97 protein-coding genes, 1 tRNA gene and 4 pseudogenes (2 of these 102 cut by a window edge) are annotated in these 115343 nt (G+C 36.5%); 80 read left to right on the top strand and 22 right to left on the bottom strand.

What is annotated here, in order from left to right:
* The 4 genes in view from JUJ52_RS01715 to JUJ52_RS01700 are tightly spaced (at most 57 nt apart) and all read right to left on the bottom strand, a layout consistent with a single transcriptional unit that may run on beyond the window.
* A protein-coding gene (locus tag JUJ52_RS01715; RefSeq protein WP_205389077.1) for a lipopolysaccharide biosynthesis protein crosses the window boundary here: on the bottom strand, positions 1-55 show its start. The gene continues 1349 nt to the left of window position 1, outside the view; 55 of the gene's 1404 nt are visible here — the first part of the coding sequence; its start codon is at positions 53-55; the stop codon falls past the left edge of the window.
* 13 nt (positions 56-68) lie between these two features.
* Positions 69-1160 (bottom strand): polysaccharide pyruvyl transferase family protein, encoded by a 1092-nt coding sequence (locus JUJ52_RS01710; RefSeq protein WP_121603893.1) that lies wholly within the window; start codon positions 1158-1160, stop codon positions 69-71.
* A 57-nt stretch (positions 1161-1217) separates the two neighbouring features.
* On the bottom strand, positions 1218-2276 hold the full coding sequence (locus JUJ52_RS01705; RefSeq protein ID WP_121603892.1) for a glycosyltransferase: 1059 nt from the start codon (positions 2274-2276) through the stop codon (positions 1218-1220).
* Positions 2263-3525 (bottom strand): O-antigen ligase family protein, encoded by a 1263-nt coding sequence (locus JUJ52_RS01700; RefSeq protein WP_121603891.1) that lies wholly within the window; start codon positions 3523-3525, stop codon positions 2263-2265. Before JUJ52_RS01700 ends, JUJ52_RS01705 begins: the two co-directional genes overlap by 14 nt.
* Positions 3526-3904: 379 nt before the next feature.
* On the opposite strand from JUJ52_RS01700, the gene JUJ52_RS01695 reads away from it, so the two are divergent.
* Both JUJ52_RS01695 and JUJ52_RS01690 read left to right on the top strand, forming a co-directional pair.
* Positions 3905-5014, top strand: coding sequence for a glycosyltransferase family 4 protein (locus JUJ52_RS01695; protein WP_121603890.1), 1110 nt, complete (start codon positions 3905-3907; stop codon positions 5012-5014).
* 42 nt (positions 5015-5056) lie between these two features.
* Entirely contained in the window at positions 5057-6112 is a 1056-nt protein-coding gene (locus tag JUJ52_RS01690; RefSeq protein WP_205389074.1) for a glycosyltransferase family 4 protein, read from the top strand.
* Positions 6113-6347: 235 nt separating this feature from the next.
* Here JUJ52_RS01690 and JUJ52_RS01685 read toward each other — a convergent pair whose 3' ends face one another.
* The gene (locus JUJ52_RS01685; protein ID WP_121603886.1) at positions 6348-7391 is read right to left on the bottom strand and encodes an LCP family protein; all 1044 of its coding nucleotides are present in this window, start codon (positions 7389-7391) and stop codon (positions 6348-6350) included.
* Between the two features lie 213 nt (positions 7392-7604).
* Here JUJ52_RS01685 and JUJ52_RS01680 point away from each other — a divergent pair, with 213 nt between their 5' ends.
* Positions 7605-8336 (top strand): WecB/TagA/CpsF family glycosyltransferase, encoded by a 732-nt coding sequence (locus JUJ52_RS01680; protein ID WP_205389073.1) that lies wholly within the window; start codon positions 7605-7607, stop codon positions 8334-8336.
* A 31-nt stretch (positions 8337-8367) separates the two neighbouring features.
* On the opposite strand, the gene JUJ52_RS01675 is transcribed toward JUJ52_RS01680, so the two are convergent.
* The 3 genes from JUJ52_RS01675 to JUJ52_RS01665 form a co-directional block, all read right to left on the bottom strand.
* Positions 8368-9432, bottom strand: coding sequence for an LCP family protein (locus tag JUJ52_RS01675; RefSeq protein WP_121603884.1), 1065 nt, complete (start codon positions 9430-9432; stop codon positions 8368-8370).
* Between the two features lie 366 nt (positions 9433-9798).
* Complete coding sequence (locus tag JUJ52_RS01670; protein ID WP_026680028.1) at positions 9799-11046, bottom strand: CynX/NimT family MFS transporter; 1248 nt, start codon at positions 11044-11046, stop codon at positions 9799-9801.
* A gap of 113 nt (positions 11047-11159) precedes the next feature.
* Positions 11160-11831 (bottom strand): FadR/GntR family transcriptional regulator, encoded by a 672-nt coding sequence (locus tag JUJ52_RS01665; RefSeq protein WP_121603883.1) that lies wholly within the window; start codon positions 11829-11831, stop codon positions 11160-11162.
* 276 nt (positions 11832-12107) lie between these two features.
* Between JUJ52_RS01665 and JUJ52_RS01660 the strand changes: the two genes are divergently transcribed.
* The 10 genes from JUJ52_RS01660 (at position 12108) to JUJ52_RS01615 (ending at position 22297) form a co-directional block, all read left to right on the top strand.
* On the top strand, positions 12108-12332 hold the full coding sequence (locus JUJ52_RS01660) for a DUF1659 domain-containing protein (RefSeq protein WP_026680030.1): 225 nt from the start codon (positions 12108-12110) through the stop codon (positions 12330-12332).
* 39 nt (positions 12333-12371) lie between these two features.
* Positions 12372-12587 carry a DUF2922 domain-containing protein gene (locus tag JUJ52_RS01655; protein WP_026680031.1) on the top strand — a complete coding sequence of 72 codons (216 nt, stop codon included), beginning with the start codon at positions 12372-12374 and terminating at the stop codon, positions 12585-12587.
* A 255-nt stretch (positions 12588-12842) separates the two neighbouring features.
* Positions 12843-12983 carry a YvrJ family protein gene (locus tag JUJ52_RS01650; protein WP_080668622.1) on the top strand — a complete coding sequence of 47 codons (141 nt, stop codon included), beginning with the start codon at positions 12843-12845 and terminating at the stop codon, positions 12981-12983.
* A 456-nt stretch (positions 12984-13439) separates the two neighbouring features.
* Positions 13440-13712: a DUF5344 family protein gene (locus JUJ52_RS01645; protein WP_026680032.1), complete on the top strand. Its 273-nt coding sequence runs from the start codon at positions 13440-13442 to the stop codon at positions 13710-13712.
* A gap of 48 nt (positions 13713-13760) precedes the next feature.
* Complete coding sequence (locus JUJ52_RS01640; protein WP_026680033.1) at positions 13761-14198, top strand: hypothetical protein; 438 nt, start codon at positions 13761-13763, stop codon at positions 14196-14198.
* Between the two features lie 177 nt (positions 14199-14375).
* Positions 14376-17444, top strand: a complete 3069-nt coding sequence (locus JUJ52_RS01635; protein ID WP_121603881.1) for a beta-galactosidase — start codon at positions 14376-14378, stop codon at positions 17442-17444.
* Between the two features lie 288 nt (positions 17445-17732).
* Positions 17733-18353, top strand: coding sequence for a YesL family protein (locus JUJ52_RS01630; protein WP_026680035.1), 621 nt, complete (start codon positions 17733-17735; stop codon positions 18351-18353).
* 18 nt (positions 18354-18371) lie between these two features.
* Complete coding sequence (locus tag JUJ52_RS01625) at positions 18372-20630, top strand: helix-turn-helix domain-containing protein (RefSeq protein WP_121603880.1); 2259 nt, start codon at positions 18372-18374, stop codon at positions 20628-20630.
* A gap of 485 nt (positions 20631-21115) precedes the next feature.
* Positions 21116-21673: a hypothetical protein gene (locus tag JUJ52_RS01620; protein ID WP_166530163.1), complete on the top strand. Its 558-nt coding sequence runs from the start codon at positions 21116-21118 to the stop codon at positions 21671-21673.
* A gap of 153 nt (positions 21674-21826) precedes the next feature.
* A complete protein-coding gene (locus JUJ52_RS01615) occupies positions 21827-22297 on the top strand; it encodes a hypothetical protein (RefSeq protein ID WP_228088588.1) in 471 nt (156 codons plus the stop codon).
* 288 nt (positions 22298-22585) lie between these two features.
* Here the strand turns inward: JUJ52_RS01615 and JUJ52_RS01610 are convergent.
* Positions 22586-22915: pseudogene (locus tag JUJ52_RS01610) on the bottom strand (IS21 family transposase); the annotation flags it as partial.
* Positions 22916-23187: 272 nt separating this feature from the next.
* Between JUJ52_RS01610 and JUJ52_RS01605 the strand changes: the two are divergent.
* The 5 genes from JUJ52_RS01605 to JUJ52_RS23665 all read left to right on the top strand — a co-directional run bounded on the left by JUJ52_RS01605 (position 23188) and on the right by JUJ52_RS23665 (position 28434).
* Positions 23188-23967, top strand: coding sequence for an ABC transporter ATP-binding protein (locus tag JUJ52_RS01605; RefSeq protein WP_205389063.1), 780 nt, complete (start codon positions 23188-23190; stop codon positions 23965-23967).
* The gene (locus JUJ52_RS01600; RefSeq protein ID WP_205389062.1) at positions 23957-26122 is read left to right on the top strand and encodes an ABC transporter permease; all 2166 of its coding nucleotides are present in this window, start codon (positions 23957-23959) and stop codon (positions 26120-26122) included. The genes JUJ52_RS01605 and JUJ52_RS01600 overlap by 11 nt, the downstream gene beginning before the upstream one ends.
* Before the next feature lie 24 nt (positions 26123-26146).
* Entirely contained in the window at positions 26147-26815 is a 669-nt protein-coding gene (locus tag JUJ52_RS23555) for a response regulator transcription factor (RefSeq protein ID WP_205389060.1), read from the top strand.
* A gap of 4 nt (positions 26816-26819) precedes the next feature.
* Positions 26820-27857 (top strand): sensor histidine kinase, encoded by a 1038-nt coding sequence (locus JUJ52_RS01590; RefSeq protein ID WP_121603862.1) that lies wholly within the window; start codon positions 26820-26822, stop codon positions 27855-27857.
* A gap of 325 nt (positions 27858-28182) precedes the next feature.
* Positions 28183-28434, top strand: coding sequence for a YesK family protein (locus JUJ52_RS23665; protein ID WP_281950024.1), 252 nt, complete (start codon positions 28183-28185; stop codon positions 28432-28434).
* Between the two features lie 233 nt (positions 28435-28667).
* On the opposite strand, the gene JUJ52_RS01585 is transcribed toward JUJ52_RS23665, so the two are convergent.
* Together JUJ52_RS01585 and JUJ52_RS01580 are read right to left on the bottom strand one after the other, a co-directional pair.
* Positions 28668-28880, bottom strand: coding sequence for a hypothetical protein (locus JUJ52_RS01585; RefSeq protein WP_166530158.1), 213 nt, complete (start codon positions 28878-28880; stop codon positions 28668-28670).
* Between the two features lie 39 nt (positions 28881-28919).
* Positions 28920-28994 (bottom strand) — tRNA-Cys (locus tag JUJ52_RS01580).
* 520 nt (positions 28995-29514) lie between these two features.
* On the opposite strand from JUJ52_RS01580, the gene JUJ52_RS01575 reads away from it, so the two are divergent.
* The 16 genes and pseudogenes from JUJ52_RS01575 to JUJ52_RS01505 all read left to right on the top strand — a co-directional run.
* Positions 29515-30519: an ABC transporter permease gene (locus tag JUJ52_RS01575; RefSeq protein ID WP_226983558.1), complete on the top strand. Its 1005-nt coding sequence runs from the start codon at positions 29515-29517 to the stop codon at positions 30517-30519.
* 15 nt (positions 30520-30534) lie between these two features.
* Complete coding sequence (locus tag JUJ52_RS01570; RefSeq protein ID WP_121603860.1) at positions 30535-31440, top strand: carbohydrate ABC transporter permease; 906 nt, start codon at positions 30535-30537, stop codon at positions 31438-31440.
* Between the two features lie 87 nt (positions 31441-31527).
* Complete coding sequence (locus tag JUJ52_RS01565; protein ID WP_205389056.1) at positions 31528-33129, top strand: extracellular solute-binding protein; 1602 nt, start codon at positions 31528-31530, stop codon at positions 33127-33129.
* A gap of 130 nt (positions 33130-33259) precedes the next feature.
* Positions 33260-36403 (top strand): alpha-mannosidase, encoded by a 3144-nt coding sequence (locus JUJ52_RS01560; protein ID WP_205389053.1) that lies wholly within the window; start codon positions 33260-33262, stop codon positions 36401-36403.
* 146 nt (positions 36404-36549) lie between these two features.
* On the top strand, positions 36550-39282 hold the full coding sequence (locus JUJ52_RS01555) for an alpha-mannosidase (RefSeq protein WP_205389051.1): 2733 nt from the start codon (positions 36550-36552) through the stop codon (positions 39280-39282).
* Positions 39283-39338: 56 nt separating this feature from the next.
* Positions 39339-40679, top strand: coding sequence for a glycoside hydrolase family 125 protein (locus tag JUJ52_RS01550; RefSeq protein WP_374487842.1), 1341 nt, complete (start codon positions 39339-39341; stop codon positions 40677-40679).
* Between the two features lie 17 nt (positions 40680-40696).
* On the top strand, positions 40697-41710 hold the full coding sequence (locus JUJ52_RS01545) for a family 20 glycosylhydrolase (protein WP_051388433.1): 1014 nt from the start codon (positions 40697-40699) through the stop codon (positions 41708-41710).
* 24 nt (positions 41711-41734) lie between these two features.
* A complete protein-coding gene (locus tag JUJ52_RS01540) occupies positions 41735-42610 on the top strand; it encodes a sugar phosphate isomerase/epimerase family protein (RefSeq protein WP_026682537.1) in 876 nt (291 codons plus the stop codon).
* Between the two features lie 143 nt (positions 42611-42753).
* Complete coding sequence (locus JUJ52_RS01535; protein ID WP_121603855.1) at positions 42754-43833, top strand: Gfo/Idh/MocA family protein; 1080 nt, start codon at positions 42754-42756, stop codon at positions 43831-43833.
* 189 nt (positions 43834-44022) lie between these two features.
* Complete coding sequence (locus JUJ52_RS01530) at positions 44023-44832, top strand: endonuclease/exonuclease/phosphatase family protein (protein ID WP_226983557.1); 810 nt, start codon at positions 44023-44025, stop codon at positions 44830-44832.
* A 506-nt stretch (positions 44833-45338) separates the two neighbouring features.
* A complete protein-coding gene (locus JUJ52_RS01525) occupies positions 45339-45965 on the top strand; it encodes an NUDIX hydrolase (protein ID WP_026682535.1) in 627 nt (208 codons plus the stop codon).
* A gap of 314 nt (positions 45966-46279) precedes the next feature.
* Positions 46280-46879 carry a TetR/AcrR family transcriptional regulator gene (locus JUJ52_RS01520; RefSeq protein WP_205389047.1) on the top strand — a complete coding sequence of 200 codons (600 nt, stop codon included), beginning with the start codon at positions 46280-46282 and terminating at the stop codon, positions 46877-46879.
* The gene (locus tag JUJ52_RS23660) at positions 46876-47298 is read left to right on the top strand and encodes a DUF3995 domain-containing protein (RefSeq protein ID WP_026682534.1); all 423 of its coding nucleotides are present in this window, start codon (positions 46876-46878) and stop codon (positions 47296-47298) included. The genes JUJ52_RS01520 and JUJ52_RS23660 overlap by 4 nt, the downstream gene beginning before the upstream one ends.
* 15 nt (positions 47299-47313) lie before the next feature.
* Positions 47314-48453, top strand: a complete 1140-nt coding sequence (locus tag JUJ52_RS01515; RefSeq protein WP_205389046.1) for an FAD-dependent oxidoreductase — start codon at positions 47314-47316, stop codon at positions 48451-48453.
* 125 nt (positions 48454-48578) lie between these two features.
* Positions 48579-48776: pseudogene (locus tag JUJ52_RS01510) on the top strand (transposase); the annotation flags it as partial.
* Positions 48766-49755: pseudogene (locus tag JUJ52_RS01505) on the top strand (RNA-guided endonuclease TnpB family protein); the annotation flags it as partial. The pseudogenes JUJ52_RS01510 and JUJ52_RS01505, both read left to right, overlap by 11 nt.
* A 590-nt stretch (positions 49756-50345) precedes the next feature.
* On the opposite strand, the gene JUJ52_RS01500 reads toward JUJ52_RS01505, so the two are convergent.
* Genes JUJ52_RS01500 through JUJ52_RS01485 form a run of 4 tightly spaced genes read right to left on the bottom strand, consistent with a single transcriptional unit; the run spans position 50346 to position 55047 of the window.
* Entirely contained in the window at positions 50346-51371 is a 1026-nt protein-coding gene (locus JUJ52_RS01500; protein WP_205389044.1) for an aldose epimerase family protein, read from the bottom strand.
* Complete coding sequence (locus JUJ52_RS01495; RefSeq protein WP_205389042.1) at positions 51368-52864, bottom strand: UDP-glucose--hexose-1-phosphate uridylyltransferase; 1497 nt, start codon at positions 52862-52864, stop codon at positions 51368-51370. The genes JUJ52_RS01500 and JUJ52_RS01495 overlap by 4 nt, the downstream gene beginning before the upstream one ends.
* A gap of 8 nt (positions 52865-52872) precedes the next feature.
* Complete coding sequence (gene galE / locus JUJ52_RS01490) at positions 52873-53865, bottom strand: UDP-glucose 4-epimerase GalE (RefSeq protein WP_205389041.1); 993 nt, start codon at positions 53863-53865, stop codon at positions 52873-52875.
* A complete protein-coding gene (locus tag JUJ52_RS01485; protein WP_026682529.1) occupies positions 53866-55047 on the bottom strand; it encodes a galactokinase in 1182 nt (393 codons plus the stop codon).
* A 295-nt stretch (positions 55048-55342) separates the two neighbouring features.
* On the opposite strand from JUJ52_RS01485, the gene JUJ52_RS01480 reads away from it, so the two are divergent.
* From JUJ52_RS01480 to JUJ52_RS01360, 25 genes are all read left to right on the top strand, one after another.
* Positions 55343-56134 (top strand): SDR family NAD(P)-dependent oxidoreductase, encoded by a 792-nt coding sequence (locus tag JUJ52_RS01480; RefSeq protein ID WP_034679513.1) that lies wholly within the window; start codon positions 55343-55345, stop codon positions 56132-56134.
* Positions 56135-56605: 471 nt separating this feature from the next.
* Positions 56606-58036 (top strand): ABC transporter substrate-binding protein, encoded by a 1431-nt coding sequence (locus tag JUJ52_RS01475; protein WP_121603851.1) that lies wholly within the window; start codon positions 56606-56608, stop codon positions 58034-58036.
* Between the two features lie 111 nt (positions 58037-58147).
* Positions 58148-59101, top strand: a complete 954-nt coding sequence (locus tag JUJ52_RS01470) for a carbohydrate ABC transporter permease (protein WP_051388431.1) — start codon at positions 58148-58150, stop codon at positions 59099-59101.
* The gene (locus JUJ52_RS01465; protein ID WP_026682526.1) at positions 59101-59925 is read left to right on the top strand and encodes a carbohydrate ABC transporter permease; all 825 of its coding nucleotides are present in this window, start codon (positions 59101-59103) and stop codon (positions 59923-59925) included. Before JUJ52_RS01470 ends, JUJ52_RS01465 begins: the two co-directional genes overlap by 1 nt.
* A 37-nt stretch (positions 59926-59962) precedes the next feature.
* Entirely contained in the window at positions 59963-61681 is a 1719-nt protein-coding gene (locus tag JUJ52_RS01460; RefSeq protein ID WP_121603850.1) for an amylo-alpha-1,6-glucosidase, read from the top strand.
* A gap of 230 nt (positions 61682-61911) precedes the next feature.
* Entirely contained in the window at positions 61912-62859 is a 948-nt protein-coding gene (locus tag JUJ52_RS01455; protein WP_121603849.1) for a DMT family transporter, read from the top strand.
* Positions 62860-62880: 21 nt separating this feature from the next.
* A complete protein-coding gene (ebgA, locus tag JUJ52_RS01450; RefSeq protein WP_205389039.1) occupies positions 62881-65961 on the top strand; it encodes a beta-galactosidase subunit alpha in 3081 nt (1026 codons plus the stop codon).
* Between the two features lie 215 nt (positions 65962-66176).
* Positions 66177-67358: an ROK family transcriptional regulator gene (locus tag JUJ52_RS01445; protein WP_026682522.1), complete on the top strand. Its 1182-nt coding sequence runs from the start codon at positions 66177-66179 to the stop codon at positions 67356-67358.
* Positions 67359-68164: 806 nt separating this feature from the next.
* A complete protein-coding gene (locus JUJ52_RS01440) occupies positions 68165-69103 on the top strand; it encodes an ROK family protein (RefSeq protein ID WP_205389037.1) in 939 nt (312 codons plus the stop codon).
* A gap of 76 nt (positions 69104-69179) precedes the next feature.
* The gene (locus tag JUJ52_RS01435) at positions 69180-70436 is read left to right on the top strand and encodes an ABC transporter substrate-binding protein (protein ID WP_026679629.1); all 1257 of its coding nucleotides are present in this window, start codon (positions 69180-69182) and stop codon (positions 70434-70436) included.
* A 33-nt stretch (positions 70437-70469) separates the two neighbouring features.
* Positions 70470-71384: a carbohydrate ABC transporter permease gene (locus JUJ52_RS01430; protein WP_026679628.1), complete on the top strand. Its 915-nt coding sequence runs from the start codon at positions 70470-70472 to the stop codon at positions 71382-71384.
* Positions 71385-71399: 15 nt separating this feature from the next.
* Positions 71400-72227 carry a carbohydrate ABC transporter permease gene (locus JUJ52_RS01425; RefSeq protein WP_026679627.1) on the top strand — a complete coding sequence of 276 codons (828 nt, stop codon included), beginning with the start codon at positions 71400-71402 and terminating at the stop codon, positions 72225-72227.
* A gap of 50 nt (positions 72228-72277) precedes the next feature.
* Positions 72278-73558: a Gfo/Idh/MocA family protein gene (locus JUJ52_RS01420; protein WP_026679626.1), complete on the top strand. Its 1281-nt coding sequence runs from the start codon at positions 72278-72280 to the stop codon at positions 73556-73558.
* A gap of 645 nt (positions 73559-74203) precedes the next feature.
* Complete coding sequence (locus tag JUJ52_RS01415) at positions 74204-74401, top strand: hypothetical protein (RefSeq protein WP_121603847.1); 198 nt, start codon at positions 74204-74206, stop codon at positions 74399-74401.
* Positions 74402-74559: 158 nt separating this feature from the next.
* Positions 74560-75552: a LacI family DNA-binding transcriptional regulator gene (locus JUJ52_RS01410; protein ID WP_026682295.1), complete on the top strand. Its 993-nt coding sequence runs from the start codon at positions 74560-74562 to the stop codon at positions 75550-75552.
* Positions 75553-75673: 121 nt separating this feature from the next.
* On the top strand, positions 75674-76390 hold the full coding sequence (locus JUJ52_RS01405) for a GntR family transcriptional regulator (RefSeq protein WP_026682296.1): 717 nt from the start codon (positions 75674-75676) through the stop codon (positions 76388-76390).
* Between the two features lie 99 nt (positions 76391-76489).
* Positions 76490-77668 carry an SIS domain-containing protein gene (locus JUJ52_RS01400; RefSeq protein WP_166530116.1) on the top strand — a complete coding sequence of 393 codons (1179 nt, stop codon included), beginning with the start codon at positions 76490-76492 and terminating at the stop codon, positions 77666-77668.
* Positions 77669-77751: 83 nt separating this feature from the next.
* Positions 77752-78231, top strand: a complete 480-nt coding sequence (gene agaV, locus JUJ52_RS01395; protein ID WP_205389035.1) for a PTS N-acetylgalactosamine transporter subunit IIB — start codon at positions 77752-77754, stop codon at positions 78229-78231.
* Positions 78232-78275: 44 nt separating this feature from the next.
* Positions 78276-79043, top strand: coding sequence for a PTS N-acetylgalactosamine transporter subunit IIC (agaW, locus tag JUJ52_RS01390; RefSeq protein ID WP_026682299.1), 768 nt, complete (start codon positions 78276-78278; stop codon positions 79041-79043).
* The gene (locus JUJ52_RS01385) at positions 79033-79854 is read left to right on the top strand and encodes a PTS system mannose/fructose/sorbose family transporter subunit IID (protein WP_026682300.1); all 822 of its coding nucleotides are present in this window, start codon (positions 79033-79035) and stop codon (positions 79852-79854) included. The genes agaW and JUJ52_RS01385 overlap by 11 nt, the downstream gene beginning before the upstream one ends.
* A 203-nt stretch (positions 79855-80057) precedes the next feature.
* On the top strand, positions 80058-80474 hold the full coding sequence (locus tag JUJ52_RS01380) for a PTS sugar transporter subunit IIA (protein ID WP_026682301.1): 417 nt from the start codon (positions 80058-80060) through the stop codon (positions 80472-80474).
* An 86-nt stretch (positions 80475-80560) separates the two neighbouring features.
* On the top strand, positions 80561-81730 hold the full coding sequence (gene nagA, locus JUJ52_RS01375; protein ID WP_205389034.1) for an N-acetylglucosamine-6-phosphate deacetylase: 1170 nt from the start codon (positions 80561-80563) through the stop codon (positions 81728-81730).
* A gap of 1 nt (position 81731) precedes the next feature.
* Positions 81732-82589: a tagatose-bisphosphate aldolase subunit GatY gene (locus tag JUJ52_RS01370; RefSeq protein WP_026682303.1), complete on the top strand. Its 858-nt coding sequence runs from the start codon at positions 81732-81734 to the stop codon at positions 82587-82589.
* 67 nt (positions 82590-82656) lie between these two features.
* On the top strand, positions 82657-83586 hold the full coding sequence (locus JUJ52_RS01365; protein ID WP_026682304.1) for a hexose kinase: 930 nt from the start codon (positions 82657-82659) through the stop codon (positions 83584-83586).
* 228 nt (positions 83587-83814) lie between these two features.
* The gene (locus JUJ52_RS01360; protein ID WP_205389031.1) at positions 83815-84726 is read left to right on the top strand and encodes a cupin domain-containing protein; all 912 of its coding nucleotides are present in this window, start codon (positions 83815-83817) and stop codon (positions 84724-84726) included.
* Between the two features lie 467 nt (positions 84727-85193).
* On the opposite strand, the gene JUJ52_RS01355 is transcribed toward JUJ52_RS01360, so the two are convergent.
* The 3 genes from JUJ52_RS01355 to JUJ52_RS01345 all read right to left on the bottom strand — a co-directional run bounded on the left by JUJ52_RS01355 (position 85194) and on the right by JUJ52_RS01345 (position 88918).
* Positions 85194-87164 (bottom strand): acyltransferase family protein, encoded by a 1971-nt coding sequence (locus tag JUJ52_RS01355; protein ID WP_205389029.1) that lies wholly within the window; start codon positions 87162-87164, stop codon positions 85194-85196.
* A gap of 347 nt (positions 87165-87511) precedes the next feature.
* A complete protein-coding gene (rsiV, locus tag JUJ52_RS01350; protein WP_026682307.1) occupies positions 87512-88387 on the bottom strand; it encodes an anti-sigma-V factor RsiV in 876 nt (291 codons plus the stop codon).
* A 51-nt stretch (positions 88388-88438) separates the two neighbouring features.
* The gene (locus JUJ52_RS01345) at positions 88439-88918 is read right to left on the bottom strand and encodes an RNA polymerase sigma factor SigV (protein ID WP_026682308.1); all 480 of its coding nucleotides are present in this window, start codon (positions 88916-88918) and stop codon (positions 88439-88441) included.
* A gap of 316 nt (positions 88919-89234) precedes the next feature.
* Between JUJ52_RS01345 and JUJ52_RS01340 the strand changes: the two genes are divergently transcribed.
* From JUJ52_RS01340 to JUJ52_RS01275, 15 genes and pseudogenes are all read left to right on the top strand, one after another.
* Positions 89235-90218 (top strand): LacI family DNA-binding transcriptional regulator, encoded by a 984-nt coding sequence (locus tag JUJ52_RS01340; protein ID WP_026682309.1) that lies wholly within the window; start codon positions 89235-89237, stop codon positions 90216-90218.
* A gap of 7 nt (positions 90219-90225) precedes the next feature.
* A complete protein-coding gene (locus tag JUJ52_RS01335) occupies positions 90226-90987 on the top strand; it encodes an SDR family oxidoreductase (protein ID WP_121603844.1) in 762 nt (253 codons plus the stop codon).
* Positions 90988-91290: 303 nt separating this feature from the next.
* Positions 91291-92613 carry an ABC transporter substrate-binding protein gene (locus JUJ52_RS01330; RefSeq protein ID WP_121603843.1) on the top strand — a complete coding sequence of 441 codons (1323 nt, stop codon included), beginning with the start codon at positions 91291-91293 and terminating at the stop codon, positions 92611-92613.
* A 226-nt stretch (positions 92614-92839) separates the two neighbouring features.
* Entirely contained in the window at positions 92840-94165 is a 1326-nt protein-coding gene (locus tag JUJ52_RS01325) for a carbohydrate ABC transporter permease (RefSeq protein ID WP_026682312.1), read from the top strand.
* A gap of 11 nt (positions 94166-94176) precedes the next feature.
* Complete coding sequence (locus JUJ52_RS01320; RefSeq protein ID WP_026682313.1) at positions 94177-94998, top strand: carbohydrate ABC transporter permease; 822 nt, start codon at positions 94177-94179, stop codon at positions 94996-94998.
* Between the two features lie 81 nt (positions 94999-95079).
* Positions 95080-96162 (top strand): Gfo/Idh/MocA family protein, encoded by a 1083-nt coding sequence (locus JUJ52_RS01315; protein ID WP_026682314.1) that lies wholly within the window; start codon positions 95080-95082, stop codon positions 96160-96162.
* Between the two features lie 15 nt (positions 96163-96177).
* Positions 96178-96549 carry a Gfo/Idh/MocA family protein gene (locus JUJ52_RS23550; RefSeq protein WP_308035990.1) on the top strand — a complete coding sequence of 124 codons (372 nt, stop codon included), beginning with the start codon at positions 96178-96180 and terminating at the stop codon, positions 96547-96549.
* 11 nt (positions 96550-96560) lie between these two features.
* Positions 96561-97184 (top strand): Gfo/Idh/MocA family protein, encoded by a 624-nt coding sequence (locus tag JUJ52_RS23545; RefSeq protein ID WP_308035989.1) that lies wholly within the window; start codon positions 96561-96563, stop codon positions 97182-97184.
* Positions 97185-97235: 51 nt separating this feature from the next.
* On the top strand, positions 97236-97958 hold the full coding sequence (locus JUJ52_RS01305) for a ThuA domain-containing protein (protein WP_026682316.1): 723 nt from the start codon (positions 97236-97238) through the stop codon (positions 97956-97958).
* Between the two features lie 7 nt (positions 97959-97965).
* A pseudogene (locus JUJ52_RS01300) lies at positions 97966-98927 on the top strand (Gfo/Idh/MocA family protein).
* A gap of 21 nt (positions 98928-98948) precedes the next feature.
* Positions 98949-99989: a Gfo/Idh/MocA family protein gene (locus JUJ52_RS01295; protein ID WP_026682317.1), complete on the top strand. Its 1041-nt coding sequence runs from the start codon at positions 98949-98951 to the stop codon at positions 99987-99989.
* 18 nt (positions 99990-100007) lie between these two features.
* Complete coding sequence (locus tag JUJ52_RS01290) at positions 100008-100976, top strand: sugar phosphate isomerase/epimerase family protein (RefSeq protein WP_121603841.1); 969 nt, start codon at positions 100008-100010, stop codon at positions 100974-100976.
* Between the two features lie 217 nt (positions 100977-101193).
* Complete coding sequence (locus JUJ52_RS01285) at positions 101194-101451, top strand: hypothetical protein (RefSeq protein ID WP_051388398.1); 258 nt, start codon at positions 101194-101196, stop codon at positions 101449-101451.
* Between the two features lie 401 nt (positions 101452-101852).
* A complete protein-coding gene (locus tag JUJ52_RS01280) occupies positions 101853-103031 on the top strand; it encodes a pyridoxal phosphate-dependent aminotransferase (RefSeq protein WP_026682320.1) in 1179 nt (392 codons plus the stop codon).
* A gap of 199 nt (positions 103032-103230) precedes the next feature.
* The gene (locus tag JUJ52_RS01275; protein WP_026682321.1) at positions 103231-103425 is read left to right on the top strand and encodes an alpha/beta-type small acid-soluble spore protein; all 195 of its coding nucleotides are present in this window, start codon (positions 103231-103233) and stop codon (positions 103423-103425) included.
* A 93-nt stretch (positions 103426-103518) separates the two neighbouring features.
* On the opposite strand, the gene JUJ52_RS01270 is transcribed toward JUJ52_RS01275, so the two are convergent.
* Both JUJ52_RS01270 and JUJ52_RS01265 read right to left on the bottom strand, forming a co-directional pair.
* Positions 103519-103920, bottom strand: a complete 402-nt coding sequence (locus JUJ52_RS01270; protein ID WP_205389027.1) for a secondary thiamine-phosphate synthase enzyme YjbQ — start codon at positions 103918-103920, stop codon at positions 103519-103521.
* 421 nt (positions 103921-104341) lie between these two features.
* Entirely contained in the window at positions 104342-105067 is a 726-nt protein-coding gene (locus JUJ52_RS01265) for a GntR family transcriptional regulator (protein WP_121603838.1), read from the bottom strand.
* Positions 105068-105968: 901 nt separating this feature from the next.
* Here JUJ52_RS01265 and JUJ52_RS01260 point away from each other — a divergent pair.
* The 5 genes from JUJ52_RS01260 to JUJ52_RS01240 all read left to right on the top strand — a co-directional run bounded on the left by JUJ52_RS01260 (position 105969) and on the right by JUJ52_RS01240 (position 112447).
* Positions 105969-107252, top strand: coding sequence for an ABC transporter substrate-binding protein (locus tag JUJ52_RS01260; protein ID WP_026682091.1), 1284 nt, complete (start codon positions 105969-105971; stop codon positions 107250-107252).
* 324 nt (positions 107253-107576) lie between these two features.
* Positions 107577-108443 carry a carbohydrate ABC transporter permease gene (locus JUJ52_RS01255; RefSeq protein WP_205389026.1) on the top strand — a complete coding sequence of 289 codons (867 nt, stop codon included), beginning with the start codon at positions 107577-107579 and terminating at the stop codon, positions 108441-108443.
* Positions 108444-108513: 70 nt separating this feature from the next.
* Entirely contained in the window at positions 108514-109395 is an 882-nt protein-coding gene (locus tag JUJ52_RS01250; RefSeq protein WP_026682089.1) for a carbohydrate ABC transporter permease, read from the top strand.
* A 98-nt stretch (positions 109396-109493) separates the two neighbouring features.
* Positions 109494-111392: a beta-N-acetylhexosaminidase gene (locus tag JUJ52_RS01245; RefSeq protein WP_205389024.1), complete on the top strand. Its 1899-nt coding sequence runs from the start codon at positions 109494-109496 to the stop codon at positions 111390-111392.
* A 20-nt stretch (positions 111393-111412) separates the two neighbouring features.
* The gene (locus JUJ52_RS01240) at positions 111413-112447 is read left to right on the top strand and encodes a lactonase family protein (RefSeq protein ID WP_205389022.1); all 1035 of its coding nucleotides are present in this window, start codon (positions 111413-111415) and stop codon (positions 112445-112447) included.
* Between the two features lie 474 nt (positions 112448-112921).
* On the opposite strand, the gene JUJ52_RS01235 is transcribed toward JUJ52_RS01240, so the two are convergent.
* Both JUJ52_RS01235 and JUJ52_RS23495 read right to left on the bottom strand, forming a co-directional pair.
* Positions 112922-113575 carry a hypothetical protein gene (locus JUJ52_RS01235; RefSeq protein ID WP_026682087.1) on the bottom strand — a complete coding sequence of 218 codons (654 nt, stop codon included), beginning with the start codon at positions 113573-113575 and terminating at the stop codon, positions 112922-112924.
* 246 nt (positions 113576-113821) lie between these two features.
* Positions 113822-114667 carry a lytic polysaccharide monooxygenase gene (locus JUJ52_RS23495; protein WP_051388368.1) on the bottom strand — a complete coding sequence of 282 codons (846 nt, stop codon included), beginning with the start codon at positions 114665-114667 and terminating at the stop codon, positions 113822-113824.
* A gap of 414 nt (positions 114668-115081) precedes the next feature.
* Between JUJ52_RS23495 and JUJ52_RS01220 the strand changes: the two genes are divergently transcribed.
* Positions 115082-115343, top strand: partial view of an ABC transporter permease gene (locus JUJ52_RS01220; protein ID WP_205389701.1) — the 5' end (the start) only. 674 nt of this gene lie beyond the right edge of the window; 262 of the gene's 936 nt are visible here — the first part of the coding sequence; the start codon lies at positions 115082-115084; the stop codon falls past the right edge of the window.

Here is a 115343-nt window from a genome sequence, read left to right as displayed (position 1 = left end):
AAGTAGCAATGCTATATAGTATTGTATCTTTTGCTAGCTTTTCTCCTTTGGCCATTCTCTACAGTCCTTTAGGTTTTTGTTTTTAAATATATATCTAGTTTAAGAAATTGTTTTTCAGACTCGATGATTTGGTTTGTTATATCAACCATATTGCCATGAATACTTTGAAAAACAGTTTCAGCTTTTAAGGTATTCAGTGTATAAAAGGAAGCGTAGTTACCTTGGAAGTTTATATCTTTCATAATATTTGTCATCTTACTGCTATACACAATAGGGAATACGGGTTTTCTAAATATCCACCCTAAAATCATGGAATGGAACCTTGTGGCAACGATAAAAGCTGCAGAGGCAATCCGTTCCAGTGCCTCATCTAGATTATGCTTATAATAAAAAGTATGAATATGGCTTCGAGCACCTACAGATATAGATTGGGTAATTGCTTCTATAGCCTCGTTATCTTTTTCATAACTACAAAAGGACATTAAGGTTACAGTGTATCCTTGTTCAATAAAATAAAGAGCTATTTCGCGTATTTTCTTGTAATAGATTGCGTCATAGTCGCGTAAGGCTTTTCTAATCGATGGCTTAATCACAGAAATTATAACTGACGAAGGATCTGTTTCTGCTCTAATTGTTTCTAATTGAAATGCCATATCAGTAGCAACTCTGACATTGGGCAGGTCTTTAAATAATGTGTATGAGTATTGGTCACGAAAGCATATATCCGTAAACTGTTGAAATAAATGATGATACGCTTTTAAAAAAGCCTGCTCTGAAAAAGGGCCGAAATTGGCACCTAAAAGAAAGAAAGGCTTGCTATTTATATGCATTTCCTGTACATTTTTTAGTTCCTTTTTCCAGCTATCACCTTGAATAAACAAAGATCCACCTACATAAACAATTGCATCGCAGTTACGGCTCAAATAAGTATAAAAAAGCTTTCTCTGGTCTAGCTTTGTTGTCATTAGATTTGTTCCACGAAAAAGTACAGAATCACGTCTAATAATTTTTAGGTTTTTTTGACTTGAGAAGGTTTGACTGTAATTATGGGGTGCTAATAAATGGAAGATAGTATTTGGATACCTTTCACAGAGAATTTTTATGAATAAGTCATCGCCTAAATTATATTGCGAATAGGCATAAAGCATAACGTTCTTCATTTATAACCTTCTCCTTTAACTGTGTATTTCTAAATGGATCAATCTAAAGCGTGGTGATTATTCATGCTTGAACTTCTTCAATAAAGTAGTGAGAATGCGTTGTTGCTCTTGTAAATACGGCTTCATTCGAAAAAAAGCATACAAGCCATAGCTAGCTTTGCACCGCAGTAATGTTCTTACTAATCGTTTTTGATAGGTACCTCTAAAGTGTTGTATGTCTATGTTTTGTTTTGCAGCATTAAGTATGTCATTCATCTTTTCAAATGTTTTACTACGAGGTAAAGGATTATCAGGATGAAAAAGGTTTGTTAATGCATTTATAATACTATTTGCGTATATTTCTCCGAGTTTCTGTTCATTTGTCAGATTTAGAGCATTTCTTTCCCTTAAAAAGCGAGTTACTTCCTCTAGTAAGCGTTGTTGTTCTTCTAGATAGTTATTACGAAATCCTCTTGATAGAGAGTGTTCATTATCTGTAACATATTTATAAAGAGGATCATTATTAATATAGATATGCTTACAATGACGTAAATAACTTAAGTTGAATAATAGATCCTCCCCTATCGAAAGGCTATTTGTAAACGTAATTTGATAACGATTAATTACATCAGCCAAATATAATTTATTGCATGGAGAAGGGATAATAACACGTTTATATAGGTCTCCAAAGTGGGTTAAATAGGTATCTTCTTTAAACATGCCCTCTATGCTAGAAGTATATTTTTTAATTCCCCTTGTAGAAATTGCTTCATATCCACAAATAACAAGCTCACAATTAATGTTAGTATTCATAATGTTTACAAGTTTTTTCGTCATCATAGAGTCGAGATAATCATCAGCATCTACAAATTGAATGTATATTCCGTTTGCCTTTTTGATACCAGCATTTCTTGCTGCTGATACACCGGAATTTTTTTGATGAATAACGTGAATCGCTGGATAAACCTCAGCTAATTTATTGCATAATTCTTTACTGTTATCTGTAGATCCATCGTTTATTAGAATAATTTCAATGGAGTTGTATGTTTGTCCCAGAATGCTCTGCACACATGTGGTAAGGGATTTTTCTGCATTATAAACAGGAATAATAAAGCTTACCAGCTTAGGTACGTTCATAAAGATCGACTCCTAAAAGCATAAGTGGAATTGATAGGTAGGTCATCACCGAGGGTGCAAATAGTACATGACCAGCTAAAAAAGCTATTCCAAGGCTTAGACCTAGTATGGCTAATAAAAAAATATTTTCGATATGTAAGCGGGTGAATGAAGGTAGCAATTGCTTCATTAAACCTATCATTGGTAAAGCTACCAGCATACTTCCAATAATTCCAAAACTAAAAAATAAATCAAAAAAATCCATCTCCACTAATTTTGGTTCTTTTTGGTAATCTCCTGCATAACCCAATCCAAATAATTTTCTTAAAATATCTGCGTGTAAATAATTGGTTTTTACATCAGCGAAGAATACATCTCTTGAGCTAAGAATCTTTTTTATAATGGCATACTTTGAGGAATATTCTTTTCCTTCATCTGTTTCCATTTCTGGGTGAATTAGTTGTTGTTCGTTACCAGTAATTGTATTGGAACCCATTGGAGAGTAAGGAATGAGGCAAACGAACAATAATAGAATAAGAAATAGGGTAGTCGTGTGTTTATCCTTCCAGATCTGTAATTTAGCCCTCCACAAGCTATAGATAATATGAATGGCAATTAGGATTAAACCACCTAGATAAGCCGTTTTTGTACCTATCATTGGTAACATACTCAAGATGAGAATATATGCAATCCAATTCAAAAGTCGTTTATGTTGCAATAGGTTGATGATCATAATTGTAAAAAGAACAAGGGTAATAACACTTAATTCATTTGCTGAGAAAAACCAGCCAGAATGTCCAGATGAATAGTAGCGATAACTATCCATACTAGTATTGGTTATAATAGCTATCCAATATGTAATTCCCACAATGTAACTAACAATGGTTGTTGCATGATACAATGTATTTTTAGATAACCAATTGTATTGATTAATATAGATAATTGTAAAAAGAATGATTATGAAATAACTTGCCTTTAAATAGAAATTCAATTCGGCGAACCAAATAAAATTATCCTTTAGCATAGCATTCAACAAAAAACTAGTTACTAACCCTAAATAAGAAGCGATTAAAAGCATGAACAATTGCTTATGCTGACGGTAAAAAATAATGAACATTGAAATAAATAATGATGTCATTAGCAATGTCCTAATAAATGCACCGACTGATATTGGAAAGGTCGATGTTAAGGATGTTAACAGATCGATGACTGGCTGTAGGATAATAAAAATAAATAGTAATGTATTGATTTTTTTGGTATCCAATCTCATAGCATTGCTCCTGATCAGAAGTTTCTTTCCGTACAATTATTGACACGTTTTTTGTTTATATTCACGTGTGATAATAAATTTCTACGCTTTTGGATATATTAAAACTAGTAAGGCTATTCAATAGTTATCAAATATGAAAAACGGTAGCTTCTTCTCTGTTATCTATTTGCTTGTCCCTTTCTCTACCTTTTATAAGTTAATTCTTAAAAAAGAAGTAGTTTCTACGTAAGATCTCAGCCCAAACGAATAAAATCCGGGTCTGATCGTATCAAATGGTAACTAGCTCTTTTTATTAAAGGTAAAAAAGTTATAGTTAGGGATCTGCTTTCAATTTTGCAACTGTTGAAACGACTAGTGGTATATGTGAAGGTGAATAACAATGAGAATATTGCATTTAAATGCGGGGAATGAGACTGGTGGAGGAATGCATCATATACTAGGGTTAATGAACGAATTAAATAAAGAGGAGTTTATCCTTGGAGTTATGGAAGATGGAGAATTATTAAAGCGTGCAAACAATGCCGGTATAAGAACCATTTATTTCCCTTGTCATTCTAGATTTAGTATTCCATTGATGCAAAGGATAAAATCATATGTACAGCAGGAGGATATTGGGTGTATACATACACATGGACCGAGGGCAAATGTATATGCAAACATCCTGAAAAAGATAATACCATTTCAATGGGTAGTAACCATTCATAGTAATCCATTTTTAGACTTCATGGAAAAAGGGATGTATGGTAAAGTACTCTGCAAGTTAAATCTTCATGCAGTGAGGAATGCTGATAAAATAATTGCTATTTCACAGCCTTTTAAAGACTGCTTGATGGATGCCAATATAGATTCAGAAAAAATTGTAACTACATTGAATGGAATTGATTTTAAAAAACGTGTCGAATCTTGTTACTGTAAACAAGATTTTGGTATACCTGAGGGCGATATTGTTTTCTTAATGGTGGCTAGGCTTGAGGAAGTAAAAGGTCATCGTATTGCTTTAGAAGCGTTTTGTGAGCTACTAAAGTCGTCTCAGAATTGTCATCTAATGTTAGCTGGGGATGGCAGTCTTCAACACGAATTAGAAAGAATGGTGGCTAATCTCGATTTAGAAAAGCATGTTCATTTTTTAGGTTATCGAAATGATATCGAGTATTTTTACCAATTAGCAGACGTAACGCTACTCACCTCACTAAGTGAAAGCTTTCCACTTGTTTTATTAGAGTCCGCAAAGGTCAAAACTCCAGTTATATCTACAGATGTTGGTGGTGTCGGAGAATTAGTTGTCGATAAATCTTTGGGCTGGAGAATTAAGCCTGGAAATACAAGGGAATTACTTGCTGCAATGAAAGATGCATTATTCTTTTATAATCAGGGTATGTTACCATTAATGGGAAGCAAGTTATATCATCATGCATCAACCAAATTTACATTGGAGATTCTTGCAGAAAACATTTATAATGTATACCAAAGCATGCAAGACATTAAATAATGCTATGATGCAAACAGTATTTTATAAAATGAGGTGGGCTAGATGCTGGAAATAGCTTTGTTAGCCTGTTTGACCCTGTTATTTTCACTTATTATTACTCCAATTACAATAAAGCTTTCAAAGAAATTCAATACCACTGATAAGCCGAATGCTCGCAAAGTACATAAAGAGCCAATCCCAACTTTAGGTGGTTTAGCAATTTTTATCAGCTTTTTACTAGGATTAACTATCTTACAGCCTGAAAGTAGTTATCATGTTGTAATTATAATAGGAGCATTTCTTATTATTTTATTGGGGTTTTTTGACGATATTACAGATTTATCTCCAAAATTTAAATTTATTGTTCAAGTTGGAATAGCTTGTTTTGTCGTTCTTGGTGGTGGTTTACATATTGAGTTCGTAAACCTTCCATTTGGAGGACAAATTGAGTTTGGATTTATGAGCTCTTTAATAACAGTTTTTTGGATTGTTGGCGTTACCAACGCGATTAATCTGATTGATGGTCTTGATGGGTTGGCAGCTGGTGTATCCGCAATTGCATTATTTACAATTGCAGGAATGGCAATATTGATGGGGGATGTATATGTAGCAACGATGGCGCTTGTACTTTTTTTTAGCACGGTTGGATTTCTTCGTTATAACTTCTATCCAGCTAAGATATTTATGGGGGATACTGGTGCATTATTTCTAGGCTATATGATATCGGTATTAGCGCTATTAGGATTTAAAAATGTAACGATTGTCTCCTTCGTTATACCCATTTTTATTCTGGCTGTTCCAATTTCAGACACTTTAATTGCAATAATACGCAGATATGTAAATAAAAAACCGTTATCTAGCCCCGATAGTTCACACCTACATCATCGATTATTACACATGGGGTTCTCTCATAAACATACGGTATTATTTATCTATAGCTTAAGTACAATGTTTAGTGTTGCAGCAATTTTATTTTCTATGACTACAGTGTGGGGGTCCATTTCTATATTTGTTGTAGCAATGCTAACTCTGCAAGTATTAATTGAAAATCTTGAATTAATAAGTAGTAACTATAAACCACTGACAAACTTCTTTAAAGCCTTAAGACATAAGCCATAAAAAACTTCTGGTTTTCATACCAGAAGTTTTTTATAGTCTAGAAAATTACAAAATTTGCCCATGTGGATAAATATGGGGTGTGCTAGGTCGTATCCAGCTATAACGCCGAGAGACTAGGCGACTTCACGAATCGCTCTAATCTAAGTCAGCATCGGCTCCCAAGCTCGCCGTGTTTGTTGATTCGCTCCAGTCGCTACGTTTCTAATCGGGCGCTTAGCTTTTATTCTAAATAGTATTAGTAAGAGGTTTCCTCTGGTGATGTAGCCTCATTGGAATCTGTTACAGTATTCTGCGCAGGTAAATCTAGATGTTTTCTCAAGATTTCTTGTGTTTCCTGTAAAGCAACTTCATCTAACTGCCAATAATAGGTTTTACTTGGCTGATAGTCCTGTCCTTCTAGTGTGAGTGTCTCAAAATCAAGGTTTTTACCTTTTGTACCATAGGAGATAAAGCTTTTCATTTCACTAAAGGTCATGTTAGTTGTCATGTTACTTCCTACTGCCTCTATAACATTGTCAATTTTTAAAATAGAGTTAACGGATACGGCCTTTTTAATAACAGCTTTTATTATTTCTTGCTGTCTTTTCCCTCGTTCTATATCGTTATCCATTTTTCTTGTCCGTGCCAATGCTAATGCTTCTTCTCCGTCTAATTGCTGCTCACCTGGCAGTAAGTGAATAGCTCCAGCTTTGTCTTTTGAGTTTTGTTCCTTAAGTTCATAAGGAACATCCACAGTAATACCATCTACTGCATCAACAACTTCTATGAATGCTTCAAAGTTAACTTTGACATAATAGTCTATAGGAATACCTAATAAATTCTCAACTGTATCTCTTGTTGCTTGTGTACCCCCGTATGCATGAGCATGGTTGATTTTAGTTTTATAGCCTACTTCAGGAATATAAACATAAGAATCACGAGGAATGCTTACCAACTTAACACTTTTGTCATCTTTGTTTAAAGTAGCAACCATTAGTGTGTCGGTACGAGCATTGTCAGCATTGTTTCTAAGGTCGCTGGCATCCACACCCATAATTAATACTGAAACATTGTCCACATTGGGATCCACTTTACTTTCTCTAAGTTCTGATTTCTCTCTGCCATCATCTTCATAAGAATCATTTAAAACACTGTCTGCTTTTATATATAGATAAGAAGCATAACTCACTATTGTTAAAAAGGCTATTATTAGTGGTAACAATATGAAATATGCCCTTTTCTTTAACCTACGTTTTTTCTTTTTTCGAACAACTCTAGTACGCGTTGTTTTATTTGACATTCAGTATTCACCCTTAATTATTTAATAGAAAATTGTTCTATATAATGTTAATATAAAACAACATCATTAAAGATATGATAATTTTCTTGCTTTTTTTCAAAACTAAGTTTTATTTTACTACGAATATGTGTATTCGTAAATAATATTCATATTACAATTCTGTAAGGTCTATATTAATAGACGTTACTAGAGTGCGAAAGGTTGCATAAAATAATGAGTTTTAATAATACTGTTACCATAATGGGAATTCCCTTCTTAAATACAACAAGGAATGATTTCTTAAGAGATTATTTGGTTCCTCGATTAGATGAAGAGCAAAAGTGTTTTGTAGTAACAGCTAATCCAGAAATTGTCATGAAAGCAAGAGAGAATGATACATATCGACAAATTATTCGAACAGCAGACTATATCGTTCCTGATGGAGTTGGTATTTTAAAGGCAGCAAAGTTTCAGAAGCAACCATTGCAAGAACGTGTTACTGGTTATGATTTGACATTAGATCTTCTAAGTTATGCTAATGATCATGGTTTAAACTGCTATTTTTTAGGAGCAAAAGATGAAATAAATGCTAAAGCTGTATCGGAAGTGCAAAGAAGTTATCCCCATATTCAGATTGTAGGACATCATCATGGCTATATAGATATGGAAGATGAGACGTTCGCAGAATCTATACAAAATAGTGAACCAGATATTATATTTGTTGCCCTAGGCTCTCCTAAACAGGAACAATGGATTATGAAACATAAAGAGAAATTTTCAAAAGGGATATTCATTGGAATTGGTGGAGTATTTGATGTTTTGGCGGGAAAGGTTCCACGAGCCCCAAAGGCATGGATTAATTTAAATTTAGAATGGTTATACCGCTTACTAAAACAGCCATCTCGCTGGAAAAGAATTTTAAAAGCGGTGGAGTTTATGTTTCGAGTATATGTGAAAAAAGATTAACAAAATGCGTGAGCCTGGATCACGCATTTTATTAGTTAATCGTAGACTCATTCACTTCGTTAGATTCAGAGCTGAATTCAGAACTATTTACATCCGATATGGAGAGGTCGAGATGCGCTCTTAATTCTTTTTCGAGCTCGCTTCTGCTTTGTTCGTTTATTTGATAATACCATAATCCGTCATTCATTTTCCCCCCAGTACCTTCCAGACTCACAGAACTTAGAGAGAGATTTGTATTTATTCCATAACTTATAAAGCTTTTCATTTCACTAAAGGATAGGTTTGTCTTCATATTGTTGCCTACAGCGGTTATTAAATCATCAAGCTTTAGTATAGATGATGCTGAAGCAGCTTGCTTCACAATTGACTTTATAATTTCCTGTTGTCGCTTACCTCGTTCTATATCGTTATCATATTTCCTTGTCCTTGCCATCGCTAGTGCTTCTTCACCATTTAACTCTTGAAGTCCCGGGAATAGATGAATGGCATTTTTGTTATCTTGTGAATCCATTTCAACAATTTCAAATGGGACATCATAATGAATGCCTCCTAATGAATTGACAACTTCTATAAAAGCTTCAAAATTTAGACGAACGTAGTAATCGACTGGTACATTCATTAAGCGTTCCACTGTATTAATTGCTTTTTTTGGTCCACCAAAAAAATGTGCATTATTGATTTTTGTATACCCATGGTCTGGAACATTTACATAGGAATCTCTCGGGATACTTAAAAGCTTTATACTTCCGCTTTCTTTGTTAAAGGTAGCCAAAATTAATGTATCCGATCTACTCTTTTCATTAAAACCCCGGTTTTCACTATCATCAACACCGATAATTAGTACGGATACATTATCCTCAATAGGATCTACAGACTCAGATCGTAAATCCGATTTTTCATTTTCTCTTCCAACTTTTTCAAAGGACTCATTTGCTGCATCTTTAGCGGTTGTATACAGATGGAGGCCGTAGGAAAGGACTGTGATTACAACTACGGAAAGGGGGATTCCTATGTATAATAATAGCTTCTTTCTATTTGTTTTCATTTTTTGCTTACGGATTGAAATCCGTGAGAAATTTTTATTTTTGTTAGACATACTATTTTCTCCTCGACAAACGTACTACATACTATTTTACTATTAAGTAATTAATCCGTAAATTAAAAAATATTCTAAAAAATTATTTAGCGAATAATGGCTATGCAGAAGGTGTTTATTAGAAGTGTTGCTTATGGTCTGATTCCATTTGTTAAAGTGCTTCAGGATAATAGTGTTATGCAATTAGTGGATAGGTTTGTATGGGGTATATGAATTATCAGCAAAGCTAGGAAATCAAAGCTAAACAAGACTTTTGATAGAATAGATTCAATCCGACATGTATGCACCAAACGGATTAGTATTCCCTAAGCTTTTCGATGCAAGACATGTCGTATTTACAATAATTCCATCATGAATGTTTACACGTTAATTATCTAACTTGAGTGAAGCAGTTTTAGTTTGTAATTGATCTGTAACGATTCTCTGTTTTCCTGATTCTAAACCCACAATTAAAATGATAGTTGAAATAATAAATAGCATAATAAGTGGAACTTGCCATCCATTTGTTAAATCATGTAATGCACCAATTAAAACTGGCCCTAAAGCTGCTAATAGATAACCAAACGATTGGGCCATCCCTGACATTTCCGCTGCCTGTTGGCCGTTTGATGTTCGAAGACTGAAGAACATCATCGAAAGACTAAAGGCACTTCCGCCAGCAATTCCTATAAAAATAACGGATATAACTAGTACAGGAATAATTCCAGAAAATAATCCTCCAATTCCTATCATAAATAGAATGGCAGTTATACTAGCTAATAGCTTTTGGTCATTCATTTGTTCTGCAATAACAGGAATAATAAACGTTACCGGGATAATAGCAAATTGCATAAGGAACAGCATCCAACCAGCGCTATCCGAACTAAAACCATGAGATTGTAATATTTCAGGAAGCCATGTAATTAGCGTATAAAATATTAACGATTGTAATCCCATGAATAATGTAATACACCATGCTAGTGTGGATTTCCAAATAGACCCCTCTGCTTGTGGTGTTGCACTTGTTGTAGGATCTGACTTGTTTTGTTTTTGTAACTGAGGAATCCAAAAAAGCAGGGCAATAAAGGAAAGTATCCCCCATACAGCCAGTGAGCCTTGCCAGCCAATGTCTCCGATAGAAGAAATAGGAACACCTAAGCCAGATCCTAAAGCTCCAAATACGTTCATGAAGACAGCATATATCCCTGTCATTAATCCTATCTTAAGTGGAAAGTTCATTTTTATTAAGCCTGGTAGCAATACGTTTCCAATTGCGATAGCTAACCCAATAAGAATGGTTCCAGAAAATAAAAATATGGAACCAAATAGGGAGCGAATAATAATACCAATTGTTAATAGTGTGATAGAAATAAATATTGTCCATTCTATGCCGATTCGATTTGCTATTTTAGGAGCAAACGGTGATACAAGTGCAAAAGCAAGTAAAGGTAAAGTTGTAATTGTTCCAGCTAACGCATTACTAATTCCTAAATCGTCACGTATATAGGAAATTAGGGATCCAACAGAAGTTAATGGAGCTCTTAAGTTTGACCCAATCAAAATAATTCCAATTAAAAAAATCCAAGTATTGCGGTTTTCTTGTGTCTTTTCTAAAGTTAGTCTATTATTATTCAAAATTTTTCCTCCGAATCTATCATAACAACGGAACTAATCCGAAGTTTATTTCTAAAAAAGTGGTATACTGGAGCAACCTTGTCCTCTATTGCTCTTGAAATTCTGTGCATGCTTTATAATCTTTTTTTAAATTCATTAATATAAGCATCAACATACTTTGTAGCACCATCTATATCTTGATGTCGAATCGCGTCTAAAAGCTCGCTATGAATTTCCTTGTTATAATCGAATTGATTATCCATTAGCATAATATCGCGGATAGAGGAATATAACGGATCTGTCATATGTTCATATAAATCTTGTAGCAGCTTATTATTTGCAGCTCTTACCATATTTTTATGAAAAGTGATATCTGCTTTAATAAAATCCTCCATAGCACCTCGTTCAGCCGCATCCTGACACTGTTTAATACTTGCGTGCAGCTTGTTTATATCCTCTTCACTTCGGCGTTTTGCTGCCAACTGAGCTGCCTCTTTTTCTAAGGCTAATCTAACCTCTAACGTTTCTAGTAGATCAGATTTTTCGATGTAGCGATGCATTGCAGCTTCTAGGGAACTTGATGAACGGACAATCGTTCCGCTTCCTTGTTTTGTTTCTAATAAACCTGCGTGTACTAAAGCATGAATAGCTTCCCTTAATGTATTACGACTAACACCGAATTCTTCCATTAATTCCATTTCAGGTGGAACTTTATCACCAATAGACCAATGACCATTTTCAATTAAATTCTCCATTTGCGAAACAACTTGGTCGACTAACGATATGCGATTCGTTTTCTTAAGCATTCTTTACACTCCAAATTTGTAGGATGATTGGTACATAGGATATATTATCAGATCGTCATAAGTATGTAAATAAAAGCATCCTTTTATGTGCAGATAATAAAAAAATCAATTATCCTTTTTACCTGTTGATATTATTCAATTCACATTCTCCCAGCTGGTTAAGTGACCCTCTCTTTTCTCTATGTCTAATAAATAACGTCACATATTTTTCTTTTCCTTTCATGCCTCCTTCTTACTATTCCATACGAATGTAAGGATAGAAGGAGGTGAAGAAATATGGCAACGACACAAATAATGGACTCTTCATTATGGTTGGTATTTGACGGAGGCTTGGATGAGGTAACTGGAAAATCAATCGTTAAGACAAAGAGCTTTAATAACGTCAAACCTACAGCAAACGCAGAACAGCTATATACAATAGCACAAGCGATTGCTGGATTGCAGCAGCTTCCGCTTCATTCCGTTGAACGTAAGGATACCTCAGCCATTGAGCCAGTCTAAGGAAGAAGAAGGTAACTAAGTAAGAAGGGAGGGAATACGTTGAAAAAACTAGAATTGAAATTTGCGAATAAAGAAGGAAAGACAGTAACTTATTCGATTGATCACCCCATAGTACCTGCAGACCCAACTGCTGTTAACGCAGCTATGGATGAAATTCTCAAACAAAATGCATTTTCGTCAAGTGGCGGGGAGCTACTTTCTAAAAAGAGTGCTCGAATAGTAGAACGGATTGTTGAGGAGATAGATATTAATTAACGGCACCAATCCGTAAAGAGGAAGAGAGCTGTACCAAAAGACAGCTCTCTCTTTCTAAACAATGGGAATACACGCTCTTTTTCATGATCAGCCTCAGCCTATTGTGAATACAAAGGTGTCTTTAGTCGGTTGTTCTTCAAGCTGGAATCTAGGTGATGCCAGTTATTCTACACGAAGCTGTTTATAACAGCCATTTTTTAAACGTAGTCTAGGCTATATTTTAATTTTCATTTAACTAAAAAGGAGGCTATGGCTATGGATCCATGGATAGCTTTTATTACAGATGTTGGCTTTCCGATAGCTGTAACATTTTATCTATTGCATCGGATTGAAGGGAAATTAAATGTTTTAATCGATTCCATTCATGCATTGCCAGAGCGATTAAATTATAAATAACTGAAAAACTTCGGAGTCACCAGATTCCGGAGTTTTTCATTATCCCATTAAATAACTATGATAGTCCAATTTTCCTACTTACTAGTCACAGTATGTCGATTAATAAGCGAATCTAGTACTTTTTTAACTTAGAAAATAAAAGGTAATCACTTATAATTTTAAGGGGGTTTATCCTACATATAACTGCCAGTAAGCCCCCGACCTCAAGCAATAAAGAGAAGCTAACATTGGTAAGTGAGATCGACTGCCAGTAAATGTTCGATTGCTTCAAAGGTCTTTAGGTTATACCCTAGTGGTACTAACAATTAGTGTGGGATAAACAAAATCCCCCAACTGCTTGAGGTTTTCATTTTATAATACCGAGTACCTGCTGCATTACGTTAAGCAGTTAATTGTCTTCAACATATGAAGACAGTATTATTTTTGTGAACCAAAGAAGAGAGGATTATGTAATTCATGAATGAAGAAGTAAAAATCGAACGTGCACCTATTGATAAGGCATTATCAGAGCTTCAAGCTACCATTCAAAACTTTGAAAAGTCCTATACAAGCATGAACAAAGAAGATAATACAGGTGTTATTCTGCATAAGCTTGAAGAAATTAAAAACACATTTGAGCAAATCAATTCTTCCTACCACGCTTTAAAACATAATAACTCAAAAGCTACGAATCAAGCTGTGGAAAAAATGCAAGGAATGGACCATACCCAATCGACTTCTATGTATTGAGATAATGCTTTTGCGTAATATCTATTAAGCTTTTAAGGATGATGTACTATGTATAAGGTAATGCTTCTATTAATTGGAACACTACTAGTCATAATGGGCTGTAGTAATGATGATGCAAGCAAGATAAGTAAAAATGCTTCTCAAGTTAAACAAGTCTTAGAAGATAATTTAACCTATTCTGAAGATGAAAATATGGATAAGTATCTGGAGACAATTGTAGAAGCGAGTAGGGAAGATACAAAAAAACAATTAGAAGTATTTTTTAAGGATTATGATATTACGTATGAACTATTGGATTTTAAGGTAATAGAAGAATCGAATGATCGCATTGTAATTGAGGCAGAACAGCGGGCAACGGCATCATTTATTGCAGCTGGCGAATCGTATCGTGATCATATTGCACATATGGAGTATGTATTTGTCAATGAAAGCGATGGATGGAAAATTGCTAGCTCAACTGTGACGAAAACAAATATCATTAAATAGTAACGATATGACGTTAATTCACATTCTAGCTATCTAATTCGGTGCATGTAGAAGCAACATGCAATAAAAACATAGTTTACGATAATCACATATTTACAGTGCCTTACATCACATGTACGCTAATCATGTAAGTTCAATTCTGAATATTACAACGTTATGTGGATGGGAGCACGCTATATGGCAAAAACAATTATTTTTTATGATTATGATTTTCCTATAGATGGTAATAGACCAAATAGATCTATTTTGGAAGACTTAAATGGAACAATTGTAACTGCTAATTCATTGGAAGAAGCTCTTGATGATGATCAGGTAACTTGTTTTATTAATCTACATGGTTCATTTTTTCCTAAAAATGCTTGGAAGGCGATCTATTCTTATTTAACAACCGGAAAAGGTATGGTTCACTTTGGTGGCATCCCTTTTCGAGTTCCATGCTTTCAAGAAGACGGCAAATGGAAAAAAGAACGTGAACAGACTGCGTACCACCAACAATTAAATATTCACGAGGCTTTGCCAGTAAAAACGAAGCAGGTCACGCAATTACAATCCAATTATGATATTCCCATTTTTAAAGGAAAGGAAAAGCTATTTGCCATCCAAGATACATATAACTTTATCCTGCATGTTACCAAATCCAGTTCTTTAAAGGGAGAAATGGGTGCAGCAGGACCAATGGATGCTAGGATATTCCCTTTGCTACAAGGATTTACGGATTCCGGAAGAAAAGTAGCTGCTCCGAGTGTTCTGATTGAAAATAGAAACGGAGCGTTTACAGGCGGTCGATGGATATTTATTAATCAAAGGATGGATAAACGGTTTTGGAGCAAATTAGGAATTGAATTTTTGGGAGAATTAGCGCTATTTACCAGTCATGGTGTGACGGAGATGTCCTTGCAGGTGAACTATGCTACATATGAAAAAGGGGAACAACCGATGGCTAGCTTACAGATGGAGTCCTTTACCGATGCACCTGTCCAATGGGAGGTTAGATTAACAGTAAGTAGCAATTCAGAACCACTTTATACAGAGACTATATCAATAAAAGCTAGTAAACAACGCTATAATCATTCATTTATTATTCCGATTACGATTGAACCTGGATTATATCATGTAAGTTGTTATATTGAGTCAGAGAACGGTGAGGTACGCTCACTCTATCAGGGATTCTGGGGGATGGATAAACAGCTCTTGGCTAGAGGGGAGCCCTTATACTGCGATCGTGATTACTTCCATAAAAACGGACAACCTATGCCAATTGTTGGAATGACCTATATGACCTCAGATGTTGCTCGTTATTTTTTGTTTCTCCCTAATGCCCATTTATGGGATAACGATATGGCACAAATGAAACGTGCTGGGATTAATTATATTCGTACTGGAATTTGGACAGGCTGGCGCAATATGATGTTTATTGATGGATACATGGATGAAGCCGTCCTCCGAGCCATTGATGCCTTTATACTATGTGCTAAAAAACATGATATCGAGGTCACCTTTACGTTCTTTTCCTTTACTCCTGAGGCTTGGGACGGTGAGAATCCTTATCTTGATTCTCGTAGCTTGAAGGCGCAAACACGTTTTATTACGTCGATTGTTTCTAGACATGTAGAAACAACAAATATTAACTGGGACTTAATTAATGAGCCGTCTGTATTTGATCCCAACCGTCCATTTGCTGGTCCTAAAACTAGTCATGATAGCTATGATCGCAGAAACTATCAGAAGTGGCTTAAAGCACGGCACGGAACTGTACGTGAATTAAGAGAAAGGTGGAATGTAACGGAAGAAGAATTACCTTCTTTTGCAGCAGTTGAACCACCAGAGGCCTCTGAAATCAATTTTGGAATAAGGGATATGATGTCTGGGAAGAAAGGATTATGCTGGCTTGATTACACCTTATACACGATGGACATGCATAATAAATGGGTAAAGGAGCTAGCAAGTTCGATTAAGAACTTAGCTGGTGATCAGCTAGTTACTGTGGGACAGGATGAAGCACTTGGTGGATTGCGACCATCCCCATTGTTTTATAGTGAAGCCGTTGATTATACCAGTAACCATACATGGTGGTTTTTAGATGACTTAATTTGGGACGGAATATTCACTAAAACGCCTGCAAAACCTAATTTAATTCAAGAAACAGGAATCATGTATGTTGAAAATGCAAATAATCACGCCAAAAGAAGTGAGGAAGAATTACGAAATATATTAGAGAGGAAGTATGCTTATGCTTTCTCAACTGGTGGAGCGGGTGCAGTTCAATGGCTGTGGAATACAAACTACTTTATGAATAATATTAATGAATCAAATATTGGAGCAATACGTGCAGATGGGACTGAAAAACCAGAGGCAAATGTATCCTATGATTATGGAGAATTCATGTATAAAATAAAAGATTTATTTAGAGGTAGGAAGTTAGAGGATATTGCTGTAGTTTACCCATTTTCTAATGATTTCTCCAATCGTAGATATTCCATAAGGGCGACTACGAAATTAACACGTGTATTAGCTTATGAAATGAATATGCCATTTCGAGCTGTTAGTGAATATCATGTAGAAGAAATATTGAGCGATTTGCCCAAATTACTTATTATTCCAAGTCCACATAATTTTAGTTCAAGTACATTCGATACGATATTAACAATGGTAAAGGACAAAGGCGTTAATCTGTTATTCACTGGTGCAATTAGTATCGATGCATATTGGGGCCATACCTCTAGAACAGAATCGATTCTAGGTAAAACCAAAACACAAAATCTTGTTCGTGAAGAAATACTTGAAATGAATGGGCAGGATTACTTTGTATCGTTTGGGAATGAAAAGATTGGTGAATTGTTGAAAGAAGTAGATGTAGGTGGAAAGACTATGAAAGAAGTTCCATATGGAAAGGGTATGATTTACTGGTGTGGGTTACCTGTGGAGTTAAACGAACGTAATGAACCAATAATAGCTTTATATTCCTATGTTATGAGACGATCAGGAATACCTGAAGAGTTTCAATGGAATAAAGGAAACCTCCCCGGGATGTATGGAAGAAAATTAACCTTCAAACATGGTTGTTTATATATATTTGTATCAGAATGTTCGAAAGATATCGAAATAAAGATTACCGATCAAAAGACGAATACTAGTTATCTATTTTTACTCGAGTCAGAGCGTACTGTAATGTATGCAACGGATATGAAAGGTACTATAACAGCGGTATATCGACCTGAAGAGGTAGAAATTACAACGAAAAATTAGAATAGGAAATGTGTACGAGAAGGAAACGAATAAGGCTTAATTTCTAATAATTAAGTCTTATTTTTCTAAATATTATAATAAAAGAAAGATTTCTATGCTATACTTGCTGAAAGGTGTTTTTTCTTGTCGATAGTTGTAAAGTAGAGCTATTATTCTATTTTAATTATTAATACATCCAATTATTTCCATTACGCCACTTGATTTGGTATTTACAAAAGAAGTTCAGTTGGGGATTAGGAGGGGTAGTTAGAAACAACAAGGTAAGCGTTTGCATAGGAGTGATATAAATTGTCTTTATTTAATGGTTTTTTACGATGGATATATGATTTTGGTAATTGGCTTTATAAAGTTATGTATTTACATATTTTATGGGTAGCTTTTACCTTATTAGGATTAATAGTATTTGGTGTTTCCCCTGCAACTACAGCCTTATATACAGTCATGCACAAATGGTATGAGAAGGACTTCGATATACCGATATTTAAAAATTTTTATGCTGTTTATAAACAGCATTTTAAGACTAGTAATGCATTTGGTATTTTATTTATGAGCATTGGGGCATTTATGTATATAGATATTGCCATATCGAAAAATTACATTCAATCCTTTTATTTTCATGCATTACTTTTATTTATTGGTTCATTATATGTTATTATGCTGCTCTATTTTTATCCTGTATTTGTTCGTTATAACTTAAAATTCCATCAATATATTAAACAATCCTTTCTTATTGCATTGGCCAGACCATTAGAAACAATAGCAATGATTATTAGTATTATTCTACTTTTATATGTATTCTATTTCCTGCCAATATTATTGGTTTTTGCTGGATCATCAATAATTGCTACACCTATCATGTGGTTTGCCCACCAAGCTTGTTTACAGATAGAGAATAAACAAATGAGTTAGTTTATAAGGGGGGAGATTATGTGGAGATATTGGAAAAAGCCTAGACTGTTATATAAATATATTATTTCTTATTTATTTATATTTCTTGTACCTTTTCTTCTTATGAGCATGATAATTTATTATAACTCGGTTTCCAGCCTACGAAAGGAAATAGAACAATCCAATATTAATAAATTGGAGCAGGTTGAAAACATAACCAATGAGCGAATGAAGGAGTTAGAAACATTAGCAGCGAGAATTTCATATGATCCAAGATTGACGCCATATATGTTTAGCCATAATTATTATGGTGGAGAGGCTATTGATGAATTAAACAAATATAAAGCGAATAGTTCCATTATTGAGGAATTGTTTATTTATTACCATAATGCAGAAACAATATATTCAACGCATGGCTCCTATTCCATCGATGCTTTACTGAATAATAAGTACCGTTTTAATGAATGGAAAAAGCAAGATTTACTAAATGATTTACATTCAACAATTCCGTTTATTAAGCCAATCGATCATGTTGTAATTAACGAGGATGAACATGAGAATATGATTGCTTATTTATTTCCTATTTCTCCTGGGAATCCAAGTCCCTATGGTACAGTCATGTATTTTATAAAAGAAAGAAAAATGACAGATCTTATTCAAAATATCCTTGGTGATTTTGAGGGGAATGCATATATTATTAATGAAGACAATCAAATTATTGCCTCCAGTATTAATGATGATTCTATAAATATAAAGAAAGTTGATTATGCTTCTTCAAGTAGAAGCGGAATTAACAATGTAACGATAGATGGTAAAGACTATTCGATGGTGTCTGTTAAATCCGATATGAGTAATTGGAAATTCATTACCGTAATGGATAGCAATCAATTTTTTAAGCGGTTGGGAAATACTAGTTTAATAGTTTTTATATTATTAGTTATTATATTTATTATAGGTTTTATATTGGCAATTTTACTTGGTAACAATCAATACAAACCGATTCGAAATATCGTTGAAATTACGAGAAAAGGAAAAAATAATACGCAAGAAATGGAAGGAGGTAATGAACTAGAAACGATAAGACAAACCATTACAAATGTATTTGAGGATCATCAAACCTTAAATGAGGCAATGTATATGCAAAAGCCATTTGCAAGGGATCAGTTTTTTGTAAAGCTGTTAAAAGGCGATATTCCGACTAAAGAAGAAATAGAGACTCTTTCCAAGGCATTACAAATAGACCTGAAGGGTGGTACCTATTTTGTTGGAATTATTTATTTCGATAAAGGAATGTTTCATGAAGCTAATATGTTAGAACGTGAGAATTTATTTAATAAATTGTCTGATATGTCATTTGAAAATGCTAATGCTCATGGAATAGATCTTTTATATAATGATGCAATGGCGGTGATTATCAGTATAGAAGAAAGCGCAAAGCAGCCTAGCGAATTACGAAAGCAATTAGTACTAGAAATTCGACAGTTTATCAAGGAATTCTCGTTGATAGAGCCTACGATTGGAGTAGGAGGTCTTTATACGGAGAAAATACAAATAAATCGATCCTACATTGAGGCGCTTGCAACGATTGAATATAAATTCATAAATCCTCCAGGCAGTATTATTTATTTTGAGGATATTAGTCTAGAGCCAGAGCAGTCTCTTGGTTATCCAAAGGAAGAGCAGATAAAGATTATTCAAAGTATAAAACAGGGTGATAAGGTTGTAGCAATTGAAACATTGCGTCACATTTTTTCCAAGTTAGATCATAATGATTATTCCATTCAAGTTTTAAAATGTATTTGCTTTGACATAATCAATACAATCGTTAAAACGATCTCGGAAACGGGTTTGAGTAATAATATTCAAGATTTTAATCGGATAGTAGACTTTTATTCCATTGAGCAGTTACATACAAGATTGGAAACATTGGTCTTAGACATTTGCCAAGAAGTAAAAGGCAAAAAGGAAAGTCATAATGACCAGCTTCGCAATGATATTTTAGCGTATATTCAGGAAAACTATCAACACTATGAGCTGTCCTTGGAAAGTATTGCCCTAAAATTTAAACTCTCTGTTTCTTATCTTAGTAGGTTTATAAAAGAGCAGACAGGGGTTACCTTTACGCAATACGTACAGGAACTGCGAATGGAGAATGTTAAAAAACAGCTAAAAGAGACGCAACAGCCAATTAAAGATATCGTTGTGCAGGTTGGCTATAAGGATGTTGCCAATTTCACTCGTAAATTTAAAAAAATTATAGGTGTTACTCCAGGGCAATATCGTAAATTGAATAGATGAGTTTGAGTGGCTCCATCTATGAGAGGCAAACAGACATGCAAATAAGGAAGCTCCGAATTATAATCCGAGTAAAGTTTTATCCGGATCGTAGTTCGGAGTAGTTTTATCCTACATATAGCTTGCAGTAAGCCCCCCACTGATGGAAGTTTCACTTAATGCCTGTAATTAGCTATTGTTAAGCATATCAAAAATCACATACTGTAAAAAAACTGTACATAGTGGATGGCTAACGATGCTTTATATACGTCTGGATAGCAGAATGATTACAATTATAAGATAAGAACATATTGATTCTATTTATTAAGCTAAGCAAACTGAAGATAATTAACAATATAGCATGTTGAAGGGGGGAAAAAGCGATGACTCAAGATACTTCAACAATTTATCTTTTTTAAAAATTATTACTTTTTTAAAAGGGTTTTAGATTTATATGTAGAATTATGTAATATAAGAGCGCTCAAAAAATTTAAAAAGAGGATTTTTTTATGAGAAAATTATTCGTTGTTTTATTAGGGTTTTTTCTTGTTTTTTCAGCTTCATCCACGACTTTTGCAGAATCAGTACAACAAAATACGTCAAACAATATCACTCCAGCACATCTTGAAATTATTCAAAATACACTCAACACTCCAAATCCTGACGGTACTCCAGCTCAAATCACTAACAACGAATCTCAAGATTCAATTTCTACTCAAGCAACTCTAGGCACGATTACACCAGTTTTTATAAGAGCATCTGATAATTCTACTCAAGTTTATGTATACTTAACTTATGCTGGGAATAAGGCTGCTAATGCTGTAAAGTTCAGTAAAATGGATATCATGCACAGTTCAGTACTTAATCGTACGGTATATAAATCATTTCCAGCAAAAACTTATAATTTTGGCATAGCATCTACTTATCACACTACTTATATCGGCACTGCAAATGTACCAACAAACCAAACAAAAGTAAGAGTCTCAGATTCTGGTCTAATGGTATATGTAACAAGCTCCGGTTGGTTGAGTGCCACGAATATTATTGGACAATGGCCAATTCAATAAAACTTTATACTTATTGATTAAAGAAACTAAGGTACAGATTAGAAGTAACTGTTGGTATAGTTAAAGTACTCTATGCGATTATATGCTATAGAGTAATAATATCGAGATGTTCACTAGAGCATCTCTTATTTCTTTTTTTATTGAGGTGATTACGTGGATCATGATGAGTACAAAGCATATTTGAAGCAGCAATATTCCCATAGGATTCGACCGTTACAATCAGTTAATGACGTTATCTCCGCATTTCAAAAAAAATTAGATATTGCCGAAACAGAATTATCAGAATCCGAAGTTATTTTCTTAAAAATGACAATCCTTAACTATATTAATGCACACAAAAACGCCCCTATAAAATCTAACTTGGATAACTTAAATTTCATTTCGTATGAAGTAGTAAGAAATGAAAAAAGTGATCATTACTACAATCATATGAGGATTGCATCTGATAATGAAAGAATACTTGTCATTATTGAATCCCAGTTAAATGCAATAACCTCCAATTGCGAAGAACTAAAAGTGGATATGCTTATCGAACGTGGAATCGACACATCTCATGTTAATCAAGAAACACCTGAGTTTTTTGCATATCTAATACTTTTTGATTCTCATAATGAGAATCATTGACTACGACAGAGGATAAAAAGACAACATTTTATAGAAAAGTGAAAGAGTTACAGGAAAATTAATTCTCGATTTTAAGAGTCTATTCTCGGATGGCGTCAGGGAAATGTGCTTAGTGTTGTAAATCCGCATTTTCTTGACGCCACCCGTAATACTGCATCAAAATAAGAACAATTATTGCGTAAATTAATTTTACGCTAAATGCCTTGATTAAGTACATAAATTTTAGGCAAAAGGATAAAAATTATTTTTTCAAATTGGAATGTTGTATATAACTCCATCTCAAAAACGAAGGTTTAAACGCCTGGTTTCCTTATAATGTTCAAACTCTTTCGTTAAGATAAGATCCCCGCCATTTTCACTGACCACGATTAAATTATCCTGATCATAAACGATTTCTCTTGGGATTCCTCCATACCACCGAAATGCATCTTCATGTGCTTCCATCACATCCTGGGTAGTGAAAGGTCTGTCTAACCATTTTTTATATTTGTATCTCGAGTTAGACAAAACAAATGCGATAAACCTCAGCTTCACCTCTTGATTGTCAGGTGTTCTTTGTTTTGTATGACCAAAATCAATCTGCATTTGTTCTCCCATTGGCTGGTCAGGAATAGCTTTTTCCGTTTGCTCGTTCATTTTGAGTAATCATTGGATTTAATTTAGAAATCAGTTGAATGCTTTGTTCTTTTGTATAAAGTACCCTACGCAATGCCTTTCAATAATTGAGCTATTGAGGTGCAATTTATATTGATAAAAAATACCGAAGCAACTTCTCTTATTTTTCCTTTCAATATTTGTAAGTGTTTCTAGTCTTTTATGCTGGTTATAATGTGTATAACTCAATTCGATTATAATTTCGAAATAGCATAATAAGGAAGGTGTTTGATACAGTGGTCAGACAAGGAAAATTACTAGAAGTTCAAGACTTACAAAAAAACTACGGAAAGAAAAACAATATAACAAAAGCTTTAAATGGTGTTAGTTTTGATGTTCTTCCTGGAGAATTCTTAGGAATAATGGGACCAAGTGGATCTGGTAAAACTACTTTATTAAACTGTATTGCAACAATAATAAAACCAACATCGGGGCGTGTACTTTTAAATGGTGAAAACATCAGTGCTTTTGACAGTAAGGATTTAGCCGAGTATCGCGGTAGTCGAATTGGATATTTGTTTCAAGACTTTGAATTACTGGATAATCTAACTGGACAAGAAAATATACTATTACCATTATCTATTCATGGGATAGATTTTGCAAAAGCACACACTAAATTAGATGATCTAGCGTTTTTTTTAGAAATTACAGATATTCTTAATAAATTTCCATCTCAGATGTCTGGAGGACAAAAGCAAAGGGTAGCTGCTGCACGTAGTTTGATTTCTAATCCAGACATTGTTCTTGCAGACGAACCGACTGGAGCATTAGACACACGCTCTGCAAGAACATTAATGAATAAGTTGGAAGGTATTAATAGAAGTAGAGGAAGAACAATTTTAATGGTCAGCCACGATCCTAATGCTGCAAGTTTTTGTTCTAGAATCCTTTTTATTCAAGATGGTGTGATATTTCATGAACTGCGCCGCAAACATGATGAGTCACAAGAGAAATTTTATGAGAGAATTTTGCATTTACTAGCTCAGCTTGGAGGAGGAAGTGTAAATGTTCTCTAGGTTGATTTATCGTAATGCTAAACGAAATCGTAAGGAGAATTTAATCTACTTTGCAACACTTGTAACAGCAGTAGCCTCGTTTTATATCATTCTTTCACTTGGGAGACAAGATGTTATTTTATTCTTAAAGGAGTTTGAAAGTGATGCGATTGATAAACTTTTAGCTCAAATGCCAATTGTGTATCTATTTTCATTATTTTTATTATTTTTCTTAACTTTATTTGCTAATCGGTACCAATTAAATCGAAGGAGTAAAGAGTTTGGGCTCTACCTCATGTTAGGAATGCGCAAGGAACGCCTTATTCTTCAACTTTTAGCCGAGGGGTTTATTACTTCTATTTTGGCACTTATTGGAGGCATTTTGATAGGCGGATTTTTAGCAGAAATAATCAGCTTGACGGTATCTAAATTAGTCGGGCAGGGAATTATCGGTCATCAAATCAGCTTGTCGGTAGGTGCGATTTTCTTTACCATAGTTGGTTTTCTATTCATCCAGTTTATAGCGTTAGCCATTCTTGGGGGAAGATTATTTAATCAAGAGGTACATCAATTACTTTATGAGCAAATGGATAAGAAACAAGATATGGGGCATTTGAAAGGCAACGTTATCAATATATTAGTAGGTTCTATCTTATTAGGCGCTGCATATTGGATTGTTTTATACCGTTTTATGGATTTTGCAGGACTGATTTTGTTCGCGGCATTGGCTCTCGGAAGTTTAGGAACAATCCTTTTTATGAGAGGATTTGCAAAATTACTAGGCTTATTGGCAAACATGTCCGAGCGTAAATCGACGAAAGGTCTGCACACATTTACATTAAGGCAGTTTCAAGAAAACATAGCAAATCGATCTACTTCTGTTGCAGTAACATCGATTCTCATTATGCTCGCTATCATTTTGCTAACAGATGGTGCTTCGACTATCATGGGGTTAGAAAATGTTTATACTAGAGGTCCCGCGATCTATGATTTTACTGTTAATAGCGATAATCAAAAGGCTGAGCAATTTCTTACGTCAGAAAAAATGGTATCATATGTAGAGGACTTAAATTTTCTTGAAATTGGACAAATGAAATATCAAGATGAACATGGGGAAGACGACTTGCCTTTATCGTTGGTAGACTGGTCAAAATTAAGAGAGCAACTAATTATGGCTTTGCCAAGCAACTATAGAGAGCAAATTTTATCTGGAGAAATGCAATATTATGATATCAGTTCAGAGAATCCTGAAGCACTTAATCTTTTTGGGGTACTAGAAATCGATGCAACAAAACCCTACCTCATTCCTGAAACATCTTATAATGGGCTTTTAGAGGCGATAGGAGAGACACCACTGAACCTAGATTCAGATGAAATTGCTTTATACTTTAATCCAGATTTTATGCCTATGGATGATGTAGACATTATGCCTGTACTAGATCGTATTCTTGAGGATGCTCTAGAAGAAAGGCAAAGTTTAATGAGCATTAATGATCAGGAAGTATTTATACACCCATCAATTCCAATGAGAGGATTAGTAGCAGATCGTTCCGTAGAAATTACCTCAGCATTTATCGTCCCCGATCAAATGTTTGAACAATTACTAGATACGGAAACCTATGTGTCTTATTGGAATTTTTGCATTCCACAAAAGCTGCAAGAACAGCAAGGTTTAATGAAGGCAATGATGGAGGCTAGAGATTTATTACAATCCTCAGGCTTCGAGTTTGAAAGTTATTTACAAAACTTTGGACGGAAACTTTTCTACGTTGTTGCTGGAAGTTATACGACACTATATTTGGGATTCTTATTCTTAATTATTGCCTGTACGGTAATAGCTTTACAATTTTTGACGCAGATGAAGCAGACTGGACAACGCTATGTAACGCTTTCCGTGTTGGGGGCAAAACGTAAGCAAATGAAACAATCGGTGCATAGACAGGTGTTGCTGACTTTTCTGTTACCTATGTCTCTCGCATGCGTCAGTGGAGCGGTTGGCATAAGGGCTATGATTTCATTTGTTATTATTTACTTCGATGATCAAGTGTTACTGTATCCGATTGCCCTTACCTTTGCCTGTCTTGTACTCGGCATTTTTGTGATTTATGGCGTAGCAGTAGCACGTTCAGCAGATCATGAAATTGATAAATTGCGTTGGAAGCCAAATATCGATTAAGGAGAAGTCAAAGGAGGTGCTAAAGTGGCGAGGATTACAATTGTTGAAGATGATTTATTAATGAGAGAAGAGTTAATGGATATATTGCAAAAAGAAGGGTATGAAGCGGTAGCAATGGAAGATTTTCAAGATATAGCACTTCAAATAGCTACTTTGGTACCAGACTTAGTCTTATTAGATATCAATTTACCGGAACAATCAGGATTTGAAATATGCAAAAGTCTAAAATCAAAAGGGATTGGTCCCATATTGATTCTTACATCTAGAGATAAGTTACAAGATGAATTACATGGTTTTCATTTAGGCGCAGATGATTACCTCATAAAACCATGTAATCGAAATAGATTGTTAGCGCGTATTCAGAACTTGCTCAGAAGATTTAAAGAGCAACCAAAGTTAGTAGATGGTGGCAGTTTTTCGCTAGACCCGAATACCTTTACTTTGTATAAGGGATCTCGGTCGTTGTTATTATCAGCTAATGAAGGAAGAATTTTATTGGCTCTAGTGGAGCATAGACCTGAGATTGTATCCAAGTCAACATTAAGTGAACTTTTATGGGGAACGGAGCAATATATAGATGAAAATGCTCTTCAAGTAAATCTGACTCGCTTACGAAAAACACTACGGCAAATAGACTTGGAGAATCATATTGAGACAATAAGGGGTCAAGGTTATCGACTTAGGGGTAGGTGAAACCATGAAATGGATAAAGCAAATCTATGATTGTTTTCATGCTTATAAACTATGGTTTCTTATTTTAATTACTACAGATCTTCTATTTATCTTTCTAGCCTGGTTGGCTTACCCAGAAACCTTTAAGGTGTTAGTAGGACTAATGATTATTTTTACTCTAACAATGATATCGTTGTCCGTATTCATCATCATTAGAAAGCAAAAAATTATAGAAGCTGTCTTTCAAGATTTTTTATTAGAACCGAACGGGGCGAACGAAGAAATATTATGTCAGCTATCTCCTAAGACAAATTGGTCATATATCCGTAGAATGGGAAGTGTCATAAGATCATATCAGTCAAAACTTAATGATCAAGTCATTGAGTTGAATGATTATGAAAATTATATAGAAGGATGGGTTCATGAAATTAAAAAGCCCCTGTCATTGATGACATTGGTATTAGATAACCGCAGTGATGAAATATCTCCCTTTGTTAGGCAGCGTATGCTTCATATTAGGAATCAAATGCTTGGAGACGTAGAGCGAATTTTGTATTTTGCAAGACTTGGGGCTACTCATAAAGATTATATTTTTGAGTCTATAAATTTACTAGCATTTTGTAAAAAGACAATTGAAGACCATCAAACACTAATAGATGAATCGGGTTTTCAAATACAATTCATAGGTGAAGAAATGGAAATTTTTTCTGACCGCAAAGGATTAGCTTTTATATTAGAACAAATAATCGCTAATAGTACTAAACACGTTCCACAGAATGAGGATAGTCCAATTTTGAAATTTGAAACGGTTTATGACAAAGTGAGTGATCAAACTTTTTTAAATATTAGTGATAATGGACCTGGTGTATATGAAGAGGATTTACCATTTATTTTTGATAAGGGCTTTACTGGAAGGAGAGGTACTTATACAAGACAATCGACAGGTATGGGACTCTTCTTAGTGAGCAAGATGGCTTATGATTTGGCAATTCAGTTGGATGCAAAATCAGAGCTTGGTTCGGGGTTAATCATATCGCTAATATTTCCAAATGTGAAACAATAAGCTGTCATACTGAGCTTGATATGATTATCTATAGTGATGAATTAGGTAACAGTACTATACAGGCTTTACAAATATGCAATCAACATTGTTGTTCGATTTTAAATAATGAACATTTTAGGTGATTAGGAATTCGAAAAAATTAGTGAATTATTAAGGAGATTATTATGGAGCTGTACGGAGAAAATACATCATTATCATTTCTAATTTTCTTTTGCTTATCTAAAACGTTTTCATTCTCTCTCCCTTTTAACATGTTTTCAATATTATATTTTTGGATTTAGAATATGGTTAAAAGTAAAATATAAAACAAGTTGGGGTGTAATCTTTGAAAAGTCTATTAGGACTAACACTAGTATTTATCGTTGTTATAGTCATTATCTCCTTACCTTTAAAACAAATGAAGTTTCTTGTTCCACTTATATTCATTTTATTTAGTATCATTTTATTTATTATAAGTACTATAGTTGGTCAGTGGGAAGGAATGCAACTAGGAGTGATAAGCGCATCTTTATTCATAGCCTCTCCTGTTTCTTTGATTCTGATTTTTGTTTTGCAACAATTAAAATTCAAAAAGTAAAAAAACAAAGGATGCTTTCATGTTACGCATTCTTTTGTGGTTGAATATTAGCAACGTTTATCTGCAAAATCGAATTTCTGCTGCTGTCTATGTATCATCAGTTTCTCCACAGTTGTAAAGCATGGTATTACAACTACACTTCTTAATCCTATCTTTTTATAACATTTATCATGAAGTACGCAGCAACTATCCGTATAATTAATTGGTGCGCTACTACCATGATCTCGAGGCGGTTAACCATAATTCCCTCCACAGTGTTGATAGCCTCCTGGAAAACAACCATCCTTTGACCACCATGCATATGGTGTAATTTTATTTTCCGAATCAAACTTTGGATTGTCTGACAAATCTTTGTTTGATTCTGGAATCTCACTATCTCGATAGCTGTCATCAATAACACTTACTTTTACTTCCACCTCACGATCAAGCGTAATTCCAACTAACATAGTTTCATCTTCTTATAATTTTAATCTGGCTGCAACCAGTGGAGGTGGCACTCGGATTTGAACCGAGAGTCAAGGTTTTGCAGACATTCGCCTTAACCGTTTGGCCATGCCACCATTTGTTGTCGGTTAGATAAAGAGGAATTATAAGCCTAAACAATCATTCTATTACACCAAGTCTCAGCATCGTCAAGATTTGAAACAGGAGTTAAAAATGAAAATCACCGAATGCTTCTACAATAATGTTTTTTGGATAGGCTCCAGTATTTGGAATTTTTCGAGCAATTCGATTAGTGCTCCTGCAGGAGGAAAGGCATCAGTGAGACCCCATAGCGCACGAGCGTCCCACGAAAAAAAGCGAAGTATATTTCTTGAGTAGTTCATAGCAACGATCATTTCTAGTTGTTTGTTTTTTTGATTAAAACATTTTTGTCCCCACCGATACACTTTATCAAAACGATGAAATGTAAAACGGAACATATTAAAACAAATGTAACATAGTACAATTGGTGAACCCCTTGATAAACGGTATGTGTACAAACTGGCTGACAAGCTATAATGAAAATCACATATTGATTGTATTTTCTGAAAAATATAACATGTAAGCAGTTTCTTAAATTGGAAGGAGGGCAAATACGTGGGCACAGCTAATTCTCCGTTAAGAGAGGAAGAAATGCAGGCTTACCCTGTTGAGGGTGAAGCTTTCAGTAAAAGCAATAAGATTAACAAACCTAAAAAACATCGAAAGAATAGAAAGATCCTACAGAATTGGCAGCTATATATATTTGTCCTGCCAGCGTTTTTATACTTTTTCATCTTTCATTATATCCCAATGTATGGTGTGCAAATTGCCTTTAAGAATTTTATTCCTACATTAGGCATATGGGGGAGCGAATGGGTAGGATTTGAACACTTTACTCGATTTTTTGAATCCTATTATTTCTGGGATTTAATTAAGAATACGTTAGGCATTAGTATATATGAATTAATCGTTGGTTTTCCACTACCGATTATCTTAGCATTAGCTTTAAATGAAGCGAAGGATGGATTGTATAAAAGAACGGTACAAACGGTTACATATGCGCCCCATTTTATTTCCGTCGTTGTCATGGCTGGTATGATAATTGCTTTTCTATCTCCCGCCACAGGAATTATCAATCATGCTATACAATTACTTGGTTTTGAACCAATTGCTTTCTTAAGTGATCCTGCTTGGTTTAAAACCGTATATGTATTATCAGGCGTATGGCAAAGTACAGGTTGGGGTACGATTATTTATCTTGCCGCATTATCAAGTGTAGATCCGCAGCATCATGAGGCTGCGATTGTAGATGGAGCATCTAGATTTCAACGTATCTGGCATATTAACATCCCAGCAATTGTTCCCACTATGATTATCTTATTAATAATGAACGTAGGAAATATTATGGCAATGGGCTTTGAAAAAATATTATTACTACAAAATCCACTTAATCTTGAATCTTCAAATGTTATTGCAACATTTGTCTATCAAGCAGGTTTATTAGATGCACAGTATAGTTTTGCTGCTGCAGTCGGTTTATTTAATGCAGTCATTAATGCGATTCTACTTGTAACGGTAAACCAAATTGCAAGAAAAACAAGTGAGACTAGTCTTTGGTAGGGAGGGACAGACTATATGGGCTCAGCAATCCAAGATACAAAAAAAGATAAGGCGTTTAAAGCGTTGGTTCTATTATTTCTTACTGCGGCATTATTGATTGTGCTGTATCCATTAATTTACATTATTAGTGCATCAATAAGTAATCCATCAGCTGTTAATACTGGTGAGATGTGGTTGTTTCCAAAGGAAATAACGCTAGAGGGATATAAGTTAATATTTCAAAATGATGATATTTGGCGAGGATATTTAAATACGATTCTATACACCGTTTTAGGAACCGTCATTAATTTAGGAGTTACTATTCCAGCGGCTTATGCTCTATCAAGAAAAGATTTAGCAGGGAGAAATTTATTAATGGGTATGTTTGTATTAACCATGTTTTTTAGTGGTGGATTAATCCCAACGTATTTAGTTGTTAAGAGCTTAGGACTCATTGATACGATTTGGGCAATGGTTTTACCAAATGCTGCCGCTGTTTGGAATATTGTAATTGCTCGTGTGTTTTTTCAAACTTCTATCCCTAAAGGGTTAGAGGAAGCTGCAATAATAGATGGGGCCTCAAATTTTAAGTTGTTTACAAAGATTATTCTACCTCTATCCGCTCCAATTATTGCTGTAATGGCATTATTTTATGGAGTAGGACATTGGAACAGCTACTTTAATGCATTAATCTACTTATCGGATAAGGAAATGTATCCACTTCAACTCGTACTAAGAGAAATACTTGTATTACAGGAAATGGCCTCTCAAAATACAAACATGACAGGAAGCATGGCAGAAGCAATGCATAGTAAGCAACAGCTTGCTGCTATCGTTAAATATGGAGTTATGATCGTCTCTTCCCTTCCTGTTATTATCGTCTACCCTTTCCTACAGCGTTATTTTGTTAAAGGTGTTCTCATCGGCTCATTAAAGGGCTAATCAATATGAAGTGATATCGATTCGCGAGGAGGTGACCACTTCTTATCATTTAGGAAATCTATTACATGTCTGAAAGGGGATTGTAGGATGAAAAAAATCGTATATTTGTTGTTAATTACTGGACTTTTAGTAGTTACTTTAGCTGCATGTAAATCCAAAGAAACAAATGAAGAGTCTGCTTCGGCTACTGATGTCGAAGTAAATGAAGAAGGTTTTCCAATTGTTGATGAAAAACTTGAACTGTCCATGATGGCACCTGGAACTGGTGTCGCTGAGTGGAGTGATATGCCAACCTTGCAAGTATATGCTGAAATGACAAATATGGAATTTGAGTATATTACACCTCCGTTAAATGACTTTCAAACAAAGCTAAATCTAGCATTTGCTAGTGGCGACATAGCAGACATTATTTATGGTGCAGGCTCAAGTAACTTCACACCAGCAATGGAAGTAGATTATGGTGAACAGGGTGTATTAGTACCATTGGAAGATCTGATAGCTGATCATGCTCCGAATCTGCAGAAGCTTTTAGAAGAAAGACCAGATGTAAAGAAATCGATAACAACAATAGATGGTCATATTTATGCACTACCGACCGTTGCTGAAGGACCTACTTCTAGCTGGTATCGAGGACCTTTATGGTATAACGGTAAATGGCTAGATGCATTAGGAGTTAAAGAATTACCTAAAACAACAGACGAGTTCTATCAACTATTAAAGCGATTTAAGACAGAGGATCCCAACGGTAATGGGAAGGCTGATGAAATTCCGCTTCTTGATGTGAAAATGAATAGCTCTAGACCATGGCTGTTAGGAGCATTTGGAATGAAAGAATGGGGAATAGAGGAAGTGGACGGGAAGGTAAGGTATACACCAATTACCGAAAACTATAAAGAATACTTAACATTTATGAATAAGCTTTATGAAGAAGAATTATTAGATCCAGAGACCTTTTCGCAATCAGATGAACAAAAAAAGGCAAAAGGGCAAGAAAATCGAATTGGCGTATTCCCTGACTATTTTTCATTCTTTACAACTGGAGAATCTGAAGAAGAGGCAATGAATAATCCGATGTTTCAACCACTAACAAGCTCGATTTCAAATAAAGCAATTATCCCTAGAAGCCCTGCTATTCAGAGAGGTACGTTTGCGATTACTAGCAATAATCCTAGTCCTGAAGCTTCTATTAGATGGATAGATTATTTTTACTCTAAGGAAGGCTACGAATTTTTGAATCGTGGCCCTGAAGGTTACATGTGGGAGTGGAAGGATAAAGAAGGAGGGGAGAAGGTTGATCGCGAGGTACCAGAAGGCTTTAAATCGGAAGAAGATTATCGTGGCACGATCACCCCAGATTATGGGATTTCCACCCCTACAATTAGTGGCCCGATAGAAGGTAGAGCCTTATCTGAATTCGATAAATTTATTGCTACAGAAACAAATGAAAAAATTTCGCCTTATGCAGAGGTTCCGTATCCATTGGTTTATTTATCACCAGAAGAACAGAAGAAGGCAAATACGATCGAAGTTGATTTGCAATCCTATGTAGAGCAAATGGAAGCTAAATTCATAACAGGTGTTGAATCATTATCAAACTGGGAGGAATATATAAAGACAATTGAAAACATGCAAATCGAAGAATATATTGAAATTTATCAGGATGCTTATAACAGATGGTCAGATAGTTAATAAAAAATGTATAGGATAAGCTAGATGCGTGTTGAATAGTAAAGTACTTTAACAATGGCTCGTATGTCTTTTTGGAATGTCATACGAGCCGTTCTTACATAGCTAATTTGTTAGTGAGGTGATGACAACGGTGTTTTTAACAGAAGAAAAACTAAAAGCAAGAATGGAAGAGCTTTCCGTATACAGATATCGAGATGCGAAAAAAATAGCAGAATGGACTTTTCGTATAGATGAAGAAGGTGAGATTGGTGCATATCCACCTAACTCTATTAGTGACAATACAACAATTAGAATCGGAGACAGGTGGGAAGGTAGAGATTTATATGTATGGTTGTCTGCAAATGTTCCCATTCCAAAAGAGTGGGATGAAAAACAAATAATTGGCTTTTTTGATTTTGGTAACACAGGTGGAGGAAATAATTCAGGATTTGAATCATTATTATTTGTGAATAAACAACCCTATCAAGGCGTTGATTCCAATCATAAAGAGGTTTTTCTTTCTAGTGATTATGCTGGAAACACGCTAGCCTTGGATTTTCGATTATGGTCAGGGCTCGAAGGAGGAGGCCATCCTACTAATCAAGAATATAAGTTACGAAGAGCAGAAGTTGCTTGGCTAGATGAAAGCGTCGATGGTTTTTATTTTGATGCGAAGGCGATGATCGAAACAATCCAGGTATTAAATGAGAATCAGCCGGAGAAGCATCAATTGTTACAAATACTAAACCAATCGATCAATAAAATTAATTGGTTAAACCCTGGAGCTTCGAGCTTTTATGAATCGATATATCATGCACAAACCTTTTTAACGGAACAGTTACAAACACTAGAGAAATCAAATCACGTTACTTTCCATGCTGTGGGGCATACACATATTGATGTAGCTTGGTTATGGCGATTAAAGCATACAAGGGAAAAGTCAGCACGATCTTTTTCCACAGTACTTCGTCTGATGGAGCGCTATCCAGAATATAAATTCTTACAAAGTCAACCACAGTTATATGCCTATTTAAAAGAAGATTATCCAGCTATCTATGAATCTATCAAACAAAAAATAGCCGAGGGTGCTTGGGAAGCAGATGGAGGTATGTGGCTAGAAGCTGATTGTAATATCCCATCAGGAGAATCACTTGTCCGGCAGCTATTAGTAGGAAGAACGTTTTTTAAAGATGAGTTAAATATAGAAAGTGAATATTTATGGCTACCGGATGTGTTTGGATATAGCTGGGCGCTGCCTCAAATATTGAAGAAATCTGGAATTAAGACATTTATGACAACAAAAATAAGCTGGAGTCAATTTAATCGAATGCCTCATGATACGTTTTATTGGCGAGGAATAGATGGTAGTGAAATACTTACACATTTTATTACCACGACAGAGCCTTGGCCAGATTCAAGATACTATACATATAACGGCTTCATGACACCACAAGTGATTAAGGAATCATGGGAAGCATATAGGGATAAACAACTGAATCAAGATCTACTGATTTCTTATGGATATGGCGATGGTGGTGGTGGAGTAAATAGAGAAATGCTGGAAATGCGAAGCAGGATGGATAAATTACCTGGTCTTCCCCGTGTGAAAACGTCTCGTGCAAAGGATTATTTTCGAAAGTTGCACGAAACAATGGAAGAAACCGAGAACTATGTTCATACATGGGATGGGGAATTGTATCTTGAATTTCATCGTGGAACCTATACCAGTCAAGCATTCATGAAGCGAATGAATCGAAAGCTTGAATTACTTTATAGAGACAGTGAGTGGCTTAGTACAATAGCTTCTGTTTATCATGATAATTTTTCACGCTATCCGGATGCTTCCTTATTAATAGGCTGGAAGGCGATATTGCGAAATCAATTTCATGATATCATCCCTGGCTCTTCTATTAACGAAGTATATAAAGATGCTAAGAAAGAGTATCAGGAAGCAGAAGATATTGGGAACAATACGTGGAATGATGCTGTTTCAAGTATTATTCAGAGTGACAAAAATAAGTGGACAATATTTAATTCTGTACCGTGGAATCGAGATGATACTGTATTTATTCGTAAGTCTGAGCAGATAGATATGAATGGAAAATGGGTGGATAGTGACAATAAATTATTAACTACACAGGTCACGGAAGAAGGCTGTTATGTTTATGTTAAAGACGTCCCAGCAATGGGCTGGAAAGGGATAGCGTATCAGTCTGCAAGTGAAGCACGAAAGCAAGCTGCTGCTCCGGTTTTTAACCATACTGAAGACGGGATTATCTCCCCATTTTATATGGTTTCTTGGAATGAAAAGGGGCAAATTACTCGTCTGTATGATCGTAAAAATAATCGAGAAGTACTGGCAAAAGAAACGATTGGAAATGTATTACAAGTATTCGAAGATAAACCGCTTATGTTTGATGCGTGGGATATTGACATATTTTATCAAGAAAAGATGGAGGAAGTATCGTTATTGCAATCTATTCATGTAATTGAAACTGGCGACTTACATGCTACCATTCGTTTTGTTTGGAATTATGGTCGGTCGGTTATTCAGCAAGATATGATTGTCTATCGAAATCATCGACGTATAGATTTTAAAACATCTGTAGATTGGCAGGAAAATCAACGTTTGCTTAAAGTAGCCTTCCCTGTTGATATTCGTTCAACAGAGGCAACGTATGATATTCAATTTGGAAATGTCAAACGGCCAACCCATTGGAATACAAGTTGGGATTATGCAAGATTTGAAACAGTTGGACATCAGTGGGCGGATCTTTCGGAAGAGGGCTATGGCGTTAGTTTATTAAATGATTGCAAATATGGCTATGATATCAAGGATAATGTCATAAGGCTTTCCCTGCTCAAATCGCCGATTCATCCGGATCCAGGTGCAGATAAAGGCTATCATGAATTTACGTATGCATTATTTCCTCATCAAGGTAATTGGAGCGAAGGGCAAACCGTGGAAGCGGCGTGGGCATTAAATAAACCACTCATATTTAGTAATGGAAGAGTCAATGAAGGAGATTTTTCCATGTTTCGTTGCTCTGTCAATCATGTGATGATAGATGCGGTTAAAAAGGCAGAGAATAGCGATCAAGCAATTGTAAGGATTCATGAATTTACGGGGAAACGTGAGGAAGTATCACTTACTAGTGACTTTTCCATTTTATCATGGCAGGAATGTGATCTAATGGAGCGCGTGATTGGAGAGAAACATCATGAAGAACAGATTAAGTTTTACATCAAGCCATATGAAATAAAAACATTTCTAGTTAACCTTACGAAATCATAGAAGTAAAATGTTAGTCACTCTGTGTATTACTAATTAACTTATTACAAAGATGAAACTACCATAATAGCAAGTTTTTGTTTAAAAACATTTAGGTCGCACCTCTATAGACCCATTGATTGAAGATTTATTATCAAGGAGGATTGCAATTGGAAGGTAACCAGACAGTTCATATCATTTCACATACACATTGGGATAGGGAATGGTATTTGCCATATGAGAAGCATCATATGTATCTCATCAAATTAATGGATCAGCTCTTAGAAGTCTTAGAAAATGATTCTGATTTTAAAAGTTTTCATTTAGATGGTCAAACAATAATATTGGAAGATTATTTGCAAGTACGTCCGCAAATGAGAGAGAAACTAAAACAGTTCATTCAAGAAGGGCGGATATATATTGGTCCATGGTATATTCTACAGGATGAATTTTTAACAAGTAGTGAATCCAATGTCCGAAATTTATTATATGGAATGAAAGATTCGAAGGAGTGGGGAGGAATTTCCAATGTAGGATACTTTCCGGATTCTTTTGGTAATATTGGTCAGGCACCACAGTTATTAAGCCAGGCAGGGATTCATCATGCCGTTTTCGGGAGAGGAGTAAAGCCCACAGGATTCAATAATGTGGTTCAGGAAGATACAAGTTATGAATCTCCTTATTCAGAGATGCTGTGGCGTTCCCCAGATGGTTCTTCTGTACTTGGTATCTTATTCGCCAATTGGTATTGTAATGGAAATGAAGTACCAGTAGCTAAAAAATTAGCTCAAGACTATTGGGACAAGCAGCTTCAGTCATTAAAGGAGTATGCATCCACGCCACATCTGCTATTAATGAATGGCTGTGACCATCAGCCTATCCAACTTAATTTGCCCGAAGCCCTGCGAACAGCTAAGAAATTAAATCCTGATGTGGATTTTATGCATTCAAATTTTAATGCGTATTGTGAGAAGCTTGCATCTTCTATTCCAAGTGATATAAAAATCATTGATGGAGAATTAAGAAGCCAGCATACAGATGGTTGGGGGACACTTGTAAACACTGCATCGTCCCGTATTTACATTAAACAAATGAATCAGCAAAGTCAGGTGCTGTTTGAAAAGGTTGCAGAACCTCTTGCTACCTTTGCCTATTTACAAGGAGAAACATATGATCATGGTTTATTTGAATACGGTTGGAAAATATTAATGCAGAATCATCCACATGATAGTATATGCGGCTGTAGTGTGGATGAAGTTCATCGTGAGATGGTTACTCGGTTCGAGAAGTGTCAGCAGGTAGCAGAAGTTATTATCGATAAGAGTTTAGCTAGCGTAACAAGAAATATTGATACGACAACCTTTACCAAATGGGGAGAAGATGCTATTCCTTTCGCTGTGTACAATACAACTGGTCAAATTCGTACTGGAATTGTTTCGGTGGTTTTAGATGTGAGAAAAGAATATTTTTCTGCAGGAGTAAACAAACAGCAGCTAAAAGCGTTCCCATTAGGTACCAAAATATTGGTAGATGCGTATGGAAATAGAATGGATTGTGAATGGGAAGATTTAGGGATAGCTTTTGATTATGAGCTACCTGATAACCAATTCAGACAACCCTTTATGGCGAGGCGGGTGCGTTTAACATTTGAAGCGAAAAATATTCCGACACTAGGGTATGAAACCTTTGCATTGGTACACCGTTCAGGAGCATCAAAAACGGCTAGCAATCAATCATTAGTTATAAATGAAAGGGAAATGGAAAATAAATATACACATGTAAAAATGAATGAAAATGGATCTCTGGTTATTACGAATAAAGAAAATGGCCGCATTTATAAGGATCTATGTATCTATGAAGATACGGGGGACATTGGAAACGAATATATGTACAAGCAGCCAAAAGAAGAGACACCTCTAACAACAAAGGATACAAGAGCGGAAATAACGATTATTAAGGATAGTCCCTTTCGTGCGGTTTATCAAATTGTTCATGAATGGGATCTACCTAAAGGTGCTTCTGAGCTCTTAGATCAGGAACAGCAAGAGCTTGTTTGGTTTACAGAGAGGCAAGCCAAACGAGTTACGGATACCATTACTCATACGATTACGACCTATGTCACATTGGAAAAAAATAACCGTGGTGTACAAATTACTACTTCCTTTACTAATCAGGCAAAGGATCATCGGTTACGAATGCTATTTCCGACAGATATACAAACAGATACGCATTATGCTGACTCTGTATTTGAAGTAGCAGAGCGATCAAATGAGCCTGCAAAAGATTGGGCAAATCCAGACTATTCCCAGCATCAGCAAGCATTTGTAAACGTTAGTAATGAATTGGAAGGGCTTACGATCGCTAATTTTGGTTTAAATGAGTATGAAATATTACGCGATGGAAGAAATACAATTGCCATCACGTTACTTCGATCTGTAAGGGAACTAGGAGATTGGGGATACTTTCCAACCCCTGAGGCTCAATGTTTAGGTGAGCAAACGGCTTCCATTTGTATCTATCCGCATGAAGGGGAGCGCAGCAAGCTTGTGTCATTTCAAGACTCGTATCAATACCAAGTACCTCTAACGGTAAAGCAGGCAGCTATACAGGAAGGAGTTTTACCTCCAGCTCAATCGTTTGTTGAATGGCAATCAAATTTACTTGCATTTACTTCTTTAAAAGTATCGGATGAATCAAGTGATGTGATAGCTCGGGGATTCAATTTAACGAATAGGGACGCTCGTTTAACAGTTCATTCACCAGCTTCATGCAATTATATGTATCGAAGTAATGTCTTGGAGGAAGTAGTAAGTCCTTTCATGAACGAAATCGAATCAAGCTGCTCATTTCCTGTGAAAAAACATGAAATTGTTACCATCGGTTTTTCTAAACAAAAACTATAAACAACGTATTCCGTATTGGCTGATACCAATAACGGCTTGTTGCTCAGTGGGCTGAGATGAATACTGCTAATACATGGAAAGGATGTGGTGATATAGTGGAAATAAATGTACCAATATCGATGAAGCAAATGATCGATATGGTAAAACGACATTTTAAACAAGATCATAAGATACAAGCAATGTTTGAGCAATGCTTTTCAAACACCTACCAAACAACCATTTGCCCTCAAGTAGATGGAACTACTTTCGTGATCACAGGGGATATACCAGCAATGTGGCTAAGAGATTCGGCTGCACAAGTACGACCGTATTTATTACTTGCAGAAACGGATCATGAAATAGCAGATATGATTCAAGGCGTATTGCAAAAGCAATTCATGTTTATTACGCATGATCCATATGCCAATGCCTTTAATGAAACGGCGAATGGGAACAGATACCATGATGATCAAACGAGTATGACTCCATTACTGTGGGAGCGTAAGTATGAGGTTGATTCCCTTTGCTATCCATTACAGCTGGCTTATTTGTTTTGGAAATCAACCGGAAGACTCTCTCATTTTAATGCACAATTTTTAGCAGCAGTCAGGAGGATTATTGATACTTGGCGAACAGAGCAGGATCACGAAGCTGACTCCACCTACTATTTTGCAAGGGACAATTGTCCCAAACAGGATACACTTTCGAATAATGGGAAGGGATCACCTGTAGCTTATACAGGCATGACATGGAGTGGTTTTCGTCCAAGTGACGATGCCTGTCAATACGGTTACTTAATTCCGGCAAATATGTTTGCTGTCGTCGTCTTAAAACAGTTAGCAGAAATAGCAGATGAAGTGCTAGATGATCGATTTCTCAAAGAAGAAGCAGTTCGATTGGCTAATGAGATAGATCGAGGGATAGAACAATTTGCTAAAGTACAACATCCGACGTATGGAACCATTTATGCTTATGAAACGGATGGTCTTGGTAATTATAATCTGATGGATGATGCAAATGTTCCTAGCTTACTTTCCATTCCATACTTTGGTTATTGCGATATCAACGATCCCATTTATCTAAATACGCGTAGATTCATACTTAGTAAAGATAATCCATATTATTATCAAGGCAAGGCAGCTAAGGGAATAGGAAGTCCACATACACCAGAGCATTATATTTGGCATATCGCGCTAGCAATTCAAGGGATGACTGCAGTGACAGAGCAGGAAAAGGAGGAAATATTAAATGCCTTTAAAGTAACAGATGGAAATACGGGATTAATGCATGAAGGCTTTCATGTCGATAATCCAGCAGATTATACGAGACCTTGGTTCTCATGGGCAAATTCAATGTTTAGCGAATTTGTGCTAAATAGAGTCGGTTATTTTGTTAAAGGGAGCCCATTTAATAAATGATGAAGGAGGTTATGCCAATGGAGAAAACAAAGGTTAGAGGTTTTCATTTACGATTTGGTTCCCATGACTTAGTGGAACCGTTGATAGAATTTATTCATCATGTTTTAGTTCCGCAAGGGATTAACTATCTATTTTTAGAATGTAATACCTCGTTTGTTTTTAAGAAACATCCAGAGATAACCGAGGGTACATTAACGAGACAGGATGCAAAGGTGATTGCAGACGTATGTCGAAAGCATAATATTAGACTAATCCCGTTATTTCAATGTTTAGGTCATCAGGGTTGGGGCGGAAAACGCAATTCGATACTTACGGCATACCCACAATTTGACGAAACGCCCGAAATTTCACTCGATGCAGTGTGGCCTGAAATTTTTTGTAGAAGCTGGTGTCCGGAACATCCAGATATACATCAATTAGTCTATGATTTGATGGATGAAATTATAGAAGCGTTTGATGCTGATGGCTTTCATGTTGGCATGGATGAAGTTTTTGAAATGGTTAACCCTAACTGTCCCAGATGCCGTGGGAAAGACAGAGCAAAGTTATTTGCAAACGTAGTAAATGATTTACATCATCATTTAGTTGGAACACATAATGTAGAAATGTTTATGTGGGGAGATCGTTTAAATGACAGTGAAAGATTTGGATATAACGAGTGGGAAGGGGATACATTCGGAACACATGACGCGATTGACCATATTCCAAAAGACATTGTAATTACAGACTGGCATTATGATAAGCTTCCAGCATACCCTTCTATTGGTAATTTTATATCAAAGGGCTTCACTGTAATTCCAGCTTGCTGGTATAAAACAGATGCCGCAGTAGATTTATTAGAACAGGGAATACAACAAGCACAGGAACGTGAAAAATTAAAAAATATGCCAGGTATGCTCGTTACTTCGTGGAATAACTGGGATAGAGCTTCATTCGAAAAAGTGATAAAGATGACAGGTGCTTCACAAAAAGATGAGCTTCATGAATTACACCATACCCTTCACGTAATTACAACTGCTTTAAAGGATTAAAGTGGAAATAAAGGAGTGAGCATTTTGAAAGTAGGTTTAAGTACGTATAGTTTACTAGATGTTATTAATACGGGGGAAATGAGTGTGTTGGATGCTGTGCAATGGATTGCTGCAAACGGTGGAGAACATATGGAAATAGTTCCGTTCGGATATACATTGGTTGATAATTGGAAACTAGCAGAGCAGCTATGTGAAAGGGCAGAATATTATGGGATAGAGCTTTCTAACTATGCTATTCCGGCTAATTTTATTCAGGATTCACAAGAGGCATTTGAAGCGGAAATAGATCGAGTTAAAAAGCATGTTGACCTAATGAAGCATATGAATATAAAGCATATGCGTCATGATGTAACAGCTTTTGATTTATCTTCAGACGAACAAACGATTGCCTATTTTGAAAATAAGTTAGAATACATTGTTGAAGGGAGTAGGAGAATTGCGGATTATGCTGCTCCATTTGGAATTACAACAACTATTGAGAATCATGGTTTAGCTGTACAGCATAGTGACCGTGTGCAACGTGTATTACAAGCAGTGGATAGACCTAACTTTAAAACAACATTAGATATTGGTAATTTTATGTGTGTCGACGAAAGTCCAATAGTAGGAGTTCAAAAAAACCTCCCCTACGCTTCACTTATCCATTTTAAGGATTTTTATTACCGGCCACAATCGAAAAACCCTGGAGCGGGGAAGTGGATTCGAACATCCAATGGAAACTATTTGCGAGGCGCTATTGTGGGTCATGGAGATATCGATATTAGAGAAATAATTCAAGCGATTAAGCAGTTTGGTTATGATGATAATATTACGTTAGAATTTGAAGGAATGGAAGCGTGTAAAGAGGCATGTAAAATTGGTATGGATAATATAAAAAGGTTATGGGAAGAGGAGAATTAAATAAAGGGTTCACTTTATTGCTCAAAGTAGTGGTCTTACTACCAGTTTTAAAGGGATAAATTTACAATTTTATTAGGACAAAAAATGAGATGAATATATTGTCTTTTGCCTAAACGTTAGAAAACGAAAGGGAGGGCTAATAATTGAATAAATTGAAAATTGGGTTAATAGGTGCTGGATCAATTTCTAATATGCATTTGCAATCGTATAAAAATAATAGTGATGTAGACATTTATGCTATATGTGACCATAATAACCAACGTGCACATGAAAAAGCAGCAGCGTATCAAGCTAAAACAGTATATACGGATTATAAGGAGCTGTTGGCAGATAGGAAGGTAGATGCTGTTAGTATTTGTACCTGGAACAATACACACGCTTCTATAGCTATTGAAGCATTAAACGCTGGGAAGCATGTTTTAGTTGAAAAACCATTGTGTAAAACAGTAAAAGAGGCAATGGCAGTTGCAGAGGCGGTAGACAACAATCCAGAACAAGTACTACAAGTAGGGTTTGTACGTCGATTTGGTACAAATACACAAGTATTAAAGAAATTTATTGAATCTGGAGATTTAGGAGAAATATATTATGCAAAGGCATCATGTATACGAGCATTAGGTAATCCAGGAGGATGGTTTGCAGATAACGAAAGATCAGGAGGAGGACCATTAATTGATTTAGGTGTCCACATAATTGATCTTTGCTGGTACCTTATGGGGAAACCAAAAGTAAAATCGGTTAGTGGAAATACATATTACAAATTAGGAAATCGCTCGAATATAAAACACAAAGATTACTATAAGGCTGCAGACTACGATCCAGATAAAAATAATGTGGAAGACTTAGCTAATGCAATGATTCGTTTTGATAATGGTGCATCGTTACTGCTAGATACCAGCTTCACACTCCATGCAAAAGAAGACGCCATGGCTGTTCAGATTTTCGGAGATAAAGGTGGCGCAGAAATAGAACCTGAACTCCGACTTATTACAGAAAAAAATGACACAATCTTAACTATTACCCCACAAATAGATGATTTATCCTTTGATTTTACTAAAGGGTTTCAAAATGAAGTTGATCATTTTATTACTTGTATCAAAGAAAAAAGAGAACCAATAAGCCCTGTACATGATGGGGTTGAAATAATGAAAATATTAACTGCTGTATATGAATCCAGCAAGAGTGGTGCAGAGATCCATTATGAAGATTCGAAGATGGAGTGACTTTGTAGAATGAAGAGGGTATGCTTGTCAGGTTTTTCTATTTCCCGGGAAATATCGACATGTAAAATAAAAAACAAATTAACATAAAATTAACTGTAGCTTTAAGCTAGTTTAATATATTGTAAGATTATTCTGGTTACAATAAAGGTAAATGAATGTAGATATGAAATGATAGAAGGAAGTGGTTATTTGAAGAGAGTTTTTATTGGTTTTAGCTTCATGTTGATTCTATCCTTTGCTTTATCAGAACATATTCATGCAAAGGGCTTCGGAAAAGATATCACGGTAAAAGTGATGTCCTATAATATTCATCATGCCGTTGGTTTGGATAATGAGTTAAGCTTACCAAGCATTGCAAATGTGATTAAAGAGACAAATGCTGATATTATTGCTATTCAGGAGGTTGATCGATATTTTGGGGAACGAAGCCAATTTGTAGATCAAGCAAGAGAATTAGCAAAATTAGTAGGATACCATTATACATTTGGAGCTAATTTAAATTTAAAGCCAGCCCCCGGACAAGTAGAAAATAGACAATATGGCACAGCTATACTTAGTAAGTATCCAATTATAGATTCGAAGAATATACATTTATCTAGTGATGGGGAGCAAAGAGGTTTACTAATAGGTAAGGTTAATGTAAGGGGAGTACATCTTACTGTTTTTAATACGCATTTAAGTTTAAGTCATGTAGAAAGAATGGGACAGGTGGAAGAAATTATAGAAATTTCCTCCTATTATAATGAACCAACCGTATTAATGGGGGACCTGAATGCAGAACCTAAAAGTAAAGAATTAGAACGTTTACAGACAGGGCTAAACGTTGTAGATACATTTAAAGATGTAGTTGAAGCTAATACGTATCCCGTTCTCCATCCAACGAAGCGTATAGATTATATTCTAACTTCATCAGATGTGACATATAAAAATTCCAACGTACATTATTCTGAATCATCCGACCACCTTCCGATAGTAGTAGATATCACATTAAAACGATAATGGCTATTTAATTGCAGATTGAGCCGCCTTCCATGGGTATCAGCTGTTGCTGTCCTCGTAGGAATCGTTGGCTCCTTTTATTTGCTTTCAATTATTAACAGAGAATTTTATAAGAGTGTCATTTACATCGATGGAGGATGCATTTTATTATGCAGTGTTTTTCTAAAAGTTCTTCTCAATAAACGGAGAACGGTACTAATATTGGACCGTTTTGTATTAGTCTAGGAAATTAATAGGAAATTATAAAATTTGAGCTTGTGGATAAATAGGAGCGTGTTGAACCGCGTCCAGCTCCAACACCCAGAAATTAGGAGACTTTACGAATCACCCTAATCTAAGTCAGCATCGGCTCACAAACTCACCGTGATTCCTTTATCTCTGTTGATTCGCTCAAGTCCTTACGTTTCTAATCGGGCGCTTGCACTTTTGTATAATAATTGTTTATTAAATTAAGAGAATTGTATAATAGCAGTACACTATAGATTTTTTAACTGGAGGTGAGGATTTTGCATGCAAAAGAAGTTATTTCTAGGTTAAGTGATCGAAAACCTACCATCTTAGGTAGTGAAAAATTTCATGAGTTCGCTATATTACTTCCTTTAGTTGATATAAGTAATGAAACACATCTTGTTTTTGAAGTCCGTTCGAAAAAAATGCGTCAGCAACCGGGTGACATTTGCTTTCCAGGCGGAAGGGTTGAAAAAGACGATATAAATGAAAGACAATGTGCTATACGTGAAACTGCTGAAGAATTAGGAATACGTGAGGAGGAAATTGACGATGTTATTCCATTAGATTATATGGTATCAGACTTTGGAAGAATTATTTATCCTTTTGTTGGACGGCTTAAGAAACCAGAAGGAATAGAAGCTAATCGTTCAGAGGTAGAAGAAGTTTTTACGGTACCACTTCAATACTTTCTTGAAACAGAACCTGAGGTTTACAAAGTGAATTTTCAAGTGATTCCTGAAGCAAATTTTCCGTATGACTTAATTCAAGGTGGTAAGAAATATGATTGGAAAGTTCGTCAACTAGATGAGCTGTTTTATCAATATAATGATAAAGTAATATGGGGATTAACCGCAAGAATTTTAGCGCATTTTATTCACTTACTTCAAGCAAATCAATCTTAAATAAATGAAGTAGCAGCAAGCCTCCCAGCTTTCTATAAACGATGGGAGGCTTGCTGCTACTAGTGTTTTACGGGGCTCGTGTGTTTGTTCATTAATCCATTGATAATATAAATGACTATTTCGTTCTATTCACATGCGCTGCACTAAAGCTTGGAAGTAGCTAAGTATGCTGATGCGCTATATCGCCGATATTGTCTTTGCAAGACGCAACTAAATATCAAAATCAATAAATTGGTGACATAAACGGGTGAGCATGATAAAATAATGACCGTAGTCAAATTATGACTATGGTCATTATTGTGGAGGTGATTTATGTGTTACGAGAAGCTAGAAAAAAAGAGCTAAAAGAAAAGATTTTCTTCGAGTCTATTCGTTTGTTTTCTGAAAAAGGTATTGATGAAGTCAGTGTTTCTGAAATTACCAAAGCATGTGGGATTGCAAAAGGAACGTTTTACAATTATTTTTCTACGAAGGAATCTGTTCTTTTATTTGTTGGACAATCGCAAATGGATCGGATAACTAATATCCAAGAGAGTTTAGATATGGATGTAAAACAGAAAATCATCACATTATTTACTGATTTAACGACGAGGTATGAAGAATACCCAAAATTAATGAAATTTGCTGTAGCCGAATTGTTCAAAACCTCGGGAATTATTGATGATGAAATGAATGCGGTTCAACAACTTAAAGACCTGTTAATGAATTTATTAAAGGAAGAAATAGAACGAGAACATATTAAAGTTCATGGCGAACTTGAAGATATTGCTTCTATTCTCTTAGGCACGTACTTTACATCGGTGATGATGTGGGTACATCATGAACAATCCGTAACGACACTTCTTCAAAGTGTGAACCGAAGAGTTTCACTGCTTCTCGAACAATTTATTATGAATAAGGAGGAGGATCAATGATATTCTTTTCGATCATTTCTTGTCTCATATTGCTTCTACTAGCCTTCATTCACGTTTATTGGGCATTTGGGGGAACAAAAGGAATAAGTGCCGTCATACCTCAAGATGTTCATAATCATCACAAGTTTACCCCCGGGAAATGGGTAACACTCTTAGTGGCTGTTTGCCTTTTTAGTTCATGCTTCATCTTAGGCATTCAAAGCTCACTTATCCCATTTGTAAAGCAAACGAAGCTAGTTAGTATCCTTTGTTTTTTCTGTTTTCTCGTTTTTGCTCTTAGAGGCATCGGTGACTTTAATTATGTAGGTTTATTTAAAAAAGTACGAAGGACTTCTTTTTCTAAAATGGATACGATTGCCTATACGCCCCTTTGTCTTTTTCTTAGTTTTACATTTATTTATGTTTTAATGACAAAATAGGAGGAAAATTTGTATATGAAAAAAGTAATTATTTTAGGTGGGGGAATTGCTGGATTAAGTACAGCCATAGCACTTCTACGACTTGGAATGAATGTACAAGTGTTTGAGAAGGCACCAAAACTAGAACCTGTAGGAGCAGGAATTATTTTAGCGCCTAACGTTATCCGTATTTTTGAGGAATGGGGGATAACACAAAAATTAAAAAAACATGGTCAGTTCATAAACCGTTTTGTTATTTCCTCTGATAAAGGGAAAACGTTATCAAAGCTTAATGAAAGTCTATTTCCTGAACAAACAATCGCTATTCACCGTGCAGATTTACACCATATTCTTCTAGAGGAATTAAAATCAGTCCCTGTTTACTTTGGAAAGAAAGCTGTTGAATGTCGTCAGCATCGACATGGAGTCACCGTGTTAATGAATGATGGTGAAGAAGTCAAAGGGGACATGTTAATCGCGGCAGATGGAATTCATTCTGTTATTCGCAAGCAATTGCTGCCGAATATATCACTTCGTTACGCAGGCTATACTTGTTGGCGAGGAGTTACCCAAATAGACAACCACATGAATTTAAACGCTGAACTTCATGAACTATGGGGACCGAATGGACGCTTTGGTTATTTACCGATATCTAAAACAAAGGCATACTGGTACATGCTTATTAACACTCGGCCAAATGATCACCTTATATCTAATTATTTTCTTTCAGATTTGATCAAACGCCTAGAAAACTACCCACAGCATGTTACTGACTTCGTAAAGCTTACCGAAAATAATCATGTCCTAAAACATGATATCTATGATATTCCTACAATCGACCAATATGTTTTTGACAATATTGCTCTTATTGGAGACGCAGCTCATGCTATGACACCAAACTTAGGACAAGGCGCATGTCAAGGAATTGAAGATGCCTACATCCTAGGCATGTCTTTATTCAATCATCCAGATAGTGGATTACAAGCTTATCAGAAAGAGAGAGTAGATAGAGCAAATAAAATCAGCAAGATTTCCAGACGAGTAGGGATTATGGCGCAATTCGAGCACCCTTTCCTTTGTCGTATTCGTAATTTAATGATGAAAACGACTCCTCAAGCTTTTTACCGTAAGCAAAATCAATTTATATATAATTATCGCTATGAATATAGTACTTGAATCTGGGAAATTTAACGTACTTCCGAAAGAAGTCTCCATCCTCAAGCGTGTGAAATGCGTAGCCCAACGGTAAGGGGGAGATGAGTTTCGGTTGGGCGACAGCCCAAAGGCCTTTTTTTCCTTTTTTGTTCAAAGCACAATCCAATAGTGAATGATCGAAATTCATCAATTCCTATAAAAGTTCCAGTTCAAGATTTAGCAAGAGGGATTTTCCTCATGTTCGTAAAAAGTTATGGAAAGAAATGTTTTGGTCAAGAAGCTTGTGTTTGTTGACGACTGGCGGTTCGCCTATTGAAGTAGTAAAAAAATATAGAAACGTATGAAAGCCTAAAAGCTGATAAAGAAGCATGGAAAACGGTAAAACATCCTACTCCTGCCAATTACAAAAAAGAATACGAATGGCTAAAAGAAGTCGATTCATTAGCGTTGGCAAACGCTCAACTAAACGTAGATAAGGCATATAAAGCCTTCTTCAAAGGGAATGCCAAGTTCCCAAAATTCAAAAGCAAACACCATAAACAAAGCTACACAACGAATGTCGTCAATAGAAATATTCAGTTGTTGGATGGTCATATCAAATTACCTAAATTAAAAATGGTCAAAATCAAGCAACATCGAGCAATTCCTTCGGAGTACCACATCAAATCTTGTACCTTGTCTATGACTTCATCAGGAAAAAACTATATTCCGATTCTTACAGAGTACGAGAAGGAAATAAAAAGGAAGGAAATTGAAAAAGTTGTTGGTTTAGATTTTTCAATGGATGGGTTGTTTGTTAATAGTGAGGGTGAGAAAGCCAATTACCCTGAGTTTTATCGACAAATACTTAATAAATTAGCAAAAGAACAACGTAAACTTTCTCGTAAAAAGAAAGGCTCTGCAAATTGGAATAAACAACGTATTCGAGTAGCTAAAATTCAAGAGAAAGTTGCCAATCAACGCAAAAACTTTCTTCACCATAAATCAAAGGAGTTAGTGTCTAACTTCGATGCTGTTGTGATTGAAGATTTAGACATGAAAGGAATGTCACAAGCACTTAAATTCGGTAAAAGCGTAGCTGATAATGGATGGGGAATGTTCCCTTCTTTCTTACAGTACAAACTAAAAGAACAAGGGAAACAACTTATCAAAATTGATAAATGGTTCCCATCTACCAAAACTTGTTCGAGTTGCGGAAATACCCAACCAATGCCTATAGAAATTAGAACTTACGCTTGTTCGTGTGGGCTAAATCTCGATAGAGATTATAATTCAGCGCTTAATATCAAAAAAGAAGGCATTCGCTTATTAGCAAGTGCCTAATAAAATATAAACTCTTGGAACAAGAGGGTTAGCTTGGTCCATTTCGTCAGCTACTAAAAGTGGCGATTACCCAAGAAACCCCCACTTCAAGCAATCCGTAAGGGTGGTAAGTGGTGGGAGTAGTTCACTAATTGCATTGGCATGTAGAATGATAGTTTGAAAAAAATAGGACATCTCCTTTTCTAGAATACTGAAGTCTGGTAACGACAAATTATCTTTTAAGGTTCATGTCCTTCGTTCTATTCGCTACTCGTCAGAAGGAGCTACCCGAAGTCTTTCTTATTCAACTAGAGAAACACCAGTACCATTAGCACAGGGAGGCTAACCAATGTGCTCGCGGAAAAGCGACGTATATATCCAGAGCAGCTATCAGATCTAGCTGTTGTCTGATCAAAACAATTTTGTCTCCGTCTTGTCCCACATATAACCTTGTAGGAATATCCCTCTACAAGTAATAATGGGACATCAATATGGATGAGTTGGGGACCAACTGCCAGTAGATGTCCGATTGATTCAAGGGCCTTTAGGTCATACCCTTATGGTACGAACCATCCGTGCTGGATAAACAATAACCCCCACGGAGTGAAGTTTCACTTTATATGGAAGGAGTATACCGTTTGTTCCTGGTATGTTTCATTTGGCTCTAAAAGAATGGATGGGAACTGCTTGTGATGGAGAGAGGCTGGAGTTCCTTGTGTTTCGAAGCATACTCCCATGTATTTGTCAGCGAATCCGTTGGCTAACTTCATATCTTTTTCCAAAGTATTTGCTGTATATAGCACCATTCCTGGTTGGCTTGTAGTAATATTCATCACTCGGCCGGATTTTTTTTCGGTTACCTGTATATTTCCAATCCCATCAAACAGAAAGTAATGGTCATAGCCACCACTTGCAATCTCATGCTGTTCAGAAGGAGTCAACATGCCGTCTGCTAGATAACGCCCATTGCGGAAGTTAAAAGTTGTCTGTTTGACATCGAGCTGTTTTCCGGTTGGAATTAATTCATGATCTAGTTCAATAAATGAATCACTATTAAATGCCACAACATGATTTTTCACGCTGTGTTTTGCATTTCCATTTAAGTTAAAATAGCTATGATTCGTTAAAGCGACTGGAGTTGTTTTATCGGTAGTTGCATGGTAATGAATCGTGAGTTCATTTCTATTTGTTAACGTGTATGTCACAGCTACAGACACATTACCCGGAAATTCATTACTACCTGCTGTATTATGCGTCAGCTTCACACCAACAGTATCGTCTGTTTGCAATGGTTGGACATCCCAGATCACCTGGTGAAATCCGTTTGCACCACTATGAAGGTGATGAAGCCCGTGATTCTTCTCCAGTAAATACTCCTTGCCATTGAGCTGAAAGGAAGCACCTTGAATCCTACCAGCTACTGGACCAACCAATGCACCAAAAAAAGCAGAATTGATATTATAATCTGTATAATTTTTATATCCTAGTACGACATTTTCTATATTATCATCTCGATCCGGAACCATTATTTTTGTGATGATACCGCCATAATTTAAGAGGCTAACGGACATGTGCTTGTCATTTATTAATGTATATTCTTTCCATTTTTCTGTAACTGCTTTAGTTAGTATCTTCATATTGTATCGTCACTTCTATTTAATGAATTGATAAAACGTAAGAATTGCTCTTTGTTTTTAAATACGCCTGCATCTTCAAGGGCTTTAGTGAATTTCTTTCCTAGTTCTTCCATGATAATGGATAATGCTTCATTATTATCTTTAATAGAACCATATGTTTCTTTCAATTGTTTACTCCATGCTTGATGATAATCCGCAATATGGCACGCTTCATCAAGCAGATATTTTTTAATCTCTGCTAATTCTTCCTTTAATCGAGCTGGTAATACAGCTAGCCCCATTACTTCAATTAGTCCAATATTCTCTTTTTTTATATGATGAACATCAGCATGGGGGTGAAAGATTCCCATGGGATGTTCGTCAGAGGTGCGATTGTTCCGTAGGACAAGATCCAATTCATGGACGCCGTTAGTATGTAGTCTAGCAATTGGAGTAATTGTATTATGAGAAATGTTATTTGAAAAGGCATAGATAGAGGCGGATTCGTCTGTATATCCTTTCCATGATTCCAGCACAAAATTAGCTGCTGCTATTAATTGTTCTTTGTTTTTACTTTGCAGCCGAATAACAGATAACGGCCATTTCAATACGGAACATAATACATGTTTATATGGATCTAATGCAAAGGTAAAAGCATCTTCTGCTTGCGCCATGGCAAACTTATAATTGCCTGCTTGATAATGATCATGACCTAAAATGGAACCACCGACGATTGGTAAATCAGCGTTTGATCCAATAAAGTAGTGGGGAAACATTTCGGTAAATTGTACCAAACGTTCAAATGCCTGTTTATCTATTTTCATATTGCGATGTTCTTCTGCAAGTAAGATACTATGTTCATTATAATAAACATACGGTGAATATTGGAGATACCAATTCTCTTTCAATAATGGCACCCGTATTACACGATGGTTGGCACGTGCTGGGTAGCCCACACGTCCAGCATACCCTTCATTTTCAATACATAACACACATTTAGGATAGTTTAGGTCTTGCTTTAATTCTCTTTCCCGTTTAATCTCCTTAGGGTCTTTTTCTGGTTTGGAAAGATTAATAGTAATATCCATTTTTCCGTAAGGTGTATTTGTTTTAAAATGAATATTTTTCTGTATTCGTTTCAATTGAATATAATTACTGTTTTGACTTAACTGGTAAAAATAATCCGTGGCTGCTTGCGGTGATTGTTCGTATTTTGCGTAAAACGTTCTATTGATATCGGATGGACGAGCCATAAAACAGTTCATGATGGAAGCAGCCAGCATTTCTTTCTCTTCAAAAATATCTTCTATTACTTGATGGCGAGCTGCATACTCTACAATGCTTTCTAGCAAATTAGGTATGGAATCCTCTATCGATGGAATGGTATCTTCTGGGAAGTTGGTTAGGTTAAGTAAATGCATGACTTGATTTCTAACATAGATTTGATCATGTTCCTCAATGAAACCAATGGTAAGGGCTTGCTTAATTAGTCTCGAAAGTTGTTGGTAAATCATGATTCTTTTCATCCCCCTTCATAACCGTTCGGATGTGTCGTATGCCATTTCCAAGCGTCGCTTAAAATAGTTTCAATCGAAGTTCGCATTGGCTTCCATCCCAATACTTCCTTAGCTTTTTTGGAGCTAGCAATTAGGACAGCCGGATCACCAGCTCGTCGCTCTCCCGTTTTAACTGGAATGGATTTCCCTGTAATGCGTCGCGCTGAATCTATCATTTGTTTAACGGAAAATCCAGTATTGCTGCCAAGATTAAACACATCACTCTTACCGCCATTTTGTATATAATCAAGTGCTAGGATATGTGCTTGAATAAGGTCTTCGACATGGACATAATCGCGAATACAGGTACCATCGTCAGTATCATAATCTTCACCAAAGATCGTTATCGCATCCCGCTGTCCAAGTGCTACTTGTAAAATGATTGGCACAAGATGTGTCTCTGGACGGTGGTCCTCTCCGATCTCGGCTGTCTCTCGTGCGCCAGCTACATTAAAATATCGGAGTGATACAAAGTTAATTCCATGGGCTTTGGCCGTCCATTCTATTAATCTCTCCATTGTACGCTTCGTTTCGCCATAGACATTAGTTGGATTTGTAGGCATCGTCTCTTGAATAGGGTTGATAGTAGCTTCGCCATATGTGGCAGCAGTTGAAGAGAACACAATATGCTTGACTCCATACTCTACCATGACTTGCAATAAGACTTGTGTACCATAGACATTATTATCAAAATAGAGTAAGGGCTTTTCCATAGATTCACCAACTAATGAGTTCGCAGCAAAATGTATGACTGCATCAACGGAATCCTTTTTGAAAACGTCACGTAAAAAGTTAATGTCTCTAATATCCCCCTTATAAAAGGTTGCCATTGGATGTATCGCTTTGGAATGACCTGTTTGTAAATTGTCTATGACAACTACATCTTTACCTTGATCGATTAATTGATATACTGCATGAGAGCCAATATAACCCGCTCCTCCTAATACTAAAATACGCAATTAAAGCACTCCTTCGCTTAGTTCTTTTGCTCCATCTTCCATAACTGCTGTATAAAACGTCGCATTGTATCCAACAGTGTTGACATATATTTTATTAATACGATTTATAATCAAATCAGCTTTGTCCTTTTTTACAATTGCTATTGCACAACCACCAAAACCTGCACCTGTCATACGAGCTCCTAATACACCTTCCTGACCCCAGGCAGCTTCAACGACAGTATCTAATTCTAAACCAGTCACTTCATAATCTTGTTGAAGCGATTGATGTGATGCATTCATTAATTCTCCAAACTGCTGTAGATCATGTTCTTGTAGGCTTTGCACTGCATCTAATGTTCTAGCATTTTCATAGACAACATGCCTTGCCCGTTTTTGGATAACTTTGTTCCTAATTACATGCTTATTTGCATCAAAATCTTCACGGGTCAGTTCACAAAGAGTTTGAATGGGGAGCTTACTCTGTAACGCTTTTAATGCATGTTCGCATTCGGAACGACGTTGATTATATTTTGAACTAGCAAGTTGGCGATGTTTATTTGTGTTTATAATTAGGATGACATAGTTTTCTAAATGTAACGGAGCGTATTTGTATTCAAGACTTTGGCAATTCAATAGAATCGCCTGCCCTGTTTTTCCCATACCGATTGCAAATTGATCCATAATGCCGCTATTAACTCCTATAAATGTATTCTCTACTTTTTGCCCTAATTGAATTAATTGCAAGCGGTTCACTTTTAATTGATACAAATTTTTTAATAGAATTCCAGTTACCATTTCTATCGAAGCAGAAGAAGAAAGGCCAGCTCTGTTTGGAATGTTTCCATAAAAGAGAATATCAGCACCGGTTTGAATATATTTGGTGTGCTCCCGTAGTAGCTGAATCATTCCTTTAGGATAATTCGCCCAATCATCTGCCGGATCAAAGATGAGCTGCGTAATATCACATGTTACAATCCCCTTTTCAGGAAAATTCATCGAATAAAAACGAAATTTCTTATCTTTTCGTCTTACTCCCAATGCATAAGTTCCAAATGACAAGGCAGCAGGCAGGACATAACCTCCATTATAATCGGTGTGTTCCCCAATAAGATTAATTCTTCCAGGTGCAAAAAATATCCGTGGTGTTGTTTCTGCATGAAAAATAGTATGAAATTCCTTTTTTAAGGCTTCAATGTTCATAAGTACCTCCTGTTGAATAAACGTATAAATAACGACGCAGAAATAGAAAAAAACCACTACAAAATAATTAATTAAATTAATTTATTTAATTCTACTATAATAAGTTATAATTTTCAAACATATATTTGTATCTAATTAGTACCTGTTAGACAATTAAAGTTAGTAGTTAGTATGCTATTTTCTACATATTTTTAAAGAAAAAGAATATTGACACAATTATATTAGCATGATAACATGTTTAAAAATTTAATAATTAATTAATTTAATTAAGTGAATAATTCTTAGGTGAGAGGGGATGTCGGTTAGCGTGGATAATCAACAATTATTTGGATTAACAAATAAAGTAGCTGTTATTACAGGTGCTGCATCAGGGATCGGTTTAGCAACAGCTCGAATATTGGCTGAATTAGATTGTAAAGTGTTTATGCTTGATATTAATACAGAGGAGGGGAATTACCAGGCTGACAAGATTGTACAGGCTGGGGGTGATGCCGCTTTTTTACAATGTGATGTAACCTCTAATGAAGATTGCCAAGCTGTGGTTGCTATTATTGAAAGCGTTTCCGGTAATATAGATATATTATTTAATAATGCTGGTGTTATCCGAAGGAAAAATACGGTAGATCATACGGAATCTGATTGGGATCTTGTGATGGACGTATCGCTAAAAAGCGTGTTTTTACTATCTAAGTATGTAATCCCAATCATGCGTAATCATGGTGGAGGGAGCATTATTAATACAGGATCCGGCTGGGGATTAAAAGGAGGAGATGATGCCGCTTCTTATTGTGCAGCTAAGGGAGGAGTGGTGAATATGACTAAGGCAATGGCAATTGATCATGGAAAGGATAATATCCGTGTTAATTGTATATGTCCAGGTGATACAGACACACCGCTATTAAGAGGGGAGGCAGAGCAATTAAATGTTAATGATCAAGAATTTTTAGTGTCATCTGGGGTTAATCGACCGTTGCAACGAATTGGTACACCTGAGGATATTGCCAAAGGAGTACTATTTTTAGCTAGTGATCTATCTGCATGGGTGTCCGGAACCACTTTAGTCGTTGATGGTGGAGGATTGGCTTGAGTTCTATGAAGAGGCAATTCGTTTCTTGGGACGGGGGCTTATTTTCATGAATAAGCAGTTACAAATACGGTTTTTTGTATTCCTTTTGTAAGAATGTTTATCCCGCATATAACTGGCAGTAAGTCTCTCCACTTCAAGCAATAAAGAGAAACCAATATGGCTAAGTGAGGGAACAACTGCCAGTAAATGTCCGATTGGTTCACCTAACCATCCGTGGGGAAAAACCCCCCACGGATGGAAGCTTCACTTTATTCCGCATATAACTGGAAGTAAGTCCACCTTCAAGCAATAAAATAAAACTAATATGGGTAAGGGTGGGGTCAACTGCCAGTCAATGTCCGATTAGTTCAAATGTCTGTAGGTCATACCCTTGTGTGGTACTACCAATCAGTGGGAGATAAACAAGCTTCCAACTAATTGAAATGCTAGTTTAATAGGCTATTACAATTAATAATAAAGGAGAGTGTGCGCATGGTAAAAAAGTGTTTTTTTATAATGATTTGTTATTTATTCTTAGGAATTCTATTACTTGGTTGTCAAAGTGATAGTTCAAAAGCAGATAAAGACGATGCTGATAAAACAACAATCAAGCTTTGGAATAACGTTGCTGCGGGGAGAAGCTATTTTCCCATCTTAATCGAAAAATTTGAAAAAGAACATCCAGATATTAAGGTTGAACTTAATAATTTGAATGTTGAATCTAGTGAAGCAGAATACCAAGCAGCAATATCTGATCGTAATCTTCCTGATATATTTAGTACGGATGCCTTTACGTTAAATGAATTTGTAGATTTAGATCTTGTACATGAACTAAATGAGGTTTTTCCAAAAGACGTTCAATCGCAATACACGGAGGGAGTCTTTGATGAAGGGAATGCATCACTAAATGGAAATGTGTATTTGTTTCCGGTATACAAAGGTGGGACATATTATATGTTCTACAATAAACAAGTATTGAATGATCTTGGGATTGATGAAGTTCCGAAAACATGGAAGGAATTAAAGGAAGTGGGTATAGAAATATATGATCAATCCAATGGATCATCTTATGGTCTCATATTCGGTGGTCAGTCTGGTTGGTTAGTAAGGGCTGTAACACAATTAATGGCAACAGAGCTTTCACCAGAAAGTGGTTATGATTATGCAAATGGCGATTATAAATATGACACAGAAGGATATGTAGAGACAATAAAATTGATGAAGGATTTATTGGATAGCAATGCTTTATCACCATCAACCTTGGAAACAGATTCTACGGTAGCAAGAGAACTTTTTACTGCTGGTCAAGCAGCTTTTCTAATCGATGGGAATTGGACGGGTCAGTTACTTCATGAAAATGGATTTGATGACTGGGGAGTAGTTCCCTTACCCACAAAGAATCCAAATGGTCAGCAATATGGAGAATTTCGATTAGGTAGTAACGATGGTCTCTATGTATCTAAAGATACCGAGCATTGGGATGAAGTAAAACTATTTTTAGAATTTTTACAGGAAAATATATATCGCGAAATTCTCAAGGATGGTGAGCCATTGATTGCGAAGGAAGCGTCTGATATTAATGTCGAGCTACCATTTTCCGAAGTAAATGACATTGCGCAGATTTTCTCTGAGATGTCGGTTCGTGTCCCTAATCCGGTTGTTGTCAACCCGAAAACGCAAGAAGTACGCCTTGCGCTACAAAAGAACGCACCAGATAATGACGCAGGTTCTATTTTAATGGGCTACCTAACGGGACAGGTGGAAGATTTACAAGGAGCATTAACGGATTTCACGGATGACTATAATGCTGCTTTCACTAAGGCAATTCAAGAAAATGAAAATGTTTCTAGAGAGGATTTTCAATTTCCAAATTGGGTTCCGTATGAGCCCTATACAGAAAAAGAGTATCAAGAGTTGAAATAGAGTGGTTAGATGAAATTGGGCGAGCTACTTAAGTGAATATACTATGAGATAACGTAGTAGTTTGTCCTCTTTCTTTTTCATTAGAGCTTGTTTGATTAGGAGAGAATTTGTATGAACAAAATAGCAAAGCAGACGATAAGTAAGCATACAAAGAAACGATATATATGGGCGTATTTATTTATCTTGCCACAAGTAATTGTGTTTTTGGGCTTATCTCTTTATCCCATTATTATGAGCTATGTGTACTCCTTTTATGATTGGTCTGGTATAGGACCACTGACTGATTTTATTGGATTCGATAATTATAAAAATGTGTTTACTGAAGAAAAATTTTGGAATGCATTTAAAAATACGTTTATTTATACATCTGGCTTTACCACTATTTCCGTATCTGTTGCTTTAATACTTGCTTTAATATTAAATAGTCCAAATCTGAAGGGAAGAACTATTTATCGAACCATCTATTTCCTTCCTGTCGTAACAACAACAGCTATCGTTGGGATTATTATGAAAAATATCTTTGGTAATCAAGGTTTAATCAACCAAGTACTCGTGATGGTCGGTGTGATCGACCAAGCTATACCTTGGTTAGTTAATCCATTTACAGCTATGATCGTTCTTATCATTGTTGGATCTTGGAAAGAAATAGGAATTATCATGATTTATTGGCTAACAGGTTTACAGATGATTCCTAAAGAGTTATATGAAGCTGCAAAAATTGATGGTGCAGGACATTGGCAAACATTACGTTATATTACGTTACCTATGTTGGCACCAGTTGGAGCCACGATATTATTACTTACAACTGTTAGCAGTATGCGTGTATTTGACCTAGTAAAAACATTAACAAATGGTGGTCCGTTCTTTTCCACCGAAACTTTAGAGTTATATATTTATCGATTCGCGTTTGCTTCAGAGGGTCCATCTCAGGTTGGTTATGCCTCTACAGTTGGTGTGATATTAGGCATGACAGTATTCATAATAAGTTTATTACTTGGTTGGGTAGTTATGAAGGTCAATAGACATAAAAATAAAAATGGATTGAAAGTTGAGGTGGAGAAGTAATGCGTTCAAAAATAACTTGGGGAATAATCCATATCTTTTTAATCCTATTTGGTTTTATCTGGATATACCCTTTTATCTGGATGATATCTTCTTCATTAAAAACCAATGCATCTTTTTTAACTTCTGGAATTAATCCCATACCAGAGACGTTGAACTGGGAGAACTACACTAGAGCATGGGATGTTGCCAATTTCTCTGGGTACTTTTTAAATTCTGTAGTCATCACTTTAGGTACTGTAACTATAGTAGTTTTATTAAGCTGTTTAACAGGATATGCGCTTGGGCGAGTGGATTTTCCTGGTAGAAAGACAATGATCGTTATTATCGGAGCGCTGATGTTCATTCCTACAGGGTATACAATCATTCCGCTTTATGAATTAATGAAGTTTTTAGGATTATCTAACACGTTATTCGGTGTAGTTCTTGCAGAGTCCAGTGGGGCGCACGTGCTTTTTATTCTATTATTTGCAGCATTTTTTTCTCGCGTGCCTAAAGAAATCGAAGAAGCTGCAGCTATAGATGGAAGTGGTTTTCTAAAAACATTTTTTAAAATCATTCTTCCTTCTGCGAAGCCAGTTATAGCTACTGCTGTAATTATGCAATTTATTTGGACTTGGAGCTCTTTTTTAATTCCACTCGTTTTGACATTAAATAATCCAGATTTACGAACTTTGGCAGTGGGTATGCTCTCATTTGTTGGTAAATATCAAACGGATTGGACAGGGATGGCAGCTGGAGCATCGATATCCCTCTTGCCTGTAATTTTAATATTTATAGTAATGCAACGTTATTTTATCGAAGGTATATCCGGATCTGTAAAGTAAAATAGGATAGAAGATTAAATGTGAGGAGAAGATATCGTTGAATATAAATCTTAAACATATACCCTTTAGCCGATTTGGCTCTTATCTTAGTATTTCCTATTTACCTAAAAATGACTATCGTTCGGAAGGAATTTATTTACGTACAATCAGAGGTGGTGATGACGATGTCGGCGCTTTATTTAAATTAGATGTGACGAAAAATGGACATTGTATACCTTTTAATGCAATTGCAGCGGAGACTTGCCTCTGCCTTCAAGCGGAAGAAGGAGTAGTTCGATTAATTTATTCAGAAGCTCATTGTCTGCGTATTTATGGGGAACAAGTTGGTTTACGGTTATCTCTTGTTACAAATGCTTATGATAATGCTTTTTATTATCAAGCGCGAAGCTGGCAAGTGAATGTTTTTTCACAAAGCATTCGATTTATGTTAACTCCCTTTATTGGGGAGTTAGATGTAAGTGCGCCTTGGGATATAAATGGTAGTTCTTATGTGATTGCAGATTTTCATCCTAGAGAAGACAATGGTACTGTAGAAGGAATTATTGAAGAGTTTCTTACAATCTATGAACAAAAAAACGATTATCCGACGTTTGAAACAGCCCTTGATCACGTAAATGACGAATACAAAAAATGGTTGGAAAACACGTTGCCGGTACCGGCGGAATATGAAGCTGGAAGACAACTTGCTGCTTACATAACATGGTCCTGTGTTGTTAAACAAGAGGGATATTTACCAAGGTCAGCGATGTATATGTCAAAGAATTGGATGACAAATATTTGGAGCTGGGATCATTGCTTTAATGCAATGGCTTTAGTCAAAAAGAATCCGAAGTTAGCTTGGGATCAATTCATGATATTTTTTGATGTACAAGCAAAAAACGGCCTTTTGCCAGATTTTATGAATGATCAATTTGCTTATTGGAATTGCAGTAAACCACCAATTCATGGGTGGACGTTGGCATGGATGTTAAAACATTCAAATGAATTATCAAAAGAAAATTTAGCTGAGATTTATCAACCATTAAAACAGTGGACCAGTTGGTTCTTTAAAGAACGTGATGTTGATAACAATGGATTTCCAGAATATCAACATGGTAATGATAGTGGCTGGGATAATAGTACATTGTTTCATCAAGGGATACCTATCGAAAGTCCAGATCTTTGTGCATTTTTAATTTTACAAATGGAAACATTGGCAGAAATAGCTAATCGCTTACATTTCCAAATGGACTACGAAGAATGGAAGAAGCAGGCAGATCAGCTTTTAACCGATATGTTAGCCTATTTTTGGGATGGTGAGCAGTTTGTCGCAAAGCTCGCAGGTGAAAATGTGCGTTCTGGTGATAGTTTATTGTTATTTATGCCAATTATTCTAGCAAAGCGACTTCCAAAACAAATCCGATTGAGATTAATTGAAGGGTTGAAGGATGAAAACCGGTTTTTAACGGAACATGGCCTTGCTACTGAAAGCTTGCAGAGCCCATATTATTTAGAGGACGGTTATTGGCGTGGACCTATTTGGGCACCTTCCACCATGTTGCTTATTGATGGATTAATGGAATCAGGGGAAGAAGCGTTTGCTAGAGACCTAGCTCATAAATTCTGTAATATGGCATTAAAACATGGAATGGCAGAAAATTTTAATGCTGTATCGGGAGAAGGGTTACGAGATCGAGCATTTACGTGGACGTCAAGTGTGTTTCTTATCTTGGCACATGAATATGTGAATAAAGAAACAGAGAAGCCATCTCTTTAATGATTTCTAGGTAACTTTTCCCTGCATATAACTGGCAGTAAGACCCCACTTCAAGGAATAACGTGAAACCAATATCGATAAGTGCGGGATCAGCTGCCAGTAAATGTCCGATTTGTTCAAAGGTCTTTAGGTCATACCCTTGTGGTACGAACCATCAGTGGGTGATAAACATCCCCCAACTAATTGAAGTTTCACTTTATTCTACAAAACAACATAGGAGATGACATAAAATGGATAGTATGCTTAAAAGAAAATGGGTTGTCGTATGTATTGCTATTTTTTGTTCCATTTTATGGGGGAGTGCATTTCCAGTATTGAAAGTAAGCTATGAAGAATTACAAATGGCTAAAGATGACACAATTGCTAAGATTGTTTTTGCTGGAATGCGCTTTTTATTAGCAGGTCTAATTCTTTTAGTGGGATTAATTTTTTCTAATCCTAAGAAATTATTCGTTACGAAGCGACAGATTCTTTTTCTAGTAATCTTCGGAATTCTTCAAACTAGTTTACAGTATTTCTTTTTTTATAATGGGTTAGCAGAAGTTTCTGGTATGCAAGGAGCTATTTTACTATCAAGTGGTACTTTTTTTACGGTTGTCTTAGCCCATTTCTTTTATACAAATGACCGTATCAATTGGAAGAAAACAGTAGGGCTTATGGCAGGATTTGCAGGGATTATTGTTGCTAACTGGGGGGAAGAGCTTAAACTCACTTTTCAGGTAACGGGAGAGGGATATATGATACTGGCAGCTTTAACAAGCGCCATAGGGACGATTATGGCAAAGGAGCTTGCTATCGGTATCCATCCTTTTGCGTTAACTGGTTGGCAGTTAACGATAGGGGCAGGTCTTATGCTAGTGATTGGTATTCCGCAGTTGCAAGAAAATGCGATAACGTTTACACCACTTGGGTGGATGCTTTTTATTTACTCCGCACTGCTTTCTGCTGTCGCTTTTGGCCTCTGGTACTCTATTCTGAAATTTAATAAGGCTGGCGAGATAAGTATGTTTAAATTTATTACACCCGTTTCAGGAGCGATCTTGTCTGCGATGTTTATCCCTGGGGAGTCATTAAACATCTTTATCATGGGAGCATTGATACTTGTAGCTACTGGAATAATTGCAGTAAATTACAAAGGACAGAAAAGAAAAGTGGTAAACGTCTCTAAGGATAGCTAACTTTATATAGGAGGGGAAATAATGAGAATGTATAAAGAGTGGGAAGATATTACAATTACTGATCAAAATAGAATGAAACCGCGAGCTTTTTTTTATTCTTATCCAAATAAACAGACAGCTATAGATGGAGACCCAGAGTATACGCATCATTTTAAAAGCTTAAATGGGTTATGGGACTTTCTTTTTCTATCTGCCCCTGAATACTCACCAGTAGGCTTTGAGCAAATTAATCATGATCGGAGCAGTTGGGATTCTATACAGGTTCCAAGCAATTGGCAAATGGAAGGTTATGGTAAGATGCATTACTCTGATGTGTGGTATCATTTTCCCATTCGCCCGCCGTATGTACCATCTGATAATCCGACTGGTATTTATCATCGGAAATTTTCAATTGATACAACTTGGTTAAAAGATGATGTGATTTTGCGCTTTCATGGAGTTGATTCAGCCTTTCATATTTGGATAAATGGGGAGATGGTAGGCTATAGTAAAGGTGCTCGTATGACATCAGAGTTTACGATTACTCCTTATGTGATGGACGGAAAAAATGAAATAACAGTCCGTGTATACCAATGGTCTGATGGTACGTATTTAGAAGATCAGGATATGTGGTGGTTAAGTGGAATCTTTAGAGATGTTGAACTATATACGCAACCTAAATCAGGAATAGAGGATTTTAAAGTAGAAACTAACGTAAAAGATCAATTTTCCAAGGGAGAATTATTAGTGAGTGGAAGTATTCGTGGCTGGCAAGAAAATATTCGCATACAATATGAACTAGTAAATGACCAGCAGGAAACGGTTGCTTTAGGAAATCAATGTATTGGTGAAAGATTTATAATTAAGGAAATAATTCCTCAACCTGAGCTGTGGAGTGCAGAATCTCCCTACTTATATACGTTACACTTAACGGTTCTACTGGATGATCAAGTGATCGAGGTAATCCCACAGCAAATTGGATTTCGACACATTGAAATCAAAGGGAAAACGTTTACGGTAAATGGTGTAGCAATTAAGCTAAAGGGAGTAAACCGTCATGATTTCCATCCAGCTACCGGTAGAGTGGTCTCAAAAGAGGATATGCTACAAGATATTCTCCTAATGAAGCAACATAATATCAATGCGATTCGTACAGCACATTATCCAAACCACCCATATCTATATACATTATGTGATACGTATGGGATCTATGTAGTTGATGAAGCAGATCTCGAGTGTCATGGTTTTGAATTAACGAATAATTTTAATTGGATCTCTGATAATCCATTATGGGAAGATATGTATGTAGATAGATTAATACGAATGGTGCATAGAGATAAGAACCATCCATCGATAATCATGTGGTCATTAGGTAATGAATCAGGATTCGGTCATAATTTTAAAGTAATGGCCAAACACTGTAAAGATATAGATTCAACGCGTTTAGTCCATTATGAAGGTGATAGCAAAGCAGAAGTAACGGATGTATATTCTACCATGTATACATGGCTTGAAAATCCACCAGAAGGAAGAAAAACCATGCAAGCTATTGCTGAAACAACTAAAAAACCACATATCCATTGTGAATACGGTCATGCGATGGGTAATGGTCCTGGAGGATTGAAAGAGTATCAGGAGCTTATAAATAAATATGAGCATCTACAAGGTGGGTTTATTTGGGAATGGTATGATCATGGGATTGAAACGGTCGATGAAAACGGTAGCAAATATTACCGGTATGGTGGAGATTTTGGAGATGATCCAACGAATGGGAACTTTTGCATCGATGGTCTATTAATGCCTGATCGTACACCTTCTCCAGCATTAGTAGAGTATAAAAAAATAATTGAGCCTATAGATACGACTGCTGTTGAACTGAATCAAGGTAGGATAAAAGTAGAGAACAGGTACGACTTTATATCATTAAACCATGTCACATTACATTATGCGATTGAGCGGGATGGAGAAGCACTGCATGCTAGGACTTGTGCATTACCTCCTATTCCAGCAAGAACAGCGGAGGAAATTATACTAGATCTTGATTTTAACTTTTATAAAGAACCTGGTACGGAATATTACCTAACATTATCATATCTGACCAACCGAGATTTCACTTGGAGTGCAAAGGGGCATGAGCTTGCAACTGCCCAATTTAAGCTGCCAATTACAGTAGAAAAAACAAAGCCTATTTTGCCAAAGGGTGCTTTAACGTTAAAGGAAACGCAGCACACAATAGAAATTATTAATAGTGAGGTTGAGATCATTTTTGATAAAGTGAATGGTCAAATGATTTCATGGAAGAAAAATGGCCTTGCTGTTGTTGAAAAAGGTCCTAAATTACAGTTTTGGCGGGCTCCTATCGATAATGATATGCATATATTAAAGGACTACAAAGAAAAATATTTTATGCATTTATGGCATGAGGTAGTGGAGGAAGTTCAATATAAACGTACTGACAATACAATAATTATTACTGTTAAAACAGTAAATGGGACAACGAATTCTGCTTGGTATTATGAATGCATGTATCAATATCACATTTATCCTAATGGAGATATGTTGTTTCAGGTTTCAGGTACGCCTAGTGGAATAATCGAAAACGCACCAAAAATGATACCTAGAATTGGTGTAGAAATGCGGCTTAATAAAGATTGTGATACTACTCGTTGGTATGGAAGAGGTCCTGGTGAGTCATATAGTGACTCTAAACAAGCCAATCAAATAGGAGTATACGAACGTTCGGTTAGTAAATTATTTACTAATTATGTTTATCCACAGGAGAATGGAAATCGAACAGATACACGATGGGTGCGTTTTGTCGATCATGACGGTGTCGCTATCATGGCAGTAGGTACGCAGTCGACCTTTGATTTTAATGCGAGTTATTATGAGATAAACGATTTAGAACATGCTAATCATACGATTGATTTAGAGAAGAGGCCATACATTGTGCTTCACTTAGATCATAAGCAAAATGGGTTAGGTTCTAATTCCTGTGGGCAAAATCAGTTAGAAAAATATCGTTGTAAATTTGAATCTTTTTCGTTTGAGCTAAAACTATCTGTGTATTCAACAAAGGAAATTAGTGATATAACGAAAGCGAAGGAACAGCTTGAGGTATAATAAAAAAATTGTTCAAAAGCAATTCATGGCTGGCAGTAAGTCCCCAGCTTCAAGGGATAAAGTGAAGCCACTATGGATAAGAGGGGGATCAACTGCCAGTAAATGTCCGTAACTTCGTGGGGGGTAAACACACCCCACACGGATGGAAGTTTCACTTTATCAATAGTTGCTCCATGATACAATAGAGACAACGTTATTATTATTCGGAGGATGCTATGCAACGAGGTACATTTAAACTGATGAAATCAGTAAACAAGTCAATCATTTTAAATAAAATAAGGAAATTTGAGCCAATCTCTAGGGCGCAGATTGCCAAGGATACGAAACTAACTCCACCAACTGTCAGTAGTATTGTAAAGGAGTTAATTGATCAGCAAATTGTATTGGAAAGTAATCGTGGTCAGTCCATGGGTGGCAGGAAACCGACGATGCTTCATATTAATAAAACAGCTTTTTATATTTTAGGTGTTGATGCAGGACCAGAACAGATAGAATGCATTGTTGCAGACCTTGCTGGTAGAATTCAAGCAAGGCATTCGTATACACTTGATTTACCTGTAACTAATGATGCTTTTCTCTCTTATTTAAAGGAATGCATTCATCAAGTACTTCGTCAAACGAATAAGGATATAGAGGAAATTATGGGGATTGGAGTAGCGATGCACGGGGTGGTAAACGTTGAAACAGGAACCTCGTTATTCGCTCCAAACCTTAATCTAACACATATACCAATAAAGGAAATGCTTGAGCAAGAGTTCCATGTCATGGTTAAAGTGGAAAATGACGCACGTGCAATGGCCTTAGGTGAGGCATGGTTTGGAGGTCACGGTGATTTAGACAGTATGGTTGCTGTTAATTTGGGAAGAGGTGTAGGTGCAGGCATCGTAACGGAAGGGAAGTTATTCCACGGTGCACAGGATATTGCCGGAGAAATTGGTCATATGACCATTGATATTAATGGTGATATTTGCGAGTGCGGTAATCGTGGTTGCTTGCAAACATTTGCCACTGGTCCTGCTATTGCTGAACGTGCACATAGAAGGCTAAGTCAGAATGGTCAGTCAGCCTCGTTTAAATTGACTGGAGAAAGTGTTTTTGAACTGGCTAAGGCTGGAAATCAAATTTATATAGATGTTTTAAAAGAAACTGGTGATTGCATCGGTGTCGGTTTAACCAATTTAATTCATATGATTAACCCAGAGAAAATTATATTAGGTGGTGGGGTGATGAATAGTGCATCCTTTATCTTACCTGCTATCCATGAGAGGATAAAACGCTGTGCACTAACCCAAGATGCTAAAGAAACAAAGGTAGCTGTAACAAAGCTAGGAAGTGATGCGACGATTTTAGGGGCTGTATCATTGCTACTCACCGAAATATTTGACCCAGTAATATGATGGATCGTTTATCCCAAAGACAAACAAATATGGATAAGAGGTGGTATCAACTGCCAGTAAATGTCCGATTGGTTCGGGCCTACATGGAAGTAGGTCACAAAGGCGTTGCCACAGGACGTGGCGATTTAAGCCTTTGTACGTATTTGTTTCAGTAAAAGCTGGATGGAAGTTTCACTTTATCCCGCATATAACTGGCAGTAAGATCCCACTTCAAGCAATAAAGAGAAGCCAATATGGATAAGAGGTGGTATCAACTACCAGTAAATGTCCGATTGGTTCAGCTAACCATCCGTGGGGGATAAACACACTCCCCACGGATGGAAGTTTCACTTTATCCCGCATATAACTGTTTCACTTTATCAAACTGTTCATTTTTAACAAACACCATTGAATGATTGTAATCAAAAGGGCAACCTTGTGAGCTGCGGCCTCATAGGGTTGCTCTTTTCGTAGTCTAGAAAATTAAAAATTCGTCCATGTGGATAAATATGGGCGTGTTGAGCCGTGTACAGCTCCAGCGTCCAGAAACTAGGCGATTTCACGAATTGTCCTACGATAAGTATTATCGGCTGAAAAGCTCCTTTATCTCCGTTGACTGGCTACAGTCGCTAGTGACGAGCGTTTTCTTATGTTTCTCCTCCTTTTACTAGAATCGGAAATAAGAAGAAGGTATTCAGTCTATAATTTTTCAAAAATTATAGACATTCAAAATTCGCTATGCTAGTATTAAAAACAATTAGTAAATATTTAATAATGAATTTACTAAAATTTAGGAATTTAGGAATGTAGACATGAGGTGACAAACGTTGGGTTTCTCAATAGGAGTTGATATTGGAGGTACAAAAATTGCTGCTGTGATTGTGGATGAACAGGGTGTTATTTTGTATCGATCAAAAGTGAGTAGTAATACGAATAATGCGGAAAGTATGTTTAAACAAGTAGTTACTTGTATTGATCAGGTGTTAAAAAAAGCAAATCTATCTATCTCACAAATTAAAGCAATGGGAGTAGGGGTTCCAGGGAAGGTAGATCGTTTAAACGGGATAGCTGTTTACCAAAATAATTTACCTTGGATTGATTTTCCATTAGTTAATAGACTTAGAGAGGCATTCTCTATTCATCATATTGTTATCGATAACGATGTTTACATGGCAGCCTATGCGGAGTGGAAGAAGTTAAATGTAGCACCGAATTCCACTTGTGTGTATGTAACGATCAGTACTGGAATTTCATGCTCTATTATCCAAAATGGATCCTTTTTGAGAGGAGAAGGATTTGCTGGAGAAATTGGCTTGTGTCCTATTACAGGTGTTGATGGACAACTAACCACTTTAGAAAATGCAGCATCTGGGCCTGCTATATATAAGCTTGCTAGAGAGAGAATGGGGAATTCCATTACATCAACACAAGACTTTTTTCAGGCGTATATTGCTGGGGATAAGTTAGCTAGCGATGTTATGGATGAGGTTATTCCTGCGATTTCTCAAGGTATTTATTCGATTATTAGTTTATTAGATCCACATCAAATTGTACTTGGTGGGGGAGTTATAAATCATCATCCATTTCTACTAGATTTAATTAAACAAAATATTGGTCTGTTTTTAATCTCTGAGCAAAAAGAAGCGCTTGGGCGAATTACCGGGAGCAAATTAAAGGGAGATTCAGGTGTGATTGGCGCTGCACTTTGCAGTTGGGAGAATGTAATGTGCAGTAATACAACTCCTGAACAAAATTTCACTTTTTAAAGACCTAACATTTAGTAGGAGGTGGAAAAGCAAGCGAAGCTAGGTCTTTTACAAATTGCTATAGGAAGGTGACAAGATGAAAAAATTTTATGTAGTATTGATTATTTTTCTCGTATTTACGTTAGGGGCATGTTCCTCGAATGATGAGGGTGCTAGCGCTGATGGGAAAGCAACAATTAAATATGCATACTGGGATAAGAATCAAGAGGATATGTTAAAGGATATTGTGAAAGCGTTTAACAAAGATTATCCGAATATTCAGGTGAAATTGGAATTAACTCCATATGATCAATATTTTACAAAATTAGATGCTGCTGCAACAGGTGGAAGCTTACCGGATGTTTTTTGGATGAATGGGCCGAACTTTGTAAAATATGCTTCCAATGAGATGCTTGAACCGATAAATAATCGTATCAAGGATGATGAGCTAGATTTGTCTCCATATCCTAAAGGACTGCTAGGTCTATATCAATATGAGGATAAGACCTATGCGCTACCTAAAGACTATGACACTGTTGGATTATGGTATAATAAAAAACTTTTTGATGAAGCAGGGATTGATTATCCGAATGAGGCATGGAAATGGGATGATCTCGTGGAAGCTGCCAAAGCACTAACAAACCCAGATAAAGATATCTATGGCATTGCCGCCTTTATTCAAGATGCGCAAGCTAGTTATTTTAATACTATTCTAGCAAATGGTGGTTATATTATTTCTGAAGATAAGACAGAATCGGGTTTCGATGATCCAAATACGATAGATGGTATTCAAAAATATTATGATTTAATTCACAAACATAAGGTTTCACCGACACATGCCCAAATGGAAACAACAGATGCAACAAGTATGTTTGAATCAGGAAAGGTTGCGATGATGTTTCAAGCTTCGTATATGATTCCACAATTTAAAGCAAATGAATATACGAACGAGCATGCTGATGTAGCCCTTTTACCAGAAATGCAAAAGCGCTCAAATGTAATCCATGGATTAGGAAACGTCATAGCTAAGAACTCAGAAAACAAAGATGCAGCTTGGAAGTTTGTAACGTTCCTAAGTTCAGAGAAAGCCGCTGTTATGCAAGCGGAATCAGGAATTATTCCTGCATATGAAGGCACACAAGATGCTTGGACAAAATCGACCCCTAATTTTAATTTACAAGTATTTTTAGATATGGCTGAGGTCGCAGAACCTTACCCTGTGTCCAAGGATACTTCCAAATGGTCCACAATTATACAGGATAATCTAGCTAAGGCTTGGTCTGGTCAAATAACTGTAGAAGAAGCAAGTGAAAAAATAGATAAACAGATGGAAGAAGTTCTAGCAAGTGAGTAATATATTAAGCTCAGTACATCGAGGTGATTATATATGAAGGATACTAAGGTAGCGACACGCCAGATGTCGACACTAAAAAAGAATGATATTTTCTGGGGTTATTTATTTATTGCACCAACATTATTGGGCTTACTAATCTTTTATATTTTCCCTGTCTTTCAAACATTCTATTATAGCTTCAATGATTGGGGAGATTTTGGTAATTACAGCTGGTCAGGCTTACAAAATTATAAAGACATGTTCGATGATCCGCAAATATGGTATTCATTTAGAAATACGCTTGTTTATGCGTTTGTAATGGTTCCATTTAGTATTGCTATTTCGATCGTAATAGCTGTATTGCTAAATCAAAAGATAAAGGGTCTTACTATATATCGTACATTGTTTTTTCTTCCGGTTGTCACAATGCCAGCAGCAATAGGGATGATTTGGAAATGGTTATATAATGCAGACTATGGAATTATTAATCATATGCTTGAATGGTTTTCTATTGACGGTCCTAGCTGGCTCACGGATCCTAATTGGGTTTTAATATCCATCATTATAGTAGGAACCTGGAGCGCGATAGGAACAAATATGGTTATCTTATTATCTGGATTACAAGGAATACCAAAGTCTCTATATGAAGCAGCGTCTTTAGACGGGGCTAGTCCTATATACTCATTCTTTAAGATTACGTTGCCTTTACTTTCACCAACGATCTTTTTTGTTGCTGTTATTTCATTTATTTCTGCTTTTCAAGTATTCGATTTTATATTTATGATGGTCAGCCCAACCAATCCAGCAATTGACAGTGCTCAATCCGTTATTTACTTGTTCTATCATTATGCATTTGTTATTGGAGAGAAAGGTATTGCAGCGGCAATTGCTTTTGTGTTGTTTATTATCATTCTCGTATTAACAATCATTCAATTTAGATTACAAAAACGCTGGGTTCATTATGAGTAGAAAGAAGGTGTTTGTATGGAAAATGTCAGTAAATCTCGGAAACTAGTCATCCACTTATTATTACTATGTGGTGCAATATTAATGATTGGTCCGTTTTTATGGATGATATTAACCTCATTGAAAACAGTTGGGGAAGCAGCGCAAATTCCGCCAAAAATATTTCCAGAAGTCTTTCAGTGGAGCAATTATAAAGAGATATTTGACTCATTTCCTTTTGCTGGATTCTATTGGAATACTTTTATTACAACTATTATTAAAACGATTGGACAGTTATTCTTATGTTCTTTAGCAGCATACGCATTTGCGCGTATTAAGTTCCCAGGAAGAAATTTCTTTTTTATTTTATATTTGTCTGTATTAATGATACCTCCACAGGCTTTTTTAATACCACAGTACCAAATTATAGCTAATCTAGATTTGTTAAACACATTAACAGCCCTCGTTCTTCCAGGATTATTTAGTGCTTTTGGAACGTTTTTATTACGGCAATTTTTTATGACAATGCCAGATGAATTAGAAGAGGCTGCGAAGATAGATGGCTGTAATCATTTCCAAATCTATTGGAGGATTATGTTACCATTAGCTAAACCAGGGTTAATTGCTCTTGCTATCTTTACGATACTCTGGTCATGGAATGATTTTCTATGGCCGTTAATTGTTAATAGCTCTCCTGATAAGATGCCTTTATCAGCAGGGTTAGCTTCATTACAAGGGCAATATAGTACGAATTATCCCGTATTAATGGCTGGAACGTTTTTAGCATCTTGGCCGTTAATCATCATCTTTATGTTATTCCAAAAGGCATTTGTTGAAGGTATCGCTCTATCAGGGCGAAAAGGGTAATGTTATCTTAAATAATCGAAATCATTTGTAGGAGGAGAGGGGCGATCACAGTGCGAAAAATAAAAGCGGTTCTAATTGGGGCAGGAGATAGAGGAGCTAAAGCATATGCTCCTTATGCAATAAATTATCCGCATGAATTAGATATTGTCGCAGTCGCTGAGTTAAACAAAGATAAAAGAAAATCTATTGCCGATACGCATCATATTTCGGAAGATAAGTGCTTCTCTTCGTGGGAAGAATTACTTGAAGCAAATATAGAAGCAGATGTTGCCTTCATATGTACACTGGATCGACAACATTTTAAACCGACGATAAAGGCGATTGAAAAAGGATACCATATTTTATTGGAGAAGCCGATGTCTCCAGATCCTGCAGAGTGTATTGAAATGGAAAGAAAAGCGAGACAGCATAATAGGTTGCTGACAATTTGCCATGTACTTAGATACACAAATTTTTGGTCAACGATAAAGCGAGTGATTGATGAAGGAACGATTGGAGATATTGCTTCTATTCAATTGAATGAGAATGTAGAAATTATGCATATGTCTCATAGTTTTGTTAGAGGAAATTGGAATAATAGTAACCATTCTAGCCCAATGATTTTGCAAAAGTCTTGTCATGATATGGATATATTAATGTACTTAATGGATCAGCCATGTAAGCATATAAGCTCTTTCGGTTCACTCATGCATTTTCATGAAGGAAATAAACCACATGGAGCTCCAGAAAGATGCTTGGACGGTTGTCCGGTTGAGAATGAATGTCCCTTCCATGCTGGAAATTATTACTTAGGTGAAGGAAAGGGCTGGGCGAAGAAATTTACGACGGACCATACTCGAGAAGGAATTATACGTGCATTGGAAACAACTCCTTATGGGAAATGTGTGTATCAATCTGACAATAATGTGGTGGATCATCAAGTTGTTAATTTAGAATTCGTAAATGGAGCCACAGCTACGTTTAGTATGTCTGCTTTTACAAGAGAGCAAACTAGAATTGTGCAAATTATGGGAACGAAAGGTGAAATTAGAGGGAAGATGGATGAAAATAAGATTTCAATTTATGACTTTTTGTCCAAACATGAAACAGTTATTCATTTAAGCAAGCCTGTAAGTGGTCACGGTGGTGGTGATGAAGGAATCGTGCGTGATTTCCTTCGAGAAGTAAGAAGCTTTGATGGAGAAATCAATATAAGCAAGACCTCTGCAACGAAATCATTGGAGAGTCATCTCATTGCTTTTGCCGCTGAGGCGTCTAGACTTGAAAATGGTAAAGTCATTCTACTGGAGCATTTTCTGAAAGAGAATAGGAAACCTAGTTTATCACAGTGAGCAACCTGTAAGCCTACCACCTTCGCTATAAACCAAAGTAGAATTAAAAGAAGTTGAAGTGGGTGATGCAGCTAGGATTAGTGGGGATGAAGAACATCTCCCCTTTTTCTTTATCCTACATATAACTGGCAGTAATACCCGTACGCAAGATACCACTATGGGGAAGTAGGGGATCGCCTGCCAGTAAATGTCCGATTGATTCAAAGCTTTAGGTCATAGCCGTGTGGTACGAACCATCCGTGAGGGATAAAACAAACCTCCTACTGTTTCACTTTATATGCGAATGAACAGACTGGTGCCTTCTTAAATCGAAAAATAAATGGTTAATATATGGCAGAAATCTTTCTGTCATTTTTCTTTGTAAGTTAAGAAAGTATAAAATCAGTGCAATGACTGCGTTAAGCCAAGTAGTTATTTTGAAATGGTTGATGTATATTGGCAATGCTCCGACTAATTACTTCGCTTTCGGCGGGCACGGCCTCAACTAACTTTGCAAAGAAGAACACGTTGCAAAGTGGATTTTCGGCTCGCGCTAATCCCACAGGAGTCTACGTAATTAGTCTTCGCTATGAGAAGGTGCAACAATTCTTGTCATAAGTAATAGGTTGACTTTTTTTACAATGGGTAAAGTGAAAATCGCTATCCGTGAGTATAAAAGCAGCTGTGTTACTTCATGCTAGCGTTGTAGAGCCTGATGATAGCGAAGGGCGGCCACTTCAACTCCTGTGGGAAATGTTTGACCTGAAGATCCACTTTTTTGAGCGGGTTTTGCTAAAAAAGTTAGCTGAAGGACAAACCCCACGGAAAGGGAAGTGGGCAGCCGGAGTGGTGGTCAAGCAGTAGCTATTATTCCATAATAGCTACTAGGGGGAGCGTAAATCGGAGCATGTTTTGATAAGGACTGAGCGAATTTTGCTCCGTTTTTCTTACAGAAAACAGACGCTAGTATTGGGAAATGGTAAAATAGTTACTAGTAGATTAGGGATTTAGGAGTGATGTTGTTGGCAACGATTAAGGATATAGCACAAAAAGCTGGTGTGTCACCGGCAACTGTTTCACGTGTACTTAATTATGATGCAAGCTTATCGGTGGCAGATGAAACAAAGAAAAAAATTTTTGAAGCAGCTGAAGAACTGTCTTACCGAAAGAAAACATCAAAAAAGTACCATGGTACGAATATAGCTATTGTACATTGGTATACAGAAAAAGAAGAGCTGAGTGATCTGTATTATCTATCAATTCGCCTTGGTATTGAAGAACGATGCAAAGCGTTGAATATAAATTCTCAAGTATATTTTTTTAATAGTATAGATGAAATTTCTAGTGAAGGCATTGATGGAATAATTGCCGTAGGTAAATTTAGTAATGGACAGGTTAAGGAATTAACCGCTATTAACCCACATGTGGTATTTGTTGATTATAGCCCAGATGAAGATAAATATGATGCGATTGTCATTGATTTTGAAAAGGCGACAAGAACGGTTATTGACTATTTTATTCAAACAAATCATCAGTCGATTGGGTTTATTGGTGGTAGGGAGTTGTTAAAGGGAGAGGTTGAAGAGCTTATTGACCTGCGAGAAAAAACCTTCGAATCATATATGAAAGAAAAAGCATTATATAATGAGCGGTTTATGTATGTAGGGTCGTTTTCGGTGGACGATGGTTATCAGCTAATGAAACAAGCAATCGAAGAATTAGGTGATGATTTGCCAACTGCATTTTTTACGAGTAGTGATGTCATGGCAATTGGCAGCTTACGTGCGCTTCATGAAGCCAACCTTCCCGTTCCTGATCGAGTTAGTGTAATTGGTTTGAATGATATGTCTGTATCTAAGTATGTGTATCCTTCTTTGAGCACGATTAAAGTATATACAGAAATTATGGGAGAAACAGCTGTGGATACGTTGGTTGAGCGATTGGCAGGAAGGAAAATAGCAAAGAAAATATTTATTGCAACAAAGCTTGTTATTCGTAAAAGTGTGCGATCTTAGACATAATTGAAGCACTAAGTTAATAATAATTGAAATTAAAGCCTTTACATTTTTGTAAGGATTTTATATACTAAAGGCAACTGGTAATAACCACTTTAAGTAAGGGAGGTGGAAGTCCGAATTGGATAAAAGTAGTAAGGTACCTTTGTATTTACAATTAATGGAAGAATTAATTAAGAAGATAGACAATCAAGTATATCAAGAACATGAAAAGCTACCTTCTGAGCGCGAATTATGTGATATGTATGATTTGAGTAGGATAACCGTCAGGCAGGCGCTACAGGAATTAGAGAGGGAAGGCTATATTTATAAGCTTCATGGAAAAGGTACCTTCGTTTCTGCAACATCTTATAACCAAGATTTAGTAAAGCTCTATAGCTTTACAGAAGAAATGCAAAAGATGGGTAAGGTTCCCATGACACAAGTATTGTCCTTTGAAGAAATTGCGGTGGAAGAAAGACTAGCAACAAAAATGGATATCAAACCGTACGATGAAGTTTTTCAAATTATTCGATTACGACTTGCCGATAATGAGCCATTAATGTATGAAACATCCTATTTGCCAAAGAAACGATTTCCTAATCTAACAAAAGCACAGTTAATAGAAAGACCAATGTATGATGTGTTTTACCAAGAATATCAAGTAGTAGTAACGAAAGCACTTGAGCGCTTCTCTGCTGCTAGCCTTCGAGAGACAGAGGCACGTTATTTAGGAATACCCTCTCAGCAGCCAGCAATGCTAATCAAACGATTTGCCTATCATCAGGATCAGTTAATTGAATATACTGTTAGTGTGGCTAGAGGAGATAAGTTTGATTATACGGTAGAATTGACTTAGATTGTACTCTATTAAGTATTAAATGAAATCTTAATAGAGTATTCTAATAGAATAACTGGTTATGACAACATAACCACAAGTAGATTTGGAGGATATTAGATGTTTAATTTAACAGAGCATGAACTGCAGAATAAGATGGCAGGTTTTACCGCGCAGGAAATCAACCAGCAGCCTGAAGTTTGGAAAGAGACAGTTACAACACTTTTTGAAAATAAAGAATCAATGAGAGGTTTTATTGAATCTATTTTTTCAAAGCATGATCATGTAAGAGTACTATTAACAGGGGCTGGTACCTCAGCCTTTGCAGGGGATATCCTTGTTCCAGAGCTACAAAAGCAGTATCAAGGGAATGTACAATTTGAAGCAATTGCCACAACGGATATTGTCTCTAATCCTTCTCATTATCTGTTCAAGGATATTCCAACGATCTTGGTGTCATTTGCAAGATCAGGAAATAGCCCAGAAAGTGTAGCAGCCGTACAATTAGCAGGATCGATTATTAGTGACTTTTATCAGGTAGTTATTACCTGTAATCCGCATGGCGAATTGGCAAAAAGCACGGAACAAGATGCGAATAGCTTAACAATCCTTACACCAGAACAAGCTCATGATCAAGGATTTGCTATGACTAGTAGTTTCACAAGTATGATGCTAGCTTGCTATGGATTATTTACGGTGTATCCGTTTACTGGTGATAATGTTTCTAAAGTAATTGCTAATGGTGGGAAACTAGTCAACCAACTTACGCCTATTGTCGAGGACATTTTACAATTCGATATAAAACGTATCGTTTATTTAGGATCTGGATTGCTCAGTCAATTATCTCATGAAGCAGCACTTAAAATGCTAGAACTAACGGCAGGTAAGGTGGTTGCTGTACATGAATCGTCATTAGGTTTTCGCCATGGTCCAAAATCAATTTTAAATGACGACACCATTGTTGTCCTTTTCATGTCACAGAATCCACATACGAGAAGATATGACCTAGATATGCTAAAAGAATTGTCCGGAGAAGATTCTAAAATGAAAATTGTCGCTGTTACAGAAAAAACAGATTCCGAGATAGAGGAATATGCTGACTGGGTGATTCCGGTAAATAGTGATAGTGAACAACTTACGAATGATTTTTATTTAGGTCTACTCTATATTATGTTTGCTCAAGTACTTGCTCTGAAAATGTCTATTAAGCTTGGTATTACTCCAGATAATCCGAGTCCTGATGGAAGAGTAAATCGAGTCGTGCAAGGAGTAACCATATACGAATACAACCATGCGTAACATAGGAGCCTAATTAGGTTCCTAAATAACAAATTTGATAGCACTTACATGAAGTGATTTATATAAATGAAGGGATGAATAATATGTCAACACCGAACATTTTATTAACACGTATTGATAATCGCCTAATCCATGGCCAAGTAGGGGTCACATGGGTAAATCACTTAGGAGCCAATCTTGTCGTAGTTGCAAATGACAAGGTTTCAGAGGATGAGGTACAGCAAAGCTTAATGGATATGGTGCTTCCTGATGTCATTCAAGCGCGGTATTTTTCTTTGAAAAAAACGATCGATGTGATTCATAAGGCTTCTCCAAAACAAAAGATTTTTCTAGTCGTAAAAGATGTTCAAGACGCACTTGCCTTAAAGGAAGGTGGCGTTCCAATTGATCATATTAATGTCGGAAATATGCATTATGAGGAAGGAAAAAAACAAATTTCATCAACTGTTTCGGTAGATGACGAAGACATTCAAGCTTTTAAGAAACTCGATAAACTAGGAGTAAACCTTGATCTACGTGGCGTACCAAATGAAAAAGGACAAAATATTCTTGAGTTAATTTAAACGTAGATGGCAACACATTATTTGTGTAGGAGGAGGAATTGAGTATGTTAATGGAAGCTATACTAATTGCCTTATGGGCCGGAATCATCGGGATAGATTTATATAATGGATTAACACATATTCACCGTCCAGTTGTTACCGGTCTTGTTGTAGGTTTGATTTTAGGAGATGTAACTACTGGTTTAATCGTTGGAGGTACACTCGAGTTAATTTGGATGGGGATGGTACCACTTGCAGGTGCCCAACCTCCTAACGTTGTAATTGGTGGTGTTATTGGAACTGCTTTTGGCGTCATAGCAGGGCAAGATCCAAAGGTTGCGGTAGGAGTTGCTATACCTTTTGCCGTTGCTGTACAGGGATTAATTACACTATTCTTCACGGTTTTTGCTCCGGTCATGCATAAGGCTGACCAATATGCATTAGAAGCAAATGCTAAAGGAATAGAACGGATCAACTATATGGGACTAGGGATTCTATTTGTTTTTAATGCAGTAATTGCCTTTCTTCCCATCTATTTTGGAGCTGAACGAGCGGCTGCGTTTGTTGAAACAGTCCCGCAGTGGATTATTGATGGTTTATCTGTTGCGGGGGGGATTATGCCTGCAATTGGCTTTGCCATGCTACTTCGTATCATGATAAAAGTGGAGTATATTATGTTCTTCATTGTAGGCTTTATTTTAGCCGCATATCTAGAGCTTCCGATCTTAGCCATTGCATTAATTGGTTTAGCAATAGCTCTGTATGATTTCTATCAAAATAAGAACAAGCAAGGTCCTACACCGAAAGAGGAGGAGATAGCTGATGGTATCTAATAGTTATCAATATGAAGATACGGCTTCCGCACAGGACTTACAACCGAAGCAACTTCGACATCTAGCTTGGCGGTCATTGCTTTTACAGGCATCGTTTAATTATGAACGGATGCAGGCAGCTGGGTGGCTGTATTCCATATTGCCTGGATTAAAAGTGATTCATAAGAATAAAAAAGATCTAAGTAAATCGATGAAGGATCATATGGAATTCTTCAATACGCATCCTTTTCTAGTTACATTTATTATGGGTGTCATTCTAGCAATGGAGCAAAAGAAGGAAGATAGAGATGCAATTCGTGGTATTAAAGTAGCTACAATGGGACCTTTAGGTGGAATAGGCGATGCCTTGTTTTATCTAACCCTATTACCAATCACTGCTAGTATTGGAGCTTCATTAGCAGTAAACGGGAATATTCTTGGTCCATTTGTATTTTTGATCATGTTCAATGTTATTCACTTCGGAGTCCGTTTTGGGTTAATGAGTTATGGATATAAAACTGGAGTGAAGGCAATCAGTAAGTTGAAAGAAGGCACAAAGCATGTATCCCGTGCCGCATCTATTGTGGGGTTAACAGTAGTTGGCGGGCTAATAGCCACTTATGTTTCTTTCAAAATTGATTATACGTGGACACAGGGTGAATCAGAATTAAATGTACAAACAGATATTTTAGATCAAATCATGCCAGCAATGCTTCCTTTAGCCTATACCTTACTTGTATATTGGCTACTAAAAAAAGGTCGTTCACCAATTGTGTTAATTGGCCTTACTGTATTCGTTGGTCTTGTAGGTTCATTCTTTGGAATTATGTAAAGTAAATTATATTTTATCCCACATATAACTGCAGTAAGCCCCCACTATGGGTAGACGTGGGATCGACTGCCAGTAAATGTCCGATTGGTTCAAAGACCTTTAGGTCATACCCTTGTGGTACGAACAATCCGTTGGGGGAAATAAAACCCCAAAGGTTTGAAGTTCACCTTATCCTAGTTTTATATCGAGAAAGGATGTTTGAGATGATTGGAATTGTCGTTACAGGCCATGGATCATTCCCAAATGGGATTTATGAATCTGTTCGGCTAATCGCAGGAGATGTAGAAAAATTAGAGGTCGTTCCCTTTGAAGAGGATCAAGATAAATTAGAAGAAGCACTCCTTAAAGCGATTGAAGTAGTTGATGAAGGGGAAGGCGTAGTCTGCTTTGCTGATTTAGCAGGGGGTACACCTTTTAATGTAAGCTCGCGAATCGCATCAACTAGAGATCAAGTGCATGTAATTGGTGGAACGAATTCACCAATGCTATTAAGTGGCTTGTTTCAAAGGCAGCAACCGATAGATAGCTTTGTTACTAGTATCATTTCAGAGGGAAAGGAAAGCATTAAAGCCTTTGAAGTAAAGAAGAAGAGAGCTGTCAATGAATCGGATGGTATTTAAAATAAGATGCTGCAGTAATGGGTAGCGGTAGTAGACAAAATTAATTCACGAACAGTATTACTCATTAGATAAGGGAAGTGTACAGGATGCACTATTTTATAAAAGCAGATCGGTTTATATTGGAAAATCATATAGCAGAAGCTGGCTATCTTTCCGTCGAAAATGGACGATTTGGTCATCTGACCAAAACGGTACCTGATTCTGCTGAAGTAATTGACTGGAGTGGTTATATGATTGCTCCAGGTCTAGTGGATACGCATATTCATGGTATAAATGGCTACGACATCATGGATGGCACGAAGGAAGCAGTTCGCCATATTTCAGGAGCCTTGTTAACACTAGGTGTTACAAGATTCTTGCCAACAACGTTAACATCCTCACGCTCTGATCTTGACAAGGCCATTCAAGCTGTTACAGAAGCTGTGGAAGAAGGCTTGCCAGGAGCATTGTCCGAAGGAATTTATTTAGAAGGACCGTTTTTTACGGAAGCGTATAAAGGAGCACAGAATCCAAAGTACTTTCAAGATCCTGACATTGGATTATTTGAGAAATGGCAATCACTTGCTAAGGGAAACATTGTAAAAATTGCCCTTGCTCCGGAACGCGAGTATGCTATGGAATTTATTAAAACAATGGATGATAAAGGTGTCTTAGTAAGTATCGGGCACACAAATGCTAGTTATGGTTGCTGTCAAGAAGCGATAGCAGCTGGAGCGCAAAACTTTGTTCATTTATTTAATGGTATGTCGGGGCTTCATCACCGAAATCCTGGGGTTGCTGGTGCTGCATTAACAGATACCAATGTTTATGCTGAACTCATTTGTGATGGTTACCATGTTCACCCTGATGTAGCGACTCTTGCACTAAAGGTAAAAAATGAAAAGCTGATGCTGATTACGGATTGCATGCGAGCAGGAATGATGCCTGATGGACATTATCATTTGGGAGAGTTTCCTGTCGTTATGCAAAATGGTGTAGCTCGCACAGAAGAGGGGTCATTGGCTGGAAGCACGTTAAGATTAATTGACGGTGTTAAAAATCTTCATAACTGGTCCGATCAAGCATTATTTGATATATGGCATTTGGCTAGTTTAACCCCTGCCAAGAGTTTAGAGCGCGCAGAAGAGATAGGAAGTATACATCCGGGAAAGCTGGCCGATTATGTGGTTTTGGATGACGAGTTGTCGGTTCAAGCAACAGCAATTAATGGGAACATAAAATATCGAAAAATGACAACAGGAAATGAGGATGAGTAATATGGGATACGTGCAAAATACAGAAGATATGCTAAGAAAAGCTAGAAGAGAAGGTTATGCGGTACCTGCTTTTAATATTCATAACCTAGAAACGATACAAACTGTAGTAGAAACGGCACAAGAATTAAAATCTCCAGTTATATTAGCTGCTACTCCAGGAACGATGAACTATGCAGGACGCGCTTATATTCAAGCAATTGCTGAAGTAGCAGCAAAGCAAAATGATATACCTATTGCCTTACATCTTGATCATCATGAAACCTATGAATCTATCGTTGAATCACTAGAGTTAGGGACAAAATCAGTTATGATTGATGGGTCACATCATACCTTTAAGGAAAATATTGCGATCTCGAAACAAGTTGTTGATACGGCACATGCCTATGGTGCTACAGTCGAGGCAGAACTAGGGAAATTAGTAGGGCAAGAGGATGATTTAGTTGTGGAAGCAAAGGATGCCGCTTATACCGATCCAGATACAGTAGCTGAATTTGTTGAAGAAACAGGTGTTGACTCATTGGCTGTAGCTATTGGTACGGGACATGGTTTATATGAGACAGAGCCTGATTTAGATTTTGAACGGTTAGAAAAGATTAAGAATTTAATTTCTATACCGATTGTTTTACATGGTGCTTCAGGGATTTCGAAGGAAGATGTTCAGAAATGTATTTCTTTAGGTTGTGCGAAAGTCAATATTTCAACTGAATTAAAAATTCCTTTCTCTACTGGATTACGAGCACACCTCATGGAACATCCAAATGAAACGGATCCAAGAAAATATATGGGTCCTGCCAAAGCTAGGATGAAGGAAGCAGTTAAAGAAAAAATAGCAATTTGTATGAGTGCAGGAAAGGCATAAAACTCACAATATATAGAAGCGGTATTTTCTGCATATACAATAAGTATGAGGAAAAGGAAGTGGAGAAGTGATATTAACCATTACCTTAAATCCATCCGTAGATATTCGATATAGCATCTCAAGCTTCCAGGAGAATGCCATTAATAGAGTGACAGATGTCTCTAAGACGGCAGGAGGAAAAGGTTTGAATGTAACTCGAGTGTTACATCAACTTGAGGAGAATGTAGCAGCTTCAGGCTTTCTAGGTGGAAGCTTAGGTAGCTTTATTAGTACTGAATTACAAAAATATGGTATTGACAATTATTTTACGCCTATTAAGGGAGAAACGCGTAATTGTATTGCTATCATTCATAACGGTAAGCAAACGGAGATTTTAGAAAGTGGGCCAGAAATCAGTGAAAATGAAGCAGCATCTTTTCTAAGGGAGTTCGAAAAAAATGTTCTTCAGGCGGAAGTAGTTACTATTTCTGGAAGTCTCCCCACAGGGTTAGACAGAACCTATTATAATCAGATGCTAGAAATTGCCGAAAAAGCTGGAACTCCTGTTTTACTAGATACTAAGGGTGAACTACTTGCTGAAGCATTACAGCATGATGTGAAGCCATTTTTAATTAAACCAAACCAATACGAGCTTGGTGATTTAATCGGTTCGGAAATTCTTCACGTAGATGAAATGAAGCAAGCTCTACAGTTGCCATTATTTAACGATATATCTTGGGTGGTTATAACGTTAGGAGAGACTGGTGCAGTGGTAAAACACGAAAACAATTTTTACCACGTCACAACTCCAAAAATAAATGCAGTTAATCCAGTAGGATCTGGGGATTCTGTTATCGCTGGTTTTGCTGCCGGGTTGGAAAGGAAGCTTCAAGAAACCGAATTAATTCGATTTGGTATAACCATGGGTGTTTTAAATGCAATGGAAGAAAAGACAGGGTCAATCGATCTAACGAAAATGGACTGGTGTATCCAGCAAATAAAAATTGATGTTTTGTAGTGCTTTTTGCTGAAAGACAGCTTCTACCAGTAATTTTCAGAGGCAAACAGTAACAAAATAAAGCTCCTTCACCTCGTTTACTTTAGCTAGGTGAAGGAGCTTTACGTTCTAAAAAGCAGGATTTACACTGAAAAGTCTTATTAAGATGATAAGTAGTTGAAGTACATTTTGTGGATGTAGGCATATGATGATTATGGATATTATAATGTTTGAAAGGATTGAAATGTTATGTATTATATGCCTAAAGCTTATCCATATTTTCATTACAATAATGTAGGCACAGCTATGTACGATTCTAATAATCAGTCAAGAAGTACAGAGGAAAATTATCAAAGCCTTTGTGAATCTATACTTGAAGAAGTAAAACGAGTGGCTTGTGTAACTACGTTATATCAGGAGTTAGCAAATGTAGCACCAAATGAGGAACATGCCGATAACATTCGACATGCCCTAGCAGGAAAGAAAGACCATTTGGCACATGTTACAAATCTTTATATTCAATTAACAGGGGCAGAGCCTGACTATCAGGTAAATGACATCACTTTTGAAAGTTATCAGCAAGGTTTACAGAGAGCTTATGAGTTAGAAGTCGAAGGATACCAGGCCTATCAGAAAGGCTATTTCCTTACACAGCAGGATCCACAAATACGAAATATCTTTTTGGCTGCGCTAAACGGAGATCAAGTCAATGTCTCTAATGTTGAGCAAATACAAAATGGGAATTTTCGACGGCCAATGGATTATGGAGGAGAGCCGTTTGTCATTGATATAGAGGAAGCTACGAAGCAAAACAACACCTTTCGTACCGCTATTTGGACGGGGGACCATTTACAAGTAACGCTTATGAGTATTGATGTTGGAGAATCTATTGGCTTAGAAGTTCACCCATCGACAGATCAATTTTTGCGTATTGAAGAGGGAGAAGGATTTGTGCAAATGGGAGATCGTAAAGACCAACTTACTTTTGAAGCAAATGTAAATGATGACGATGCCATCATGGTTCCTGCTGGTAAATGGCATAATATAACCAATGTAGGAACCGATCCTTTAAAATTATACTCCATTTATGCACCACCTGAGCACCCTTTTGGAACTGTCCATAAAACAAAAGCGGAGGCAATGGCTGCTGAAAAGTACTAAAAATTTTGATCATAAAAGGATATCCACTCTAAAGGCGAATAATAAACTACGACAGCTTGTTGTTCGTCTTTTTTCCAGATTAAAACCCCGCCTCTTATTGGTTAATTAGGTATCATTCACTTAAAAAATGGCTCTATAAAATAATGAATAGGTTGATACTTGTCAGAATGGTTATTTGGGTCATATTCACATACTACTATGCTCGAATATCAATAAGACTTGTTAAATGATCGAATTCATTTCTTTAAAAAGAAAAAATCCAAGCAATGACCTCAAGGTCTGCTTGGATTCATATATTACAAGAAAGGGGGAGTTACAAGGGTAGTATAGTAATTCCCAATTACATCCATTTCTAAACCACCATTCTTGAAAAAGGGCATTGTAATTATACACAGTGAGGGAGTTAGCTTCGTCTGATTTCTTAAAGCCTATTTCTGTATAGCTTTTCTAAGCTACACCCTGAACGATTATTGGCTATACGAAGAGAAATCTAGCGAATCATAAGCTTTTTTAATAATGTCAGCATATACCTTAGCCCCTTTTTTATTTGGATGGACTCCGTCAGAAGCAAAGTAATTATCATGTCCAGCGCTAGCACCATGCCAATCTACTAATGTAACATTTGCCTGTTTTGAGGCCGTATCTGCTAATGTCCTATTAACGACTTGTTCCCAAGGTCGAGAAATACGCGTATTAACTAATAGAACTTGACGGTCATCACCAATCATCTCAAGCACAGACAAAAGCTGATCCTTTGCAAAGGCTCCGTTAGTACCAAGTCCAATAATGACGATCTCTCCTAATTTGTCTTGGCCTTTCAGTTGCTTTACTACATTTTTTGCTTGCTTCATTTGTCGACCAATGGAAGCATCTATATGGATGGAAGGGAAATAAGATTCGAGAAAAGGCGATACATTAATTAGTATCGAATCACCAATTGCGGTAACCTCTTTCTTATCTGAATTCTCATTTGCTACAGCTTCCTTTTCCTCCTCATGAGTCTGCTCTTTTTTAGTAGCATTATGCTTCTCTTCTTTTGGCAGTTTCGTTTCATGTTTGTCCTTATTCTCAGTGTTAGCAGGTATATTTTCTTCTTTTTCTTGTTTGAGAGCTTGCTCTTTTTCTATTTTTTCCTTAGTTGCTTTTTCCGCTGATTCTCTGTTTTCATTTATATGCTTAGACTCACTGTATTCCGTTAATAAGCTATTTTCACTATAGGAAGCATTCGAGGTGGAAGCATTGGTGACTAATTGTAGCGAAGTAAGTAGGATTAAGACACTACCACCAATAACGGTCCATTTATTCAATGGAATACGTGAAGGAAGTCTTGTAAAAGAAAGCTGTTTCCAAAATTTAATGAATCCATCATGACGAATAGGCCCCTCGATAAATTTCCATGATAGTGCAGATAAGCCAAGAATAATTGCCAATTGAATCGTTACTCGAATGAAAGAAATACCATTTGTATTGATGGCTGGTGTTGTTAGCATAATAACTGGATAGTGCCATAAATAGATCGCATATGAGCGGATACCTACCCATCTTAGGAACGGTAAATTAAAAAGGTTGCCTATACTGTTTGCCGGGTGAACAAGTACGGCTATGAGCATGGCTGTTACAATGGATAAAATGACCATTCCACCATAATAAAGAAAGGGTTCATACTGATTTGTCGTCCAAAGCATAACTAGTAAAATACTAAGCATGATTGAACCAGCAATATTAAGTATATGCTTCAATTTCTGAGGTATCTTTCTAGCAAGCTGTCCGCTCGGCCATATGATTGCTAAAGCTGCACCGATTAACAGTGAGAAAGCTCTTGTGTCTGTTCCATAGTAGACTCTGCTAGGATCCAGACCTGGTTGATAAAGTAACATCATTAGAATTGCGGAAACACTTGCGGTAATAAGCATGATTTTTATTAGGGAAAGCTTGGTTATGTAGCGCAAGCCTAACAGCATTAGAATTGGCCATATAATATAAAATTGTTCCTCTACTGCAAGTGACCAGAAATGGGTCAGTAATGATGGTTCTCCAAGCGTTTCGAAATAGGATTGATCTTGAAAAATATACCACCAATTGCTGATATAAAACAATGCAGCGATGAAGTCTGATTTGAACGATGCGATAATAGTGGGTTTGAATAATAATACCCATATAAATGTTAGAATTAACATAGCTAACATTGCGGGAAGTAATCGTCTTGCTCTTTTGATCCAGAATTTTTTAAAGTTGATGCGCTTGTTTTGCTTCCATTCATCAGCAAGTAGATCCGTAATTAAATATCCAGATAAAACAAAGAATATACACACACCTAGAAAGCCACCAGCTGCCCAATCAAAGCCAAGATGATAAAAAATGACAGCTAATACTGCCAGTCCCCGTAACCCATCTAATTCTGATATGTACCTTCGTTTACCATTTCTCCTTTTATTCAAATTTATATCCCCCTTTGTGAAGAGGATGGTTATATAGAACGTATTTTTCTTTCTGTGTGTATAATGTATTCATCGCTGTAATATCCTTTCTGTCTTTCCAAAGCTGTCAATTTAATAAAACATAGGTTTGTTACCTGTTAATATAATATATTAATATTAATTTCTAATAGATTAAAGGCATATAAAAGCTATCATTAAATCATACATAAGGAATTGGAGAGAATCACTCCATTATAAATTCTCTCCTAAAAAACTACTTTTTCCAATAGATCTATATGCCTAATACGGTTATTTAAATATGAACAAATTGTAACTTATGGAATAGCGAATAAATTCCTATTTACATGTTATTTTATATACTGATTCCCAACTAGATCATCAGCTATAACCTCTGTTGGAATAACGAATTCGACAACTCCCATATACCCTGGTGCAACCGTATAATCGTTAAATGAAATCACTAATTTATGGTCTTCATTGATATAAAAGTTTTGGTTAGGATCTATCTTTTCAAACTTATCGACTACGTCTAAATCCTCAATCCCTGCATTATCTACCCAATAAATTTTATCTGGATCTTCTTTTATTTGCTGACGCATTTGTTCTTTTATTTCTTCGCTAATTGTATTTATATAATCATTGTTTTTAAATAGGATTGGTAGTGTCAACATAATTTGCCTTTGTTTATCAATCGTATCATATTTCAGCGTAGTGGCTGATGATGCTTGTATTTCTTCTGTGTATCGCCCAATCGAAAGTAGTAGATCATTATTCGTTTTTACTTCATAGCCGGATTCGATTAGAAAATGACCATCTTCATCTTGCTCTATTTTTTGTGTGAATTCATCATACAATTTTTGATTCTCATTCACATATTTTTGGTTTAAACTATTTTCAAGATCTTTGTTATCCAGATTGTTTACCTGTGGTGTCTTGAGATGAGCATGATAATTACCATTCTCTACTTGAATATCCTGAAACGTTACTACTTGAATAACCGATCCCAAAACGGGTATCTTCGTTAAACTTTGAGCTAGAGCTGGGCTTGTATTTACGCTAATTACAAATAAGCATAATGCAGCGGCTACTCCTATAAACCACTTTGCTCGGAAAGTAGATCTTTTCTTCCGTGTATGAAGTGCCTTATGGACAGTAGAATCTAATTCTTTAGGGATTGGGGTATTTTTATATTGTTTTTTTAATTCTTTTATTTTGTTATCCAATTGCGTCATCCTCCAATTATCATTAGCCGTATACATCTGGCTAAATTAATTTCATTCCATTTTTTCTTTCAGCATTTCTAACGCTCGATATAATCTAGTTTTAATCGTGTTGTTGTTCTCATTTAAAATTTCAGCAACCTCATGTATTTTTAGGTCTTCAAAATATTTAAGTATGATAACTGTGCGATACTTTACAGGTAATTCCTCTAAAGATCTTTCTAAATCAATATTTTGATACGTATCATTTTTACCAGAGCTATAATAGTCTAGCGTATTTTCATCTACAAATGATGTACGTTTATGTTTCCGTAAAAAATCAAGTGAAGTATTTACAACGATGCGATAAAACCAGCTTTTAACAGATTGATTATCCTGAATGGAATGATGAGCCTTAATTGCTTTTTCAATGGATTCTTGAACAATATCCAAAGCATCTTCCGAGTTTTTAACATAACTATAGGCTAATCGGTAGAAATCCTCTTTTTTTTCTAAAATGAGTGAGATAAGCTTATCCTTCGATTTATTGCGCATGAGAAAAGAGCTCCTTTTGCATAAATACAACATGAATAGTAATATGTTGTAATAAAAAGACGTATGACTGAGTAAAAAAGTTTTGATTTTCTTTTAAAAAGTTATTCATGAGAATGATTCGATGAAAAGAAATCGTATTAGAATAATCTTATTCATTTATACTTCCCCATTTTAACTGCAAAAATATAGGGGGATCTCGAAGGTTGATTTTCTTATTTCAAACACGCAACCGTGGCTATTTCGCATATTGACAAATAGTTAGCAAAACAGTAATATTTTATTGTAATCGATTACATATAGAGGTGCGTGTGAAATCATGGTCACAATTCAGGAGGTAGCAAAAAGGGCAGGAGTTTCTGTCGCTACAGTTTCAAGGGTTATTAATAATCGAAGTAAGGTAAAAGAGAAGACACGAAATCGAGTTGAACAAGCAATAGATGAGTTGAACTACGAGCCAAGTGTTCTAGGACGAAATTTGCGAAATTCAGAAAGCAGGCTACTTCTTGTGTTAATCCCAAGTATTTCCAATCCTTTTTATACAGAAATTATTAATGGAATTGAAGATACTTCCATTAAAGAAGGGTATAATATTTTACTTTGTGAGACAGACTCGAATCCAAAACGAGAAGCTATTTATTTTAATTTAGTACGAAATCGGATGGCAGATGGAATTATTTTAATGGATCCAACTATCAATCGTAAAAATGTTTTGGAACTAGCAACGAACCATCCAATCGTACAATGCAGTGAGTTTGATAAAGAAGGGAATATCTCCTACGTTTCCATTGATAACGAGTTAGCTGCATATCAAGCTGTGAAGCATTTAATAAAGATTGGGAAAAAAAGAATAGCTTTCATTAATTCCGATGAAAAATTTTTGTATGCTCGTGAACGGCGTGCAGGCTATGAGAAAGCCTTTCGTGAGTTTAATATAGCTGTAGAAAAGAAAAGGATATATAATATTAACCAACTAAATTTTGAAAGTGGTCAGCAAGCGATGCGAACACTTCTCAATCAGGAAGAAAAACCAGATGCTGTCTTTGCTGTATCGGATGTACTAGCCATTGGAGCACTCAAAGAAATTCATGCCAATGGTTTGAAGGTTCCGGATGATATTGCCATTATTGGCTTTGATAAAATAAGTTTTTCCAATATGACACATCCAACGTTAACGACAGTATCGCAGCCAATGTATCGCATGGGGTGTATTTCAGCGTCCATGCTTATTAATAAGATTAAAGGTGAAGAAGTAGAAAGCATGCTATTAGAACATGAGTTAGTTATTCGTGAATCTACATAAGGAGGCTATGAACATTTATAATCTGTCTAATGCAAAGGCAATCGTTACGGGGGTAAGCCATGGAGAAGCAATAGGAGCAGCAATTTGTCGCCAGCTAGCGAAAGCGGGTAGTTCCATTTTCTTTACGCATTGGAAAGCAGTAGCAGACTGGCCAGAGAACTTTCAAGCAGAGTTGGCCGACATAGGGATAAATAGTGATCACATGTGTATTGATCTATCTATTCCAGATGCACCACAGAAAGTCTTGGACGTAGCTGTAAATAGCATAGGATCACCAACGATTTTAGTAAATAATGCAGCTCATTCGGAACGAGATGGCTATGAAAAGCTTAATGCTAGTAGTTTAGATGTTCACTATTCAGTAAATATGCGTTCAACTATGATACTTTCTACTCTATTTGCACGTCTATTTAAAAAATCAACTCAAACCGCTGGGAGAATTATTAATTTGGTATCTGGTCAAGATCAAGGGCCAATGATCGAGGAATTAGCTTATGGAGCAACAAAAGGTGCTATTTCTACATTTACAGTGAGCCTTTCCGCAGAAGTAGCTCCACTAGGGATTACCGTCAATGCTGTTAATCCTGGACCTACAGATACAGGGTGGATGTCTGATGAGGACAAGCAGGAACTAGGCAGTCAATTTTTAATGGGGAGAATTGGTCAACCAACGGATGCAGCAAGACTAGTCACCTTTCTTGCAAGTAAAGAATCAGCATGGATCACTGGGCAGGTCATTCATTCTGAAGGAGCTTTCCTTAGAAAGTAAGGTGATTTATCCACATATAACTGGCAATAATATCCCCACCTTAAGCAATAAGTGAAACGAATAATGGTTAGTGTGGGTTCAACTGCTAGTAAATGTCTGATTAGTTCAAAGGCCTTTAGGTCATACCCTTGTGGTACTAACAATCAGCTTACTGATTGAAGTTTCACTTTTTCATATTCAAAAAATCGTTGACAACATTTTAATAAGGGTTATAATTAAACCATAATGTAATCGATTTCATTATTTGTAATATTCAATAAATGCACAAACGTGAAATCGATATAATTTTAAGGGGGACTAAAATTGAGGTTATCCAAGTATGTACTTAGTAGTTTGCTATTCATTGCTTTAACTTTTTTCTTAATTGCTTGTAGTGATTCAGCATCAGAAGATGAGAGTAAAAATGAAAACGATTCAGCAGATAATTCTGAAGATACAACAAAGGATGACGAACAAATTACTATTGTTTATGCACGTGGAGTCGATACATCACCTGCTACGAAAGCAGTTATTAAAGCTTTTGAAGAAAAGCATCCCAATATTAACGTGGAGGAGCGAGAGATGCCAGCAGATACAGGGCAGTCACATGATCAATATGTAACCGCTTTCAGTTCGCAAAGCTCCGAAATTGATGTGTTTAATGCAGATGTTATCTGGCCAGCTGAATTTGCCCAAGCCAATTATGCACTAGAATTGGATCGATTTATTAAAAAAGATGGTATAGATATGAATGCATATTTCCCAGGTACTGTAGCAGCTGGGAAATTTAACGGTAAACAATGGGCAATGCCACAATATACTGACGCTGGTGTATTCTACTACCGATCAGATATCGTAGATGAACCCCCGAAAACTTGGGATGAATTAATAACAATGGCAAAGGAATTCCAGGGTGAAGAAGGTACGAAATTTGGGTATCTAATGCAATCCGCACAGTATGAAGGATTGATTACAAATGCTATCGAATATATTGCTTCATACGGTGGACAGATTGTTGATGAAGATAATAACGTCGTAGCTGATAGTCCAGAAACGGTGAAAGCATTAGAAAAAATGAAGGAAGTTGTCGGGTCTGAATTTGTTCCAGAAAATATTTTAAATTTTAAAGAAATAGAAACAGAAAATGCGTGGATACAGGGGAAATCAGTGTTTGCTAGAAATTGGCCCTATATGATGGCTTCTTCTAATGATGAAGAACGTTCTGAAATTGTAGATAATGTTGAAATGGCAATGCTTCCTGCAGGAGATGAAGGTAGTGCTGCTGCGTTAGGCGGATGGATGACCATGATCAACCGTTATTCCGAGCACCCAGAGGCAGCCTGGGAATTTGTAAAATTTATTTCTGGACCAGAGGGACAAAAGATTTCTGCAATAGAAGGTGGACGTGCACCAACATTGATTGATCTATATGATGATACAGAAGTGCAGGATGTCAGCTTGTTATTTGCTAATTCAGAATTTCGCGAAGTATTACAAACTGCTGTCCCTCGACCGGTATCACCAATATATCCAGAGATTTCAGATATCATGCAAATTGAAATTTCAAAAGTGTTAACTGGTGATCAATCTGCGCAAGATGCCGCAACAAATATGCAAACTAAAATGGAAGCTGCGATGAAGGAGTAATACAGTTAAAGAAACAAATAAGGCAAGGTGGGGAAATTATGCTCATCTTGCCTTTATCCCGCATATAACTAGCAGTAAATTTCCCACTTCAAGCAAGATTGAAACCAATATTGGTAAGTGAGGGATAAAAAAACTCCACGGATTGAAGTTTTACTTTATTAATAGAAACTTACAGGCTCTAGTATTTTGGTTTTCAATTAACTACTCTTGCAATAGGGAGGTAACCATGAGGAAGAAACGAAGTTTTCAATTAAATGAGAAGCAGCTTGGATATGCGATGGTAATACCTTCATTAATTCTTGTGTTTGTTGTTGTTCTTTGGCCAGTTGCTCAATCATTTTGGAATAGTTTATTTGATTATCGATTAAATGATCCGAATCGTTCAGAGCTTATGTTGAGTGCGACTATCGATCTAGAGAGATATGTAGATAATCATTTTTATATAAATAGTCAACTAGAGGAGTTGGCAACTGCTGCAGAAGATGAAGAAATAACCTCCACAATTACGAACATAAATAAAGAAATTAACAATTATCATTCCCAACTGCTAGAGGATGATAAGACGAAAGAAAAAGTAGGCAAAGTTGATGAATTAATTATGAACTTCCAACCAGTTACAGATTCTGAGCTGAAATATCAGAAGATAGATAATGACTTTGCTGAAACATATCGTGATGCATTAAAAGGTTATCAAGCTGAATTAGTGAAGATTGCCGAAGCTAGTGAAGCTAGTGCAGTGGCAGATAATTATCAGCAAGCTGCAGATCTACTAGGTGCAACTGCAAAAGCTATTTTAAAATCAAATTTTATTGGTTTTGATAACTATGCAAAATATATACAGGATGCACGTATGTGGAAATCAATTTGGAATACAACTTTTTTCACTGTAGTTACAGTCGCATTAGAACTGATACTTGGTATGTGCATTGCGTTACTAATCAATCGTGCGTTTAAAGGAAGAGGCATTATACGTGCATCGGTTTTAATACCTTGGGCAATTCCTACAGCAGTTGCCGCCATGATGTGGGGATTTTTATATGATGGACAATCAGGAATTGTTGCACATTACTTAGAAGTATTGAATATTATTCCAGATGCATCATGGTTACTATCTACTTCTTCTGGAGGAATGTTTTCTATTATATTAGCTGATGTTTGGAAAACAACTCCTTATATGGCATTACTGTTATTAGCAGGTCTACAGACAATTCCCAATTCGTTATATGAAGCATCAAATGTGGATGGAGCTAATAAATTTCAGCAGTTTTGGCGAATTACATTACCATTATTAAAGTCTTCGATACTTGTTGCTTTATTATTTAGAACACTTGATGCGTTTCGTGTATTTGATTTAATTTTTGTATTGACTGGTGGGGGTCCAGCAAATGCTACGGAATCGATCTCCGTATATGCATATAAAACGCTATTTGCCCAACAGAATTTTGGAGAGGGCTCCGTGCTTTCTGTAATCGTTTTCTTATTTGTAGCCCTAATCAGCTTTATTTATGTGAAACTAATCGGCTCTGATTTATTTGCTGGGCGTACAAAATGAGGAGGGAAGTCATGAAGAAACGTGGAAATATTGGATTTTACTTTTTCTTAATCGTATTTGTCTTGTTAGTTATGTTCCCTTTTATATGGGTATTTTTAACATCTATTAAACCAACAAATGAAATCTTTTCCTCATTTAAATGGTTTACTACTGATCCATCACTATCATCGTACGAGGCTGCATTGACGAATCGACCGTTATTACGCTATATGCTAAATAGTTTTGTGGTATCGATACTAACTACTTTATTATCCTTGGTATTTGCATCCTTTACCGCCTATGCAGTAACACGATTACCAATTAAAGGTAAGGGATTAATTTTAGGGCTTGTATTGGCGGCATCAATGTTTCCGCAAATAGCGATCATTTCACCAATGTTTAATTTGGTTACAGGTTTAGGATTACGTAATAGCTATCTAGGGCTAGTTATACCGTATATTACAATAAGCCTACCACTATCCATTTGGATTTTATCGACTTTTTTCCAGAAAATACCTTATGAGTTAGAAGAGTCAGCAAAGCTGGACGGTGCTAGCCCATTCCAGACATTTCGAAAGATAATCTTTCCTTTAGCAGCTCCTGGTGTATTTACAACGGGTATTTTAGTTTTTATTGCTGCATGGAATGAATACTTATTTGCATTAACTATAAATAGTGATGATGTATGGCGTACAGTTCCAGTTGGGATATCCATGTACCAGAGTCAATTCTCTATTCCGTGGGGGGATATTTCAGCAGCTACTGTTATTGTTACCATACCAATTGTAATAATTGTGCTCCTTTTCCAAAGAAGAATCGTTTCCGGGTTAACATCTGGTTCGGTAAAAGAATAAACAGTGTAATGTCAATATAGAAACAATCATTTACTAGGCAATATACATGGAATTCGCTACTAAATATAAAGGGTGATCAATATGATGGAAAAACTACGTGTTGCAATAATCGGCTGTGGAGGAATTGCTTTTGGTAAGCACTTACCAAGTCTATCAAGAATTAGTGAGGTTGAATTAATAGCATTTTGCGATTCAAAAAAGGAAAAAGCCCAGAAGGCGGCCGATCAGTATGGCGTTGCTAATGCCATGATATATGAGCATTATAAGGAGCTTTTAGCTAACGAATCTATCGACGTCGTTCATGTGTGTACACCGAATATCTCTCATGCAGAAATTACGATAGCTGCTTTAAATGCTGGGAAGCATGTCATGTGTGAAAAACCAATGGCAAAGTCAACGGAGGAAGCAAAAGCAATGTTGGCTGCTGCAGAGAAGTCAAATAAAAAACTTACGATTGGCTATAACAATCGTTTTCGTCAGGATAGTCAGTATTTGCGACAGGTTTGTCAGCGTGGCGATTTAGGGAACATCTATTTTGCAAAAGCACATGCAATTCGCAGGCGTGCTGTTCCAACCTGGGGCGTGTTTTTAGATGGTGAAAAGCAGGGTGGTGGACCATTAATTGATATTGGTACACATGCATTGGATTTAACCCTTTGGATGATGGACAATTATGAACCTAAAGCTGTAATGGGAGCAACACATCATCAGTTAGGTAAGAAAGAAAATGCAGCTAATCCTTGGGGGGCATGGGATCCAAAAGACTTTACAGTTGAGGATTCAGCGTTTGGATTTATTACGATGAAGAATGGAGCTACAATCATTCTGGAATCTAGCTGGGCACTAAATTCATTAGACGTTGATGAAGCCAAATGTTCATTAAGTGGAACGGATGGTGGTGCAGACATGAAGGATGGATTACGTATTAATGGAGAAGAATTTGGTAAGTTGTATACAACAAATGTAGATTTAGATGCTGGAGGTGTCGCTTTCTATGATGGAGAAACAGAAAGTGCAGCTGATTTAGAAGCACGCCTTTGGATTGATGCAATTATGCAGGATAACGAACCGATTGTAAAACCGAAGGAAGCTTTAGTGGTAACCCAAATACTAGAAGCAATCTATCAATCTGCCAAAACTGGTAAGGCTGTATATTTTGATTAATAGTGAAGGAGGTAGATGACAATCATCCAAGTAGCATTATTGAGTAGATGGCATGTTCACGCGGACGACTACGCGCGTGAAGCAAAGGATAATAAAGCATTAAATATTCAAATGGTCTGGGATGAAGATACAGCAAGAGGTGAGCAATGGGCAAGGGAGTTAGGTGTACCATTCGAAGCGGATTTGGATTGTGTCTGTGCAAATCCATCCATTGATGCTGTTATCGTAACGACACCGACTCATAGACATAAAGAAATACTTATAAAGGCAGCTAAGCATAAAAAGCATATATTTACTGAAAAAGTACTAGCATTAACGGTAAAAGACTGTGAAGCAATTCTAGAAGCTGTCAAAGAGCAAGGCGTTGTTCACTTCCTAGACTTGTAGAAAAAGAGTTTTTGTATGCTGAGAAAGCGCTTGAGCAAGGCTGGCTTGGGAAGCTATCAATGATTCGCTGTCGTCTTGCACATAATGGTGGTGTTATTTATGAAGGAGAAGATCGTGGCTGGCTCCCAGAACGATTTTTCAGAAAGGAACAGACAGGTGGAGGGGCTTTAATAGATCTCGGAGCACATCCCATTTATTTAATGAATCGTTTAGCAGGAGAGGCAGAAGCTCTTTATGCACGTTTACAACAGCAGGAGAGTGATCAAGTGGATGATACAGCTGTCGTCACGGTCGAGTATACGTCTGGAGCATTGGGAGTTATTGAAACGAGTTTTCTTTCACATGGCAGCCCATTTCAATTGGAATTATATGGTACAGAGGGAACTTTACTCGCAGAAGAGGGAGAAGTGAAAATAAAAAGCATGCATGTAAATGAAAATAATTGGACGTTAATGGATGAGCCAATGACTGATAAGCCAAGACCATTGGATCAATGGGTACAAGCAATTAAAGAACAAAAACAACCAAGCATTACGAAGGATGATTTTATAAAACTTACGTTAATAAATGAAGCATCTGTTCGATCACATCAAGAAGGAAGGCGAATTATAATTAACAAAATGTTAACAAAATAATGGTGACATAAGAATTAAAAAACTTAATAGGCGAAGGGGATATACTACAAGATGAAAATCACAGTTTGGAACGAATTTCGTCATGAACAGGAAAATCCAATAGTTGAAGCGATTTACCCCAAGGGTATTCATCATACTATTGCCCGGTTTTTAACGGAAGCAGGTTTTAAGACACAAACAGCTACACTAGATCAACCAGAACATGGCTTAACAAATGAAGTACTAGACAAAACGGATGTTTTGGTCTGGTGGGGACATAAAGCACATGAGGAGGTTGAAGAAGCGATTGCAGAACAGGTAAAGACACGTGTTCTAGAGGGAATGGGGCTAATTGTTTTACATTCCGGACATTTTTCAAAGGTATTTAAAAAGCTAATGGGAACAACTTGTGATTTGAAATGGCGTGAAGCAGATGATAAAGAGCGGCTTTGGGTAGTAGATCCAAGTCATCCAATTACGGAGGGTGTTGGCGAATATGTAGAACTCGAGAAGGAAGAAATGTATGGAGAGCACTTCGATATACCTGCGCCAGATGAATTGGTTTTTGTCAGCTGGTTTGAGGGAGGAGAGGTTTTCCGTAGTGGGGCTACATTTAAACGAGGGCAAGGGAAAATCTTCTACTTTCGACCAGGACACGAAACGTATCCAACCTATCATAATCAAGAAATCCAACGAATTATTACTAATGGTGTGAAATGGGCCGCGAGTCCCAAAAGTAAAAAGCCAACGTATGGTAATAAACAACCGTTAGAAGAAATTTCCAAGAAAGGATAGATTGGAAATGGCATCGTTACGTGTTGCGGTGATTGGCTGTGGAAGTATTGCTAGACATAGACATTTAGTAGAATATCAAGCCAACGATCAAATCGAAATTGTTGCTGTCTGTGATATCATTCATGAGCGAGTTCAAGAGATAGCAATAGACTTTCAAGCGAATGCTTATACAAATTACCAAGAACTGTTGGAGAAAGAGAAGCCCTGTATCTATTGCAGCTTTGGAGGCTGGCTGTCATGTGTTATGTGAGAAGCCAATGGCAACAAGCCCAGAAGAGGCGCAATAAATGATTGCTACTGCGAGTAAATATGGTAAAAAGTTAATGATTGGTCATAATCAACGATTTGTACCTTCTCACCAGAAAGCAAAAGAAATTATTGAAAACGGTGAGTTAGGAAAGATATATAGCTTCCGAACGACATTTGATCATGGCGGACCAGAAGGTTGGAGTATCGATGGGAAAGCGAGCTGGTTCTTCCAAAAAGATCAAGCTTTCATTGGAGCAATGGGTGTACATAAGGCAGATTTAATTCGTTATCTTCTTGGCGAAGAAATTAGAGAAGTAGCTGCCTTTGTGGAGACAAATGCTAAAACGGAGACGGATGTTGATGATAATTCTGTATGTATTCTAAAAACGGAAAGCGGCATTATCGGAACAGCAAGCTGGGCTTTATGTTTCAAAAGAGGATAATGCGACAACGTTTTATGGTGAAAAAGGCATCATGCGTTTAGAAGCTGATTCGAACTATTGTTTTATTGTACATTATGTAAATGGAGAAGTAACCAAGCATGATTTGGGTGGTATTCAATCTAATGAAGCAGGTGGGCAAACCTCAACTCATGTAATGGATCACTTTGTAGGTTCGATTCTTAATGACACAGAACCTCTTATTAATGGCGAAGAAGGACTCAAGTCACTTGACGTAATGTTGACAGCTTTAGAATCTAGTAAAACCAAACAATATTAGAAAAATATAGGAAGGTAAGTTATGGATAAATTACAAGTAGGTTTGATTGGTGTAGGCGGAATCGCCCAAAGTAGACATATTCCAGCGTTTCAAGAATTACAAGAAAGCGTGGAGTTGGTTGCCGTACAAGATGTTAATCAAGAGCGAGCTTTAGAAGTAGCAGCAGCTTATTCGATACCACAAACGTTTGCGCAATATCATGAATTATTCACTGTTGTGGATGCAGTTGTCATTTGTACACCGAATAAGTTTCATGCAGAAATTGCAGTGGCCGCATTGGAAGCAGGTGTTCATGTACTATGTGAAAAGCCGATGGCGATGACGACGGCTGAGTGTGAGCGAATGGTAGAAGCTGCAGATAAAGCAGATAAACAGTTGGCCATCGCTTATCATTATCGGCATACAGATTCAGCACAGCTTGCGAAACAGGCAGTTTTACAGCAGCAAATTGGCGATCCATTGGTAACAAGGGTTCAAGCATTGCGAAGAAGAAAGGTACCTGGTTGGGGGGTTTTTACCAACAAAGAATTACAAGGTGGAGGTAGCTTAATTGATTATGGCTGTCATTTGCTAGATTTAGCAATCTGGTTATTAGGAGATCCGAGGCCTGTCGAGGTTATGGGTACAACATACAATCGATTAAGTAAACTACCGAATCAACTTAACGATTGGGGTAGCTTTGATCATGAAACCTTTAATGTCGATGACCATGTATCTGGCTATATTACCTTTGAAAATGGCATTTCCATGTTATTAGAGTGTTCATGGTCAGCCAATATTAAAGAAGATACAAAGCATCTAAGTATTTCTGGAGTAGATGGGGGGCTAAGTGTCTATCCGTTTGAATTGTATCAACCAAGGCTTGGAACATTTATGAAGAGCGATGCTGAGGTAGAACATAATGAAACTAAGGCTGGATTTGCTCAAGCAGAAAACTTCGTTAATAGCTGCTTAGGGAAAGCGGAATTAGTAGTAAAACCTGAACAGGCATTAAAGGTAACGAAAATTATCGATGCTATTTATCAAAGTAGTAAAACTGGAAGCAGCGTGAAATTAACATAAGAAAGGGTGGAGTGACAAATGAAACTAGGCGTATTTACTGTATTATTTGCAGAAAAATCGTTTGTAGAAATGCTTGATTATGTCGAAGCATCAGGGCTTGAAGCAGTTGAAATTGGAACAGGCGGCAACCCTGGAGCAGCACATTGTAATGTCGACGAACTATTAGCAAGTGAAGAGAAACGAAAAGCATACTTAGATAAAATTCATTCAAGAGGTTTAAAGATTAGTGCATTTAGTTGTCACGATAATCCAGTCTCTCCAAATAAGAATTATGCACAATCCTCTCATAATACCTTTATGAAAACGGTGAAATTAGCGGAGCTTATGAATGTGCCAGTTGTTAATACGTTCTCTGGCACACCAGGTTCCAACGAGGAATCGAAATATCCGAATTGGCCCGTTACACCATGGCCAAACGAATATTCAGATATACTCAAATGGCAATGGGAGAAAAAATTGATTCCTTACTGGAAAGAAGCAGGTCAATTTGCCAAGGATCATGGTGTGAAAATCGGCCTTGAATTACATGCAGGCTTTCTAGTGCATACTCCGTATACGATGCTTAAATTAAGAGAAGCGACAAACGATGCTGTCGGTGCTAATCTAGATCCAAGCCATTTGTGGTGGCAAGGAATCGATCCTGTTGCTGCAATAAAAATTTTAGGAAAAGAAAATGCAATTCATCACTTTCATGCAAAAGATACGTATATTGATCAAGATAATGTTAATATGTATGGGCTTACCGATATGCAGCCATACGCAAGTGTCCAAAGTCGTGCCTGGACTTTTCGCTCTGTCGGCTATGGTCATAGTGAAAAAGAATGGTCCGACATCATTAGTGCGTTACGTACGTATGGGTATGATTATGTAATTAGCATTGAGCATGAAGATCCAATCATGTCCATTGATGAAGGCTTTCAAGCAGCTGTAAAGAACTTAAAAAGGGTAACGATTAAAGAAGCGCCCACCGAGATGTGGTGGGTGTAGTGCGAACAGCCTCACAGCATAGTTGCTGTGGGGTTGTTTGTAGTTGAATAATGATGAAGTTCACAGGGAAAACGCCGAAGTTCACAATTTGAATATTTTTTTCAAAAAGGTAGAATGAAGGTAATACACTGTTGTTTACCCCACATATAACTGACAGTAGGATTCCTAATAATTGAAGTTTCACATCTAATCGTTGTAAAAGAAGGGGGAAATGAAGATGATAGCTGATGGTTTATGGAGTATCATTCCATTTGTAATGCTGATCGCAGGTTTCGTTATTATAAGAAATCGTAAGAGGGCAGGAGTGACAGGGATGAAGACTGCTCTTACGCCTATTTGCTTGTTATTATCCGCATGTATCAATTATGTAGCATACGTGTTTCAGCTAATGGGGATTGCTAGCTGGGGAATTTCCATACTTTTATTAGTACTTGCCGCTTATTTTACGAAACACTTACCAAATGTCCAAACATAAAGAGAAAAAACTAATTGTAATTTGTCATCGGTTAAAACAATATCCGTGAGCTAGGTACTAAATAGATTTAAGCTTTGCTAATGTTTGCAAATCGAGATTAAATTTTTTCTCAAAAAGAAGCCAATGGTCATAAGGATGAAAATGGGTAAAATGATATCTCTTAATATGGTAAGAAATTCTCCCATGCTACTAGCCTCCAATTGCTGCTCATTTAGGAATTATATGTATGAACAAGATTAGTTTTCTCCAACGATAACCTTTCTTGACAATACAAAGAGTTTAAAACATATTTTCTTACTTTTTTATTCTAGTTGTCAATCTATTTTGAAAGATCTTTACAATTCTTCGTACAATAGCTAACATGTATAAAATAGTATGTTCATGCTGAGGGGATGAAGAACGTGCAAAGCTTTACTTATTCAAATACATTAAAACGGTTGCCGCGTCAATTCTTTGCCCATCTTGTGCAGAAGGTTGAGCGGTTAACAGAACAAGGTCATGATGTAATTAATCTAGGTCAAGGAAACCCAGATTTACCTACTCCTATTCATGTTGTCAAGGAATTACAAGAGGCAGCTGAAAATCCTTTGTATCATCAATATTCACCATTTAGAGGCCAATTTTTTCTAAAAGAAGCTATTTCCCAATATTATAGACGTGAATATAATATAAACCTTGACCCAAATACTGAAGTAGCTATTTTGTTTGGGGCTAAAGCTGGTCTAGTAGAAATAAGCCAATGTCTACTTAATCCTGGTGATTTAGCTTTACTACCAGATCCAGGTTATCCAGATTATATGTCAGGTATAGCATTAGCTGATGCAAAGATAGCGTTAATGCCATTACTAGTAGAGAACCATTTTCTACCGGATTATTCTAAAATTTGCAGGAGGAAATGGGAACAGGCAAAGCTGATGTTTTTAAATTATCCGAATAACCCAACGGCAGCACTCGCTAGCAAAGCGTTTTTTGATGAAACAGTTGCTGTTGCAAAAAGATACCATACATGTGTTGTTCACGATTTTGCCTATGGAGCAATGGGATTTGATGGGAAAAAGCCTCAAAGCTTCCTGCAATCTAAAGGAGCAAAGGATGTTGGCATAGAAGTGTATACCTTGTCAAAGACGTATAACATGGCAGGATGGCGAGTAGGCTTTGCTGTTGGAAATCATTCTGTTGTCGAAGGTCTTAATCTCATTCAAGATCATTTGTATGTCAGTATATTTGGTGCAATACAGAAAGCTGCTGAAGAAGCATTGCTTGGAGATCAGTCTGCAGTAGTCAAGCTTGTCAAAACGTATGAACATCGTCGAAATGTCTTTGTAAGCAAACTCCAAGAGATTGGTTGGAGGGTAGAACCTTCGAAAGGAACCTTTTTCGCCTGGTTACCCGTTCCAGAGGGCTTTACATCCGAGTCTTTTGCCGATCTCTTGTTAGAAGAGGCGCATGTTGCGGTAGCTCCAGGGAACGGTTTTGGAAATAGAGGAGAAGGTTATATTCGGGTTGGATTGCTTGTAACTGAGCAACGTCTGGTAGAAGCCGTGGAGAGAATTGGTAAACTCAAACTATTTACAAAGTAGGATTGACAAACAGAGCCAATTTATAATTATTGAGCTTTGTTAAGCAATGGGAGATGACGGCAAAGTAGAACCTTAAAAAAGTAGTAAAACGAACGGAGGTATGGGAAAAGTTAAAAAATGTGTAATTTCCTAAAAAAATCACATAGTAAGAGAGAACAGTCTTATACTGTTCTACTACTTTCCCTAGGAGTGAATTCCAATGGCAGAAAATCGTAATAAGCTAGTAGTACCAAGTGCACAAAATGCGGTGGATGCGTTGAAATATGAAATCGCAAATGAGCAGCATGTTGAGCTTGGAGCTGACACAACTGCACGTGAGAATGGATCCGTAGGGGGCGAAATGGTGAAGCGAATGATAAAAATCGCTGAACAAGATCTCGCTAATCGAAAGTAGTTATATGAAAAAAGGAGGACACTTTTAAGGTCCTCCTTTTTCAGCTTTGGTTTTCTTATGGTACTCCTTAATTATAAGTCATAAGTGTCCTATTCAGCAGGAGATTACCTTTGCATGTAATCTTCTTTGGCGAGGACCATCAAATTCACAAAAATAAACTCCTTGCCATGTACCAAGGACAAGGTCTCCATTTTCAATAATTAGTGTTTGTGCGTGCCCTAAAGTACTTGTTTTTAAATGAGCAGCAGTATTTCCTTCAACATGTTTATCTTGAACGTGATTCCATGGATAAATTTCATCCAAGCGCATTAGCATATTCGACTTCACATCTGGGTCTGCATTTTCATTTACTGTAATTCCGGCTGTTGTATGCATGGACTGTACAACTAAAATTCCATCTCTTATATTATTTTCACCAACCCAGCTTTTTAATTGGGCAGTAATATCGATCATCTCCGAATGTTTTTTGGAAGTAATAGAAAATATTGTATTCATGATACATCATCCTTTCCTTCTTGTTTATAAGTATTATTACGTGAATAGAAGAGGAAAATGAAATAAAAAAAGCGGAAGCACCCGATTAGAAACGTAGTGACCGGAGCGAGTCAACGGAGATAAAGGAATCACGGTGAGCTTGCGAGCCGATGATGACTTATCATAGGGCGATTCGTGAATTCGCATCGTATCTGGGTGCTGGAGCTGGACGCGGCTCAATACGCCCATAATTATCCACATGGGCAAATTTTATTTGAGTTCCTAGACTATAAAAAATATCTGTATAAAATCCGTCGCAGTCATGCCTTATTAGAAAGAATTTAGTGGTCGATATAGAACAGCCCCTTCTGAAGATGAACAAAAGACTACTCTACGTAGACTCCTCGAAAAGGAAGAACGCTTTGTCTGTTCCTCTATAAAACTAATGTCTAACGAGATCAATCATAAATTTGTATCGATCTGCACGGTAAGAGGACTTCACAACTTCTAATGTATGCTTGTTCTCTAAATTAGTCGTTCGTTGCATTAAAAGAATAGGTGCGTTTTTTTCTATTTGTAAATGCGTTACTTCCTCCTCTGTGGCAATAGCTGCTTCGATGACTTGAAAACCGTCCGTGATTTTTAATTGTAAGTTATTCTCAATATACTGATATAGTGAATGCTGAACAATATCTTCCGTAATACCCATTACTAAATTTGCTGGGATATAGGTACGCTCTAATGCCATCGGAATATCTTCAGCTAGCCGAATTCGTTTGATTTCATAGACAGGTGCATATTCCGGAATATTCAACTGTGATGCAAGTTCATTGTCGGCAGGAACAATTTCAAAATGAAGAAGCTTACTGCTCGTTTGCATGCCTCTTGCTCGCATTTCCTCCGTAAAACTCGTAAGGCCATGAAGCTTTTGTTCAAATTTTGGACCCATGACAAAAGTGCCCTTACCTTTAATTCGATAAAGAAGCTGATCATTTACGAGATTAGTAATGGCCTGTCTTACTGTCATTCGACTAATATTATATGTTTCAGCAAATTCACGTTCGGACGGTAGTACATCACCTGGTTTTAAATCATTATTTTCAATTTGTTGCTTAATATATTCCTCCAACTGATGATAGATCGGGATGGGGGAGTTTTTATTAATCATTTTAAGATCTCCTTGAAATCTATATTTACATTTAATATTGAATATATGTAAACAAGTATGGTTTTATTAGGGTTTTCCTCCATTTTGGAGAGTGTCCTAAGCGAGCTATATTGGACGCTCTTTTAACGGAAGTTATTTTTCATGTTTCTTTAGATGGGTAATGTTACTTAGCTTTTTAGGCATATATTTTTAGAATAGCACCCAATTATATAGTTGTCTAGCGAAGTTGTTGTTTTTAATAGAAAATTATAAATAATTAAAGCGTTTATAAAAATATATTGGTATATGTACCTATATAAATAATTTAGGACGTAGTGAATCAAGTCAATGGAGGCAAAATTTCTTCATATATACGGAATTTCTGCACTCATTTTTACGGAAAATCATAAATTCAGTTGACGATTACTATTCATTGGAGTCCTTTATCATGGGTAATAGTTACTGCAAAACTAAAAATTGTACGGAACCAATTTTGCATCGGCTTTCAAGAGTTCGCTTTACATAAAGCAGTTAGTTGTTTTGATTAGGTATTGAGCTGGTAATTAAGCTGATCATGATAAATGGTGCTAGTAAAATGATATAACAAACTTATTTGAATAGATGATAACGATTATTTTTTTATCCCGCATATAACTGGCAGTAAGCCCCTCGCTTCAAGCAATAAAGAGAAAGCAATCTGGATAAGTGTGGGGTGGACTGCCAGTAAATGTCCGATTGGTTTCAGGGCCTTAGGCCATACCCTCGTGGTACTAACCATCCGTAGAAGATAAATAAGACTCTCAACTAATTGAAATTCCACTTTATAAATATTGACATTTTTCAGAAAACTGGTACTATCGGTATAGACAACTAAATGTTACTTTAGTTGTATTATTTGTAATAACAAAACAAGGGGGAAATCATGTTGGAAAAAAGGAGTATTTGTTTTTTACTATTTGTTATGTCAATCTGCGTACTACTTCTTGCTGCTTGTACCGGTGATGAAAATACTGATTCATCAGGGGAATCAAACGGTAAAGAAGCCAACGCAGAGGAAGATGTTGAATTAAGAGTTGTTACTACAATGGCAGGTACCGATCCAGCAGGAGAAGTATTCGAGAAGCTTTTAGAAGAGTTTAAAGCTGATAATGAGCATGTTTCGATTATTAATGAATCGCAATCTGCTGATGCAGGAACGATACGTACTAAAGTAAATACTGATTTTACGTCAAATAATGAACCAGATCTTATGTTTTATTTTAATACAGTAGATGCTGAAGGAATTATTGAAGCTGGTAAAGTAGTGAATTTGGAAGAGGCTGAAGGTGTTGATCTTTCAAATTATGATTCCATGCTAGAACAGCAACGTCGTGAAGATGGGAATATTTACGCTGCACCACAAACTGGATTTTATGAAGGATTATTTGTAAATAAGAAGTTATTTGAGGAACATGGTGTTGAACTACCAACCACATGGGAGAAATATGAAGAGGCAATTAAGAAATTTGCAGAGACAGATATTATTCCAGTAGCCGCATCTACCGAAGATTCTTATTATGTAGTTGAACATTATGCACTAGCAGCAGGTGGAATTGAAAATTATAACGCGAGCTTGGCTGATCAAAATGTTGCATGGGCAGAAGGCTTGGATAAGATTGGGGAACATGCTGAAATGGGAGCGTTCCCAGAGGACGCAGGTACAATTGACTTATCCATCGCTGCCAGCCTATTTCATCAGGAACAAGCTGCGATGCTTTTCGAAGGATCATGGGCTTGGGGGGCAATGCCTGAGGAGATTGCTGAAAATATAGCTGTATTACCAATGCCGGTATATGGTGATGGAGGCTCTACTGGTGATGTTGTAGGTGGTGCTTCACAGGGATGGTTCATCAGTACCAAGGCTTATGAAGATGATAAAAAGCGTGATGCAGTTGTTGAGCTTTTTAACTTCTTAACATCTGAGGAAAATATTGTACGAATTGCAGAAGCTACTGGACAGGTTCCTGCGAAGGGAGCATTAACAGATCTACCAGAAAATATCGCTGCAGGTCATAAAATGGTAGAGGAGGCGAATGCAGTTGCTTCACCAATTAATGATAGGATTTTACCTGAAGCATTTACGCATATTCGTACAAGTGTACCACAAATTGTTAGCGGTGAGAAAACAGGTAAACACGTTCTGGAGGAGGCTGCTGCTCTAGAGTAAATAATCAAAATGTTTGAATAGAAGCAGCAACTGTTTAGTTCCAGTAGTAAGTGGATATATACTGACGATAAAGAAAGCGCTGTCTGTGGAAAGGGAGTATATTTCAAATGGCCAGGAAGAGGGTCTGGGGCGAAGCAAAAATAGTTAACCCAAAAGCCGAATTTTGATACGAAGCGCAGTATTTTGCTGGAGCCATGATAGAACCTGTTTCAAGTAAACAAATAATCCGAATTGATTCAGGTGAAATCGTTCTTATTATTATGTGAATAAAAAACACATTTGTCTCAGCCTCCTCCTGCAAATAAAATCAAAAAGGGGTTTATTATGAAGGGTGATAGATTAGTTATATTTCTTTTTTTAGCACCTGCTTTTTTAATTTCAGCAATCTTTTTGTATTATCCTTTTTTTGAAAATATTGTTCAAAGTTTTTATAACACCGATGGTTTTTTTAATTCTAAATTTATCGGTTGGGATAACTACAAAAGACTTTTTGAAGATGAGATTGCAATTGGTGCAACGTTAAATTCATTAGAATTAATGCTGTATGTAGCTGTTTTCCAGGTAGGTATTGCTTTGGTATTAGCTGTAATGGTTGACTCCATAAAACACGGTGTTCGTTTCTTTCGTACAACCTTCTTCTTTCCAATCGTTATTTCTGGTGCTGCTATCGGGCTACTATTCACATTAATTTATAATCATCGAAATGGATTACTTAATGAAATATTAGTGAGATTAGGGTTTGATAGAGTGCTTTGGCTTACAGAACAATCTTCGCTTTATATGGTTGCTATTCCTACAATTTGGAGTTATGTAGGGTTTTACTTTTTAATCATATTAACAGCAATTGAAAAAATTCCAGATGATTACTACGAAGCAGCGAATCTGGAAGGTATAACAGGTTTTCAACGAATGACCAAATTAACGATTCCACTTATCGTCAGTGACTTAAAAACATGTCTAGTACTAGCGATTACAGGTGCTCTGAAGATATTTGAACTAGTTTATATTATTACAAGAGGAGGACCAGCAAGATCCTCCGAGGTACTGGGTACATATATGTATCAAAAAGCCTTTAATGATGGTGCGATTGGTTACGGAGCAACATTAGCGGTGCTGATGGTCGTAATTGGGCTTTCTCTAGCATTTTTAACAAACAAGCTTTTGGGTAATAAAGATGAAGTAACATATTAAAGATGCTTAACAGGTATAAATTAGCAATGATTTTTTGAACCTTATTAATTAGAAAAAGAGGTGAAAAGATTTGCGTACAGAAGTTAATAGACTTACATTTTGGGAAAAATTTCAAGGTCGATTCTTTTCAAAATCGAAGTATGGAAAACTTTTTATATACACCATTCTTATTATATGGTCGATTTCAACCATCTTCCCACTAGTCTGGGTATTTTTAAACTCCTTTAAACCATCAAGAGAAATCATTACAGATACATTTAAACTACCAACTGATCCAACATTGCAGAATTATATCAATGCATTTGATACAATAGATATCGGTAGAAGTTATCTGAATAGTTTTATTATGTCTGGTTCAGTTGTTTTTTTTGTATTATTCTTTGGTGGATTAGCAGCCTTCGTAATGGCTCGATTAAGCTTCCGGTTACGCGGGGCATTACAGACGATATTAGTTATGAGTCTATTAATTCCAGCATTTGCAACTATCGTGCCCGTTTATCGGATGATGATAGATTTAGAGCTTGTTAATACGCACTTGGCATTGATTATTCCGCAAACAGCAGGAAATCTTCCGTTTGCTATCTTGGTCATTAGTGGCTATATGGCTACCATACCTAAAGAATTAGAAGAAGCTTCATTAATGGATGGTTGCAGTCGCTGGAAGATGTTTACGAAAGTGTTCTTACCTGTTTCGCTCCCGATATTTGGTACAGTAGGGACCTTCGTCTTTTTATGGTCATACAATGATTTGTTCACATCTCTTGTATTAGTTGAACAAGAACATGTTCGGCCAATTGTTGTATTGCTATCACATGTTAGCTCTCAGTATGGGACAGATTATGGATTAATGACAGCTGCTATAGCTATGACAGTAGTCCCAGTCATTATCTTTTACTTATTTGCACAAAAAACAATTGAAAAAGGTGCAACCTCAGGTGCAGTAAAAGGATAAACGTAGGATTACACGGACACTTTGGCACATATAATCTCTAACTAAGTTATAAATTTAGATGTTAGCATATTCTATAATGGAAATTGGAGGAATTAGTTATGAAGCTAATGCTGAAAGGCGCTACAAATAATCTGTTATCTGCAATAAAAGAATTACAATCAGATTTGAATTTTGAATTAGCAGAAGATGGTATCCCTATTTTAATTAAACAAGCTGATAAAGGGTTGTCAGTTTCATTAAAGAATGGTCAAGGGGAAATTGTCTATGATAAGAAAGCGGCTTTCTTCAGAGGATTAGGCTTGTTGTTAGAGAACTATGCTCGGTCAAAAACATTCCATATTGAAGAGGATGCACAGTTTGAAACTATTGGTCCAATGTTTGACCTATCACGAAACGCAGTAATGAAACCAGAACGATTTGAGGATATGCTTCGTAAGCTAGCACTAATGGGCTTTAATTCTGCAATGCTATACATGGAGGATGTATATGAAATTGAAAGCCAACCATATTTCGGTTATATGAGGGGAAGGTATTCTCTAGATCAATTAAACCAGCTGGATGATTATGCCCATCAATTTGGTATTGAGCTTATACCATGTATTCAAACACTTGCTCATTTAGAGGAATTTTTAAAATGGAGTGATGCAAGTGGATTAAAGGATACGCGCGGTGTACTGTTAGTTGAAAGTGAAGCTACCTATACATTTGTTAGAGACATGATAGAGTCAGTAACGAAGCCTTTCCGAAGTAAGCGAATTCATATTGGTATGGATGAAGCAGAAGAACTTGGGAGAGGCGTGTATCTAAATAAATTCGGACATAAAGATAGATTGGAATTAATGACTGGTCACCTGAATAGAGTGCTTGAAATTGTGGACGAAAATGGACTGATGCCAATGATGTGGAGTGATATGTTCATGAAGCTTGCCTCTAAAACGGGGGATGCCCATTATGATTTAATGACTGAAATTCCTGATGAAATAATTGAAGCAACACCGAAGAATGTTACCCTCATGTATTGGGATTATGCACATACGAAGAAGGAAGAATATCTGGCAATGATGAAAAAGCACAAAGCATTCGGAAGGAAGCCTGCCTTTGCAGGTGGAATATGGGTTTGGAATACATTTGCCACAAATTATGGCTTGTCTCTTGGGGCAAGTGATGCGGCATTACAGGCTTGTAAACAAGAGGGTATTCAAGACGTATTTGTAACGCTATGGGGAGATGACGGTTATGAAAATAATTATTTTTCAGCAATGTTAGGGTTACAATTATATGCTGAGCATGCGTATGCACGAACGTTGGATAGAAGCAAGCTTCATGATCGGGTGAAGTTTTGCACCGGTATTGATGCAGAGACTTACCTACTATTAAATGAGCTTGATGCCATACCTGGTGTAGATCCAAATAATAAGGAACAAACGAATCCATCAAAATTTTTACTATGGCAAGATGTATTATTGGGTTTATTTGATAAACATGTGGAAGGACTTGATTTATATTCCCACTACAAAGCATTAGCAAACAAGATACGTGTATCAAGAGATGGAAATAATGCGTTGGATTATATTTTTGATGTCCCAGAAAAGTTGGCTGAATTGTTGAGTGTGAAAGCAACGATCGGTGTACAATTAAAAGCAGCCTATGATAGAGGGGATAACAAAGAATTAAAGCATATTGCAGATCAGGTACTTCCTGAAATAATAGATAAAGCAGAGGTGTTACGTTTGGCCCATCGTAAACAATGGCTACATATGCATAAGCCGTTTGGCTGGGAAGTAATTGATATTCGCTACGGTGGCTTAAAGTCAAGGCTGGAAACTGCTATTTATCGAATTAATGAGTATGTAAGTGGAGAAATCGATTTTATTGACGAATTGGAACAAAAAAGATTGTATTATCATGACATTGAAAACTCTACAGGCTTAGGATGGTCAAGTTATTATTATCGGATGGCATCACCTAATGTATTCTTTCACGTACTGCCAATTTAAGGATAGAAGGAGGGATACATATGGAAACTAGTTCTCGAGCTTATCACGTATATGTAGGTACTTATGGCACTGAACATGATCATTCCTTACACGTACTATCCCTGCAAACAAGTAATCTAAATTTAAGATATTTGTCAGCTGTTAAAGGGATAAGGAATCCTTCCTACCTTACTGTAAATAGCACGCAAGATGTAGTATATGCTTGCAGTGAAGTAGAGGATGGTGAAGTGGTTTCGTATCGTATAAATGAAGCTGATCATAAGCTAACCGAACAAAGCAGACAGAAAACAGCTGGAAATGGTCCGTGTTATGTAACATTGAGTACAGACGAAACGCATTTATTAACCGTGAATTATGGTGAAGGAACTACTACTGTACATCAGGTATTAAAAGATGGCTCGCTGGGTCTTTTAACGGATAAAGTAGTCTATAAGCAAGGTTCCCATCCGCATACCATTATGTCTATTCCGAAGTCGAAGAAATATGTTGTAACGGATTTAGGTCTAGATAGGCTCTATCTCTATGAATTTAATGAACAGCAAGGTAAACTGATACTACTATATGATTTAAAAGCCAATGCTAAATCAGGGCCGAGACATATAGCGATTGCGGACAGTCATCGGAAAATATATGTTGTCAATGAATTTAATTCAAAAGTTGCGGTCTATCAATATGATGCTTCCATTACTAAGCTAGAGCTTATCCAAGAAGTTCGGACGATTCCGAAAAGCTTTGAAGGTGTTAATTATGCTGCAGATATTCACATTTCTCATGATATGTCCTATTTATATGTTTCTAATCGCGGTCATCACAGTATTGGTATTTGTAAAATAGATAGTAACGGATTATTAACAGATGCTATCTGTGTATCCTCAATAGGTGAATGGCCTCGTAATTTTACATTGATACCGAATGAAAATTTGCTCTTGGTAGCAAATGAGCATTCTAATACAATCGTACTTATGAAGATCGGGAGAGATGGAATTCCAACGTATACAGGAATTGAGTATCCGATTAAATCACCAGTTTGTTTGAAAGCTTTACCTACTATTTAAGATGCGAACTTAAAGAAAAGAGAAGAGGATATAAAAACTTCGAGCTACTATCCGAGGATACGGGTTACCCTCTGGATAGTAGCTCTTCGTAAGTGCTTTGTTAGACAAAGTTAAATGGAATCATGTAATTTGCATAGCTTTAGAGCATGATTTAGCATAAATGAAGAGATTGAGAGATAGCGAGACAAATAATATTAAAACCTATACTTTCTAATTGACGGTGATCTCTTGGCTCAGCTAACATTGCTACCATGATGCACTTAGACGAATGCGGCCTTGGATTCACAAATTATTCCTACTCTATACCGCATAACTGGCAGTAATCCCGTACCTCAAGGAATAAAGTGAAAGCAATATGGATAAGAGGTGGTATCCACTGCCAGTAAATGTCCGATTGGTTTCAGGGCCTTTAGGTCATACCCTTGTGGTACTAACCATCCGTGGGAGTAACAAAACCCACCACGGATGGAAACTTCACTTTATCTTATCTAATTGCTTAATGAAAGCTTTGGCATTTTTACTGTTCTGAGCATCCTTACGTATTACTGCAATTTTGGTGTTTTTTTGAATGGCTAAATTGGTGAACAATGAATGGTTGGTTACATCTATGCCATATGGGTGTTCTTTCGTATCATTCTCCTTTTGATAAAATAATAGTTGGGCAGATGCTGAAAGCTCTAATTGATCTAGAGAAAGAAACGGTCCATCTTCTACAAAACGATGAAAGTAATTGAGGTCAAATATGTAAATATCTGGTTTATTTGCTTCGATTGCAATCTGACCTTTTTGGAAGTTTGCCATGTCTTCTGCTGAATTTACTTCCTTTGGTGTTTGCACTAGGTTAATATGTATGCTTTCCCAATTAGGGAATATATGTTGAATTTCGTGCTTTAGGGGAGAAAGGTTCTCTTCTTGATAGCTTCCAAAGAACATGATGTCTATATCTGCTGGTAGTTGATCTGCTGCATTCGATTTGGCAATCTGCTTTTCTATAATAGTGTAGCCTAATGAACTTATAAGAAGGAGTAAGAATACAGAAAATATGGTGTGGTATTTATAATGATACAGAAAGTTTTCCATACGTTCGCTAACTGTTTCTCGTGTTGGATCTTGTTTCTTGTTATTCATAAGCAACGATCCTTTTTTTAATAGATTGCTGTGCTAGTTGCTCCTGTGATATTATTTCAATCATTGTAACATCGTTTATTTTCTTTATTTCTTCACATACTTAGGAAAATGATGAATGTCAGTTTATCTGGGACTTCCCTCACTCGTACTAAGGAAGGAAATTGTCTCCAGATAACTAAAAGCAACATTCATCTGTCTTGAAAAGACCCTCCTTCCATGAAGAAGAGCCTATTTTCAGTTCTTATCCTATTTTAAAATTGTTCCTAATGAATAGAAATAAGGGAGAAAATTGCTGTTGTTGTTAGTTGATGCAGTACCTTGACTAACTAGCTTCCAAACTCCAGCTTCACCAGGTGTTTCACCACGTGTCCACCACTTCGCCTCGTAAATAGCACCGTTATAGGTAACTTGATCACCACCTAAATAAGCAGTATTAGGATCCCAAGCTGGAATATCACCCGGATCAGGATTATTTGGGTCACCTGGTTCAACATAATCCCCGTCAAAATTTGCATCAATTACATTATAAAAAGCATTTGCTGTGTCGGCCACTTCCCAATAGGCTAAAATAACATGATATCCAGTGCGATCTGGAATTACACAATCATGATTAACGGTAAATGGCGGGCGTTCTCCATTATCATTAATAGAACAGAATAGCTCAAAGTCAGAACGCTCTAAAGGGTCATTTGGGTCCCAACCTTCTTTCGTAATATAGTAATCCCACTTATCTGTTGCATGTGCTGCTGTTAACGTCCACTCAAAAGTAAATGGACCGCTCGTCATAGGAACCTTTGCCCATCGATCCTCTGTTTGCGCATCTAGCTCATAAAAAATGTTTGCACTAGCAATTTTTCCGTCAGGTGGTCCTCCTTCTGGAAAATTCCCAGGTGCTTCAAGGCTTTGTGGTTCATAGATAATTGCTCCACAATCGTAATTGGCTCCGTCTGCGCATAATAAATTTCTGCTTTCTGGATTGTTTACATATCCATGAGCAGAGACAGAGCTGGCAAATGCAATGGAGCAAATTAACATAACGAATGCCCCAAATGTAAGCTTAATCGATTTCGGAATAAATGTGAGCGAATTCATTATACTCCTCCTAAAACTGGTTTATGCGAAAAGTATATTGGGAATTTGGAATGAATATTGCTTTGAAAGGTATAGACAACTGTAACTTAATAAAGCAGTACTACTCCCCCTTCCTTTATACAATTGTTATAACTTTTCGCTAATATAGATTATACATCACTACAAATAAATATCAACAGAAAATTAAGAATTAACCGATAATTAGTAAATTATACCCTGCTTATGTAAAAAAATTATATAAAATAGTGATTATATACCAACTTTTAGTAAATGGATTTGTATTATAGTTGTTATATTTTTAAAAGAAATAATAAAAAAAATATTGAAAATATTAAAAAATACTGGTATAGTCATCTTATCAAATGATAGCGCTTTCTTGACTTAGGGGGGATGTTCTACGTGCGAGCTGAGAGTATGCATAGGAGGCAATTTAAAGGAAACCAGCGCCTTGTAACTCGATACTTTAGGCAATTTGATCTGCAAATGATGGTTATTCCGGGGCTATTGTTTATCTTTATTTTTAATTATATTCTGATGTATGGAGTGTTAATGGCTTTTCAAGATTATAATATCTTTGAAGGAATGGCTGGCAGTGAATGGGTAGGATTTAAGCATTTTGAACGCTTTTTTGAGGATCCGCGTTTTCTGGAAATCATGAGAAATACTATCGTTCTCA

This window comes from Virgibacillus sp. AGTR, assembly GCF_016919725.2.
Classification (GTDB): domain Bacteria; phylum Bacillota; class Bacilli; order Bacillales; family Amphibacillaceae; genus Virgibacillus; species Virgibacillus salarius.
The sequence above is the reverse complement of the archived record's forward strand: the minus strand, read 5'-3'. Positions and strand labels throughout refer to the sequence as shown.

Coding starts and splice junctions, on each gene's coding strand:
- JUJ52_RS01710 (WP_121603893.1), bottom strand. CDS start 1,160: ATGAAGAACGTTATGCTTTATGCCTATTCGCAATATAATTTAGGCGAT.
- JUJ52_RS01705 (WP_121603892.1), bottom strand. CDS start 2,276: ATGAACGTACCTAAGCTGGTAAGCTTTATTATTCCTGTTTATAATGCA.
- JUJ52_RS01700 (WP_121603891.1), bottom strand. CDS start 3,525: ATGAGATTGGATACCAAAAAAATCAATACATTACTATTTATTTTTATT.
- JUJ52_RS01695 (WP_121603890.1), top strand. CDS start 3,905: ATGAGAATATTGCATTTAAATGCGGGGAATGAGACTGGTGGAGGAATG.
- JUJ52_RS01690 (WP_205389074.1), top strand. CDS start 5,057: ATGCTGGAAATAGCTTTGTTAGCCTGTTTGACCCTGTTATTTTCACTT.
- JUJ52_RS01685 (WP_121603886.1), bottom strand. CDS start 7,391: ATGTCAAATAAAACAACGCGTACTAGAGTTGTTCGAAAAAAGAAAAAA.
- JUJ52_RS01680 (WP_205389073.1), top strand. CDS start 7,605: ATGAGTTTTAATAATACTGTTACCATAATGGGAATTCCCTTCTTAAAT.
- JUJ52_RS01675 (WP_121603884.1), bottom strand. CDS start 9,432: ATGTCTAACAAAAATAAAAATTTCTCACGGATTTCAATCCGTAAGCAA.
- JUJ52_RS01665 (WP_121603883.1), bottom strand. CDS start 11,831: ATGCTTAAGAAAACGAATCGCATATCGTTAGTCGACCAAGTTGTTTCG.
- JUJ52_RS01660 (WP_026680030.1), top strand. CDS start 12,108: ATGGCAACGACACAAATAATGGACTCTTCATTATGGTTGGTATTTGAC.
- JUJ52_RS01650 (WP_080668622.1), top strand. CDS start 12,843: ATGGATCCATGGATAGCTTTTATTACAGATGTTGGCTTTCCGATAGCT.
- JUJ52_RS01645 (WP_026680032.1), top strand. CDS start 13,440: ATGAATGAAGAAGTAAAAATCGAACGTGCACCTATTGATAAGGCATTA.
- JUJ52_RS01640 (WP_026680033.1), top strand. CDS start 13,761: ATGTATAAGGTAATGCTTCTATTAATTGGAACACTACTAGTCATAATG.
- JUJ52_RS01635 (WP_121603881.1), top strand. CDS start 14,376: ATGGCAAAAACAATTATTTTTTATGATTATGATTTTCCTATAGATGGT.
- JUJ52_RS01625 (WP_121603880.1), top strand. CDS start 18,372: ATGTGGAGATATTGGAAAAAGCCTAGACTGTTATATAAATATATTATT.
- JUJ52_RS01620 (WP_166530163.1), top strand. CDS start 21,116: ATGAGAAAATTATTCGTTGTTTTATTAGGGTTTTTTCTTGTTTTTTCA.
- JUJ52_RS01600 (WP_205389062.1), top strand. CDS start 23,957: ATGTTCTCTAGGTTGATTTATCGTAATGCTAAACGAAATCGTAAGGAG.
- JUJ52_RS01590 (WP_121603862.1), top strand. CDS start 26,820: ATGAAATGGATAAAGCAAATCTATGATTGTTTTCATGCTTATAAACTA.
- JUJ52_RS01585 (WP_166530158.1), bottom strand. CDS start 28,880: ATGTTAGTTGGAATTACGCTTGATCGTGAGGTGGAAGTAAAAGTAAGT.
- JUJ52_RS01570 (WP_121603860.1), top strand. CDS start 30,535: ATGGGCTCAGCAATCCAAGATACAAAAAAAGATAAGGCGTTTAAAGCG.
- JUJ52_RS01565 (WP_205389056.1), top strand. CDS start 31,528: ATGAAAAAAATCGTATATTTGTTGTTAATTACTGGACTTTTAGTAGTT.
- JUJ52_RS01550 (WP_374487842.1), top strand. CDS start 39,339: ATGAATACTGCTAATACATGGAAAGGATGTGGTGATATAGTGGAAATA.
- JUJ52_RS01545 (WP_051388433.1), top strand. CDS start 40,697: ATGGAGAAAACAAAGGTTAGAGGTTTTCATTTACGATTTGGTTCCCAT.
- JUJ52_RS23660 (WP_026682534.1), top strand. CDS start 46,876: ATGATATTCTTTTCGATCATTTCTTGTCTCATATTGCTTCTACTAGCC.
- JUJ52_RS01515 (WP_205389046.1), top strand. CDS start 47,314: ATGAAAAAAGTAATTATTTTAGGTGGGGGAATTGCTGGATTAAGTACA.
- JUJ52_RS01500 (WP_205389044.1), bottom strand. CDS start 51,371: ATGAAGATACTAACTAAAGCAGTTACAGAAAAATGGAAAGAATATACA.
- JUJ52_RS01495 (WP_205389042.1), bottom strand. CDS start 52,864: ATGATTTACCAACAACTTTCGAGACTAATTAAGCAAGCCCTTACCATT.
- JUJ52_RS01485 (WP_026682529.1), bottom strand. CDS start 55,047: ATGAACATTGAAGCCTTAAAAAAGGAATTTCATACTATTTTTCATGCA.
- JUJ52_RS01480 (WP_034679513.1), top strand. CDS start 55,343: ATGTCGGTTAGCGTGGATAATCAACAATTATTTGGATTAACAAATAAA.
- JUJ52_RS01475 (WP_121603851.1), top strand. CDS start 56,606: ATGGTAAAAAAGTGTTTTTTTATAATGATTTGTTATTTATTCTTAGGA.
- JUJ52_RS01470 (WP_051388431.1), top strand. CDS start 58,148: ATGAACAAAATAGCAAAGCAGACGATAAGTAAGCATACAAAGAAACGA.
- JUJ52_RS01465 (WP_026682526.1), top strand. CDS start 59,101: ATGCGTTCAAAAATAACTTGGGGAATAATCCATATCTTTTTAATCCTA.
- JUJ52_RS01455 (WP_121603849.1), top strand. CDS start 61,912: ATGGATAGTATGCTTAAAAGAAAATGGGTTGTCGTATGTATTGCTATT.
- ebgA (WP_205389039.1), top strand. CDS start 62,881: ATGAGAATGTATAAAGAGTGGGAAGATATTACAATTACTGATCAAAAT.
- JUJ52_RS01445 (WP_026682522.1), top strand. CDS start 66,177: ATGCAACGAGGTACATTTAAACTGATGAAATCAGTAAACAAGTCAATC.
- JUJ52_RS01435 (WP_026679629.1), top strand. CDS start 69,180: ATGAAAAAATTTTATGTAGTATTGATTATTTTTCTCGTATTTACGTTA.
- JUJ52_RS01430 (WP_026679628.1), top strand. CDS start 70,470: ATGAAGGATACTAAGGTAGCGACACGCCAGATGTCGACACTAAAAAAG.
- JUJ52_RS01425 (WP_026679627.1), top strand. CDS start 71,400: ATGGAAAATGTCAGTAAATCTCGGAAACTAGTCATCCACTTATTATTA.
- JUJ52_RS01400 (WP_166530116.1), top strand. CDS start 76,490: ATGTTTAATTTAACAGAGCATGAACTGCAGAATAAGATGGCAGGTTTT.
- agaV (WP_205389035.1), top strand. CDS start 77,752: ATGTCAACACCGAACATTTTATTAACACGTATTGATAATCGCCTAATC.
- agaW (WP_026682299.1), top strand. CDS start 78,276: ATGTTAATGGAAGCTATACTAATTGCCTTATGGGCCGGAATCATCGGG.
- JUJ52_RS01385 (WP_026682300.1), top strand. CDS start 79,033: ATGGTATCTAATAGTTATCAATATGAAGATACGGCTTCCGCACAGGAC.
- JUJ52_RS01380 (WP_026682301.1), top strand. CDS start 80,058: ATGATTGGAATTGTCGTTACAGGCCATGGATCATTCCCAAATGGGATT.
- nagA (WP_205389034.1), top strand. CDS start 80,561: ATGCACTATTTTATAAAAGCAGATCGGTTTATATTGGAAAATCATATA.
- JUJ52_RS01370 (WP_026682303.1), top strand. CDS start 81,732: ATGGGATACGTGCAAAATACAGAAGATATGCTAAGAAAAGCTAGAAGA.
- JUJ52_RS01360 (WP_205389031.1), top strand. CDS start 83,815: ATGTATTATATGCCTAAAGCTTATCCATATTTTCATTACAATAATGTA.
- JUJ52_RS01345 (WP_026682308.1), bottom strand. CDS start 88,918: ATGCGCAATAAATCGAAGGATAAGCTTATCTCACTCATTTTAGAAAAA.
- JUJ52_RS01340 (WP_026682309.1), top strand. CDS start 89,235: ATGGTCACAATTCAGGAGGTAGCAAAAAGGGCAGGAGTTTCTGTCGCT.
- JUJ52_RS01335 (WP_121603844.1), top strand. CDS start 90,226: ATGAACATTTATAATCTGTCTAATGCAAAGGCAATCGTTACGGGGGTA.
- JUJ52_RS01325 (WP_026682312.1), top strand. CDS start 92,840: ATGAGGAAGAAACGAAGTTTTCAATTAAATGAGAAGCAGCTTGGATAT.
- JUJ52_RS01320 (WP_026682313.1), top strand. CDS start 94,177: ATGAAGAAACGTGGAAATATTGGATTTTACTTTTTCTTAATCGTATTT.
- JUJ52_RS01315 (WP_026682314.1), top strand. CDS start 95,080: ATGATGGAAAAACTACGTGTTGCAATAATCGGCTGTGGAGGAATTGCT.
- JUJ52_RS23550 (WP_308035990.1), top strand. CDS start 96,178: ATGACAATCATCCAAGTAGCATTATTGAGTAGATGGCATGTTCACGCG.
- JUJ52_RS01305 (WP_026682316.1), top strand. CDS start 97,236: ATGAAAATCACAGTTTGGAACGAATTTCGTCATGAACAGGAAAATCCA.
- JUJ52_RS01295 (WP_026682317.1), top strand. CDS start 98,949: ATGGATAAATTACAAGTAGGTTTGATTGGTGTAGGCGGAATCGCCCAA.
- JUJ52_RS01290 (WP_121603841.1), top strand. CDS start 100,008: ATGAAACTAGGCGTATTTACTGTATTATTTGCAGAAAAATCGTTTGTA.
- JUJ52_RS01285 (WP_051388398.1), top strand. CDS start 101,194: ATGATAGCTGATGGTTTATGGAGTATCATTCCATTTGTAATGCTGATC.
- JUJ52_RS01275 (WP_026682321.1), top strand. CDS start 103,231: ATGGCAGAAAATCGTAATAAGCTAGTAGTACCAAGTGCACAAAATGCG.
- JUJ52_RS01270 (WP_205389027.1), bottom strand. CDS start 103,920: ATGAATACAATATTTTCTATTACTTCCAAAAAACATTCGGAGATGATC.
- JUJ52_RS01265 (WP_121603838.1), bottom strand. CDS start 105,067: ATGATTAATAAAAACTCCCCCATCCCGATCTATCATCAGTTGGAGGAA.
- JUJ52_RS01260 (WP_026682091.1), top strand. CDS start 105,969: ATGTTGGAAAAAAGGAGTATTTGTTTTTTACTATTTGTTATGTCAATC.
- JUJ52_RS01255 (WP_205389026.1), top strand. CDS start 107,577: ATGAAGGGTGATAGATTAGTTATATTTCTTTTTTTAGCACCTGCTTTT.
- JUJ52_RS01245 (WP_205389024.1), top strand. CDS start 109,494: ATGAAGCTAATGCTGAAAGGCGCTACAAATAATCTGTTATCTGCAATA.
- JUJ52_RS01240 (WP_205389022.1), top strand. CDS start 111,413: ATGGAAACTAGTTCTCGAGCTTATCACGTATATGTAGGTACTTATGGC.
- JUJ52_RS01235 (WP_026682087.1), bottom strand. CDS start 113,575: ATGAATAACAAGAAACAAGATCCAACACGAGAAACAGTTAGCGAACGT.
- JUJ52_RS23495 (WP_051388368.1), bottom strand. CDS start 114,667: ATGAATTCGCTCACATTTATTCCGAAATCGATTAAGCTTACATTTGGG.